This is a genomic window from Mesorhizobium sp. B2-3-15, assembly GCF_006442875.1.
Taxonomy (GTDB): domain Bacteria; phylum Pseudomonadota; class Alphaproteobacteria; order Rhizobiales; family Rhizobiaceae; genus Mesorhizobium; species Mesorhizobium australicum.
Genome location: NZ_VFVO01000003.1, coordinates 223861 through 339203, shown reverse-complemented (window position 1 = coordinate 339203; position 115343 = coordinate 223861). Strand labels below are relative to the sequence as shown.

Genomic DNA, 115343 nt, shown 5'->3' with positions numbered 1-115343 from the left:
GGGTCGCGGAAATTTCGGACATGCCGATCCCTTCGCATTGTAATGCGAAAGGCACGGCTAATTCCCGAACCCGGCTCGCATTCCCGCCCTGATCCATACTGCAGTGCAATATAAGTTTGTGCAAGTGCGAGATTGTCGCTGATGCGTCTCCCCCCGCAGCATGGGCCGGAATTGCTTCAAGCAAGAGTGGAGACGCGGCGGCCGGGAACTGGGCAACGACAGTCGCCGGGAGTGAAAAACGGGGCCGTGACAGCCCGTTCCCTTGGCCTAATCGATCTTGCGTCAGGCGCTGGCTGCCGCCACAGCGCGCTTGGCCATGACCGTGATCAGATTGGCACGGTAGTCTGATGAAGCGTGAATGTCGCTCATCAGGTTCTTCGCCGGCACTTTCACACCATTGAGCGAAGCGGCATCGAAGCTCTTGGCAAGTGCTGCCTCGATCTCCTTCGAGCGGAAGACGCCGTCGTCGCCGGCGCCGGTGACGGCAACACTGACGCCGTCCTTGCCCTTGGCCACGAACACGCCGACGATCGCGTAGCGCGAGGCCGGATTGCGGAATTTTTCGTACGCAGCCTTCGCCGGTGCCGTAAAGGAGACCGCCGTGACGATCTCGCCGTCCTTCAAGGAGGTTTCGAACAGCCCCTTGAAGAACTTGTCGGCTGACATCTCGCGCTTGTTGGTGATGATGGTGGCGCCGAGCGCCAGAAGTGCGGCCGGATAGTCCGCCGCCGGATCGTTATTGGCGATCGAACCGCCGATCGTGCCCTTGTGGCGTACCGCCGGATCGCCGATCAGCGACGCCAGATGGGCAAGTGCCGGGCAGGCCTTGCGCAGCTTCTCGTCATTGGCAACGTCGAAATGCGTGGTGGCAGCGCCGATCGTGACCGTCTTGCCCGACACCTTGACCCCCTGCAGTTCCTTGATGCGGGACAGGTCGACCAGATCGGACGGCGCCGCCAGCCGCGTCTTCATGGCGGGGATCAAGGTCATGCCGCCAGAAAGCAGCTTGGCGTCGCCGCTCTTCACGAGCTTGGCGGCTTCAGTGACCGAGGCGGCACGGTGATAGTTGACTGCGTACATGGGATCCTCCCCCTAAGTGGTTAGTCAGCAGTGAGTAGTCAGTAGGGAGCAGGGAATGGCCGCTGCCGGAGGTGGCACGCTGCCCTATTCGCTATTCACTACTTCCTTAGTCACTCATTTCGCGGCGCGGATCGCGGCCCACACGGTGGACGGTGTGGCCGGCATGGCGATATCGACGATGCCTATGGCGTCGGTGATGGCATTGATCACTGCTGGCGGCGAGCCGATGGCACCGGCCTCGCCGCAGCCCTTGATCCCGAGCGGGTTGCTCGGACATGGCGTGTTCGACGTCGAAACCTTGAACGACGGCAGGTCGCCGGCACGTGGCATGGTGTAGTCCATGTAGCTTGCCGTCAGCAGTTGCCCGCTGGCGTCGTAGTGAGCGCCTTCCAGCAGCGCCTGGCCGATGCCCTGGGCGATGCCGCCATGCACCTGGCCTTCGACGATCATCGGATTGATGATGTTGCCGAAATCGTCCGCAGCCACGAACTGGACGATCTCGGTCGTTCCGGTTTCCGGATCGATCTCGACCTCGCAGATATAGCAGCCGGCCGGGAAGGTGAAGTTCGCGGGATCGTAGAACGCCGTTTCCTTCAGGCCTGGCTCCATGCCGGCCGGCAAATTGTGCGCGGTATAGGCGGCCAAAGCCACCTGGAACCACGGCAGGCTCTTGTCGGTGCCGGCGACCTTGACCTCGCCGTTCTCGATGACGATGTCGCGCTCGTCGGCTTCGAGCAGGTGGGCGGCGATCTTCTTGGCCTTGGCCTCGACCTTGTCGAGCGCCTTGGCAATCGCCGACATGCCGACCGCGCCCGAGCGCGAGCCGTAGGTGCCCATGCCCATCTGCACCTTGTCGGTGTCACCGTGGACGATCGACACCGAATCGATTGGCACCCCGAAACGCTGGTTGACCAGTTGCGCGAAGGTCGTCTCGTGCCCCTGCCCATGGCTGTGCGAGCCGGTCAGCACCTCGATGGTGCCGACGGCGTTGACCCTCACCTCAGCCGATTCCCACAGGCCGACGCCGGCGCCGAGCGAGCCGACAGCCGCCGACGGCGCGATGCCGCAGGCCTCGATGTAGCAGCTCATGCCGATGCCGCGCAGCTTGCCATTCCTGACCGAATCCGCCTTGCGCCTGGCAAAGCCGGTATAGTCGGCGGTCTTCATCGCCGCATCAAGCGAAGCGCCATAGTCCCCGGCGTCATAGTTCATGATCACCGGTGTCTGGTGCGGAAACGTGGTGATGAAATTCTTGCGCCTAAGGTCTGCCGGCGAGACGCCGAGCTCGCGTGCCGCCGCTTCCATGGTGCGTTCCAGAAGATAGGTGGCTTCCGGCCGCCCTGCCCCGCGATAGGCATCGACGGGTGCCGTGTTAGTATAGACAGTGCGCACATTGGCGTGGATGGCCGGGATGTCATATTGGCCCGACAGCAGCGTTGCATAGAGATAGGTTGGCACGCAGGACGAGAACAGCGACATATAGGCGCCGAGATTGGCGATCGTATCGACCTTGAAGCCGGTAATCCTGTTGTTCTTGTCGAATGCCATTTCCACCGTCGAGACGTGGTCGCGGCCATGCGCGTCGGTGAGGAAGCTCTCGGTGCGATCGGCGACCCATTTCACCGGCACGCCGGTCTTCTTGGAGGCCCACAGGCAGACGATCTCTTCCGGGTAGATATAGATCTTGGAACCAAAGCCGCCGCCGACATCCGGCGCGATCACGCGCAGCTTGTTTTCGGGCGCGACATTGTAGAAGGCGCTCATCACCAGCCGCGCGACATGCGGGTTTTGCGATGTCGTCCAGCAGGTATAATGATCCTCGGCCTTGTCGTAATGGCCAAGTGCGGCGCGCGGCTCCATGGCGTTCGGCACCAGCCGGTTGTTGACGATCTTCATGCGCGTAACATGCGCAGCCGCCTTGATGGCGGCGTCCGTGGCTTTGGCATCGCCGATCTCCCAGTCGAAGATCAGGTTGTTCTCGGCTTCGGCATGGACCTGCGGGGCGCCCTTTTCGAGTGCCTTTGTCGCATCGACGACCGCCTTCAATTCCTTGTAGGTGATCTCGACCGCCTCGGCCGCATCGCGTGCCTGGCCCTTGGTTTCCGCCACCACCACCACGACCGCATCGCCGACATAACGGACCTTGTCGACTGCCAGCGGCGACCATGCGCCCATCTTCATGGGCGTGCCGTCCTTGGAATGGATCATCCAGCCGCAGATGAGGTTTCCGATGCCGTCGGCCTTGAGTTCCTTGCCGGTCAAGACGCCGATGACGCCCGGCATGCCTTGAGCCGCTTTCACGTCGATCTTCTTGATCTGCGCATGGGCGTGCGGGCTGCGCACGAAGGCCGCATGCTTCATGCCGGGCACCACCATGTCGTCGACATAGCGGCCGGCGCCGGTGATGAACCTTTTGTCTTCCTTGCGCGCGACCCGAGCGCCGACACCTTCGATACCCATGCAGAGATTCCTCCCGAAAAGTGAATAGGAAGTGTGAATAGGAAGTAGTAGTGAGGACAGCCGCCGGTTCAGACCGATTACTGACTATCGACTACTCCACTCCTCTTTCCCTCATGCCGCTTGCTTCGCCTTGCCCTTGGCCCCCTTCGACATCGTCGTCGATGCGGCGAGGATGGCTTTCACGATGTTGTGGTAACCTGTGCAGCGGCAGATATTGCCTTCGAGTTCTGCCCGCACCGTGGCCTCGTCGAGGCCTTCGGGGTGGCGGTTGATCATGTCGGTCGCGGCCATGATCATGCCCGGCGTGCAAAAGCCGCATTGCAGACCATGATGTTCCTTGAAGGCTGCCTGGACGGGATGCAAGTCGGCGCCACTGGCCAGGCCTTCGATCGTAATCACGCTCGACCCCGAGGCCTGGACCGCGAGCATGGTGCAGGACTTCACCGCCTTGCCATCGACATGCACGACGCAGGCGCCGCATTGCGAGGTGTCGCAACCGACATGAGTGCCGGTCAGGCCGAGGTTCTCCCGCAGGAAATGGACGAGCAGCGTTCGATCCTCGACGGCACCGCCGACCCGCTTCCCGTTCACCATCAACGAAACGTCCGACATAGCCCCTCCCTGGGTGTCAACCTTGGTCATCACGCTGCCGACGCGCCGCTGGCACTTCGGCCACGTGCTAGTCGTACACCGCACAACGCACAAAAAACAGCACGACGGAAAAGGCGGATCATTGTACTTTCGGTCATGGCCAGGGCACCAAAGTGCATTCCTCCGGCCCCATTGCCAAAACGCCTTCTGGCGGCAACAATGCCCTCGTCGCCCGCGCGCCAGGAGCACTTGAAAAGCCGCGCACAAGAAGGCGTCGGAGGAAATGCGGGAGGACCGCCGCTGACAAGTTCACGGACGCGCTACGCATGCGGCTTGTCGGCGCTGACCACGGACCAGCCCGACCCGGATGTCTTCGCACGAGCGGTAGCCGCCGAGGCCGCCGCCATCAATGCCGGCTTTGCCCTCGTGTTCTTTTCCCAGAGCCTGATCGAGGCCGGCGCCCTGTCACGGGCACTCTCGGCCCACGCGCCGTGTCTCCACCATGCTGGCTGTTCCACCGCCGGCGAGATCACGCCGCAGGGGCTCGAGGAAGGCCATATGCTGGCGATGCTGCTGCCCTCGGCGTCCTTCACGGCGGTCAGCACGATGATCGACAATCTGTCGACATCGGGCATGGACAGGATCACCGAAGAGGTCGAGGCCCTGCGGCGCACGCTGCGCGCCCGGCTCGGCGGCGAGCAGACCAGCAACACCTTCGCGCTCTGCTTCATCGACGGGCTGTCCTATGCCGAGGAAGCGGTGAGTTCGGCCATCCACTGGGGTCTCGACGACATACCGCTCCTCGGCGGCTCGGCTGGCGACGATTTGAAATTCGAGACGACGCGTCTGATCTCGAACGGCAGGGTCACCTCCGACAGCGCCATCATCGTGCTGGTCGCCACGGAAATTCCGTTCCACGTCTTCAAGACCGACAATTTCGTTCCCACCGACGAAAAGCTGGTGGTGACCGCGTCCGATCCGGATCACCGCGTCGTGCGGGAATTCAACGCCACCAATGCGGCGGAGGAATATGCCGCTTCGGTCGGGATCCTCCCACAGACCTTGACACCGTTGAGCTTCGCCTCGCATCCAGTGGTGGTGAAGGTGGGCGGAGAATATTACTGCCGCTCGATCCAGAAGATGCACGCGGATGGCTCGCTGTCGTTCTTCTGCGCCATCGACGACGGTGTCGTGCTGTCGATCGCCCAGCCCAAGGACATGGTGGACGCGACACGAGCGGCATTGCGCGAGGTCGAGGAAAGGCTGGGCGGCATCGATATGATCCTTGGCTTCGACTGCGTGCTGCGCCGGCTGGATGCGCGCAACCGCCAGGTCTTTCGTGACATTTCGGAACTCTACCGGGTCAACAATGTCATCGGCTTCGGCACCTATGGCGAACAATACCGGTCGATGCACCTCAACCAGACTTTCACCGGCATCGCTTTCGGCGACCGCCAGGCGGCTGAATAGGGCGGCGCAACAGCATGCCGCTCAGGAACATAAACGATCTCGACAGGCTGAAGAAGATCAACGCCGCCCTGGTCAGCCGCGTCGAGCGCTCGATGGACCAGCAAGGCAATGCCTTTTCGCTGTTCCAGACGGCGATCTCGTTGGAAAGCCGGGTGCGTACGCGCACCGAGGAACTGCATTCGACGTTGCGGCGGCTGGAGCAGTCGAACATCGATCTCAGCGCCGCCAAGGAAAACGCCGAACAGGCGAACCTGTCCAAGACACGGTTTCTGGCCGCGGCCAGCCACGACGTGCTGCAGCCGCTGAACGCCGCCCATCTCTCCGTCTCAGCCCTTGCCGAGGTGCAGACCAGCGAAGAGGGAAAGAAGCTCGTGCGGCAGGTCGAGCGCTCGCTGGAAACGATGGAAGACCTGCTGCGCACCTTGCTCGACATCTCCAAGCTCGACGCCGGCGTGGTTCAGCCCGACATTGGCGACGTCAGCCTGGAGGCGCTGTTCTCGTCGCTGCGCTCGGATTTCCAGCCTGTGGCGGAATTGAAGGCGCTGTCGCTGAAATTCCGGCCGGTCAATGCCGTGGTCCGCTCGGACAGGACGCTGCTGCGACGCATCCTGCAGAACATCCTTTCCAACGCGCTGGGCTATACGCGCTCGGGCGGCGTCCTTGTCGGCACACGCCATCGCGGCGACACCATCCGCATCGATGTCGCCGACACGGGCTGCGGCATCCCCGAGGATCAGCGCGAAGCGGTGTTCGAGGAGTTCCATCGCGGCACCTTGCCGGCTACCGCCGAACTCGACGGCGGCGGTCTTGGGCTGGGGCTCGCCATCGTGCGCCGCATGGCCGGCGCGCTCGGCCATCCCGTCACGTTTTCATCCAGGGTCGGCCGCGGTACCATCTTCCACATCGATGTCCCCGTCGGCCTCGGCGCGCCGGCCGACGCCATCGCCAGCGCCGCCAGCATGGAGCGGCCGCGCGGCTACGGCCTGTTCGGCACCAAGGTGCTGCTGGTCGAAAACGACGCCGAAGTGCTGGAAGCCATGACCTTCCTGCTCGAACGCTGGCAGTGCCTGGTACGCGCGGCGACCTCCACCGCCGATGCGCTGGACATGCTTGGCGACACCGACTGGCTGCCCGACATCGTCATTGCCGACCAGCATCTCGACGGCGGCGATCTCGGCACCACCACCATATCGGAGGTCCGCGACTATCTCGGCCGCGCCGTGCCGGCGCTGATTGTCACCGCCGACAGCTCCGAAGCCGTGGCCAAGGCAGCACGGGCCGGCGGCATCGAACTGATGCGCAAGCCGGTGAAGCCGGCGCAACTGCGCGCCCTGCTGGCGCATCTGCTGGCATAGCGGGAGGGTTGGCTCAAAACCCTACCTGATCCCGGAACAGCTCGGCGCTGTCCAGCTTCGACACCTCGATCACCGCTTGCGTCCGGCTATACACATTGAGCTTGCGCAGGATCTCCGACACATGCGCCTTCACCGTGGTCTCGCCGACCTGCAGCTCGTAGGCGATCTGCTTGTTGAGCAGGCCCTGGCGCAGCATCTGCAGCACGCGCAATTGCTGCGGCGTCAGCTTGGAAAGCCGCTGCACCATATCGGCGCGATCGGTGCTGTCCGCGCCCGCCGGCAGGCCCTCATAGGTTTCAGGCACATAGATCGCGCCGTCCATCACCGAGCGAATGGCGGCGGCGAGATCGCTCTTGCGCGCCGATTTCGGAATGAAGCCGGCAGCGCCGTAGGACAAGGCCTCGGAAATGATGCGAGGCTCCTCATAACCCGACACGATCACCACTGGCAGGCGCGGATAGCGGGTCCTGAGCTGCAACAACCCCTCGAAGCCGTGCACGTCGGGCATGCTGAGGTCCAGAAGCGCAAGGTCGAAAGGCTTTGCGTCGGCCAGCAAGTCCAGCGCCTCGGCGATCGAGCGCGCTTCGACTGTGTCGACCTCGGGATAAGCCATTTGAACGGCGCTGTGCAGCGCCTCGCGAAACAGCGGATGATCGTCGATGATAAGGAACCGGACGCGATCGGTAGGGGCTGTCATAGGGCTCGTTCCGGTTTACCGGGCACACCATAGTCTCCTGACCATGGCCGGATTATTGGCAAATAGTCTATCGCCGTCGAACAGGTTTCATCGCTGCAAAAAAATGATCGGAAGCCTGAATTCCTTATACAGCCTAGGCGAAGCCCATGCTTTATCAAAAGCGACGCCTTGCCCGCCCCTGGAAATCGGCCGAATGTGCCGCCGACTCCCCGCCAAACGCAGAGACCGCCATGACCGCCTTTGTCCTTCCCGCCCCGCCAACGCCTTCCGTCGCCATTGCGGGTTCCGGCGAACGCTTTGCCGTGCGGCGCATTTTCTGCGTCGGCCGCAACTATGCGGCACATGCGCGCGAGTTCGGCAATGACGATCGCGATCCGCCCTTCTTCTTCACCAAGCCGGCCGACGCGGTGGTCGATTCCGGCACTGATATCCCCTACCCGCCCCTGACGGAAAACCTCCACTTCGAGATCGAACTGGTGGTGGCGATCGGCACCTCAGGCTTTCGCATTTCCCGCGACAAAGCGCTGGACCATGTCTGGGGCTATGGCGTCGGCATCGATCTCACCCGCCGCGATCTCCAGGATGCCGCCAAGAAGGCGGCGCGGCCCTGGGACTGGTCGAAGGCCTTCGACCGTTCCGCGCCCTGCGGCCCGTTGGTTGCCGCACGGAAATCCGGGCACCCGGCCAAGGGACGCATCTGGCTCGCCGTCGACGGCGCGGTGAAACAGGATGCCGACCTCGCCGAACTGATCTGGCCGGTATCGGACATCGTCTCGATCTGCAGCGAAGGCGTGGAATTGCAGGCTGGCGACCTGATCTTCACCGGCACGCCCGCCGGTGTCGGCGCGATCAAGCCGGGTGAAACGATATCAGGCGGTGTCGACGGCATCGGCACGATCGAACTGACCATCGGCCAGCGGAAGTGACGCATGAGCGACATTGTCCTGCACAACTACTTCCGCTCCTCCACCTCGCACCGGGTGCGGATTGCCCTGGAGATGAAAGGGGTGGGCTATGACTACATCCCGCATCACCTGCGCCATGGCGAGCATCTGGAGGCGGCCTATCTCGCGGTCAATCCGCAGGGGCTGGTGCCGGCACTGATCTGGAGCGACGGCATGCTCCTGACGCAATCGCTGGCGATCATCGAGTTTCTCGACGAGACCATACCTGAACCCCCGCTATTGCCGAAGGATCCGCCGAGCCGGGCACGAGTGAGAATGCTGGCGCAGATGATCGCCTGCGACATCCACCCGGTGAACAATCTGCGCGTGCTGACTTCGCTGCGCACCCTGTTCGGCGCCGGCGACCAGGATGTCGCCAACTGGTTCCGGCATTGGGTCAATGAAGGATTTGGACCGCTCGAAAAATTGCTCACCGCGTCGCCCGAAACCGGCACATTCTGCCATGGCGAGGCGGCGGGGCTGGCCGACATCTGCCTTGCCGCGCAAGTCACCAGCAACGCCCGCTTCGGCGTCGACATGACGCCCTATCCGACAATCGCGCGCATCAACGCCGCCTGCGTGGCGCTACCCGCTTTCCAGAAAGCCGCGCCACAGAACCAGATCGACGCCGAGTAAGGGCTCACCGGCCAACGCGCAGCGTCAGCGCCCAGAACAATAGCGCCGTCAAGCCGATGCCGGCGCCGAGCAACGAAACACCGCTCCAGCCGGCCGCGGCATAGGCCATGGTCGAGGCGATCGAGCCGAGCGCACTGCCGACCGAGTAGAAGATCATGTAGCCGCCGACCAGCCGGCTGCGCGCATCCGGCCGACGGGAGAAAATCAGGCTCTGATTGATGACGTGGACGGCCTGGATTGCCAGATCCAGCATGACGATGCCGGCGACAAGCAACCAAAGCAACCATAGTGACATGCCCATGAAGGCGATAGGCAGCCAGGCCGCCGCCATCATAAGCAGGCTGAGGCCAGTGACCAGTTGACCATGCCCGCGATCCACCAGACCACCGGTCCATCGCGCCCCCAGCGCGCCGGCGACACCGGCAAGGCCGAACAGCCCGATCGCGGTGTGCGGCAGTGAAAATGGCGGCGCGCTGAGCGGCAGCACCAGCGGTGCCCACAGCACGTTGAAGCTGGCGAAGATCAGCAAGGCGAGCACCGCGCGCACGCGCAGCAGCGGTTCCCGCACGAACAGCAGCACCATCGAGCCCAACAGCCTGATGTAGGACGTGCGCGGCCGCTCTGCCTCATGGCGCGGCAGGATGGTGTGGAGAACAACCGCCATGACAAGTGTAAGGCCGGCCGAGACAAGATAGACCCAGCGCCAGCCGGCGAGATCGGCGACGACGCCGGCGACGAAGCGGGCAAGCAGGATGCCTGTTATGACGCCGCTGGTGACGGTGCCGACCGCCCGCCCCCGTTGCGACGGCGCGGCGAGGTCGGCCGCGTAGGCAACCAGTACCTGCACCATCACGGCAAGCAGCCCGACCGCCGCGAGGCTCGCCAGCAGCATCGCCGCGTTCGGTGCAAGTCCAACGGCTATCAGCGCCACGGCCGAAAGGATCGCCTGGCCGGCAATCAGCTTGCGGCGATCGAACAGGTCGCCCAGCGGCACGATGAAGAACAGGCCAAGCGCATAGCCGACCTGCGTGACCGTCACCACGATGCCGATCGAGGCCGGCGCAATGGCAAAATCATGCGCCATGGCGTCGAGCAGCGGATGGGCGAAATAGACATTGGCGACGCTCAGGCCACAGGCGATGGCGAAGACCAGCGCGGTCATTGCGGACAATCCCGGTGTGACTTGCCTCGGCTCTTCGGGCTGCGCCGCCTTCGCTGCCGCGCCGTTCACCACCTGTATATTCATGAGGCTCTCCAGAAAAGGTTTCAATTTGAAACCACTTGTGGGATAAACAAAACAGTTTTATCTTGCAACCAAAATGAACAATCTGGACCAACGAAAGCCATGGTGAAACGAACGAGCCACCAGAGTGCGGATTGCCTGATCGCGCGACCGCTGGATGCGATCGGCGACTGGTGGTCGCTGCTCATCGTGCGCGACGCGTTCGACGGGTTGCGACGCTTCGGCGAGTTCCAAAAGAGCCTGGGCGTTGCCAAGAACATCCTGTCGGCGCGGCTCCGAAATCTGGTTACGCACGGCATCCTCGAAACCGTCCCGGCCCCCGACGGCAGCGCGCATCATGAATATGTGCTGACGCAAAAAGGACGCGGCCTGTTCTACGTGCTGATCGCATTGCGGCAATGGGGCGAGACCTATTTCTCCGGTCCGGGCGAGCCCTACACCTTCATGGTCGACACGGAGAGTGGCCGGCCGATAAGGCGTCTTGAAGTGCACGCAGAAGACGGCCGCCTGCTTGCCCCCGGTGACACCCGGCTTGCCGATTTCCGCAACCAGGAAAACAGCTGACCGCAGGGTCCGCGGACTGGCCAGCCTGGCGGAGTCGATTTCCGCTTGACCGAACAGGGAATCGGCTATCGTTTCCACAGTGAGTGTCGTCTCAAGGGTGGAATGAACGATGAAAGCCGTCGTCTTCGAGAAATTCGGCGAAGCGCCGACGATCCAGACCGTGCCAGACCCCAAGCCGGCGGCCGATGGCGTCGTCATCAAGGTCGAGGCGACCGGGCTTTGCCGCAGCGACTGGCACGGCTGGATGGGCCATGACGCCGATATCCGCCTGCCGCATGTGCCGGGCCACGAACTGGCCGGCGTCGTGGTTGCCGCCGGCAAGCACGTCACCCGCTGGAAGGCGGGCGAACGCGTCACCGTGCCGTTTGCCGTCGGCTGCGGCCACTGCTTCGAATGCACATCAGGCAATCACCAGGTCTGCGAACACCAGTCCCAGCCTGGCTTCAACGCCTGGGGCTCATTCGCCGAATATGTCGCTATCGAACACGCCGATACCAATCTCGTGCGCCTGCCCGACGAAATGGAATTCGCCACCGCCGCCAGCCTCGGCTGCCGTTTCGTCACATCGTTCCGCGCCATTGTCGATCAGGGCCGGGTAAAGCCCGGCGAATGGGTGGCGGTGCATGGCTGCGGCGGCGTCGGCCTGTCGGCAATCATGATCGCCAGTTCGATGGGCGCCAACGTCATCGCCATCGACCTCACCGAGGAAAAGCTGGACTTCGCCAAACAGATCGGCGCCGTGGCGACCATCAACGCTTCGACGACGCCGAATGTCGTCAAGGCCGTCAAGCAGATCACCAATGGTGGCGCTCACATGTCGATGGACGCGCTCGGCCATCCGACGACGTCCTTCAACTCGATCGCCAATCTGCGCCGGCGCGGCCGTCACGTGCAGGTCGGCTTGATGCTGGGCGAACACGCCCGCCCGCAGGTGCCGATGGACAAGGTGATCGCCTTCGAACTCGAAATCCTCGGCAGTCACGGCATGCAGGCCTATCGCTACCCCGCGATGATGGAGATGATCCGCCACGGCAAGCTCAAACCCGAACTGCTGGTCGGCAAGAAGATCAGCCTCGACGAAGCGCCAGCGGCCTTGATGGCGATGGGCGGATTCGAGGGTATCGGCATTGGGGTGGTGACGAAGTTCTCGTGAGGGTCGGCATCGCTATGCAGCCGCACGACGCGGCAAATCCTGCTTGGCAAACTTCTTCGCGCCGAAAACGCAAAGCACCACGCCGAGCGTAACGACGATCATCATCGGGCTGACCTGTTCATGCAGCAGCGTCGCCGCCAGTGCGAGCCCGAAGAACGGTTGCAGAAGCTGCAACTGCCCCACCGCCGCAATGCCGCCTTGCGCCAGGCCGCGATACCAGAACACGAAGCCGATCAGCATGCTGAACAGCGAGACATAGCCAAGACCAATCCAGGCATTGGAGCCGACGCTGGCGAAGGATGGCGGCAGGGTCGCAAAGGTCAGCACCAGCATGACCGGCAGGGACAGCACCAGCGCCCAGCAGATCACTTGCCAGCCCCCGAGCTTGCGCGACAGCGCGGCACCCTCGGCATAGCCAAGGCCGCAGGCGACGATGGCCGCAAGCATCAGCCCATCGCCAACCGGCGAAGCCGTCACGCCTTGCGCAAGCGCGAAGCCCGCCACCAGCGCACTGCCCAGGCATGAGAACAGCCAGAAGGCCGGCCGGGGCCGTTCACCGCCGCGCAGCACGCCGAAGATCGCGGTCGCCAGCGGCAGCAGGCCGACGAAGATGATGGAGTGGGCCGAGGTGACATGCTTCAGCGCCAATGCCGTCAGCAAGGGAAAGCCGACGACCACGCCAAGCGCAACGATGACGAGCGACAGCAAGTCATGACGCTCGGGGCGCTTCTCGCGGAACACAAGCAGCAGCGCGAGACCGAGCAGGCCGGCAATGACCGCGCGGGCCGACGTCAGGAATATCGGGTCGAGATCCATCACCGCCACGCGCGTCGCCGGCAACGAACCGCTGAAAATCAGCACGCCGATAAATCCGCTCACCCAGCCGCTCGCCGTCTTGTCCATCGCAGGCTCCGTTTGTTTCGCCCCTCTATGGGGCCCGCGGCTATGGCGCCACCAGAGACAATGCAGTACAATTCGATAAAACTGTCATGGTTTTCTGGAAGGTACAGATGGACGAAGCAGTCAGGCTCGACAGCGCCGGAACTCTCGTCGAAGGAGTCATGGCCGCCATCCGGCAGCGGATTGCCGCGCGCAGCCTGACGCCTGGAGCAAGGCTGCCCTCGATCCGCGCTTTCGCCAAATCCATGCAGGTGTCGAAATCCACCGTGGTCGAGGCCTACGAACGGCTTGCCGCCGAAGGCGCGATCCGTTCGCGGCCCGGTTCCGGTTTCTATGCCGCCGGGTCGCTGGCACCGCTGTCGCTCGCCGAGATCGGTCCCCGGCTCGACCGTGCCGTCGATCCGCTCTGGGTCTCGCGCCAGTCCCTGGAGGCTGGCGACGAGGTCCTGAAACCCGGCTGCGGCTGGTTGCCGGCTTCATGGATGCCACAGGCCGGGCTGCGCCGGGCATTGCGCACTGTCGCGCGTGCCGACGATGTCGCGCTCGCAGATTACGGCACGCCGCTCGGGCTGCCGCCGCTGCGGCAATTGCTGGCGCGGCGCATGGCCGGGCACGGCATCGAAGCCTCCCCCGACCAGATCATGCTGACGGAATCGGGCACCCAGGCCATCGACCTCTTGTGCCGGTTCCTGATCGAGCCCGGCGACACCGTGCTGGTCGACGATCCCTGCTACTTCAACTTCCATGCTCTGCTGCGCGCCCACCGCGCCAAGGTCGTCAGCGTGCCCTACACGCCGTCGGGGCCGGACATCGAGCTGTTCGCCCAGGCGCTGGCCGAACACCGGCCGCGCCTCTACATCACCAACTCGGCCATCCACAACCCGACCGGCGCGATCCTGTCTCCGGTGACGGCCCATCGTTTGCTCAAACTGGCCGACCAGTCGGATCTGACCATCGTCGAGGATGATATCTTCGCCGATTTCGAGCACATTCCCGCCCCAAGGCTAGCGGCGTTCGACGGCCTTAGTCGCGTCGTCCAGATCGGCAGTTTCTCCAAGACGCTGTCGGCGTCGGTCCGCTGCGGTTTCATCGCCGCGCCCCGTGACTGGATCGAGGGCCTGACCGACCTCAAGATCGCCACGACGTTCGGCGGCGGACGGCTGGCGGCCGAACTTGTGCTGACGCTGCTGAAGGACGGCAGCTACCGAAAGCACATGGATTTGCTGCGCGCCCGCCTTTCGCGGGCCATGGGCGAGACCAGCGCCCGGCTGAAGGCGATCGGCATCACGCCCTGGATCGAGCAGCCGGCTGGGCTGTTCCTGTGGTGCACCCTGCCGGAAGGCGTGGACGCGGCCGAAATCGCCCGCAGTGCGCTCGCCGACAACATCGTGCTGGCGCCCGGCAATGCGTTCAGCCTGTCGCAGTCCGCCAGCCGCTTCCTGCGCTTCAACGTCGCCCAGTGCGCGGACGAGCGGATTTTCAAGGCGCTCGAAACGGCGATGACTCGCTGATATGGGAACCACCAAGTCAGCAGACAAATAAGCCGCGACAACACCTCGTTGTCGCGGCCTTCTGCCCCATCAAATCAGACCATCCATGAAACGGCAGAACGCCGCCAAATCTCACCATTTGCGCGGATGCTCAATCATGCCTTTTCCGAAATGCCATACACAGATCTGGGCCTATTCCTTGCCGCACAAGAACAGCTGAAGGAATTGACGCAAGGAGCCTAGCGGGCGCCGTTCAGGCCCCTGCCCGTTTGCGGCGCTCGTAGAGCATGACGAGTGTTTCAGCCATCAGCGCCGGCTTTTCCTCGCCTTCGATCTCGACCGTGTTGGCTGCCTTCATCAGATACTGGCCCGGGCCTTTGTCTTCCATGGAAAGCAGCTTCGTGCGCAAGCGAATGCGTGCGCCGACCTTGACCGGCGCCAGGAAACGCACCTTGTCGAAACCATAGTTGAAGGCGGCCTGCGTATTCTCGGGCACGATCCCCATTTCGAGGGCCAGCGCGCCGATGATCGACAGTGTCAGATAGCCATGCGCGATCGTGGTGCGGAACGGGCTTTGCCGCCGCGCCCGTTCAGGATCGACGTGGATCCATTGATGGTCGCCCGTGCATTCGGCGAACTGGTTGATACGGTTCTGGTCGACCGTGGTCCATTCCGAGACGCCGAGCTCCTGTCCGGACATCGTTCTCAGCTGCTCGTAGGTTGGCGGCGTTTTAGGCCGTACTTCCGTCATGCCTGCTTTCCCGATCGCTTCCAAAGCTTCCGGACCACGAACCGGCGGCCTCTGTCAATTCGTCCCTCGCAAATCCGTTCCGGCGGATTCGCGCTCACTCGTGCCATGTCTTGCCATGCGATGGCAGGCGAATTGGGACTTTTCCGACCTTTCAGACTGCCGGGAGCTTATGGCGTGGCGCTAATGCAACTGTGCGAAGGGTTACGGTATCGGGAACGGGGTGTGCCCGGCCGAGAGCGGAACGACAGCCCATGAGAACCTACTTCTGCCCGTAACCGGCGCGGACCTCCTCCATCGCCTCCTTGATGCGTGCGCGCAGGATGTCGATCGATTCGGTGCCTGATTTCCTGGCTAGCTCAGCCACTTCACCGGCGTTCTTGAGCGCCGCCTCAAAGGATTTTCTAGCAAACTCGGTCTGCTTGGCCATCAACTCCTGCGGATTGCCCGGTGCGCGGTAGCTCTGCGCCATGTCGGCGATCTCGCGCAGCGTGTCCTGCAGCATTTCGCGTTGCCTAGACAACAGCGAGGACGTCCCAGCCGCCCCGGCACGCGCGGATCTCTCCAAAGCTTCGAGATTCTTGCGGTGATGCGCAAGAATCGCTTCGACATCCACATTCGGCACCTTCAGGTCACGGCCGAACCTGCCGAACATCTCCATGAAGGAATCGGATTCCGATTGTCTGGCCATGATTGTCATCTCCCCTTTGCCGCGATCGCGGACGCCCTCATCGAGGAGAATAGCACTCGAACGCCTCGTGTCCATTTCGAACACGGGCCTAGGCGATCGCTAGGGATCAATTGACCGGGAGCAGCAGCTCGATCGTGTAAAGCACGATGCCCGCCAGCCCACCGATGATCATGCCGTTGAAGCGGATATATTGCAGGTCCCTGCCAATGTTCATCTCGATCAGGCGTGTCAGTTGGGCAAGGTCCCAGCGCTTGACCTGGTCGGCGATGAATTTCGACACACCGCTCTTCTGGCTCTCGACAAAAGAAGCGAGCGCCACCACGAATCCTTGGTTCATGTCGGCCCGGATCTGCGCGTCTCCGGCAAGATGGCGGCCGACTTCGACGAACATGTTGGCCAGATGCTCCCTGATCAACGAATTCGGCGCCTTGGCGTCCTGCTCGATGAACAGGCTGAGGCTCTCCCACATGTCGCCGGCTAGCGCCCTGATTTCGGGTCTGGCGAGGAAGTCGCGCTTCATTTTCTCCGCTCGCCTGGCATATTGCTTGGACGTGCGCAGCCGCTCGACGAAACTTTGCGCGAAGCGGTCGAATTCGGCGCGCATCGGGTGATCTGGATCGGCACGCACCTCGTCCAGCAAGGAGCCAGCCGAAGCGACGATCTTCTTCAGGAGATAGGCGTCGGCCCGGAACAGGTTGAATAGCGACGGGAGTTCCTCGCGGATCTTGTCGCGCATCGTCGCCAGCGCCTGTTCGTCGTTGAGGAACCGGCCGATGACCTTGATGAACTCGTCGAACAGCTTCTGGTGGCGGCGGTCGTCGGTGAGCGCGGACAGAAGTTCGGCCGCAAGTGGCGCCAGCGGCACCTTTTCGATCTGTTCGAGCATGCGGCTGGTGACGAAGCCGCGCAGACCGGATTGTTCGACGGCGGCAAGCGTCTGCGGCACCAGCCGCACGACGAAGCGCGACAGGCCGGCGGCGCGTTCGGCATCGGCCAGCCAGTCGGCCACGAGCGCCGAAAAATCGACCTCGGCGAGTTTTTCACGCACCGGTTCCGGCGCCAGGAAATTGGCCTCGATGAAACGGCCGAGATTGTCGGCGATACGGTCCTGGTTTTCCGGGATGATGGCGGTGTGCGGGATGGGCAACCCGAGCGGCCGTTTGAACAGCGCCACCACCGCGTACCAGTCGGCAAGGCCGCCGATCGTTGCCGCCTCGGCGAAGGCGGCGACGAAGCCGAGCCATGGATAGCTGCTCTGGAAGGACTTGGCCAAGGCAAAGACCACCACGCAGAGTGCCAATGCCGCCGTGGCGACGAACTTTGTCCGCCGCAACGCGGAAAGCTTGGCGCCCGCGTCGGCATCGAACCGCACTGGCGCCAGGGATTGGTCCGATTGAGCCATGCCGCTCCTCGTCTATTAGGCCTATCTAGTGCCGCGGCCGCCGGAATGCCCGTGGCAGCCGGTTTGTCTGTCCCGGCTTTTGCCCGGCGGCGCACATAAAGTTGACGAGTTTATTCATCTATGATGCCCGGCTAGTCTGGAATTATTCCAAGGTATAGGCCATATTCCGCCGAGACCAGTGCAGCGATCCGGATTCCGGACGAGGCCGCGCCAGCAAAGTTTAGAATCTGGCGTGGTTGCATCATATCAGCGCCGAGTGAGGACGAGATGCGGCTTACGCGCCAAACCAACTATGCCATGCGCATTCTGATGTATTGCGCCGCCAACAATGACCGGTTGAGCCGCATCCCGGAGATCGCGGCCGCCTATTCGGTGTCGGAACTGTTCCTGTTCAAAATCCTGCAGCCTCTGGTCGAGAATGGCATGGTCGAGACTGTGCGCGGCCGGAACGGAGGGGTACGGCTCGGCCGTGCCGCCGAATCGATAAGCCTGTTCGACGTCGTGCGCGTGACCGAGGAAAGTTTTGCCATGGCGGAGTGCTTCGAGAACGATGCCGCCGAATGCCCGCTGGTCGACAGCTGCGCGCTGAACTCCGCATTGCGCGAAGCGCTCAACGCCTTCTTCGCCGTGCTTGCCCGCTACACGATCGCCGACCTCGTGGCGGCAAGGCCAAATGTACGCGCCCTGCTCGGCATCGACATGCTGATGGAGCGCCGCGCCCCAGCGGCCTGATCCCTGCCGCATCGTGCAGTGTCGGCTGAATATCAGCTGACCGACGATTGCGGGAGCACGAACGGCATGTTGCCGGCCGGCAGCACGCCGACCTTGAGCCGGCAATCGAACACCTTCTCGATCAGGTCGTCACTCAGCACGTCGCGGGGCAAGCCGCTGGCGGCCAGCCGGCCGCGATGCATCACGAAGATGCGGTCAGCGTACATGGCCGTCAGATTGAGGTCGTGCAGGATCGCTACCACGCCCCCGCCCCTTCTGGCGAAGTCGCGGGCGATGTTCATGATGATCAGCTGGTGCTTGATGTCGAGGCTGGACACCGGCTCGTCAAGGAACAGATAGCGCGGCTTGCCGTCGAGCACCGGCGCCCAGACCTGGCACAGCACGCGCGCAAGCTGGACACGCTGCTGCTCGCCACCGGAAAGCTCCTGATAGAAGCGGCCGGCAAAGCCGTCGAGATCGACCCGCGCCAGCGCCCGTTCCGGCAGGCGTCCGTCCTCGCCCGGCAGCGCGCCAGAACGGCCACCGACCAGGCCAAGCCTGACGACCTCCCGCACAGTGAAAGGAAACGACAGTGTCGTCGCCTGCGGCAACACAGCCCGCTGGACGGCGACCTCCACCGGCTTCATCGCTGCGAGGTCGCGGCCGTTGAGGACGACACTCCCGGTATAGCCGAGGTCCCCCGACAATGCCCTCAGGAAGGTCGTCTTGCCCGAACCATTGGGGCCGACGATTGCCGCCACCTCGCCCGGCCGCGCATCGAAATCGACACCGGCAACAATTCTCTTGCCGGCGATATCGACCGAAACATTCCTCGCCTCGATCATTCCAGCCCTCACAAATCGATCACGCCGCGCCTGCGCAGCAATATCCACAGGAAGAACGGCGCGCCTGATATCGCGGTGACGATGCCGATCGGCAGCTCGGCCGGCGCCACGATGGTGCGGGCGACCGCATCGGCAAGCAGCAACGAGGAGGCGCCGAGCAGCCCCGAGGCCGGCAGCAGGTAACGATTGTCGGGTCCGATCAGCAGTCGCAGCAGATGCGGCACGACGATGCCGACGAAGCCGATGCCGCCGCTGACGGCGACGGAGGCGCCGACCGCCGCCGAAACGCCGATGATGGCAGTGTATTTCAGCCGCTGCACCGGAATGCCGAGATGGCCGGCGGTCGCTTCGCCCAGCGCCAGCGCGTTAAGGCCGCGGGCCAGGAACGGCATCGCCGCCAGTGCCAGGACGATTATGGGTCCTACGGAAGCTATCTTGGCCCATGTCGCACCGCCGAGCGATCCCAGTGACCAGAAGGTCAGGTCGCGCAGCTGGCGATCGTCGGCCATGAATATGAGGATTCCGGTCAGCGCCATGGCAAGTGCCGCCAGGGCTATGCCCGCGAGCAGCATGGTGGCGACCGAGGTTTGTCCACGTCGCGTGGCGACGTGATAGAGCGCCAATGTGGTGACGAGACCGCCGACGAACGCCGCAAGCGGCAGCGCCAGCGTTCCGAGCAAGGCGGTCACCGGCGCCAGCACGGTCCCGCCAAGAACGATGATGACCACCGCGCCAAGGCTGGATCCTGCGGAAACGCCGATCAGACCGGGTTCGGCGAGCGGATTGCGGAACAGTCCTTGCATGACGGCGCCACAAACCGCGAGCGCCGCACCCACCAACATGCCGAGGATGACGCGTGGCATGCGGATGTCATGGACGATCAAGCTGTCGCGGGCGTTGAGCGCCGCATCGCCGGGGACGGAGCCAAAGAGCCAATCCCTGAAGACGGTCACGGCGGATGCATCCGATGCGCCGGATGTGAGCGAAAGCAAGATGGCGATCGCCAAGCCCAGGCACAGCAGAAGGATGACGGCACGGGCGCGGCCGGAACGATCCCCTTCGGATGCCCTAATCGGCTTCGCCGGACCTGCGATCGACTGGTCGGCCATGATGCTCAGTCCGTGACCTGTGCGCCATAAAGCGAAACGGCGAGATCATGGATCGCGTCGGCCGTGCGCGGCCCGAAGCCGAGTAGATAGGCGCCATCGATGCGGATCAGCTTGCGCGCCGTTCCGGCCGGCGTTGAGGCGATGGATGGATTGCCGAACACTTCGTCGTCCGAGACCGGCGGCCCGGCATTGCTCATCATCAGGATCACGTCCGGCCTTGCGGTGATGATCGCTTCGTCCGACATTTGCTTGTAGCCGGAAAAGCCTTCCACCGCATTGACCCCGCCCGCCAGCTTGACCATGCCGTCGGCCGCGGTTTCGCTGCCGGCCGCCAGGATCTTGCCACCCTGCGTCGAGAGAATGAACAGCACGCGCCTGCGCTCCTTGATCGTGGCTGTCCGCTTTTCGGCGGCTGTGAGTTTCGCATCGAGTGCCCTGGCCAGCACCTCTGCCTTGGCCTCGACCCCGATCGCCTTGCCGACAATGCGGACCTTCTGGAGGATGCCTTCGCGGTTGTACTGCTCGGGCACTTCGATGAACGGAATGCTCGTCTTCTTCAGCACGTCGACGGCTTCCCTGGGACCGCTGCCGTGCAATGCCAGTATGCCCGTCGGATTGACCGACAAGACGCCTTCCGGCGACAGCTGGCGCATGTAACCGACATCAGGCAGGCCGAGCGCGGCCTTTGGATAGAGGCTGGTGGAATCGCGCGCCACCAAATGTCTCTCCTCGCCAAGCGCATAGACGATCTCGGTGATGGAGCCGCCAATAGCGGCGATCTTCGAAGGATCGGCGAACACCGAAACGCCTTCGGTGGCGCCGACTGGTTGCAGCGCGGCGACAGCCATGGAAAGGCCGATTGCATAACCGACCCTCGATCCGCGCAGGGCGGACGGTCTCGAAACAAAACGCATCACACTTTCCTCAGGCTGCCGTCGGGTTCGGGATGCGCGGCAGGTGCTCGGCCAGAAAACGCCAGTCGTCGCGCTCGCCTTCGCCTTCATGGCGCTTGCCGAAGAACTGGATGATCATGTCGCCATTGGCGGCATAGACCTCGAGCGATGTGACATGGCCGTCCTTGGTCGGCTTGCGCACCGCCCAGACTTCATGGATGTGGTCGGTGCGCAGATGCAGGTGGAAGGTCTCGTCGAGCACGTTGATCCACGGCCCCATGGGCTTGATCGATTTGATCGGCCCGGAGTGGATCTGGATGCAGCCGCGGTTGCCCACGAAGCACATGATCGGCATCTCGCTTTCGGCGGCGTGATGGAACATGGCGCGCACCGCGTCATTGTCGAGCAGCCAGGCGTAGTCCTGGCCAACCATGCGCACCGCCTGGCGGCGGCTGAGCTTCAGCGTCTTCAGCATGCCGAAGAACTGGTGCACGTCCGTCAGCCGGCTCCAGCGGTCACGCAGGTCGTCCAGGCTCGCCGTCGATGCCCCGGCCTCGCTTTCCTCATCGAGAACCGTCCCTGAAATGTCGATCGTCGGCTCCTGGTTCGGCGATTCCAGCGAGGCGACCAGTTTCTGGTAGGCATGGAGGCTGGAGGCCGGGCGCAGATGCACCTTGTGCACCGCGTCGCCGGCCGCATCGAAGAACTGCAGGCTGCGGCGGATGTCGTCGCCGTCGCGCTTCTCCACGGCAAAGCCATGCGCCCAGATTTTCGGAAAAATGCGCAGGTCGATGTTCTCGCCGAGCACCATGGCATTGTGATTGCCGGTGACGACCTTGTCATAGACGCCGATCTTCTCGTGCACGGCGCTTTCGTTGCGGGTCAGCGCCATCACCTCGCCAACGGCCTCGAGACCGGTCAGAAGGTCGTTGACGCGCGGTTCGACGCGGACGACGCCGTCGCCGCAATGGGCGGCCACCAGCTCGGCCTCCGAAATGCCGAGCTGGGCGGCCAGGTCACGCTCGCGCGCTTTCGGATTCTCGGTCCGGGCCCGCCGGATTTCATGCGGAGCGGGTTTTACGCGCTGGTCCATGTCTTTACCTCTGATGCCTTGCCTTACTTGTTGAGAATGAGCTTGCCCTGGCGGGTGATCTTCAGCCGGTAGAGCGCGCCATGATGCTCGATGCCGATTTCGTGCTCGCCCTGGAACAGCGTGTTGCTGGACAGCGTCCGCACCGCCAGCGAGACCCGATCGAAACGGGTGGAGGTATCGTCGGAACGGCGGACGCGATAGCGAAACTCGTTGGGATTGTGCGTGTTCATCTGGGTCGATCCCTTTCCTGTGCCGGGCATCTGGCTAGGCGTTGCGAATTGCCGATTCATTTCTTGACTTGAATAATCATGTTTACTAGTCAGTGCAATACCGGACTAAATGAGTCAACATTTAAGATGCCGGATACGATCAAAATGCCAGCAAGCCCCGGGCCAGCCAGCATGGAACCTGGGATTTGGAGTTGGGGCATGGGGTTGATAAGTTGGGAACGGCGCGGCCGGTCGGCGGCGAACGGTGCGGCGGCTTTGCTCGCAAGCGTGGCGGCGATCGCTCTATCCGCGCCATCGGCGCACGCGCAACCTGCGACGCAGGCGGCGAGCGAGCAGACGGATCAATCGAAGAAGACTGACCAGCAAAAGGCAGCCCCCGCGGGCGCTACGTTGCTCGACAGGATCCTGGTGCTCAGCCGCACCGGCGAAACGGCGATACAGTCGCTGGCCTCGGCCAGCCATGTCGACCAGGAACAGCTCGATCGCCGCATGGCGACAACGCCGAACGAGATGCTTTTCGGTGTGCCTGGCGTCGCTGCGCAGGCCGACGCCAGGCGCGTCAGCACCAGCATCAACATCCGCGGCCTGCAGGATTTCGGCCGCGTCGCGGTGATCGTCGATGGCGCGCGCCAGAATTTCCAGCGTTCCGACCACGGCACCCAGTCGACCTTCTATATCGATCCCGAGCTCGTCAAATCCGTCGACGTGATCCGTGGTCCTGTCGCCAACACCTATGGCTCGGGCGCCATTGGCGGCGTCGTCTTCTTCGACACCAAGGATGCGGTCGATTTCCTCAAGCCCGACGAGACGTGGGCCGGTTCCGTCACCGGACGCTACGAGAGCAACGGCAAGGGCTGGACCACGAGCGCCACCGGTGCCTATCGCATCAATGAGAACTGGGACGTGTTGGGCAACATCGTTTACCGCGACTACGACAACTACAAGGACGGCGACGGTGACACCGTCAACGGCACCGGCTTCGACGTGCTGAGCGGCCTGCTCAAGACGACGATCCGGCCAACCGAGAACAGTGAGCTCAAGCTCGGCTGGGTCGGTTCGAGCGACGGCTGGGACGAGACCAGCGGCGGCGTGCCGGTCAACGATGTCGACCTGAAGTCGAACACCTTCACGGCCCGCTACAACATCACGGACGAAGACAAGAGCTGGCTCGATCTCCACATCAACACGTCCTACAACAAGACAAATCTCGACCTGACCAGTCTCGCGCCGCAGAACCGCTTCGATCCGGTGACCGGTCTTCCCGTGGTGCTGCCGGCAGGATCACTGTCGACATTCGATGTCGGCACGACCGGCATCGATATCTGGAACACGTCACGGTTCGAAACGAACGGCATCGCGCATGAACTGACCTATGGCGGCGATTGGGTCGGCGACAACGTCAAGACGGGTGGCGCGGCCGGGGGCGACAGTTTCTACACGCCGTCGGGCAAGCGCAACGTGTCCGGCGCCTACGTCCAGGACAAGCTCACCTGGGACTGGCTCGAAGTCGTCGCTGGCCTGCGCTACGACAGCTACAGCCTGAAGGATGACATGCATGATATTTCCGGCGACAGGCTATCCCCGCGCGTCACCGTCGGTGTCTCGCCGTTCGAGAGTGCCGGGCTTGCCGGCCTGCAATTCTACGGCACTTATGCGGAAGGCTACCGCTCGCCCTCGATCACGGAAACGCTGATCAGCGGCAATCATCCCGCCGGCGTCAGCTTCCCGTTCCTGCCCAATCCAAATCTGCGGCCTGAAACCGGCAAGACGACCGAGTTCGGCGTCAACTACAAGCAGAACGACATCTTCGAGCCGGGCGACGCCTTGCGCCTGAAAGCAGCCTATTTCAACAACGATGTCGACGACTATATCGACGGCGTAACGCTGTCGCCGTTCGCTCCAGGCAGTGGCTGCCCCTTTGGCCCCGGAATCCCGATCTGCTTCCAGTATCAAAATTTCGCCAAGGCCAAGATCAACGGCTTCGAGCTGGAGGGCGTCTATGACGCGGCATGGGGCTATGCCGGCCTCTCGGCCTCGATCACGGATGGCCACACCATTTCCTACAAGGGTGTGGAAGCCGACCTCGCCACTATCCCCTCCTCTCAGGTCACCGCTCAGCTTGGCCTGCGTTTCCTCGAGGACAAGCTGACCGTCGGCGGTGAGGTGCAGTATAACGGCAAGCCGAAGGGCAATGCCGTCGCGACGGACTACACACTGGTCAATGCTTTCGCCAGCTATCAGGCGACCGACAATCTGAAAGTCGATTTCCGCGCCGACAATCTGTTCGACGTCAAATACGCCAATCCGCTGAACGGCAGCACCACGGTTGCGGTCTACGAACCCGGTATCACGCTGAAGCTAGCGGCAACCATGCGCTTTGGAGGCTGACCATGACGCCCTTGACGGCATCCCTTCGTTTGCTGACCTCGACGCTGGCGATGTCGCTGACGACAATTCCGGCGTGGGCTGAGCAGTCCGCGCCGGTCCTGACCCTCGAACTCAATGCCGCGCAGCCTTCCGGCAAGGGCTGCCGGCTGACCTTCCTGGTCAGCAACAATCTCGGCGCCGACCTGACCAAGGCGGCGTTCGAGATCGCTCTGTTCAACAAGGCCGGCATCGTCGACCGGCTGACCGTGCTCGACTTCAAGGACCTGCCGCACGGCAAGACCAAGGTGACACGCTTTGACCTGGCCGGCACCGACTGCACCAAGGTCAGCCGCGTGCTGGTCAACAGCGGAACGGATTGCGCTGGCACGGGCGTCGAACCAACTGCCTGCATGCGCAAGCTGAAGACGGACACCAGGACCGGCATCGCTTTCGGCGTCTGAAGTGGGACCGCATAAGAAAAGACCGTGGCAGGGCCGCTGGCCGGCTTCGATTGCTTACCGGTTGAGGCAGCCGATCTTGATTTGACAAGTCTGCGCGTATCGCTGCAATTTCGCGCCCGCGACATGCAGGAAATCAATCCACTCCCCGACGCTGGCAGCGAGTTGGCAATAGCGCCGGCAGAGCGACTTGCCCAGGCACGACCGCAAGCCAGCAACGGCAAGTGGCAGGCTGCGATCGCCATCTCCTGCCTGCTCCATGCCGGCGTGGCGGCGGCTTTTCTGATCTCGTCCGCCGGCAAGTTCGATTCCAGGGAGGCAGAGCAGTCGGAAGGCGGCGATCACAAAGGTGACAAGGTCGCCGGCAGTGCATTGGACAAGGACCCGGCGGCAATGAATGTCACGCTGGTGCCGCCCCCGCCGACGGCCAAGCCTCATCCGGCAAAGGCGGCCAGACCGGCGCCGACCGCACCTTCACAGCCCGCGCAGGAACCGGTGACACACGCTCCCGAGCCTGCCCGTGACGCCGCGAAGCAGGCTTCGGAGCCCTCGGCGGAACCGGTCAAACAGCCCGTGGCCACGCCGGACATACTGGTGGCGGCAACCCCGCGCCCGGATGACCAGAGCGTGGCTGCCAGGACAGAAACGCCGGCACAGCCGAACGCCCAGGCCGGAACCACCGAAATTCCTGTCACCGTTCCGGACCAACCGCCGATCCCCGTTGCAAGGCCAACTCCGGCGGCTGCCCCTGCCACTGCTGGAGCAGCGACTGAACGGAGCGGCACGGCCGATGGCCAGGACCGGCTGGCGGAAGCGGCCAGCAAGGGCAAAAGGCAAAAAGACCAAGGCAGCGCCGCGGAAGACAGCTACCGCGGCAACGTCTTTCGAAAACTCGGCAGCGTCAATCGTACTCTCCCGCCTTCGCTGCAACTGGCCGCGCGTAACAATGCGGTTGTGGCATTCGCCATAGGCAGGAAGGGCGACATAGACCAGTTGCGCATTCTGGAAAGCTCAGGATCGCCGACTTTCGACGAGGCCGCGCTTGGCATCGTGCGCAAGGCCGCTCCCTTCCCTCCAATTCCGTCACAGGCATCGAACCCGAGCTTGGAGTTCGAGGTCGGCATCGGCCCGTTTTGACTAGGCCCGGGACAAACTTGCGGCGCAACCATCAACATCCGCGTGAAAGGGACCCCATGTACATCGCCATGAACCGCTTCAAGGTCCAGACCGGCTCGGAGGGCAACTTCGAAGCCATGTGGAAGAACCGCGACTCCAGCCTGGCCGAGATGAAGGGTTTTCGCGAATTTCACCTGCTGCGCGGCCCGGTCAACGAGACCGAGGGCTACACGCTGTTCGCGTCGCACACGGCGTGGGCAAGTCACGATGATTTCGTCGCCTGGACCAAGTCGGAGAACTTCCGCGCCGCCCACCGGAATGTCGGCACGACGAAAGTCCACTATCTCGGCCACCCGCAATTCGAGGGCTTTTCCGTCGTCGAGGGCGCGTAGATGCCGACCTATGCGGCGGCCAAGAGGCTGGCATTGCCACCCGCGGCGGTCGTGTCGACGCAGACCGCCCGCTCATGCGCATAAGCCGCCGGATAAAGCACCTCGCTGACCAGCGGGACGATCGGCCCGCTGCGCTCGGCGATGACCTTGCGCACGATGCGCGCCGCCTCGGGCGTGCCTGAAAAAGCAACCACATCGACCCGCAGCGAGCGCGCCTCGACAGGATCGGGGCGGCCGTCGATGGCCGCCAGCGGCAGGCCTTTGCCGGTCAATGCCGAGAGCGCCGCCGGTGCGCCCGGTGCAACAGCCAGCACCGCATTGCCGGCGGCGAGCGCCTGGATGGTCTGCGCCAGCAGCGTGTCGCCGTCCGGCCCCAAGCACAGCACCCGGCCGCGCGGCGACAGCGATAGCGTGTTGGCCTCGCCGGTCGGCCCGGGCAGATCGACCTGGCCGAAATCAATGCTGGCGGCGGCTCCGATCGCGGCCGCGCCCTTGCCGCGAAGATGCTTCCTGAGGATGGCGACCCGGTCCGGCCGCGTCGACCAGCCGCCGAGAGCGGGATCGGGCAGATTGTCGGCCAGTTCGGTCGCCGTCACCTTATGGCCTTCGCCGACTTCCGTGCCCGCTTCAGGCCCTTTGCGGAAACGCCTGAGATAGTGCGGCCCGCCGGCCTTTGGCCCGGTGCCGGACAGGCCCTCGCCGCCAAATGGCTGCGAACCGACGACAGCGCCGATCTGGTTGCGGTTGACATAGATGTTGCCGGCATGGATGCCGTCGACGAAATGCTGCACCCGGCCCTCGATACGGGTGTGCAGGCCGAAGGTCAGGCCGTAGCCCTTGCGGTTGATGGCGGCGATGACGCTGTCGATCTGGTCGGCGTCGAAGGTCGCGACGTGCAGCACCGGACCGAACACTTCGCGCTCCATCTCCTCGATGCCCTTGACCCGGAAGACATGCGGCGCGACGAAGCGGCCATCCTTGGGCGCCTCAAGTTTAGCGATCAGCCGGCCCTGCAGGCCCATCGTCGTGCAATAATCGCGGATCGAACTTTGCGCGTCATCGTCGATCACCGGACCGACATCGGTCGAAATCCGCCAGGGATCCCCGACGTTGAGCGCCTCCATGGCGCCTTTCAGCATCTCCAGCATCTTCTTCTCGACGTCTTTCTGGACATAGAGCACGCGCAACGCCGAGCAGCGCTGGCCGGCACTCTGGAAGGCCGACGCGAGGATGTCACGCACCGCCTGCTCGGGAAGTGCCGTGGAATCGACGATCATGGCATTGAGGCCGCCGGTCTCGGCGATCAGCATGGCGTCCGGCGCCGCGGTCTCGGCCAATTGCTTTTCGATCAGCTTGGCGACCTCGGTCGAGCCGGTGAAGCAGACGCCGGCAATACGCGGGTCCGCTGTCAGCGGACCACCGACCGACGGGCCGTCCCCGGGCAGGAGTTGGATGACGTCTTCCGGCACGCCGGCCTCGCGCAGCATCTCGACGGCGCGGAAGGCGATCAGCGGGGTCTGCTCGGCTGGCTTGGCGATCACTGAATTGCCAGTGACAAGTGCTGCCGCGATCTGGCCGGTGAAGATGGCGAGCGGGAAATTCCACGGCGAGATGCAGGCGATGGCGCCGCGCGCTTGCGTGCCCGTTTCGGCGTTCGCCGCCTCGGTGGCGTAATAGCGCAGGAAGTCGACCGCCTCGCGCACTTCGGCGACGCCGTCGGCCAGCGATTTGCCGGCCTCGCGCGTGGCGAGCGCGAAGAACTCGACGGCATTGGCCTCGTAAAGATCGGCGGCACGGTTGAGGATAGCGGCACGCTCGGCGACCGGGCGTTTTGCCCACGCCGGCTGCGCCTCGACAGCGATGCGCACGGCGGTTGCGACCTGCTTGGCGGCGGCCTCGTGAACCGTGCCGACCACCTCGGAAGGCTTTGCCGGATTGAGGATCGGGCGCTGCTTGCCGTAGCCGGCGGCGCGCGTGATCGGCTTGGCGTGCCAGCGATCGGGACCCGCAAATGCCGCTCTGGCCTGCTCGATCGCCGCCAGCGTCACCGTGTCGGTGATGTCGAATCCCTTCGAGTTGCGGCGCCCGATCCCAAAGATCTGGGAAGGCCGGGCAATCGCCGGATTGGCGGCGGGACCCTGGCTTTCAACCGTTTCCAGCGGATCGCGTGCGATATCCTCCGGCTCGACCTCCTCGTCGGTCAATTGGTGCACGAAGGAGGAGTTGGCGCCGTTTTCCAGGAGCCGGCGGACCAGATAGGCCAGCAGGTCCGAATGCGCGCCGACCGGCGCATAGATACGGCAACGCGTGCCTTCGGCCTTGCGCACCGTTTCGTGCAAAGCCTCGCCCATGCCATGCAGGCGCTGGAATTCGAAGGTGTCGCGACTGTCAGCCATCGACAGGATGGCGGCGACGGTGTGCGCGTTATGGGTGGCGAACTGCGGATAGATGCGGTCGGTCATGCCAAGCAGCTTTTTCGCGCAAGCCATGTAGGAGACGTCGGTGTTGGCCTTGCGCGTGAACACGGGATAACCGGCAAGCCCGAGTGTCTGCGCCCGCTTGATCTCCGTGTCCCAATAGGCACCCTTGACCAGCCGGACCATGATGTTGCGATTATGCTTGTTGGCCAGGGCATAGAGCCAATCGATGGTGAAAGCCGCGCGCGGACCATAGGCCTGCACGACGACGCCAAAGCCGTTCCAGCCGGCGAGTTCCGGCTCGGCCAGCACCCGCTCGATCACGTCGAGCGACAGGTCGAGACGATCCGCCTCCTCGGCGTCGATGTTGAGCCCCATCCGCGAATGCCGTGCGGCCAGGGCCAGCGACAACAGCCGCTCGGCCATCACAGGCAGCATCTCTTCCTTTTGCGCTTCTTCGTAGCGTGGATGCAGTGCCGAAAGCTTGACGGAGATGCCATGGTTCTGGCGGATATCTGGCCCGTTCGAGCCAGCATCGAGCGAGGAAATGGCGTCGGCATAGGCCTTGTGATAGCGCAGCGCGTCCGCCTCGGTGCGGGCCGCCTCGCCCAGCATGTCGAAGGAGTAGAGGTAACCCTTCTGCGTCATTGGCCGGCCGCGCTTGACGGCTTCCGCGATCGTGCGGCCAAGCACGAACTGCTCGCCCATCTCGCGCATGGCGGCGGCCACTGCCTTGCGGATGACCGGTTCGCCCAGCCGGCGCACCATCGAACGCAGCGTGCCTTCGATACCGCCCTCACCTTCATCGAGCACGCGGCCGGTTAGCATCAGCGCCCAGGTCGAGGCGTTGACGAAGATCGAACTCGAACCGCCCGAATGCGCCGACCAGTCGTGCGGCGCGATCTTATCGGCGATGAGATCGTCCATCGTCTCTGTGTCGGGTACGCGCAGCAGCGCCTCGGCCAGGCACATCAGCGCCACGCCTTCCTTGGTGGAGAGGCCGTAGGCCGAGAGGAAGACTTCCATCAGCCGGGGATCGGACGAACCGCGCACCGCCCGCACCAGGTCGGCCGCACGCGCCGAGATCGCCTTACGGTCTCCGGCCGAAAGCCCGGCCGCCTCGGCTAATCGCTTAACCGCTGCGTCTTCGTCGGGCAAATAATTAGCGCGGATCTGCTGGCGGATGGCGTCGAGCGGCATGGCGGTCCTATGAGCAAGCACAAGGGAACGGGCCGGCGGTCACCGGACCGAATGGCGCAAGCTAGCACAAGTGCCAGATTTCAGGCGGTCTGAAAAAATCGACAGGGCAGCTCAATTGATCTATCATGTTTCCGAAAAATTGCTCATTCGGGCTGCAGTTTCGATGACAGAAGATCAATTGGACCGCATCGACAGGAACATCCTGTCGGCACTGGCCGGCAATGGCCGGCTTTCCATGTCGGAACTGGCGGTCAAGGTCGGCCTGTCGAAGACACCGGTGCAGGCGCGGGTGAAGCGGCTGGAGAAGGACGGCTATATCAGGGGATACCAGGCGATCATCGACCGCGAACGCATGGGCGAAGGCCATGTCGCCTTCGTGCAGGTGAAATTATCGGACACCCGATCCGCCGCGCTCGATGCCTTCAACCGCTCCGTACAAGCCGTGCCGGAAATCGAGCAGTGCCACATGATGGCGTCGAGCTTCGACTATCTCCTTAAGGTCCGCACGAAGGACATCGCCGCCTATCGCCGCGTGCTCGGTGAGCGCATCTCCGCCCTGCCCCACGTCGCCCAGACCTCGACCTTCGTGGCGATGGAGACGGTCAAGGACAGGTAACCTATTCCGATAGTGTCTTCAGGAACGCCACCAGTGCGGCGCGCTCGCGGTCCGAGAGCTCCAGCGGGTGAATTTCAGAACTGCCCTCGACGCTTGGCGCAGCCTTGGCATAGTGAGCGACGACCTCGTCGAGCGATGAAAACTGCCCGGCGTGCATGTAAGGCGGCCGCGTCGCCGCACCGCGCAGCGACGGCGTCTTGTAGGCGCGCACAAGTTCCGGCGCATCCTTGACCATGAAGCGCAGCTCGCCGCAGGCACTGGCCTCGCCATCGCGATAGGCTCCGAAGCAGTTGAACGGGTCGGCCTCGACCTGGGCCACCGCATCGACGCGCCCACGATCCGCCGGCAGGCCGGCAGCAGGCGGTACACCCGTGTTGTGAAAACCGTTGTCGCTGAAGCGCGGGCCGTTGTGGCAGCTCACGCAATTGGCCTTGCCGACGAACAGTTTCAACCCAAGGATTTCCTCCGTGGAAAAGACGGCATCGCCTTTCGGCTCGGCGCCTGTCGCAAGGTCCAGCGCAAAGCGGTCGAAGCGTGTCGGTGCCGGCTCGATCGAGCGTTCGAAAGCGGCGATCGCCTTGCCGATATTGGCATAGACGCCGTTGATTGCGTCGCGCTGCGCATCGCTCATCGCGTTCCAGGCGGTTTTTTCGGCATCGCTTCCAAGCGGGCTGGCATTTGGCGGAATGCTGGACAAATCAGGCAATGGCCCGAAGATGCGCTCATAGCGTTCGCCGAAACGCGCCTTCATGTAATGCGCGTAGGCAGCACGGTTTCCCGCCTGTTCCAACGGGTTTTCGAGCGGTGTCAGCGCCTGCGCCCACAGGCTGTCGCGCCGTCCATCCCAGAAGAACCAGGGGTCGCGCGCCACGCCGGCCAGCGGCATGGTGCGCCGGTTGGTGTGGCCGACTCCGACCGCCTGCGGCAGGTCGTCCTGGAACTGCCGGTCGATCTTGTGGCAGGTCGAGCAGGACACCGTACCGTCGCGGCTCATCCCGACGTCGAAGAACAGCGTCGAGCCGAGCGCCGCCGCGGCCGGCTCATCGGCGAAGCGGTTGGTGGTATCAGGCTTCAGCGCCGGCAGCGTATTCAGCGCGAGCGATGCAATCGTCTTCTTCTCGGCATCGGAAAAATCCGGCTTGCCGCAACCGGCAAGGATGGCTGCCACCGTCAGTGCCAAAAAGCAGAAAAAGCGCCTCATCGACCGCTCACAGCACCACGTTGAACAGCACAGTGTCGGAGCCCGCGCCGGACGATATGGCGAAACGCAGTTGCCACCAGCCGCTCATGGTGAATTTCACCCCTTCGATGCGGTAGCGTCCCTCGCCTAGATAGTCGGTCGCCTGCGGGCTGGTCGGCAGACCGTGATTGTGTTGCGGCATGCCACCGGAGATGGCAATCGCGGCTCGCTCCACCGAGGCCCCCGTCTTTGTCTTCAGCGTCAGAAGCCAGGATTCCAGTTCGCCCTGCCGCACGACGCCCCGTTCCGGCACGAAACTCGCTACGTACAACCCGTTGTCGGTTTTTTTCGTCCGCGAGACATCCGGGCCGGCGGGCTGTGCCGAATGCGGCGCGGTCAGATAAACGGCCGCGAGAACGCCGACCAGCAAAGCAGCCAGACCAAGACCTGCCAGGAGATAACGCCATAACGATGCCAAACCGGTTCCTCTTTCGCAGATAACGTCCTGCCGGGTGGATCGCATCCCGCCAGCCTGTGGGAAAACGCTGTGGCGGAAAAAAGCCTGCTTGCCAAGCATGGCGCTGCGTTCGGCAAAAAGCTACAGCACCGAAAGCACTGGAGGATTGCAGATGGTGGGAAACGGCGTCGCCTCGATCGGCGAATGCATGCTGGAACTGTCGGGCCAGACCGGGCCGAACTGGCGCATGGGCTTTGCCGGCGACACGTTCAACACGCTGTGGGCGCTGCATGCCCTAAGCGCTGACCGGCCGGCAACCTATGTCTCGGCCTTCGGCGACGACCCTTTCTCGCAGGGCCAGATCGACTTCTTAGCCGAAAACGGCATCGGCATCGGCTCCAGTCCGGTCATACCGGGCGCGCGCCCCGGCCTCTATGCCATCACGCTGACCGGCGCCGAGCGCTCCTTCACCTACTGGCGCGGCGACGCCGCCGCCAGGCAGCTCGCCTCGGACCCGGCGGCACTGGCGAAAAACCTGGAAAATCAGGCGCTTGTGTACTTCTCCGGAATCACTTTGGCAATTCTCGATGAGGCCGCGCGCCAGACGCTGCTGGCCGCAGTGGCAAAGGCGCGCGCGGCGGGCTCGCTGATTGCCTTCGATCCCAACTATCGGCCGCGGCTCTGGCGTAACCGCGAGGACGCGCAAGCAGCGATTGCCCGGGCGCTTGCGGTTACCGACATCGCGCTGCCGACGTTCCCGGACGAGCAGATGCTGTTCGGCGATGACACACCGCAGGCGACCGCCGAGCGCCTCGGGCAATTGGTCAAGGAGGTCGTGGTCAAGAACGGCGAGGCACCGGCGTTGATTGGCAAGGGTGGAGCGCTGCGGGAGGTCGCCGCAATCCACGTGCCTGCGCCCGTGGACACGACCGGTGCCGGCGATTCCTTCAACGGCGGCTATCTCGCCGCACGGCTTGGCGGGATTGCCCCGGCGGACGCTGTCCAGCGTGCGCACCGCGTCGCCGCCGCCGTCGTGCAGGTCCGCGGCGCATTGGCGCCGCTCGAGACGCTACGGGCGGCGTTCGGCCAGTCCTGAAAAAGTCAGCCCTGCCGGAACCGATATTCCGTCACGTGGTGGTAGATCGCGCCAGGCCATAGCGTCGCCTGCGGGAAATACGGCCGGTTCGGCGCGTCGGGCCATATCTGCGGCTCCAGACAGAAGCCGCTGAAGGCCTTGTAACCCCGCCCTTCCAGGCCGGTGCGTGGCGTCACATATTGCCCGGTATAAAGCTGGACGCCGGGCTCGGTGGTCCAGACTTCCATCTCGATGCCGGAACTCGCCCCTTGCACCCAAGCTGCCTGCTTGAGCGGACCGCGCGCCGCGGCCAGGCAGAAATTCTGGTCGTAGGGTAACTGTTCGCCCTCGGTCTCCATGCGCAGCGGCCGCGCCTGGCGAAAATCGAAGGGCGTGCCGTCGACCGGCTTGACCACGCCGGTCGGGATCATGTCGCCGTCGACAGGCAGATAGGCGCCGGCGTTCAGCATCATCCTATGGTCGAGAATGTCGCCGGCACCGCCATCGTCGAGGTTAAAATAGGAATGCTGGGTGAGATTGCACGGCGTCGGCTCCTCGCAGGTCGCCGTCAGTTCGACGCTGAGCGTGCCGGGAATTTTCAGCCGGTAGGTGCAGGTAACGTCGAGCGCTCCGGGAAAGCCCATCGCGCCATCGGGATCATGCAGCGTCAGCGTGACGAAGTCCCTGCCGTGCAGCGAAACCGTCCATGGCCGGTGGGAATAGCCTTGCGAGCCGCCATGCAGCGTATGCTTGTCCAGGAAATTGCGCTCGGTCTGATAGCGGTTGCCGCCAATTGTGAAACGAGCGTCGCCGATGCGGTTGGCGTAGCGCCCAACAACCGCCCCGAAGAAGCCAGTATCGGTCTCATACGCTTCCAGAGTGCTGTAGCCGAGAACCAGCGGCGCGTCATGCCCGGCCAGGCGCAGGTCCTGGACGATAGCGCCGAGCCCGATGATGTTGGCGGTGAGGCCGCCGCCCCTGATCGTGAAGCGGCGGACCGGTTCGCCTGCCTGCGTCGTGCCGAAAACCTCGCCGTCCTTCATCATCATGCCCGCAAACGTCAGTGGATCCAAAGGACTTCGGCTGGTTCTTCAGCCTCGAGGCAGGTTTACGAACCTGCCTCGAGGACTAGCCTATCAGAGGCCGAGGCCGCCGATGCACACATATTTGGTATCGAGGTAATCCTCGATGCCCTGATGTCCGCCTTCCTTGCCAAGTCCGGATTCCTTGACGCCGCCGAACGGTGCTTCAGGTGTGGTGATCAGCCCTTCATTGACCCCAACCATGCCGTATTTCAGGCCTTCCATGACCCGGAAGGCGCGGCCGAGATCGCCGGTGTAGAAGTAGCAGGCAAGGCCGAACTCCGTGTCGTTGGCGAGCGCCACGGCCTCTTCCTCGGTCTCGAACTTGAACACGGGTGCGACCGGCCCAAAAATCTCTTCCTTCATGAAGCGCATTTTCGGCGTCGCGTTGGCGATGACCGTCGGCTGGAAGAACGAACCGCCGAGCGCGTGGCGCTTGCCCCCGGCGACGACCTTGCCGCCCTTGGCCGTGGCGTCGGCGATCAGCTCCTCGACCTTCTCGACCGCCTTCTCGTCGATTAGCGGCCCCTGCTGGACGCCCTCTTCCAGGCCGGAACCAACCTTCAGCCCGTTGCTGGCCGCGGCGAGTTTCTCGACGAACTTGTCATAGACGCCAGCCTGGACCAGGAAGCGGTTGGTGCAGACGCAGGTCTGGCCGGAATTGCGATATTTGGCGGTGATCGCGCCGGCCACCGCACGCTCGATATCGGCGTCGTCGAAAACGATGAACGGCGCGTTGCCGCCGAGTTCCATCGATACCTTCTTGACGGTCACCGACGATTTCTGGATCAGGATCTTGCCGACTTCGGTCGAGCCGGTGAAGGTGATCTTCTTGACCAGCGGATTGGCGCAAATCTCGTCGCCGATCTCGCCGGCGGCGCCGGTCAGGATGTTGACGACGCCCTTGGGAAAGCCGACTTCCTCGGCAAGCGCCCCCCAGGCAAGGCCGGAATACGGCGTCTGCGAGGCCGGCTTGACGACAGCGGTGCAGCCCGCGGCAAGTGCGGGACCGAGCTTGCGGGCCAGCATCGAGGAGGGGAAATTCCACGGCGTGATGGCGGCGATGACACCGACTGGTTCTTTCGTCACCAGGATGCGGCGGTCCGCCCATGGCGAGGGCACGACATCGCCATAAGTGCGGCGGCCTTCTTCGGCGAACCACAGGATGTAGGCGGCAGCCGAACCGATCTCGCCCTTGGATTCGAACAGCGACTTGCCCTGCTCGATGGTGAGCAGTTCGGCCAGCACGTCCTGATTGTCCATCATCGCGTCATGAAGCTTGCGCAGCAGCTTCGAGCGCTCGAGCGCGGTCGTCTTGCGCCAGGTTTTGAAAGCCTCATCGGCGGCCTCGATGGCGCGGCGAGTTTCTGCCTTGCCCGACTTCGGTACGGTGCCGATCTTGAGGCCTGTAGCCGGATTGTTCACGTCGACCGTCTGGCCGCTGTCGGCCTGCACCCATTCGCCGTTGATGAGATTGGCCTGCCGCATGAAATGGCTGGTTTTCTGAAGCATGGTCTAGCCTCCGTTCGGCGCTCACGGGCCGCTATCTGGATGTCTTCGGTAAAGCGCAGGCAGGGCCGCGCGCTGGAGCCATTGCTCTTAACCTAGGGAAAGCCCCGCAAGCAATCGCAAGATGGCATATAGGGGTTGGACCAGCACAAGACGAGAGCGCGTTGGCGTACGGCGTCGCCAACCTTACCCGAAAACATGCAGGACAACCGTCAGCCAGAAAGCGGTGGTGATCGCCGCGCAGGCCGTGGCGATGGTCATCTGGTTCGATGCCAGCGCCTGGCCGGTGTTGAACTGCACCGCGATGAGATAGGAATTGATGCCGGAGGGCAGCGCCGCCACCACGACCGCCACCTTGGCGGTCAGGGGCGGCAGGCCGAGCAGCCAGACGAAGGCAAGAACCAGTGCCGGCATCAGGAACAGTTTGAGCGCCGAAAGCGCCAGCGCCGGCCGCACATTGCCCGATATTCCGAAGCGGCGCAGGCTGAGCCCCATGGCAAACAGCGCCACCGGCCCGGCGGTGTTTGCCATGGCCTCGACCAGCCGCATCACAAGAGCCGGCAACGGCACGCCGCCGAGCCGCCATGCGAGACCCAGCAGAATGCCGATGATCAAAGGGTTGATGAACAGCCGCTTGAGGAAACTGTGCAGGACCCGCAGCGGATGCACATGCTCGCCACTGCCGCGGCCGAACACTTCGAACAGCACGATAGAGGCCATCATCATGATCGGCAGGTGCACGCAAACCAGCAGCGACAGCACTTCGAAGCCGCTCGGGCCGAATATGCCGAGGATGAAGGGGGCGCCGAGCAGCACGATGTTGGAGAAGGCCGACGAGACGCCTCCGACAACGCCGGCGCGGGCATCCCGCCCGAATATCCGCGTGATGACGAGATGGCCGGCGGCCCAGGTGATCGCCGCCGCCGTGAAATAAGCACCCCACAGCGGCCAGGGCGCCACGCCATGGAAATCCGCCGTCACCATGGTCTGGAAGAGAAGCAGCGGCATGGCCACGCTGACGGCAAAGTCGGATATCCCCTCGCCGCTCGCCGGTCTCAAATAGCCCGTCAGCCCGGCGAGATAGCCGAGCGCGACAAGACTGAAGACGAACAGGACTGTTTCGGTAAGCGGAGACATTTTTCAGGGATAGGCGAGCCACGGTCGCTGCGCAATCGCACCCGATCATGCTGCTCGATGCCTGCCGCACCAATCCGTTTCCTGCCGATGCCATGGTGCGGCGCGCGCCAAACCGCCTCGGCCGAGCCGATCGGAGCTGGCGGGCTGGAACCGGTGCGCGGCGCCAAGACCCTCGGCAACGCGCAAAGGCCGATGCGAGCCTCGGCATTGTGATCGGCTTCGCCGCGGAACCGACCGTTCGGCGATGTATGGCGCCGCTGGTGAAAACAGCCCTACGCGGCGGCTCTGCCGCATCATCTCGCGGCGATGAAAGGTACCGAGTTCCGCTCGGGATCGATCTGGTGAAGCAGCAGCTCGCCAAAAGTGAGGCGTGAGACGCGGCTGACGCCCGGCTTGTCTTTGTGCCTGCTTTCCAATCCTTATATGCGAATGGTTGGAGCCCGACACGGGAGCATGGAAGGGTGGCGATGATCCGGTTAGCCTTGGCGTTGTTCCTGCTTGTCGTCCCCGCCGCCGCGCACGCGACGGACGCCGGCTGGGCGCTGCTGCGCGATGGCGGCCATGTCGTGCTGCTGCGCCACGCCATGGTCACCGGCACCACCGACCCGGCCAATTTCGACATCGGCAATTGCGCCACCCAGGTCAATCTGTCGGCGCGCGGCAAGCAGCAGGCAAGCAAGATCGGCGCCCTGTTTGCCGCCCGCGCGGCTCCCATCGAGCGCATTTTGTCCAGCCGCTATTGCCGCTGCCTCGACACCGCGCGCACCGCCTTCGAAGCCGAGCCGGAGCTGTTCGCACCGCTCGATCTCCTGAAGGGTGACGATGCGCAGAAAGCAGCGCAGATCGCCGCCATCATGAAGGAAATCCGCGCCTATTCCGGCTCCGACAATCTGGTCCTGGTCACCCATCTCGAAAACATCGTGGCGCTGACCGGCGTGTCGCCGCGCGAAGGCGAAGCAGTGGTGGTCGAGCCGCAAGGCGACGGCTTGCGCGTACTCGGCCGCGTCACCTTCTGAGAACCACTGCTCCCGAACGCGGGCGCGGCAATGAGTGTTGCCGAAATGCCACCGCCGAAAGAAGCCGCGAATTCGACACGACAATGTCGCTTGCGACAACCCGTCGCAGGGGCTATAGGCGCGCTCCCGGTCACGAAAACCGAAGCGAGCACACCGGTTGGAGCTTTCGTCTCCGCCCGTGCAGACGGCTTTGCCGCCCTGTATACGGCGCCGCTTTGGGGATTGGGATCGCGGATGTAGCTCAATTGGGAGAGCGCCGGACGTAATCCGGAGGTTGTGGGTTCGAGTCCCGTCGTCTGCACCACGGATAGCTCAGTTGGTAGAGCATCAGACTCATAATCTGATTGTCGAAGGTTCGATTCCTTCTCCATTGGCTCGATAAGCCAGCACCCTGCCAGGTGTTATCTGAAAAACGGTCCGGGGACTGGAATGCTGAAGACGTGACGGACGGCCGAAAGCCTTCGGGCCAGGACGTATCGAAAGGTCCGATGCCATCGGCTCGCGGCCAGGCTCGCGGTGATGGTCAAGGCGCAGTGTCGCCGGCAAGGGAGGCTCGCCTCCGGCGCCCGCTTCGCTGCCCCGCGATCCGCTCCCGCAGGCCCGCCGCGCATCGATGCCACCAGTCCCCGGATCATTCGCGTCTGGAATTGGAAGTGAAACGAGAAACGAAGGGAAGATCGACGCATGACGTGACGCCTCGCATGGGGCCATGCCCGACAGGAGTAAGACAATGACTATTCTCGATACAGTTCTTGGGCGCGAGCGTGTCCTCGTTAAGGAAAACGAACGTGCCCTCACTCTCTACAAGGGAGAGATCAAGGCTGTCCTGCTGCCGGGTGAGCACTGGCTCGCCAACCGGAACCAGAGCCTTGAGGTGTCCCGGCACGATCTGAAGAGCCCGGAATTCGTTTCGGCGTACGAGAAGGCGTTGTTCGACAAGCTCCCGGACGTGGCCGCGCGCCATTTCACCGTCGTGCGCACCGGGCGCACGGAAGTTGCCGTCATCGAGCGTGACGGCAACCTGCATTCCGTGCAGGCCCCCGACCGTAAGCTGGTACTGTGGACCGATGCCGGACCGTGGAAGGTGACGGTGATCGACACCTCGGCCGATCTTGCCATCGATCCGGCTGTCATGCGCCGGCTCGGCCAGGCTCGGAAGGCGGAATTGATGTCCGTTCACCCGGTTGTCGACGGCCAGGCCGGGCTGCTGTTCATCGACGGTGTCCTTGTGCGGACGCTTGCCGCTGGCGTGCACGGCTTCTGGAACGTCGGACGGATGGTGCAGATCAAGGTCGTCGACCTCAAGCGCCAGTCGCTCGATGTCGCCGGGCAGGAAGTGCTGACCAGGGATCGCGTCACGATCCGCGTCAATATCGCGGCCGAATACCGGGTCATCGATCCGGTCAAGGCGGTGAGCGCGGTGAAGGACTTCTCCGAGGCCCTCTACCGCGCCCTGCAGTACGCGTTCCGCAAGACGCTGGGCGCGCTCACGCTCGACCAGATCCTCGAAAAGAAGGTGACGGTCGACGAGGAAGCGGCGGCCAAGGTCCGTGCCGACATGGCCGAGATCGGGGTCGAGGTCAGCGATATCGCGCTCAAGGATGTCATCCTGCCGGGTGAGATGCGCGAGATCCTCAACCAGGTGGTTTCGGCCGAAAAGCAGGCCGAGGCCAACGTCATCCGCCGCCGCGAGGAGACGAACGCCACGCGTTCCCTGCTCAACACGGCCAAGGTGATGGCGGAGAACCCGGTGATGCTGCGGCTGAAGGAGCTCGAGGCTCTGGAAACCATCGCCGGCAAGGTCGAGCGGCTGACCGTCCACAACGGAACGGTCGGGCTGCTGAACGACCTTGTCAAGCTCCGCGACAGCTGAGCTTACGTAGCGTCAACGGAAGGGCCGCCGGGTCGACCGGCGGCCCTTCTTGCGTTTCCTGGGCATCCTACCCATCTGCGCCCGGCTTAACAGGCCTTTTCCTGCCGGGAAAAACCGATTAGACAGCGCCCAAACGAATGCGGACAGATTCCGCCCGCAAAGAAGGAAAAGCCCCTTGTCTACAACGTTCGACAAAGTCGCCAAGATCATTGCCGACACCAGCGAGATCGATATCGACACCATCACGCCCGAGAGCCACACCATTGACGATCTCGGCATCGACAGCCTCGACTTCCTGGACATCGTGTTCGCCATCGACAAGGAATTCGGCATCAAGGTGCCGCTGGAAAAGTGGACCCAGGAAGTCAATGACGGCAAGGCTTCGACCGACGATTACTTCGTCATGAAGAACCTGTGCGCCAAGATCGACGCGCTGGTTGCCGCCAAGACCGCCTGAGGTCATCAGGGCGCGTGACTTGACGCGCTCCGTCACCTGACCCACAAAGCCGCTCATGAGCAGCCCCCACGACGTCGTCATCACAGGTATCGGCCTTGTTTCCTCGCTGGGGGAAGGTCCTGACGCCCATTGGCAAAAGCTGGCGCAACCGGGCCGGGAGCCGGTGCTCGAGGCCGGGCGCTTCGCGCCCTACACGGTTCATCCACTGCCCGAGATCGACTGGAACCTGCAGATCGCCAAGCGCGGCGATCAGCGGCAGATGGAGACATGGCAGAGGCTCGGCACCTATGCGGCGGGCCTCGCGCTCGACGACGCCGGCATCAAGGGCAATGACGAACTCTGCACCACCATGGACATGGTTGTGGCGGCCGGCGGCGGCGAGCGCGACGAAGCGGTCGACGCCGACATTCTAGCCGCTTCGGAAAACCGCAACGACCGCGACGTGCTGCTCAACGAGAAGCTGACCACCGAATTGCGACCGACGCTTTTCCTGGCGCAGCTTTCCAATCTGCTCGCCGGCAACATCTCCATCGTCCACAAGGTGACCGGCTCGTCCAGGACCTTCATGGGCGAGGAAGGCGCTGGCGTCGCCGCCGTCGAGACGGCAGCCGCGCGCATTCGCTCCGGCCAGTCGACGCACATCCTGGTCGGCGGCGCCTTCCAGACGGAACATTCCGACATGCTGCTCGGCTACGAGCTGGCCGGTTACCTGCATCGCAGCCCGTGGAAGCCCGTCTGGCAAAGGCAGGGCGCCGAGGGCGGCGGCGTGGTCTCAGGTTCCGGCGGTGCCTTCCTGGTGCTTGAGCAGCGCGAACACGCGGCAAGCCGCGGACGCAAGATCTACGCTGAACTCGGCCCCGTCGTCTCCGGCCGCGCCAGGCGCGCGCGCGGAGAACTCGACGCCGAGATCGCTCTCCTGCTCAAACAGGCGCTGCCGCTGAACGGCAAGCTGCTCGCCATGTCGGGAGCATCGGGCGCGCATGCGGCAACATCAGCCGAAAAGGCGGCGCTCGACGCCAATCCGGCGATATCGGCGCGCGGTTTTGCAACGTTGACCGGGCACATGAAGGAAGCGCAGTTTCCCTTCGCCGTGGCGCTGGCGGCACTGGCGGTCGACCGCAAGGCCGCCTACCCTGTCTTTGACGCCACTGCCGAAAAGCCATTCGAAGGCATTCCCGCGAGCGTCCTTGCAACGGCGATCGGCTATCACCAATTCGAGGGCGTGGCGCTGGTCAACGCCGCTTGAGGCGGCGTTTGGCGAACGCACTGCAGAGATAAGAGGGCTCCCGATGGCCAATTTCAGAGATCACATGGGCAGGCCCGTCGTTGCCGTCACCGGTATCGGTGTGGTGACCTCGCTCGGCGTCGGCAAATCAGACAATTGGGCCGCGCTGACCTCGGGCAAGTCGGGCATCCACCCGATCACCCGCTTTCCGGTCGATCACCTCAACACACGGATCTCCGGCATGGTCGATTTTCTGCCGTCGAGCTCCAAGGGAGCAAGCCTCCTCACCTATGAACTGGCGGAAACCGCGGCGCAGGAGGCTGTTGGCGAAGCCGGCCTGAATTCCGGCGATTTCGGCGGCCCTCTCTTCCTCGCCTCGCCGCCGGTCGAACTCGACTGGCACGACCGCTTTTCGCTCTACAATTCCGACAAGCAGGATTCCGGCGCCGAAAGGCTGCTGCGCGTGGCGCGCGGCCTGAAGGAACTCGATCTCTTCGAAACCACCCAGTTCGGCTCAATCGCCGACCGGCTCGCCGACCGGTTCGGCACGCGTGGCCTGCCGATCACGCTCTCGACGGCTTGCGCCTCGGGCGCCACCGCCATCCAGCTCGGCGTCGAGGCGATCCGCCGTGGCGAATGCGACCGGGCGCTGTCGATCGGCGCCGACGGCTCGGCGACCGCCGAGGCGCTGATCCGCTTCTCGCTGCTGTCGGCTCTCTCCACCCACAACGACAATCCGGAAAAGGCTTCCAAGCCGTTTTCCAAGGACCGTGACGGCTTCGTGTTGGCCGAGGGATCCGGCGCTCTGGTGCTGGAATCGCTGGAGGCGGCGCTTGCCCGTGGGGCCGCCGTTCTCGGCATCCTCAGCGGCTGTGGCGAAAAGGCCGACGATTTCCATCGCACGCGCTCCAAGCCGGATGGATCGCCGGCGATTGCCGCTGTCCGGGCCGCACTTGCGGATGCGGGTCTCGGCGAAGACGAGATCGACTATGTCAACGCACACGGCACCTCGACGCCGGAAAACGACAAGATGGAGCACCTGTCGCTGTCGACGGTGTTTGGCGAGCGCATCGGCTCTATGCCGATCTCGTCCAACAAGTCGATGATCGGCCACACGCTGTCGGCGGCGGGCGCGGTCGAAGCGGCGTTTTCCCTGATGACCATGCGCGAAGGCGTCATTCCGCCGACCATCAACTACGACAATCCCGATCCGGCGATCGTGCTCGATGTCGTGCCGAACAAGAAGCGCGATGCGCAGGTTCGCTCCGTTCTGTCGAACTCCTTCGGCTTTGGCGGCCAGAACACTTGCCTTGTCATGGCGCGGGAACCGGTCTAAGCGAGCCCTTTCCGCTTAACAGAACCGACAGGCTCCATGCGCGCACTGCAACTTATCGAGGACCGCCGCCTTGAAACGGTGGACCTGCCACCCCCGCCGCCTCCCGCGCTTGGCGAAGTGACGCTGCGCATCAAGGCGGTGGCGCTGAACCACATCGACGTCTGGGGCTGGCGCGGCATGGCCTTCGCCAAGCGCAAGCTGCCGCTGGTCGTCGGCGCCGAGGCCTCCGGCGAGGTAGAGGCGGTCGGTCCCGGCGTTTCCAGCCTGCTGCCCGGACAATTGGTATCGATCTACGGCGCGCGCACCTGCGGCCTCTGTCGTGCCTGCCGCGAAGGCCGCGACAATCTGTGCGAGCATGTTTCGGGCGTTCACGGCTTCCATCTCGACGGTTTCGCGCAGGAGAAGATCAACCTGCCGGCGCGCCTGCTGGTCCCCGCCCCGCCCGGTGTGACCGATATCGGGGCCGCCGTGGCGCCCGTTACCTTCGGCACCGTCGAGCACATGCTGTTCGACAATGCCAAGCTGCAGCCCGGTGAGACGATCCTCGTCCATGCCGGCGGATCCGGCATCGGCTCGGCGGCCATCCAGCTGGCCAAGCGGATGGGCTGCACGATCATCACCACGGTCGGCTCGAACGACAAGATCGACAAGGCCAAGGCGCTCGGCGCCGACCATGTCATCAACTACCGCGACGATCGTTTCGAGGGCGTCGTCCGCAAGCTGACGAAGAAGAAAGGCGTCGACGTGGTGTTCGAGCATGTCGGCACCGACACCTTTGCCGGTTCGATGCTGTGCCTGAAGCGCGGCGGTCGCCTTGTGACCTGCGGTTCGACCTCCGGCGTGTCGACTCAGATCAACCTGATGCAGCTCTTCCAGCAGCAGTTGAAACTGCTCGGATCCTTCGGTTGCCGGATGGAGAACATGGCCAACGCCATGCAGAAGATGGCCGCTGGACAGGTCGCTCCGGTGATCGACACCGAGGTCGGCTTCGACGATATCGATGCCGCGCTGAAGCGCATGGAAGGCCGCGACGTTTTCGGCAAGATCATCCTGCGCGTCGCCTAGAGTCGGATGATTTCAGGTCGAATCGACCTGAAATCTGAATCCGCCTCTAAATCAAGGAATAGAGCATGATGTCATCCGAAAACCGCTTCACACTTTTCGGCATCATGCTCTAGAGCCTCGATTTCCGTGCTCAAGAAGCTTCGCCGCGATCTGAAATTCCGCTATGGCAGACAATTGCGCCAGGTGAATTACTGGTTTGTTGCGCGTCTCGCGATGGTCATCATGTCGCTGCTGCGCCTGCTGCCGGTCGACAGCGCGCTGAATTTTGCCGACCGCACCGCACGACTCATCGGTCCAAGGGTCGGGCGCCACCAGGTCGCCCTCGACAATCTGCGCAAGGCCTATCCGGAAAAGAGCGAGGACGAAATCCGGGCCATCGCCTCCGACATGTGGGGCAACATGGCCCGCCTTGCCGCCGAATACATCTTCCTCGATGCCCTGTTCGACTATGACCCAGCGGCCGGAAAGCCCGGCCGTATCGAGGTCAAGGGAACAGAGCATTTCGTGGAGATCGCGGCCGAGAAGCAGCCGCACATCGTCTTCACCGGCCATCTCGGCAATTTCGAGCTGCTGCCGGTGGCGGCCGCGACCTTCGGCATGAACATCACGGCGCTGTTTCGGCCGCCCAACAACCCCTACCTCGCCGACTACATCCTTTCGACAAGGCGATCGACCATGGGAGGCTTGCTGCCTTCGATGGCCGGTGCCTCGTTCGCGCTGGCGGGGGTGTTGGAGAATGGCGGCAATATCGGCGTCCTCGTCGACCAGAAATTCTCCAACGGCCTGGACACGACCTTCTTCGGCCGTCCGTGCCAGAGCAACCGCGTGCTCGGCACCCTTGCCCGCCACTATGACTGCGACGTCTATCCGGCGCGTTGTATCAGGTTACCGGGCAACCGCTTCCGGCTCGAGATCGAGGACAAGTTGGTGCTGCCGCGCACCGCCGACGGCAGCGTCGATGTCCACGCCACCACCCAGATGCTGAACGACGTCGTCGAACGCTGGGTCCGAGAGAATCCAGGCCAATGGATGTGGTTCCACAAAAGGTGGGAGATCAGCAAGTGGCGGCGGAAAAACCGCACCAAGCCGGCTCCCGTCTCAAACACATGAGCAAGCCGCTGGCGGGAACGTGAGTTCCTCCGCCGGCAAACAAAGCCTGTATCAACAAATCGCCAATTGCCTAATTGGTAACGACAATGCGCGTATTGCCGAAGCCCACTTCGCGGACCATCGAATAGAAGGCCGCGGCGTTGGCCGTATGCAGCCTTACGCAGCCATGCGAAGCCGGACGGCCGAGCTGCCTGACGGCGCCCGTTCCATGGATGGCATAGCCGCCACGGAAGAACACCGAGTACGGCATCGGCGACATGTCGTATTTGCGCGAATACCACATCCGCGCCGTGCGCTGCGGCCGGTAGGTGCCGCGCGGCGTGAAATAGCCCGGACGGGCGGTCGAGACGGCCCACCGATAGACAGAATCGCCATAACGAACCGTCATCGTCTGCGACGACACGTCGATGTTCGCCACCAATGTGGCCGCCTGACTTGCCGCCGATGCGCCAAACAGCGCAACGGCCAATACTGCTGCCTTGAGAAATGACATTTTCATGCGATCAAACCCCTTTGATTGCCCTTGCCTGCTCGCCATCACGTTGTTTTTCACCTTTTTAATGGCGGTGAACAGATAACACACAGTCTTTGACCAATTCGCCAATCCAAAGCAGTGAATTTGAACGATTTCCCGCGATAGTTGCCACAACGACACGTTGCACGGGTTTGATCACGGGCTTGCAAAACCACTGGGATCGCTGCTCAACTCGCGGCATGAACGGGCGACTCCTCAAGGCAATCGACATCAGGCGCGACGAGTTGGTGGCGCTGACCGCCGACCTGATCCGCTTTCCGACCATAAATCCACCCGGCGAAGCCTACGGGCCATGCGCCGACTATATCGGTGCGCGGCTAAGGAAGAGCGGCTTCGAGACCGAGTTCATCCGCGCCGACGGCACGCCCGGCGACACCGATCGCTATCCGCGCATCAATGTCGTTGCGCGGTTTGATGGACGGTCACCTGGTGCCTGCGTCCATTTCAATTCGCATATCGACGTTGTCGAAGCCGGGGACGGCTGGACCGTCGATCCGTTCGCCGGCATCGTCAGGGATGGCAAGGTCTATGGACGCGGCGCCTGCGACATGAAGGGCGGCCTCGCCGCCTCCATCATCGCTGTCGAAGCCTTTTTGGAAGTCTTCCCGGACTTTCCGGGCGCCATCGAGATCTCGGGAACGGTCGATGAGGAATCCGGCGGTTTCGGCGGCGTCGCCCACCTGGCCGGCCTCGGCTATTTCTCGAAACCCAGGGTCGATCACGTCATCATTCCCGAGCCTCTCAACAAGGACCGCATCTGCCTCGGCCATCGCGGCGTCTGGTGGGCGGAGATCGAGACCAAGGGTGAGATCGCGCACGGCTCGATGCCGTTTCTCGGCGACAATGCGGTGCGCCATATGGGCGCGGTGCTGCAGGCATTCGAGAACGAACTGTTCCCGGCACTCGACCGCAAGATCACGCGCATGTCGGTGGTGCCGGAAGGCGCCAGGCGCTCGACCATGAACATCAATTCCGTTCATGGCGGCCAGACCGAGGATTTCCGCCCCGGCCTGCCCTCGCCCAACGTGCCCGATTCCTGCCGTCTGACCATCGACCGCCGCTTCCTTCTCGAGGAGGATCTGGGCACGGTCAAAGCCGAAGTGACCGGCATTCTCGACCGGCTGAAGCGCGAGCGCAAAAAATTCGACTACGAGATCCGCGATCTGATGGAAGTACTGCCGCTGATGACCGAGCGCGACGCGCCGGTCGTCAAGGCGGTGGCGCAAGGCATTCATGCGATCTTCGACCGCGAGCCCGACTACGTCATTTCGCCCGGCACCTACGACCAGAAGCATCGCCCGCATCGGACATATCCACGACTGCATCGCCTATGGCCCGGGCATTCTCGACCTCGCTCATCGGCCGGACGAGTGGGTCGGCATATCGGACATGGTGGAATCGGCCAAGGTGATGGCGATCGGGCTCAACGTGCTGCTGCGCGGCACGGCCACGGGATAACCCTGCGTCGCGATAAGCTTCGGCCCGCCGAGGGGCCGGCACGGCAAAAACATTCCCGGCCATCCCGCCTGGCAGCACGAAACGCAATTTACTCCCACGCGAAATCACGCTTCTATCGCCCGGCTTGAGCACGTGTCCTGAACGCATGGGGAGTTGCACGATGAGATTGTGGAAAACCATTCTGGCCGCCGCGGTTCTCGCATTGGCCGCTGGAACCTCCGCGTTTGCGGCCCGAACCGACCTGGTCATCGGCATTCCGCTCGAACCACCGCATCTCGACCCAACCGCTGGTGCCGCTGCGGCGATCAAGGAAGTGCTCTACGCCAATGTCTTCGAGGGCCTGACCCGGATCGGACCGAATGGCGAGGTGCTGCCTGATCTGGCGGAAAGCTGGACCATTTCCGATGACGGCAAGGTCTACACCTTCAAGCTGCACACCGGCGTCAAATTCCACGACGGCGCCGATTTCAGCGCCGATGACGTGAAATTCTCGCTCGACCGTGCCCGCGCCGACAATTCGGTCAACGCGCAGAGGGGCCTGTTCGCGGCCATCGACAAGGTCGATGTCATCGATCCGGCGACGGTGAAAGTCACGCTGAAAAACCCGCAAGGATCCTTCCTTAACAACATGGGCTGGGGCGACGCGGTGATGGTGTCGCCGAAATCCGCCGACACCAACAAGGAAAACCCGGTTGGCACCGGCCCGTTCAAGTTCCAGAACTGGGCCAAGGGATCATCGATCACGCTGGTCAAATCTGGCCATTACTGGGGCGCTCCGGTGTTCCTCGACAAGGTCGAGTTCCGCATCGTGCCCGATGCCGCGGCCTATGTGCCGGCCCTTTTGTCCGGCGACATCCAGGCCTTCCCCTTCTTCGATCCCGACAGCCTCGCACAGGTCAAGGACGATCCGCGTTTCAAGGTGGTGATCGGTTCGACCGAAGGCGAGACCATCCTCTCGATCAACAACAAGAAGCCACCTTTCGACAAGCTGCAGGTCAGGCAGGCGATCTCCTACGCGCTCGACCGCAAGGCGATCATCGACGGCGCCTCAGCCGGCCTTGGCCTGCCGATCGGCTCGCATATGTCGCCGGCGAACAAGGACTATGTCGACCTCACCGGCCTCTATCCACACAATGTCGACAAGGCCAAGGAACTGCTGAAGGAGGCCGGGCTGGAGAACGGCTTCAAGGCAACGCTGAAACTGCCGCCGCCCAGCTATGCACGGCTCGGTGGCGAGATCATCGCCTCGCAACTTCGCGATGTCGGCATCAACCTGGAGATCATCCCGGTCGAATGGGCGCAGTGGCTGGACCAGGTGTTCACCAAGAAGGATTACGACCTGACCATCGTCTCCCACACCGAGCCCAACGACATCGATATCTATGCGCGCAAGGACTATTACTTCAACTACGACAATCCGACCTTCGACAAGGTGATCGCCGACCTCAACCTCACCTCCGACGAGGCCAAGCGCAAGGAACTGCTTGGCGAGGCGCAGAAGATCCTGGCCGACGACGCCGTGGTCGGCTTCCTCTACGAATTGCCCAAGGTCGGTGTCTGGGACGCCAAGCTGCAAGGCCTGTGGGAAAATGCGCCGATCCAGGCCAATGACCTGACCAAGGTGAAGTGGAGCGAGTGAGGTTCGTGGTGCGCGCGCCACTCCCTCGCCTTCCATGAGCGCCTACCTCCTCAAGCGCCTCGCCGTCGCTTTAGCCACGCTGGTGCTTGCCTCGATGGTGGTGTTCGCCGTGCTGGAGATCCTCCCCGGCGATCCGGCGCGGCTGATGCTGGGCATGAACGCCAGTGCCGACCAAGTGGAACTCTTGCGCAACCAGATGGGCCTCAACGCGCCGATCGTACTGCGCTATCTGCACTGGGCCGGCGGCTTGCTCACCCTCGATTTCGGCCGCTCCTATACCTACTCGGTCCCGGTCATCGATCTCGTGCGTGAACGGCTGGCCGTCTCGCTGCCGCTGGCGCTGATCGCGCTCGCGCTCTCCACCTTGATCGCCATTCCGGTCGGCCTGTTTTCGGCCAGCCGGCGCGGACGGGCCGGCGATACGATTTCAATGGGCGTCGCGCAGCTTGGCGTTGCCGTGCCCAATTTCTGGTTCGCGCTGATGCTGATCTATGTCTTCGCCGTCTGGCTGCGTCTGGTCCCGGCCGGTGGTTTTCCTGGTTGGGGCGCCGGCGCCTGGCCGGCACTGAAATCGCTGCTGTTGCCGGCGGTGGCGCTTGCCTTGCCGCAAGCGGCGATCCTGGCGCGCGTCACCCGCTCGGCGCTGATCGAGGTGCTCAACGAGGATTACATCCGCACCGCCCGCGCCAAGGGCCTGCCCTATCGAGCCGTGCTGTGGCGGCACGCGCTACGCAACGCCATGATCCCGGTGCTGACCATCCTTGGCCTGCAGTTCGCCTTCCTGCTCGCCGGCACCATCATCATCGAAAATGTCTTCTATTTGCCCGGACTCGGCCGGCTGGTGTTCCAGGCGATCACCCAGCGCGACCTGATCGTCGTCGAGAGCGTCGTCATGCTGCTGGTCGCCGCTGTCATTGCCGTCAACCTCGTCGTCGACCTTTCCTATGCGGTGGTCGATCCCCGCCTGAGGACCCGGCAATGACGCTGCGCATCGACATCCCCGACGAGACGTTCCGCGGCATCCTGGCCAAGGCGTTTGGGAACACCGCTTTCGTTACCGGTTTCGTCATCACCGTGCTGATCCTGGCGATGGCTGTCGTCTCCTATGTCTGGACACCCTTCGATGTGACGAGGCTCGTCATAGCGGACAAGACGCAAGGTCCCTCGCTGGCGCACTGGTTCGGCACCGACCATTTCGGCCGCGATATCCTGTCGATGATCATGGTTGGCGCCCGCAACTCGATCGCCGTGGCGCTGGTCGCCGTCGGGATCGGCATGGGTGTCGGCGTGCCGCTTGGCGCCTTCGCCGCCGCGCGCGGCGGCCTCGCCGACGAGGCGCTGATGCGCATCAACGACCTCGTCTTCGCGTTCCCCGCGCTGCTGTCGGCCATCATGATAACAGCCATCTTCGGGCCGGGCGCCGTCAACGCGATCATAGCCATCGGTATCTTCAACATTCCGGTGTTCGCCCGCGTCGCCCGCGCCGGCGCGCTGGCCGTCTGGCCGCGCGAATTCATCCTCGCCGCGCGCGCCGCCGGCAAGAGCAGCACGCAGATATCGATCGAACACGTGCTGCCCAACATCGCCACGCTGCTCCTCGTGCAGGGCACAATCCAGTTCGCGCTGGGCATCCTGGCCGAAGCTGGGCTTTCCTATCTCGGCCTCGGCGCTCAGCCCCCAATGCCGAGTTGGGGCCGCATGCTGTTCGACGCCCAGACGCGCATGGTGGTGGCGCCGTGGATGGCGATCTTCCCCGGCATGGCGATCGTCGTCACCGTGCTCGGCCTGAATCTTCTGGGCGACGGCATCGCCGACATTCTCGACCCGAAGTCGCGGCGGCAGCGATGAGCCTGCTCGAAGTCGATAATCTGTCGCTGGTCATCGGCGACACACAGATCCTGAAAGATATGGAGCTCTCCGTCGCGCCCGGCGAAGTGATGGGGCTGGTCGGCGAATCCGGCTCCGGCAAATCGATGATCGCGCTGACGGTGATGCGGCTCCTGCCCCATGCCGCACGCGCCACCGGGCGCATCACATTCGACGGCATCGATATTCTCGGCGCGACCGAGGACCAGATGTGTGCCTTGCGCGGCGACGACATCGGCATGGTTTTCCAGGAGCCGATGACGGCGCTCAATCCGCTCAAGACGATCGGCGAACAAGTCGCCGAAGGCATACGCTGGCACACCAGGGCAAGCCGTGCCGACGCCGAGGAGCGGGCGCGAAAAATGCTCGACCGCGTCGGCCTGCCCGAAGCGAAATTCCCGCTGTCGCGCTATCCGCACGAATTGTCGGGCGGCCAGCGCCAGCGCGTCGTCATCGCCATCGCCTGCGCGCTGAAGCCGAAGCTGCTGATCGCCGACGAGCCGACGACGGCGCTCGACGTGGTGCTGCAGGCACAGATCCTCGACCTCCTGCGCGATCTCGTGGCGGAGAACCGCATGGGCCTGCTGCTGATATCGCATGATCTCGCTGTCGTGACGGAGATGGCCGACCGCATCACCATCCTGCGCCATGGCGAGGTGATGGACGCCGGCGACACGGCGCGTACGCTCTCGGAACAGTTCCATCCCTATACGCGCCAGCTGGCGCAGGCCTCGATGCATGTTCCGGCGCGCGCCAAGCCTCATCGTGTCGGGATGGACCAACCCTTGCTGCAGGTTGAGGGCGTCAGCCGCGACTACCCCGGCCGCCGCATCTCACTGTTCAGGCGCGCGCCCGACATACGTGCGGTCGACGATGTCTCCCTGTCGATGGCGCCGGGCCAGTCGGTGGCGCTGGTCGGCCGCTCCGGCTGCGGCAAGTCGACCCTTGCCCGCATGATCCTGGCGTTGGACCGGCCGAGTTCGGGCGTGATCCGCTTTCGCGGCGAACCCATCACCGGCAGGAGCGAGGCCGAGCTGAAGCCGGCCAGGCGCGATATGCAGGTTGTCTTCCAGGACCCCTACGGCTCCTTCGATCCGCGCCAGAAGGTCGAAAAACTGGTCGCCGAACCCCTGCATGTCCTGGAGAAAAAACCGACGCGCGCCGAGCGCCGCGAGATGGTGGCGCATGCGCTGCACGAGGTCGGCCTCGACCAACGCGACATGCACAAATATCCGCACGAATTTTCCGGCGGCCAGCGCCAACGCCTGTCGATCGCCCGCGCCATCATCACGCGCCCCAAGCTTGTCGTCGCCGACGAGCCGGTCTCGGCACTCGATGTCTCGATCCGTGCACAGATCCTGGACCTCTTCGCCGGACTCAACCAGAAACTCGGCATCGCCTATCTCTTCATCACCCATGACCTGGCCGTCGCCCGCGCCATCACGGATGAGGTGCTTGTCATGCATGACGGCAAGATCGTCGAGCGCGGCAGGACGAGCGAACTGCTCGATCAGCCACAATCAGAGGCGGCCAAGGCGCTTGTCGCTGCGGCGCCGGATCTGCGCCGGGCGATCGCGAAACGGATGCAGGAACAAGGGTGAGTTGCCGATCCGCCCGCTACTCTTCCGGCTTCACCACATCGACCGGGCTGATGTCGAGCAAATCGAGCGTGCGGCGCAACAGGCGCACCTCGGTCTCGGCCAGTTGCGAATCCGCCTTGGCGATTTCCGCCATGTGCTGCGCCAATTGCTTGCGCCGCCCGACGTCGAGGTCGCGAAACAGCGCGATCGCCTGCGAGCCGTTGGTCTCGTAGCCGAATTCGTTGAGATATTCGATGACCGCGTCGATGCTGGTTTCCGGAATGCCGAAAGCATCCTTGCAGATGCGCCGGAAGGCGATCATCTCGCTCTCGCTCACCGTGCCATCGGCCAGGATCATCCGGAACAGCATCAGCAGTTCCGCCGACAGGACGGGATCGTCCGCGACCTTTCGTACGCCCGGGTCGCCGTCGAAGATCGAGCGTATCTGGTCCAGCAATGCGAATGCCATGAACGGCCCCTTTCCGATTCCTCGTCAACAGAATTAGCGCGGAATCGGCCTTGCGCAAACGGGGTGGCCGTGGTCGAACGCGCGCTGCAGCCGACGGACATCTCGACATATCAGATGATCGACCTCACCGCCCAGACCATCGCCATGCTCGCTTTCGCCGCCTTTGCCGCGGGCTTTGTCGATTCGATTGCCGGCGGCGGCGGGCTGATCACCATTCCGGCGCTGCTGCTCGCCGGTTTTTCGCCGGTCGAGGCGCTTGGAACCAACAAGCTGCAAGGCATGTTCGGCTCCGGGTCGGCGACGATCCACTACGCCTCGAAAGGCCATGTCGACCTGCGCCGGCAGTTGCCATCGGCGCTGCTTGCCCTCGCCGGCGGCGCCATCGGCGCACTGCTGGCCACGGTCGTGCCCGGCGACCTTCTACGCGCCGCCCTGCCGCTGGTGCTGATTGCCATTGCGCTCTACTTCGCGCTCAAGCCCAATATGAACGATGTCGACCGGGCCGAGCGCCTGTCGCCCTTCCTGTTCGGCGTGACCGTGGTGCCGGCCATCGGCTTCTATGATGGCGTATTCGGGCCGGGCGCCGGTTCCTTCTACATGCTGGCCTTCGTGACGCTCGCCGGCTACGGCGTGCTCAAGGCAACGGCGCACACCAAACTGCTCAATTTCGCCTCCAACATCGGCGGCTTCATCATCTTTGCCGCTGTCGGCGTCATCTCGTGGAAGATTGGCCTGATGATGGGCGTCGCCCAGTTCATCGGCGCCCGCGTCGGCGCGAGCTTGGCCATGCGCATCGGCGCCAAGCTGATCAAGCCGCTGCTGGTCATCGTCTGCGTGGCTCTGGCGGTGAAGCTGCTGGCCGATCCGGCCAACCCGTTGCGTGTCATGATTGGTCTGTGATCACGCGCCTGTTACAATGCTGATGTTCGAATCATGTTGGAGGAGCCAGACATGAATCTCAGCGCGCCTACCCAGATTGTTTTCATCATCTCCGTTGTCATCGCCATCATCGGCATTCTTGCCGCGCTTGGCGTCCTTGCGTTCATTCCGATCGCATCGGTGTGGATTGTGCTTATCGCCTATATCGTGCTCGCCGCCGGCTGCCTGATGCGCGGCGCCTGACAAGTTTCCCTCGACAAGCGGGGACCGAGAGCGCCCGGCCAAGCCGGGCGTTTTTGATTCTAATGCGGGCTCTGCTAGATTCGCTTGGCGGAAGGATGGGCAATGCCAATCGAGATGTCTGGTCGTTCGGCACGTACTGGCCGAAGGCCAGCGAGAAGGCCTGACCTTCAACGCGCCAACGAAAAAATCGCGTCGCAGTCGAGATGGGTCTCCAGCTCGGCCGCGACTTCGTCCAGCGCCCGCTCGACTTCGGCACGATAGTCGAGGCCACCGCCCTTGATGCCTAGGCTTTCGAGGAATTTCCCGCGAAAGCCGTCGGCGCCGAACAGGCCATGCATGTAAGTGCCGATCACCTTGCCGTCTGCCGAGATCGCGCCATCCTCGGCGCCATTGATGATCGCCGACGGCCGCCTGGTGTCGGGGCCCGTGGTGCGGCCGAGATGGATTTCGTAGCCTTCGAGCGGCAGGTCGAATTGGATCGAGCGCGCGCTGACATTGCGCACCGTCTTTTCGGGCTCCATCACCGTCTCGACATCGAGCAGGCCGAGCCCCTCGGCTTCCATGACGGAGCCTTCGATGCCGTCGGGATCGCGTACCATGCGGCCGAGCATCTGGAACCCGCCGCAGATGCCGACGACATGGCCGCCGCGCTTGCGGTGCGCCGCAAGATCCCGATCCCAACCATTCTCGCGAAACTTCAGGAGATCGCCGATCGTCGACTTGGAGCCGGGAATGACCACCAGCCCGGCATCGGGCGGCAGCTTCTTTCCCGGCGGCACGAACACCACTTCGACCTGCGGTTCGGCCTTGAGCGGGTCGAGATCGTCGAAATTCGCAATGCGGCCAAGCATCGGCACCGCCACTTTGAGCGCGCGCGCCTCGCCGGATGCCAGCCGCTCCAGCACCACGGAATCTTCCGAGGGTAGCCGTGCCGCAGCCTTCAGCCACGGCACGACGCCGAAACAGCGCCAGTCGGTGAACTTCTCGATCGCCTTGATGCCGTCATCGAACAGCGAGACATCGCCCCGGAACTTGTTGATGAGATAGCCGACGATCATGCGCCGGTCTTCTTCCGGCAGGATCAGATGCGTGCCCGCGACCGAGGCGATGACGCCACCGCGATCGATGTCGCCGACCAGCACCACCGGCACATCGGCGCGCGTGGCAAAGCCCATATTGGCGATATCGCGGCTGCGGAGGTTGATTTCGGCCGGCGAGCCGGCGCCCTCCACGATGACGAGGTCGGCGCCCTCGCCGACCTTGCCCCAGGACTCCAGCACTGCATCCATCAGCCGGCCCTTCAGCGCCTGGTAGTCGCGCGCCCGCGCCTCGCCGAACACCTTGCCCTGGACGATGACCTGCGCGCCGACATCGGTCTGCGGCTTGAGCAGCACCGGGTTCATATGCACCGATGGCGGCACGCCGCAGGCGATCGCCTGCAGCCATTGCGCGCGGCCGATCTCGCCGCCACCGTGGTTGTTGTCGCCGGGGATATCGGCGACGGCGGCGTTGTTCGACATGTTCTGCGGCTTGAATGGCCGCACCTTCAGGCCACGCTTTTTCGCGGCGCGGCAAAGGCCTGCGACCAGCACCGTCTTGCCGACATCCGACCCTGTGCCTTGCAGCATGATTGCCCTGGCCATCAGCCTCTGACCTGCGTCGCGGTGCCGGTGATCGTGGATTTTTGCGCCAACGGCCCGCCGCGCCAGATATAGAGCGCCAGCAGCGGCTCCTTGCCCGTTCGCATGGCATGGTTGACGTTGGAGGCATGGTGGACGACCTCGCCGGCCTCCCGCCTGCGAAAACCGCTTTCGCCCATGCGCCATTCCGTACCGCCGGTCAGCGGAATATAGATTTCCTCGGCGACGTGATGATGGTCGGGGTAGACGATCCCGGGTCCAAGAATCAGCAGCCCGGCGGCAGCCTCTTCGTTGACGAAGTGCCCACGCGTGCCGAAGATTTCCAGCCAGCCGTAATTGTCGATGAAGGCCCTGCCGAAATCAGCCTCGGTGTAGGTCTGTCCCCAATGCAGTTCGTTGCGCTGCTCGGCCAGCAATCGCACCAGCGGCCTCGCATCCGGCGGTGCCAGTCCGGCCCCGCGATCAAGATGGCGCAGGCAGCCAAGCGCATGCGGCTCCAACTTTCGGGCCGGCATGTCCCAACCTGTGCGTGCCACGGCGTCGCGCACCAGAGCGTCATGGACGGAAGCGAGATAGGCGTGGAACTTTTCCAGCAGCTCATCGAATTTTGTCGTCACATCTTGCTCCGGGCATGCATTGGTGCACAGCCGCTCCGCGATAGGTCGGGTTGCGCGGCGGCATCATTGGTCTAGATTGATGCGCGCGCAAAGCCAAAAACGACAGGCCAGCGGGCTAGCTGGCCAGCCTACAGGGAGCACGCCATGGACGCCGCGGTCGATGCGAGCACCAGCCAGTTCGAACTCAATGAGGAACAGCGTGCCATCCAGGAGATGGCGCGGGCCTTCGCCGCCGATCGCGTGGCGCCCAATGCGCTCGACTGGGACCGCAGGCGACATTTCCCCGCCGATGTGATTCGCGAGACGGGGCCGCTCGGCCTCGGCGGCATCTATGTCAGGGACGATGTCGGCGGTTCCGCGCTCGGCCGGCTCGACGCCGTGCTGATCTTCGAGGCGCTGTCGCACGCCGACCCGGCCTTTTCCTCCTTCATCTCGATCCACAACATGGTGGCCTCGATGATCGACCGGTTCGGCAATGATGAGCAGCGCCAGCGCTTCCTGCCGAAGCTCACCTCCATGGAATGGCTGGCGAGCTATTGCCTGACCGAGCCTGGCTCGGGTTCGGATGCGGCGGCGCTGAAGACGCGCGCGGCGAAAAGCGGCGGCGATTACATCCTCAACGGCTCCAAGCAGTTCATCTCCGGCGCCGGCGACAGCGATGTCTATGCCGTCATGGTGCGCACCGGCGCCGACGGCCCGAAAGGCATCTCCACCATCGTCGTGCCCAAGGATGCGCCCGGCCTCTCCTTCGGCGCCAATGAGCACAAGATGGGCTGGCACATGCAATCGACCCGCCAGGTCATCTTCGAGGATTGCAAGGTGCCGGCGGAGAACCTCTTGTCGGGCGAAGGCGCCGGCTTCGGCATCGCCATGGCCGGGCTCGACGGCGGCCGGCTGAACATCGCCGCCTGTTCGCTGGGCGGCGCCCAGTCGGCGCTCGACAAGGCGCTGTCCTATACCGCCGAGCGCAAGGCATTCGGCTCGAAGATCAACCAGTTCCAGGCGCTGCAGTTCAGGCTGGCCGACATGGAGACAGAGTTGCAGGCGGCGCGCATCTTCCTCTATGCGGCGGCCTCCAAACTCGACCGCAAGGCGTCGGACGCCGGCAAATGGTCGGCAATGGCCAAGCGCTTCGTCACCGACACCGGCTTCAACGTCGCCAACGACGCGCTGCAACTGCTCGGCGGCTACGGCTACCTGCATGATTACGGCATCGAGAAGCTGGTGCGCGATCTCAGGGTGCACCAGATCCTCGAAGGCACCAATGAAATCATGCGCGTCATCATCGCGCGCGCCCTGATCGGCCGCTGACGCCAGCAAACTCCGGGAGAGAGACTATGACGACGATCGCCTTCATCGGCCTCGGCAATATGGGCAATCCGATGGCCGCAAACCTGGTCAAGGCTGGGCATGCCGTGCACGGTTTCGACCTGATCCCGGAAAACCTCGCGGTCGCGCGCGAACATGGCGTCGTCGTTATGGCCAATGCGCTCGCGGCGGTGAAGGATGCCGACGTGGTCATCACCATGCTGCCGGCCGGCAAGCACGTGCTGTCGGTCTATGGGGACATTGCTCCCAAGGCCAGGAACGGCGCGCTGTTCATCGATTCCTCGACGATCGACGTCGAATCGGCGCGCAAGGCGCATACGATTGCAGCAAAGCACGGCCTGCTGTCCATCGACGCGCCGGTTTCGGGCGGCACCGGTGGTGCCACGGCCGGTACATTGACCTTCATGGCTGGGGGAGCCGACGATGCTTTCTCGGCCGCCGAGCCGATCCTGAAGCCGATGGCCGGCCGCATCGTCCATTGCGGCGGTGACGGCGCCGGACAGGCGGCGAAGATCTGCAACAACATGATCCTCGGCATTTCGATGATCGGCGTCGCCGAGGCGTTCGTGCTGGCGGAAAAACTCGGCCTGTCGCATCAGGCGCTGTTCGACGTCGCCTCGACCTCGTCGGGCCAGTGCTGGTCGCTGACCACCTATTGCCCCGTGCCTGGCCCGGTTCCCACTTCGCCCGCCAACAGGGATTACAAGCCCGGATTTGCGGCGGCTCTTATGCTGAAAGACCTGAAATTGTCGCAGGAAGCAGCGCTTGGCGCGGGCGCGGTGACACCGCTTGGCGCAGAAGCGGCGCAGCTCTATGCCCTTTTCAACGCCCAGGGCCATGGCGGCGCCGATTTCTCCGGCATAATAAATTTTCTGCGCGGCAACTCGGCGTAAGCAGCGGATTTGGTTTAGTTTTTTTCGGGTTCTTCGGACCAAGGGCCGCAAATTTAGATTTGCTTAAGCTCTCGATAACTCCGCGGTAACGATGTCCCTATAAAACAGATTGCGAGGCGGACATATCGCATCCGCCCGGCGCTCCGGATCAGGTCTCGCGTACCGGAGCCCGTAAGTTTCGCAAGTGTCTTGGTAGCGAAACGCCATGCGTATCTGGCAAAGCCGCGTTCCCGATGGGGCGCGGTTTTTGCATTTCCGGCCCCTTTATTACCGACGATCCGTCTATATTCCGATCGCCGCACCCGGGATCGGCACATGGTCTTCATTGGTCAGCACGATCGGTGCATCGACGCCGTCGACGCGGACCACGAGCAGGCGCGTACTCCATGTGCCGGCATTGCGAACCAGATGGGAATATACGGTGCCCTTGCCCTTGGCGCCGTGGACGGGAATGCTGAACTGGGCGTCGCCCGCGCCATTCGCATTGACGTTGAGATGACCGCCGACCCAGAAATTGTCGGCCAAATCGTCGCCGATGGCGGCCTTGACCCGAACATCGGTGCGGACGGCGTCCATGGTCATGCGGTACGCGTCGCTGCCTTTGAGCACGAAAGGGATGCTGCCGACCATCGTCGCACAACCGCCGATACTGACCACCCATACGGCAAGGCCGGCAATCGCCCAATTGCGCTGCGTCTTGCGGAACTGCTCGGCGTCGCGCCAAGCCCGGTTTTGCCAAGCCCAGCGGCTGCCGCGCGCGCCGAGCACGAAGATCATGATGAGGTTGACGACGGGGATCAGCGCCAGCAGTGCGATGAAGGTGCTGTTGCCGATGCCCCAAATCCAGTTGAGGAAGAAGGCGCCCCAGTTCCAGCGATCGAGTTCGGCTGGAATTTCAGCCGGTTGGTTGAGCGGTTGTCCGGCCATGTTGTTCCCCATCGGCGTGTATGCCGATTGGTTCTAGCGCAAGACTTCGACGATGCGCAAAAAAGTTCCGGGGCTTCCGCCTCAACCCTTTGTGGAAAGGCGGCGAAAATTTGCCCTCACCGCGCGGCCGGCCGGCTTCAGCGCTGCGCTGATCGACCGTTCGGCCGCGACGCCGTTGAACAGCGACGGCGTTCGACCCGAGAGAACCTCCGGCCAGAAACGTGACGCCGATTGCAGGAAAGACATTTGCGCCGCAAGCGCGCCCTCGGCCATGGCGACGGTCTTCTCGCTGACAGCCATTGCCGTCTCCGCGCTCCAGGGCTCGCCGCTTCGCGCCTCCATGGCCATCAGCGGCAGCCGCATCATCACCACCAGCGGCGCCAGCATCAGGTCCGCGCCAAGGCTGGCCGCCTCTTGCACGCGTCGGCTTTTGCCGGTCTTTCTCATGTGGGCAATCCCCTGTCGCGGCCGGATCGGCCGCCCCTTACATTACGCGCCGAAGGCGAAATTCGTTCCCGCTCATAGCGCATATTTCCGGGATTGGGCGTTTCTTCGCAAAAACGCCCAATCGAGGTTTGCTCCTATCGCTTGCGCAGGTCCGCCTGTGCCAGGTCGAGCGCCTTGCCGATGCGCTCGCAAGCCATGTCGATCGTATCGCGGGTCCAGATCAGCGGCGGCGACAGGATCATCGTGTCGCCGGTGGCGCGCAGCATCATGCCGTTGGCGATCGCGTGGTCGCGCACCGTCACCGCGGCACTCCCCGACGGCAGGAAGCGCTCCTTCGTCGCCTTGTCCTTGACGATCTCGATCGCGCCCATCAGGCCGATCGAGCGCACCTCGCCGACCAGATCATGCCCGGCAATACGCTCCTGCAACGCGCTAGCGAAATAAGGTCCGGTGTCGTTCCTGACACGGTCGACCAGCCCTTCCCTCTCGATGATCTCCAGGTTCTTCAAGGCCACGGCGCAAGCCACCGGGTGCCCCGAATAGGTGTAGCCATGGTTGAACTCGCCGCCCTTCTCGACCAGCGTCGAGGCAATGCGGTCGCCAACCAGCAGCGCCGAAAGAGGCTGATAGCCCGAGGTCAGCGCCTTGGCCGTGGTGATGGTGTCCGCCTCGATGCCGAAGGTCTGCGCCGCGAACCACTCACCTGTGCGGCCATAGCCGGTAATGACCTCGTCCAGCATCAAAAGCACATCGTATTTGCGGCAGATGCGCTGCACTTCGGGCCAGTAGCTCGTCGGCGGTATCTTGACGCCGCCAGCGCCCATCACCGGCTCGCCGATGAAGGCCGCGACCTTGTCGACGCCGGCCTCGAGGATGGCGTCCTCGACGGACTTTGCCGCGCGCAGGCCGAAATCGTGGTCGCTTTCGCCCGGCAGAGCCAGCTCGTAGGCATAGGGCATCATCACATGGACGATGTTGGGCACCGCACCGTTGAGCTGCTTGTGCATGGCATCCATGCCACCGAGCGAAGTGCCGGCAATGGTCGAGCCGTGATAGGCCATCTTGCGCGAGATGACGCGGTTCTTCTCCGGCTTGCCCTCAAGCACCCAGTAATGGCGCACCAGGCGCAAGGCGGTGTCGTTGGCCTCCGAACCGGACGAGCCGTAAAACACCTGGTTCACGTTGCGTGGTGCGATCTCGGCCAGCTTCTTCGACAACAGCACCGGCGTCGGCGTGGAGCATTTGAAGAAGGAATTGTAGTAAGGCAGTTCCTTCATCTGTGCATAGGCGGCCTCGGCCAGCTCGTCGCGGCCGTAGCCGATATTGACGCACCACAGGCCGGCCATGCCGTCCAGCAGTTCCGTCCCTTCGGAATCGTAGATGAACGGGCCATTGGCGCGGGTGATGACGCGGGCGCCTGCCTCACGCAGCTCCTTATGATCGGTGAAGGGATGCAGGTGATGCGCGGCGTCGATCTGCTGAAGCTGCTTCAGCGAATAATTCTGATAGGTCATTGATCTGGTCTTTCCTCTGAAATCATTCCGGCGGTGCCGGGGCGAATTCGTCAGAGGACGGCAGGCGGCGAATAGCCGATGCGGGCGCACAGCCGCAAAAGCTCGGCGCGCAGCGTGCGTGACGACGGTGTCACCGCGACCCGGAATGCGCGAGCTGATAGTCTAGCGAGAGCCATGAAGGTACCTTAGAGCAAAGGGCGGTCGAGGTGAACCACCCTTTGCTCAGGGGTGCCATGGAATGAGGTCAGGCTTTTCCGCCCAGTGCCCGCTGCAGGAAGACATACTTCATCGCCGTCTGCGCCGCCTGCGGCCGGCGGTCGCCGCGCCCGCCATGTCCGCCCTCGGTCTCCTCGAAGAACAGCGTCCTGCCGTGTCCTGCCTCCTGCAGGCGGGCCGCCATCTTGCGCGCATGGCCGGGATGGACCCGGTCGTCGGCGGTCGAGGTCGTCAAGAGCACCGGCGGATAGGCGGCATCAGCCTTGACATGTTGATAGGGCGAATAGGCGGAAAGCCACTTGGCGTCTTCCGGCTTTGACGGGTCGCCATATTCGGCCATCCACGAAGCGCCCGGCGGCAATTCGGTGTAGCGCAGCATGTCGAGCAGCGGCACCTCGATGATGACGGCGCCGAAAAGCTCGGGATGCTGCGTCAGGGAAGCGCCGGTCAGCAGGCCGCCATTGGAGCCTCCCTGGATGCCGAGCGATTGAGCCGTGGCAATACCGCGCCTGACGACATCTTCGGCCACCGCCGAAAAGTCGTCGAAGCCGTTCTGGCGCTTGCCTTTCAGCGCCGCCTGGTGCCAGGCCGGTCCGAACTCGCCGCCGCCGCGAATGCAGGCCTGCACATAGGCATTGCCTTTCTCCAGCCACAGCTTGCCGCGCACGCCGGCATAGCCGGGCAACAGCGGCACTTCGAAACCGCCATAGCCGTAGAGTAGCGTCGGTACCGGACCATTCTGGTCGCGCCGCCTGACGACGAAATAAGGAATCATCGTGCCGTCCTTCGAGCGCGCCTCGAACTGCTCCGAGATCAGCGGCGAGGCATCGAAGCGGGCCGGCTGCGATTTCACGGTCGCGAGCGTCTCGCCATTGTCATCGGACCAGATGATCGAGCTTGGCGTCAGGAAATCGGTGAAGGAAAAGGAGACGGTGGAGCCGAAATGCTCGGCATGGCTGATCCCGACAGTGCCGTTTTCAGGCAGCATGACGGGTTTCAGCGACCAGGCGCCGCGCTCGCGCTCGCAGACGAGAATCTTGCCGCGCACATTGTCCATCAAGCTGATGAACAGGCGGTCCTGCGTTCTGGCGAGCCCGGCAATGGAAACCCGATGCACCGGCGCCAACAAGGTTTCGATGGCGCCAAAATCGCCGGTTTCGATCCAATGCGCGAAGTCGAAGGAGTAAAGCCCGTCCGGCTGGCATGCGGTGCCATCCGGCGCCATCCATGGCGTGCGCACCCCGAACACCAGTTGATCCCTAAAGAGCGAGGTGTCGGTGACGTCGTCGGGCAGCGGGATGCGACGGTTCTCGCCCGAAGGCAGCCTCAGGAAACTGTGCGATGCGAAGAAGTTGAGTGTCCGCGCCAGAAACAGGTGACGCTTCTCGCCGTCGAACTCGACACCGGCGCCTACGGCAAGATCCTCGATCTCTCCCTCGAAGATCGGAGTCGCCTCTTCCAGCCTGGTGCCGCGCTTCCAGAGCTTGACCACGCGCGGATATCCGGATTCTGTCTTGTCGGCCTCTTCGAAAGCGGCCGAGACGATGACCGTATCCTCGTCCAGCCAGCCGAAGCCCGATTTCGACGCCGGCGCCTGAAAACCGCCTTCCACGAAGGACTTGGCCGCGATATCGAACTCGCGCATCGCGCTGGCGTCACCGCCATCGGGCGACATCGATACCAGGCAGCGGTTGAAATCGGGGTAGAGCCTGACCGCGCCGCCGAACACCCATTTTATCCCCTCCTTCCCAGCCAGCTGGTCGAAGTCGATGATCGTCTCCCAGTCGGGCTTGTCGGTCTTGTAGGAAGCGACCGTCGTGCGGCGCCACAGGCCGAGCGCATTGGTCTTGTCCTGCCAGAAATTGTAGACATGACCGGCGATTGCCGCGCCGACCGCGATATTGTCCTCGGCCGTCATCAGGTCGAGCGCCGTCTGGAACGACGCCTGATAGGATGGATCGCCCTGCAATTCCGCCACCGTGACCTCGTTCTGGCGATGCACCCAGTCGAGCGATTCCTTGCTTGTCCTGTCCTCCAGCCAGAGGAACGGATCGCCGGTCTTCTGAAAGGGCTGGGCTCTGGTCGTCGAAGCGGTCATGCAGGTCTCCGGGATTTTGGACGGCTTCGCCTACATTGCGTTGGCGGCGCTGACATTCAAGGTGCGATACGGTCTTTTGCGGCCCTCGCGGCGTTGCTTCACCGCACCCGCCGACGGATAATCGTCGCCAACGCAAGCATGGCGCAGATCGCACCAAGCGTGGCCGGTAGACCGCTCGCATCGGTCACATCCATTATGCCGCCCGCTAGCGGCGGAACGACAATGCCGCCGACACCCCACATCAGGGAGAATGCCGCATTGCCGGCAACCAGCGCCGAACCGGTGAAGCGCTCGCCAAGTTCGATGATGGACATCGTGTAGATGCCGTAGGACACAGCTCCCCAGACGAAGACGCAAGGCCAGATCAGCGGCGTGTCGATCAGCATCGGCAAAAGCACACAGCCAAACAGCGTCAGCAGGACGCAGATGAAGCGCACGAGACGGGCCGTCAGCCGCTCGGCCAGCAGGCCAAGCGGAACCTGCATGGCGATGTTGCCGGCGATCATGACCGATAGCAGCGCCGACATGCGAGCTTCCGCGATGCCATGATGGGTGCCGTAGACCGGCAGCAGCGCCAGCACCGCCTGCTCGAAGCCCGCGGCTACGACCACCGCCGACAGGAGCAGCCATGCGAGCGGCATGAAGCCCATCACCGAAACCTGATGCCCGGCCTCGTCTACTCTGGGCAGCCGTGGCAGAACCGACGCCAGGCAGATGCCGCAGAGCACGAAGGCGCCAATGCCAACAAGGAACGGCGGCCAGCCTTCTGTGCCAACGGCGAGCAGACAAAGCGGTCCGGTCGCGAAGCCGGCGGAAATGATCGTCGAATAGAGGCCCATGATGCGGCCGCGCCGGGCCGGCGGCGCCAGCGCGATTACCCAGATTTCGCTGAGCACATAGAGCGGGTTGGTCACGGCGCCGATCAGCAAGCGCAGCGGAAACCAGAGATAGACGTTCTGCGTCCAGCCGATCAGCGCCAGCACGACAGCCGAAAGCGCCGCGCAAGTCAGAGCCGTGCGCCCTGCTCCGAACCGCCTCGCCAGCGCTGGAATAATTGGCGACGAGACGATGAACCCGATCGGCGTCATCGCCGCCGACAGGCCGATCATCGCGGGCGAGACACCCTGGCGCTGCAGGATGAAGCTCAGCAGCGGATAGGACAGGCCCTGCGCGATGGCGAAAACGGACACGGTCGCGATCACACCGGTGATCGCTGCCCATTGCATCGTCTCGTCGCTTCTCGTATCCACCAGATCCATGATCCATAACGCTGTCGCGGTTGCAGACTTAGCGGTTCGGCCCGGCGGCGGTAAGCCCCGCGGCCCGGACGGATGCCCGGCTCCAGCCAGACCCTGTCAGGAGCCTCCGCGGTTGGCCGATCTGTAGAGCGCGAACGCGACCAGCAAAGCGTCGAGGCCAATGATCACGGTTGGCAAACCCACCGGCCCGATCGCCTGCATCAGCAGGCCCGCGCCCGGCGGACCAACGATACCGCCGACACCCCATAGCAAGGCGAACGCCGCATTGCCGGTGACCAGCAGCGAACCTCTGAAGCGGCTGCCGAGTTCGACCAGCGCCATCGTATAGACACCGTAGCCCACCGCGCCCATCACCAGAAGCACGCCCCAGATCATGGGTGTGGTGATCAGCAGCGGGAGCAGAACAGCGCAAACGGTCGTCGCCACCGCGCAGGCCAGGATCATCGGCCGGCCACCGAAGCGTTCGGCGAGCAGGCCGAGCGGGATCTGCAGAAGGATGTTGCCCAGCGACAGCGACATCACCAGCGCGGCGAGCACCGCCTCGGGCAAGCCATAGCCGGCCCCAAACACGGGAACCAGGGCATAGGTGCTTTGCTGGACGGCGGCCGAGACCAGCACCGCCAGCAGCAGCGCCGGCGCCAACCGGGCAAAACCGACAAAGCTGCCGGCAGGCTGGCCGTCATCCTCGAAACCGGCGAGCTTCGAGGAGGCAAGGCGCAAAATGACGGCACAGAGCAGGAAACCGACGATGCCGACGCTGAAGGGAGCCCAGCCCTCGATACCGACCAGAGTGAGCGTAAAGGGGCCGGCGGCATAGCCGGCGCCCATCAGTGTGTTGAACACGCCCATCACTCGCCCGCGCCGAGACGGCGGCGCCAGCGAGAGAGCCCAGACTTCGCCCAGCACATAGAGCGGGTTAATGACGATGCCGATCGTGAAGCGGATGACGTACCAGGCCACCCAGTTCTGGAGGTAACCGATGCCCAGGAAGCACAGCGCCCCGATCAGCGAGCAGCCAACCGCCAGATTTCGCGCGCCGACCAGCCGCACGGCAGCCGGCACGAAAGAGGCAGACAGAATCAGGCCAACCGGCATCATCGCCGCCGACAAGCCGATCAGGGCGGGCGACAGGCCTTGCTTCTGCATCAGGAGCGTGAACAGCGGCGAGCTCAACCCTTGCGCCGCTCCGAACATGGCTAATGCGGCGGTGACGCCCGCGAGCGCCGCCCATTGCGTTCCCGCTTCGCCTTCGCTCGAGCCGGTCGCGACCATACCGTCATCCATGTCAGTGCTGCCATCGGCCAGCAAGCACGACTAGCTACTGCTTCGACCAGAGGAAAGGAAGAGCCGGACCGGAGATCCACTTGCACCAAGAAAATCGACCGACCGGCCGACGCCAATCGGCCCCGAATGAACTTGGATGCAGAACGCGACGGCTACGGGAAGTAGCGCGCGATTGCGCCTTTCTTGCCGTCCGCATAGGGCTTCAGCCACTTGTCGTCGATGGCAATCCCGTCAGCATCGGAAGGGCCCTTGCCGATCGTCCTGCGCCAGGCCCGGAACTTATAGTGGTCGAAGACGTCGAGCATGTGCACGGCATAGGCCGCGGCAAAGGTCTTGTCGCCTTCCACGATGACCAGATTCTCGTCGTTTTCGTAGGACGCCTTGTAACCGAGGTTATGGCTGCCGGTAATGACGGTGGCGTTGTCCTCCATCGGATCGATGATAACAATCTTGTCGTGCACGATCGCGTGGCCGACGGTGAGCACTTCGGCCTGGAAATCCGTCGCGATGGTGGCCCCGGTCAGGTTCGCCGCCCGTACAATGGAGACATTCGGGGCTTCCCAGACCTTCTCCGGATAAACAAAGGGCGACTTGCCGTCCTTGTTCGACTTGTGGGTGACCGGATCCTTGGTGGGAGCGACATAGTTGGGCATGGCCGTTTCGTCGCTGATCGCGCCCTGCACGATGAGGTTCGGATCGGCTTTCGCCGCCGCAACCGCCTGGTCCACGATCGAATTTTCGCCGAGCAGCGAAGGGTTGAACACCAGGAACAGCACGGCCCGCTTCGCCGCTTTGATGCGGGCAAAGACGTCCTGGAGGTCGACCGGACGCACCGAAATGTCCTTCTTGTTGCGGTTCGGGTCGTTGGGCGAAAACCACACCGTCATGCCGTCCAACACCGCCGAGGCGCCGTTGAGCGGGTTTGGCATGTGGTTCTCCTTGCGGAACGGCACGCCCTGCGTCTGCGCGACGTGGCCGGCAGTACTTTCCGAAGCCGGTGGCGGAAACACATCGGCTTTCATGCGTTCCCAATAGCCGTCGAACACCTCCGCCATCGCCGGATCGTCGCGGACAAAAGCGTTGTTGGACTGGCCGCATATGCCGGTCGACGTCCAGTTGGTACTGCCGGTCATAACCGCTTGCGGATTGCCCTGGGTGTCGCGGTAGACGGCGAACTTGTTGTGGCCAATATGGTTGTTGTTGAACAGGCGGTCCGTCACCACGACGCCGGCATCGTGCAAACGTTTCCTGTAGGGTGCGTTGCCGGCATCCCAGGCCTTGGTCTGGTCATCCCTGCCCGAATTGGAGAGGATGACTTCGACTACATCCCTGGCCGCGATGATGGCGTCGCACAATTCGTCGTCGCCGAGCTCATAGAGCGCAAGCCTGACCGTACCGCCTTCGGCCTTGGCCCGTTTCAACAGGCTGGTCAGCACGTCAGGCACGTCGCCATGCAGATAGGCGCGGATCTTGCTGGTCGGGTCTTGCAGCACCGCCCTGATCTTGTCGCGCTGGCCGACCTTGATGCCGGCTTCCGCCAGCGCATGCGACATCCATTGCGTCGAAAGCACGCCGTTGGTGAAGGCAACGCGTGCCTTGCCGAACATTTGGCCCAGGAAGATTGGCGGACTGACCGCGCCCTGCCCGAGATAGCCAAGGGGCCGCGCCGGTCCGGTATAGGCGGGTTTGCCGTCGACGACCTGATCGGGGCGCACCGGCACGGGATCGAGACCCGGCTTCATGTCGCCAACGGGACGCACGCGGTAGGCGATCATCTCGCCGTCCGGCCTGACGTCTATGCTGTCGCGGCGGCGCCTGACGGTCAGATCGCGCCAGAATGTCTTCTGCACCGGCCAGACACCGGTATCCTGCGGAATCCATCGGGGATTGCGCTGACCCTTGAAGGGCACCCAGGACGCAAGGCAACGCTCCTCGTCTGTAGCGGGATAGAGGCGCACGATCTCGAAACCGAGGCAGCCTGGGATCATCCCGTCAAGGTCCCAGGAAAGGAACGCGACTTCGTTGTTTGTCGCGGCACGCACTTTGACGACGTCAGGCATGGCGTCCCTCCAAAAGCAGTTCAACGCGCAAGTATGTCAGAAGTAAAAGACGGTACTGTAACGCCTCTTTAAATCTGCACCATCCGACAGCCTCACGCAGACCCTGCCGGCGCGCCGGTGTGGCCAGGGCGGAGTCGCGGCCACCTGGCTGCCGTCCCGGCATGTCGCTTCCCTCGCTCTAGTGGTCGCCGCCTCCGCAATGGCCGGAGGGGCGCCGGTCCATTATGCCGCCCGTTATCGCATCCTACGAGGACCATCATGACCGCCGTCCTACAACCCTCAGAACCGGCATTGGCGCCCGACCGTGCCCGCCGCGGCGGTCGCGCCGGCAAGCGCGCCGGTGGCTCGGCCGCGTTCGAGCAGCCGGCTTTCCGCCAACTGAAAAATCCGCTGACGCCGACCAAGCTGGTGTCCGAGGACGAGCTGGAATCGATCCACCTCGCCTCCTTGCGGGTGTTGCGCGAGATTGGCGTAGACGTCCTGCACGACGAAGCCCGCAGCATCATGAAGGCTCATGGCGCCGACGTACGCGAGGGCTCGGAGCGCGTGCGCTTCGACAGCGACATGATCCTGGAGCTGGTGTCGAACTGCCCGTCCGAATTCACCATCCATGCCCGCAACCCCGAGCACAATGTGCGCTTTGGCGGTGACAATCTGATCATCTCGATGATGGCCTCGGCGCCCAATTGCTCCGACATCGATCGTGGCCGCCGGCCCGGCAACCAGCAGGATTATCGCAATTTCCTGCGGCTGGCGCAGATGCACAACATCCTGAATTGCACGGGCGGCTATCCGGTCGAGCCGACTGACATCCACCCGTCGGTGCGCCATCTCGAATGCATCCGCGACCTCGCCACGCTGACCGACAAGGTGTTCCACATCTATTCGCTCGGCAAGGAGCGCAATGTCGACGGCATCGAGATCACCCGCATCGCGCGCGGCATCAGCCATGAGCAATTGCTCGCGGAACCGTCCGTCTTCACCATCATCAACACCAATTCGCCGCTCAAGCTCGACGTGCCGATGATGGAAGGCATCATCCAGATGTCGAGCAAGGGCCAGGTCGTCATCGTCACGCCCTTCACCCTCTCGGGCGCCATGGCGCCCGTCACCATCGCCGGCGCGCTGGTGCAGCAGAATGCCGAGGCGCTGTCCGGCATTGCCTTCGCCCAGATGGTCAGGAAGGGCGCGCCGGTCGGCTATGGCGGCTTCACCTCTAACGTCGACATGAAGTCCGGTTCGCCGGCCTTCGGCACGCCCGAATACATGAAGGCACAGCTCGTCGGGGGCCAGCTGGCCCGCCGCTACAACATCCCCTACCGCACCTCCAACACCTGCGCCGCCAACACCGTCGATGCGCAGGCAGCCTATGAAAGCGTGTTCTCGCTGTGGGGCGCCGTCCAGGGCGGCGGCAACCTGATGATGCATGCGGCCGGCTGGCTGGAAGGCGGCCTGCGCTGCTCCTACGAAAAGACCATTCTGGATATCGACCTGTTGCAGATGGTGGCCGAATTCCTGACCCCGCTTGACCTTTCCGATGAAGCGCTCGGCTTCGATGCCATCCAGTCGGTCGGCCCCGGCGGCCACTTCTTCGGCACCCAGCACACGCAGGACCGCTACAAGACCGCGTTTTATTCGCCCATCCTTTCGGACTGGCGCAATTTCGAGACCTGGGCGGAAGCCGGCTCGCCAACGGCAATGGAAAAGGCCAACAAGGTGTGGAAGGAGCGGCTGGCGTCCTATGACGAACCTTACATGGATCCCGCCATCCGTGAGGAGCTCAACGCCTTTGTTGCGAAGCGCACAGCCGAAGGCGGCGCGCCGACCGATTTTTGAGCGGCAGTGTTCGTTTTGATGAGCCGATCATTCGTATGGATTCGATGAATAGTCGACCCCCACTCCGTCGAGCTTCGCTCGACACCTCTCCCCCGATCGACGGGGGAGAGGAAAAGCGCGAGCCTAGCCCAGTTGGCTCCCTTCCTCTCCCTCCGGAGGGGGGAGAGGTGGCGCTGCGAAGCAGCGACGGAGTGGGGGAAGGCGCTCCTCAAACGCGCAGTCGCCGAAAAACAGGCACAACCCAAAGAGCCAGAAAACTCAGGCAAGGCGACAATCAAGCGGAAGCACTGCTTTGGCTCGAACTAAAAGCCCGCAAGCTTGGCGGCTACAAGTTCACGCGACAGTTCTCTATCGAACCCTACTACGCTGACTTCGCCTGCCGCGAAAAATGGCTTGTTGTCGAAGTCGACGGACACCAGCATGCGGACAGTCCCTATGACCGCCGCCGCGACGACTTCATGCGCGCTCAGGGCTATTCGATCCTGCGCCTTTGGAGCCATGACGTCGTGAAACATCGCACTTCCGTCTGTGAAACCATCCTTGCCGCGCTTGACGGCAAGCTGATCGAAAACATCGCTGTATCCGACCTCCGCTTTGTCTTCGTGTCCCATTCCTCCGATTCAATCTCTTCAAAAACGGAACTATCCTCATGAAATCCCATGCAAAAGCGGTTGTCATTGGCGGCGGTGTCGTCGGCTGCTCGGTGCTCTACCACCTGGCCAAGGCCGGCTGGACCGACATCATGCTGATCGAGCGCTCGGAGCTCACCTCCGGCTCGTCCTGGCATGCGGCCGGCGGCTTCCATACGCTGAACGGCGATCCGAACGTCGCCAAGCTGCAGGCCTATACGGTCCAGCTTTATAAGGAGATCGAGGAGATTTCGGGCCAGTCCTGCTCGCTGCACCTGACCGGCGGCGTGATGTTGGCCGATACGCCCGAGCGCATGGACTTCCTGCGCCTTGCCCACGCCAAGGGCCGCTATCTCGGCATGGACACCGAACTGATCACGCCGTCCGAGGCCAAGGCGATGTTCCCGCTGATGGACGAGACCAATTTCGTCGGCGCCATGTGGGATCCGGTCGAAGGCCATCTCGACCCCTCCGGCACCACCATTGCCTATTCCAAGGCGGCCAAAAAACTCGGCGCCGAAATCGTGCTGCGCAACCGCGTCGTCGACCTGACACAGCAGCCGGACGGCACCTGGAACGTCGTCACCGAACAAGGCACGGTTCACGCCGAACATGTCGTCAACTGCGGCGGCCTGTGGGCGCGCGAGATCGGCCGCATGGTCGGCGTCGAGCTGCCGGTGCTGGCCATGGAGCACATGTATCTCCTGACCGAGCCGATGCCGGAGGTCGAGGAGTTCAACAAGTCGACCGGCCGCGAAATGATCGGTGTGCTCGACTTCAAGGGCGAGATCTACACCCGCCAGGAGCGCAACGGCATCCTGCTCGGCACCTATGAAAAGGCCTGCAAGCCGTGGTCGCCGGTCAACACGCCGTGGGACTTCGGCCATGAACTGCTGCCGCCCGATCTCGACCGCATCGCGCCGTCGCTGGAAATCGGCTTCAAGCATTTCCCCGGCATCGAAAAGGCCGGCATCAAGCAGATCATCAACGGCCCCTTCACCTTCGCGCTCGACGGCAATCCGCTGGTCGGCCCGGTGCAGGGCCTGACCAATTTCTGGTGCGCCTGCGCCGTCATGGCCGGCTTCAGCCAGGGCGGCGGCGTCGGCCTGGCGTTGTCCAACTGGATGGTGCATGGCGATCCGGGCTTCGACGTCTGGGGCATGGATGTCGCCCGCTTCGGCGAATGGGCTGGGCTGCGCTACACCAACGCCAAGGTGCGCGAAAACTATTCGCGCCGCTTCTCGATCCGCTTCCCCAACGAGGAACTGCCGGCTGCCCGCCCGGCGCAGACGACGCCGCTCTACGACACCATGCTCGCCAACAATGCCGTGATGGGCGACTCCTGGGGTCTCGAAACCCCGCTCTGGTTCGCGCCGAAGGGCAGCGAGCCGAAAGACGTCGTCTCCTTCCACCGCTCCAACGACTTTGAACCGATCGGCGAGGAAGTGCGCGCCACGCGCGAGCGCGTCGGCGTCACCGAGATCGCCAACTTCGCCAAATACGAAGTGTCGGGGCCGGGCGCGGAAGAGTTCCTCAACCGGCTGATGACCAACCGCATGCCGAAGACCGGCCGCATCGTGCTGACACCGATGATCAACGAGTTCGGCAAGCTGATCGGCGATTTTACCATCGCCAAGGCCGGTGAAGACCGCTTCATGATCTGGGGCTCGTCGGCAGCGCAGAAATACCACATGCGCTGGTTCGAAAAGCACCTGCCCAAGGATGGTTCGGTGCGCATCCACCGTTTCGACCAGACACTGGTCGGCCTGTCGATCGCCGGCCCGAAATCGCGCGACCTCCTGCAGAAGCTGGTCGATGTCGACATCTCGACCAAGGCGTTCCGCTTCATGGATTTCCGCGAAATGGCGGTCGGCGGCGCGCCCTGCCTGGTCAACCGCATTACCTATACCGGTGACCTCGGCTACGAGATCTGGATGGCGCCAGCCTATGAGCGCCTTGTCTACAAGGCGATCAAGGACGCTGGCGAGGAATTCGGGATCGTCGATTTCGGCATGCGCGCCTTGCTGTCGATGCGCCTGGAAAAGAATTTCCCGACCTGGTTCCGCGAGTTGCGGCCGATCTACGGGCCGTTCGAAGGCTCCATGGACCGCTTCATCAAGCTCGAGAAGAACGACTTCATCGGCCGTGAAGCCGCCGCCAAGGAACAGGCGCAAGGGCCGAAACTGCGCCGCGTCTCCTTCATCGTCGATGCCGCCGATGCCGACGTGATGGGGGACGAGCCGATCTGGGCCAAGGTCGGCAAGGATTACGGCACGGTTGAAAAGCCGCATGGCTACGGCGCGCCGCGCTTCGACACGTCGGGCAAGGAAATACGTGGCTCGAAGGCCGCCGAAGGCGCGTCGGCCGTGCGCGGCATCGTCGACGGCGACTGGCGCGTGGTCGGCTGGGTGACATCGGGCGGCTATGCGCACTACGTGCAAAAGTCGATGGCGCAAGGCTATGTGCCGGCCGCCCTTGCCGAGGATGAAAGCGCGGGGCTGTTCGAGATCGAGATTCTTGGGTCTCGGCGTCCGGCCCGCATCAATGTCGAGGCACCCTTCGACCCAAGCGGCGAGAAGATGCGGACCTGAGGACGGGATGGACAGCGGGGCGCCAAAGGGAAGCTTCGGCCGACACCGCAAGATCATGCCGTTTGTATCAGGCTCGATCGAGGCGCTGCGCGACGCCTCCCGCGAGAAGGCGGCTTCGCTCAACCAGCATGTGCTGGGCTATGGCGCGCAAGCCGAAGCGGAATGGGCGGCGGCGGGTGTTAGCGCGCCCGACCTGCCGACAATGCGAAAATACCGGCTCGAGCGCATCCGCGCCGAGCTGAAGCGCCGCGGCTACGCCGGCGCCTTGCTCTATGATCCCGTCAACATCCGCTATGCGACCGACTCGACCAACATGCAGCTCTGGGTCGCGCACAATCCGACGCGGCATTGCTTCGTCGCCACCGAGGGTCCGGTGGTGCTGTTCGACTACTTTTCCTGCGAGCACCTGTCCGATCATTCCGGCATCGTCGACGAAGTTCGGCCGGCCGTGTCGTGGATGTATCTTTATGGCGGCGAGCTGACCGAGCAGAAAGTCCGCCGTTGGGCCGCCGGTATCGCCGATTTGATCAGGGAGCATGGCGGCGGCAACAACCGCATCGCGGTCGATCACATCAACCCGGAAGGCGTTGAAGAACTCCACCGCCTCGGCATTTCCATCGGCAATGGCGAGGCGGTGATGGAAAACGCGCGGCTGATCAAGTCGCCGGATGAAATCCTTGCCATGCGCCGCGCCATCATCGCTTGCGAGGCGGCGATGGGCGAGATGGAACAGGCGCTCAAGCCTGGTATCTCCGAAAACGAATTGTGGGCGCAACTCCATCGCGGCAACATCGCGCGCGGCGGCGAATGGATCGAGACGCGGCTGCTGACGTCGGGGCCGCGCACCAATCCGTGGTTCCAGGAATGCTCGTCGCGGATCATAGAGGCCGGCGATCTCGTCGCCTTCGATACCGATTTGATCGGCCCCTACGGCTTTTGCGCCGATCTCTCGCGCACCTGGCTCTGTGGCGATACAAAGCCGACCAACGAACAGCGCGACCTGTTCCGCATCGCCGCCGACCAGATCGAGTACAACACCGCTTTGATGCAGCCCGGCGTCTCGTTTCGCGAACTGGTCGAACGCTCGGCTGTACCGCCTGGAGACTGCTTCCCAACCCGCTACGGCGTGCTCTACCACGGCGTCGGACTGGCCGACGAATATCCGACCTTGCCGCATGCCAGCGACTGGACATCCGATACACCCGACGGCGTGCTGGAACCGGGCATGGTGCTGTGTGTGGAGAGCTATATCGGCCGGCTTGGCGGTCGCGAGGGTGTCAAGATCGAGGAACAGATCCTGATCACCGACACCGGCAACGAAAAGCTTTCAACCTACCCGTTGGATTCGAGGCTGCTCGGCTAATCCGGCAAGCGCTTCGCGCATCGCGCGCACGGTCTTTTCCGGCGTTGTCCTGGCGGTGATGAACGGCAAGCCTCTGCGTCGCGCCGTCCAGCCGACGATCACGACCTTGCGCGCCGCCGGCTCGAAACGCCGTGCCAGCGCCCAGCTTTCGCAATCGATCGCGGCAACATCCGCTTTGCCTTCCGCGACCGCCACGATCGAGTCGCGATGGCCGCCGCTTTCGCTGCGCGATGAAAATATGTCCAGGTTTTCGCCGGCCGCTTTCAGGTCGCGCGTCAGCGCGATGATGCCCGACATGGAATCGAGGCTGTTGAAGGTGAAGCGCCTGCCCCGGATGAGATCGAGCGGCAGCAAGGCCTTGCCATCGGTGGGCGACCGAACCTCCGGCCCCTCGCCCGACCGCATCACCAGCGCGCTCGAATAAAGTTCGCCCTGCCCGCCTTCATAGGCGTCATAGCTTGGCTGACCGACCACCTGCACATGCCGGGACAGACCGAGTTCCATCGGCCCCCAGCAGGTCTGCGCGAACAGCAGCGCCGGATGCATCCAGAGCTTGTGGAAATCGAGTTCGTCCGGCGGCAGCGTCGCCGGATCGGGCGCGACGAGTTTACCTTCGCCGTCCCGAATGCCGCCCGGCACTGGCGGCAGGTCGCCATTGCGGCGCACGATGGATTGCGGCGCATCGATACCCCTTCGCCGGAATGAATCGCGCAACGACGCCCATTGCGCGTCGACCTCGTCGCGCGCCTCCGGCCAGTCATACATCGGCAACGCCGCAATCAATTCGCTCATGCCGATATCAAACCACCATGCCGGGACAAAGGATCGCAAAAACGCGGCGCCCAATCAGAATTGGCCGACACGTTATCCACTCTACACGCGGATACTATTCCTTGGGCGGTTCGGCGGGAACCGGCGCGCTGCCAAGCCCACTGATGCTGCGCGCCCTGACGCGCGGCTTGAACGCCCTGCCCGGCTCGGGCGCGCGCCGCAGAACCGGATGCACGATCGGCTCCTTGGCCTTGAAGGCATAGGATCTGAGCAGCGCGAAATAGTTCGGATAGGCATAGCCATTGTTCATCCGCAGCCATTCCTCACGCCGGTCACGAAACAGCTTCGGCAGCCGGTACCAGGCGATGGTCGGGCTCTTGTGATGGACGAAGTGCAGATTGTTGTTGAGGAACAGGAACGACAGCGGTGAGCGCTCGACAATCACCGTGCGGCCTTCCGGATGCTCCGACCACTGGTGCTCGGCATAGGTGCGGATCGAGATCAGCGACTGGCCGAGCCAGACCGGCACCAGCACATAGAGCCAAACCGGCATGCCGAAGCCGAACTGCACGACCGGCAGCACCACGGCAAGGCCTATCGCATGCAGCAGCCAGGCCTTGCGGATCGCCTTGTCTCCGGCAATCACGTGCTTGGCGTCATCGATGAAGAAGCCGATGCAGGACAGCCATGGCCCCAGGACGAGGCGACCGGCCATGGTGTTGTTGACCTTCAGCACGAATTTCATCAGCGGCGGCATTTCTTCGTGCATCCAGAGCGCCTGGTAATAGCTCTCGGGATCGTCGAGCGGATCGGTCAGCCGCTCGTCCGCGTGGTGGCGCAGGTGAATGGTCTTGAAACGGCGGAACGGCCAGGCAAGGCCGATCGGCAGGAAGACGAAAGCTTCATTGACGAGGCCGTTGCGGGTCGGGTGACCATGCAGCACCTCGTGCATGATAGAAGATTGCAATGCCAGCGTGACGGCCATGACGATCAGTGCAGCTATGGGATATGACGGCCAGAGGAAGAAGCCGGCGGCCAACCATGTGCCGTAGCAAAAGAAAGCGAGAACCACGGTCGGCCATTCGATGGCCGGTCTGCTGCTTCGACGGATGCTCTTGCCAGTCATGCTATCGACCACTGTCCCTCAGTCGCCGGAACCCCACTGGTTCCTGACAGCATTGTGTCAGGAGATATGATTCCACTCAACGCGACAAAGTGCACAAAATGTTGCGTCTGCGCATTCTTGGCTGCATATGTTATACATTGTAAACAGTCTTAGGGATTCGTTTACGCCTGAAGCGCTTCTTCGGCCGCTTCGGCGAAAAATTTTCCTCCCGATCCAAGGAGTGAGATGATGGACAAGCGCGACCTGTCGGCAATCTTCCGGGAGCGTCTGAAGCTCCTCCTGACACGCTCCGACCTCAACCAATCGGCTTTCGCGTCAGCAGTCGGCATCGACAGGTCGGCGCTGTCGCAACTGATGTCGGGTGCCTCGACCCGCCTGCCGCGCGCCGAAACCTTGCTCAACATCGCCGCCGAATTCAAAGTGTCGCTAGACTGGCTGCTTGGTCTTAGCCAGGACGAGGGCGTGACCGGCGAAATCCGCGAGAGCCTGGAGATCGAGGAAGCGCCCGACGGTTTCGACCGCACGCTGCTCGCCAAATGGTTCGCGGAAGCGGCGGGCACCAAGATCCGCTATGTGCCGGCCGGCATTCCCGATCTCCTGCGCACCCACGCGCTCGTCGACTACGAAGCCAACATCACCAACAGGAGCCGACTGGCGCAGGCCAGCGAAACGCAATACCGCATCGAGTACAACCGGCGGCCGGAAACCGACATGGAAGTCTGCATGCCGCGCCACACGCTGGAGATCTTCGCCCGCGGCCTCGGTGTGTGGGACCGTTTCCCGGCGGCCGACCGCCAGCAGCAGCTTGCCCATATGGCGACGCTGCTCGACGACCTCTATCCGACCTTCCGCCTGTTCCTCTATGACGGCCGCATGCGTTATTCGATCCCGCTGACCATTTTCGGCCCCTATCGCGCGGCGATCTATGTCGGCGACATGTATGTGGTGCTGAACGCCACCCAGCCGGTCCAGGCCCTGACCCAACATTTCGACAATCTGATCCGTGCCGCCGACATCAATCCGCACGAAGCGGCCGCCTTCGCGCGCAACCTAGCCGGCATGTCGTTCGCATCAGGCTCTGCCTGAGCGCTCAGCACCGCATTTTCATTGACTAGACATAAAGACTTCTTTATATCCTTATTCGAATTTCAAGACATGTTCGAATTCCAGGACACGAAAGCCAATCCGATGACGACGAGCAATCCGATCGATGCGCTGCTGGCTGAAAAGGGTGTGCTGCTGGCCGATGGCGCCACGGGCACCAATTTGTTCGCCATGGGTCTGGAGGCCGGCGAGGCGCCGGAATTGCTGAACGAAACCGCGCCCGACACCATCACCAGCCTGCACCAGAATTTCGTCGACGCCGGCGCCGACATCATCCTGACCAACTCGTTCGGCGGCACCCGCCACCGGCTGAAACTGCACCATGCGCAGGACCGCGTGCATGCGCTGAACAAGCGCGCGGCCGAGATCGCCCGCGCTGTCGCCGACAAGGCCGGCCGCAAGGTGATCGTCGCCGGCTCGGTCGGTCCGACAGGGGAACTGCTGGTACCGCTTGGTGCCATGACCTATGACGAAGCGGTCGACGCCTTTGCCGAGCAGATCGAAGGTCTCAAGGAAGGTGGCGCCGAAGTCGCCTGGATCGAGACGATGTCGGCGCCCGACGAGATCCGCGCGGCGGCCGAGGCCGCCATCCGCGTCGGCCTGCCCTACACCTATACCGGCTCGTTCGACACCGCCGGCCGCACCATGATGGGCCTGCTGCCGAAAGACATCCACGGCGTCGCCGACGGCCTGTCGCAAGCGCCGCTCGGGGTTGGCGCCAATTGCGGCGTCGGCGCTTCCGACATCCTGGCCTCGCTGCTCGACATGACCGAGGCCAAGCCGGAGGCGACTGTCATCGTCAAGGGCAATTGCGGCATTCCCGAATTCCGTGGCACCGAGATCCACTATTCCGGTACGCCGGAACTGATGGCCGATTATGTCCGGCTCGCCGTGGATGGCGGAGCCAAGATCATCGGTGGCTGCTGCGGCACCTCGTTCCAGCATCTGGCCGCGATGCGCAAGGCGCTCGACGCCCACACCAGGGCAGATCGCCCGACCGTCGAAAAAATCGTCGAGCGCATTGGCCCGATGCGCAACAAGGTGGCGACGGCAAACACCGCCGAGACCAGCGAAGCCCGCCGCGAGCGGCGGCGCAGCCGCGCCTGAGGCGATTTCTTTGCGGTTATTCGCTGTTGTCGGCGTAGCTTGACTGCGCCGACTTGAAATCGACCACGTTGTCGCCGCGCATTGTTGCCAGCGCACCGGATGCGCTCGGATCGGAAATCTGCTCCAGCATGGCGCGGAAGCGGTCATTGGTCAGCGCCGACATGGCGGTGTGGCGCGCCTGCGCGACATCGTCGCTTATGCGTCTGGATTCGGCTGACGGGGCTGATAAACTCGCCGAAGCGTCACGTGCCGGCGGAGTCGGGTTGGCGATGGTTGTGATTTTCAATTCCGGCTCCCTCAAGCCTTAGACATGACCGGTGTAGCGAGAGGAAATTGCGATCCGGTACCGGAAATGCCGAGCAATTTAACGATCCCGTGCGGGTCCCTCCAATCTTGCGGCAGTATCGTCGTCGACCAGCTAGATCAAAGGCGGAAAAAGTTTACGCAGGAACCCGTTGAACCAGGCGGCCTGCGCTGCATCATGCAGGCTCATAAGACGATCCTGTTCTTCACGCGTCTGCGCGCCCGGCTTGTCATAGTTCGCGGTCGGGCGGTCCTGTACACGTCGAAAACCTGTACGCGTGACTTCCGCGTGGAACTGCAATCCGTAGATCTTATCACCGATGCGAAAAGCCTGGTTGGGAAACGAGGCGCTCGAAGCAAGGTGCTGGGCGCCTTCAGGCAAATCAAAGCCGTGCCAGTGTGATTGCGTGACATGGATCGGCTCGGACAGAAAATCCTCCGCTCCCGCTGTCGGGTAGAGTGGATAGCAGCCAAATTCATGCACGCCGCTCACCGGCGGACCGACATGAGCACCGCGATGCCAGGCGATCTGCTGCGCGCCTTGGCAGATGCCGAGCAAGGGGATATCGGAACTCATGCAGAAGTCGATAAATCGGTACTCGTTCACCAAGAATGGATGCAGTGACGTGTCGTAGACATTGTACATTCCGCCGTAGACCACGCCGCCCGCGACATCCTCATCCGCCTCCAGCGCCTCTCCGGCATAGGCTCGACGCAAGACGGGCTGGTAGCCGCTTTGCTGGAGGTAGGCGAACACACGGTCGTCGGCAGGTTCGTCGCCGTGCCGCACCAGGATAATACGTCTCTTCATTGCTCTCTGCCTTCCTCCCGCCAGAATGGGTGGTGGACGACCATGGCGCAACGAAAAAAAGGCCGGCAAGGGCAAAGATCCCTCGCCGGCCTGCCTCACCGCCCGTGGGCCGGTTATCAGAACGATCCCATCATCTGAAAGAAACCGGCCGTCATCGCCACTACCGGTTGCCGCCCAGCGCCGAGGCAAGGCGCACAAGCGAAAGGAACTCGGACCTGTACCCAAACGGGTCGGCTCCTCGGGCGGCAGTGGCAATCTCCATGATCTTGTCGTAGCCGAACTTCGCGGTCGCATCCTCGTCGCGCAGCTTCTGGCCGAAGGCCGCGACGGCTACGGAGAAACGCTGGTCGGTACTGGCCTGATCGAAGGACGCGACCTCGTTGGCCGAGGTCACCGGCGTGGTGATCAGCTTTGAGACGTCCTCGTTGGGCAGCTTGTAGCGGATCTTGACGAAGGCATATTCGTCCGCATTGACGACACCGCCATTGTTGACTGTCGCCTGGCCGTAGCGCAGCGGATCGATCTGCTCGCCGCCACCGCCTTTGGGCGTGATCTCGTAGATCGCGGTGACCGAATGGCCCGAGCCGATATCGCCGGCATCGACGCGGTCATTGTTGAAATCCTCGCGGTTGAGCGCCCGGGTCTCGTAGCCGATCAGCCGGTATTCCGACACCTTGTCCGGGTTGAACTCGACCTGGATCTTGACGTCCTTGGCGATGGTGAACAGCGTCGAGGAGGCATCTTCGACCAGCACCTTCTCGGCCTCGGCCAGCGTGTCGATATAGGCGGCGGTGCCGTTGCCGTTCTGGGCAATGGTCTGCATCATTTCATCGTTCAGATTGCCGCGGCCGAAGCCGAACACCGACAGAAACACGCCGGTCTTGCGTTCGCTCTCGATCAGCCGCTTCAGGTCATCATCATCGGTCTGGCCGACATTGAAGTCGCCGTCAGTGGCAAGCATCACTCGGTTGACGCCATCCTTGATGAAGGACTGCTGGGCAAGCTTGTAGGCTTCCTTGATGCCGGCCTCGCCTGCCGTCGAGCCACCGGGCTGCAGATTGTCGATGGCATTGAGGATCTTGTCCTTCTCGGCAACCTTTGTCGGCATCAGCACGGTGCCGGCATCGCCCGCATAGGTGACGATCGAGATGGTGTCGTCGGCCTTCAGCTTGCTGACCAGCAGCCGGAACGCCGACTTGAGCAGCGGCAGCTTGTCCGGTTCGTCCATCGAGCCCGACACGTCGATCAGGAAGACCAGATTGGCCTTCGGCTGCTCGGTCGGCTTGATGTCGAAACCCTTGATGGCGACGTGCATCAGCTTGGTGTGCGCGTTCCACGGCGTCGGCATGACGCTGACGGTCGAGTTGAACGGCGTTGAGGCCGATTCCGGCCCCTTCCAGTCATAAGGGAAGTAATTGATCATCTCCTCGACGCGGACCGCGTCGGCTTGCGGCAGGTAGCCCTGCTTCAGCGAGCCGCGCACGAAGGAATAGGACGCGGTGTCGACATCGATCGAGAAGGTCGAGACCGGGTCTTGCAGTGCCGCATGCACGGGATTGGTCTTGAAATCCTGGACGCGATCGCGGTTTTCCTCCTGCGGCGCGATCTGGTCGGCCGGGATGGCCGCCGGCTGCTGCGGGGCCATAAGCTTGGGCTCGGCAGCCTGGACGCGACTGGCCCGCGCGGCATTAGGCGCGTTTGGCATGAGGCCGGCACTCTCCCGTGAAACCTCACCACTGGGTGCGGGGGCCGGCCTGGAGGTTGGCAAAGTCCCATACTCCACCTCCTTGCCGCTGTAGGTCTTTAGGTCAAACCTCGACGATACAGTCGGGCTCACCGGCGCGCCCGGTTGTGCTGCGCCACCGGCGGCATCCGATTCGGAGTTCGGCGGTGCGGCCGGCGCAAGTGCATCGCTGGCGTCGCGGCTTTCCACATCCGCAGCGGCCTTCTTGTCCTTGGCCGGCGCGGTGGTCACGGTCGGTTCGTTGACAGCCTGATCTCCCGGTGCCTGCTTTGCCAATGGCTTCTGCATCGCCGGCTTGTCGGCCAGCGTCTCGGTGATCTTCTCGTCGCCGCCGAACGGCGACGGCTGTTCCCTCAGCAAATGGAAGGTGGCGTATCCAGCGATCGGCAGGGCGACGAGCCCGGCAAGGGCCGGCGTGGCAATGAGTTTCTTTTGCATGATCTCGCTCCAGAGCTTTTGTGCTCGCTCCGTGAGACGAAGGCCGCCAACCGATCCTTGGGTGACGGCGGAAATATTTTCCTGATCATAGGCGCGCAGGGCAGCTTCGAAGGCGCGTGCCTTCGCGCTCTCGCCCGGCGCCGGTACCGCTGCATTGCGCAGCTTTCTGAGTTCGTTGTCGTCGACCATGGTCACACTTCCCCGGCTGAACGCATCAACGTCTTCAGCCGTTTCTTCGCTTCATGGATGTGCCAGGAAACCGTCGTCTCCGAGATCGCCATCGCCTCGGCGGCGGCCGCGTGGCTCAAGCCTTCGCCATGGACAAGCATCACGGCATCGCGCTGCTTGTCCGGCAATTGCCGCACCGCCGCCCACAACGCCTCGGTCGGGTCTTCACCCTCGGCCGGGCCTTCGCCCGAAATCAGCGCATGGACGCCATAGGCCTCGGTCTTGACCGTCTCGCGCTGGGTCTTGCGCATCGTGTCGCGCGCGGCGTTCATCGTCATGGTGTAGAGCCATGTCGTGAACGCGCCGCCGCCGCGATAATCGCGGATCGCCTTGCCCAGCCTGACACAGACTTCCTGGGCGATGTCTTCGGCATCCGCCTTCCTGCCGCACCAGCGATAGGCGGCGCGATAGACGAAGTCGTAGTGACGCTCCAGCAATTTGCCAAAGGCCCCCCTGTCTCCGCCCTTCGCCCGCCCGATCAGTTCGGCGTCGGAGGCTTCGCTCTCATCCAGCATCATCGCCATCATTTGCCTGTTGGACGAAGGCTAATGGCTAATCCTTGGGGTGATGGAAAGATTTTTTCTCGAATTTGGACGTTTGCGTCCAGGGCGTGCCGGGTGAGGTCAGGCCGGCCTCACCTGAACGTCAACACGCCTGGCCCGCAGCCCAGCCTGACGACCACGCCCATTGGAAATTATAGCCGCCGAGCCAGCCGGTGACGTCGACGACCTCGCCGATGAAGAACAGGCCCGGCATCAGCTTCGCCTGCATGGTCTTCTGGTCGAGGCCGTTGGTGTCTACCCCGCCGAGCGTCACTTCGGCCGTCCGGTAGCCCTCCGAACCGGCTGGCTTGATGCGCCAGTCGTTGACCGCGGCCTCGACGGCTTTGATCTGGGCCTCGGAAAGATCGGCGAGGTTGCCGTCCAGCCCGGTTCGCTCGGCTATCGCTTGTGCCAGCCGTTTCGGCAAATGATTTGCCAGCACGGTCTGCACCCCTTGCCGGCCATTGCCACGCCTGGCGGCGCGGACGAGCTCAGCCACATCCGTGCCCGGCAGCATGGCGATGCGGATCTCATCGCCCTCGCGCCAATAGGAGGAGATCTGCAGGATGGACGGCCCGCTGACGCCGCGATGCGTGAACAGCATCGCCTCGGAAAACCGCGTCTTGCCGCAGGCAATCTCGGCGTCGACCGCGTTTCCGGCCAGGGGCGAAAGCCGCTCAAGCGTTTTTGCGTCGAAGGTCAGCGGCACCAGGGCAGGCCGTGTTTCGACGACGGCAAGGCCAAACCGTTCGGCAAGCTCGTAGCCGAAGCCCGTCGCGCCCATCTTGGGGATCGACTTGCCGCCACAGGCCACGACAAGGGACTGGCATGAAACCGAGCCGGTGGAGAGGGCGAGTTCAAACCCTTCCTCGGTTCTGCCGATAGCCTCGACGCGGGTCGACAATACCAGCTCGGCGCCCCTGCCCCGCATTTCCGAGACCAGCATGTCGATGATCTGGCGCGCGGAGCCGTCGCAAAACAGCTGCCCCAATGTCTTCTCGTGGTAGGCAATGCCGTGGCGTTCGACCAGCGCAATGAAGTCGCGCTGTGTATAGCGGCTGAGCGCCGAGATGCAGAAATGCGGATTCCTCGATATGAAATTCTTCGGGCTCGCATGGATGTTGGTGAAATTGCACCGGCCGCCGCCGGAGATGCGGATCTTTTCGCCAGGCGCCGCCGCATGATCGAGGATCAGCACCGAACGGCCGCGCTTGGCGGCTTCCACGGCGCACATCATTCCGGCGGCGCCGGCGCCGATGATCACGACATCATAGGATTGCATCAGGTTGATCGTCCCCGCGCGGCTCCCGCTCATTCAACGAGACGCCCTGATACCGCGAACGGATCGGGCAGCCAACAGGCGGGAATAGCCGCGCGAGACTCAGATCAGTGTCTCGGCAAACAGCGCCGTTAGCCGTTTCCAGTGACGCTCGGCTCCAGCTTCGTTGTAGACACTGTGGTCGGGCACGCACCAGCCATGCGCCATGCCGACATAATTCTCCAGCAGATGGTCGACTCCCGCCGTCCTCAGCGCCTCGGCCAGCTTGGTCGACTGCTCCGGGGGAAAACTCCGGTCGACGCCCGCCATGCCGACATAGACGCGCGCCTTGACGGAAACCGCCTTGCGGTGCGGGCTGTCGGCGGCGTCGCTGGCAAGGTTGCCGCCATGAAAACTGGCCGCGGCCTTGATCCTGTCGGGGTAGGTCGCGGCCGCGTTGAGCGCCCGCGCCCCGCCCATGCAATAGCCGACCGTGCCGATCGGTCCCGTGACGCCTTCGCCGGCGAGCGCGTCGACAAAGGCGGCGCTGTCGCTGATGGTCATTTCCTGCGTCGTGCCGGTGACCAGCGCCATCAGCGGCGCCTTGGTCTTTTCTTCGACAAAAGCGGTCTTGGCGTCGAACGGCCCGTAAGGAGCATTGCGATAGAAGAGATCGGGCACCAGCACCGCATAGCCCTCGCCCGCCAGCCGTTCCGCCATCTGGTCAAGCGCCGGGCGCGGACCGAAGGCGTCCTGGTAGAGAATGACGCCAGCCTTGGCTGAAGAAGCCTTGGCCGAGCGGAACAGGCCTGCCTTCGCCACACCGTCACGGGTCTTGATGTGAAGGTCCTGCTTCATCATTGCGTGCTCCGTTTGCCAGATGCGCGATACATATCCGCGCAAGCCGCCACGGCAAGGCGCTCCCTGAGCCCGGCGGTCAACATTTCGTGCGGGATCGCGTGATGCGCTAAGGACCAGCGAACGCAGCCATGTGGAAGGCCTGGACCTCCGGCGGATAGCGATACTGCGCGCCATAGGGGCAGGCATTGCGGTCAAGACAACCACCGGCCCGGCACGGCTCGCCATTCGCCCCCCGCACATGCGAGAGGCAGGCCTGGTAGGCGAAACCATCCGTCGAATAAGCGGCGACCGGACAGGATTTCAGACAAGGTTTGTCGACGCAGGTGTCGCAAAGATGGATCGTCTCCCGAAATTCCGGAAGCGTTATCTCGTCCTCGAACAGCAGCGCGCCGCGATAAGCATGCCAAAGCCCGTATTGCGGATGCATGAGGATGCCGAGCGGCGACGGCCTCAGCCCTTCCGCCCGAACAGCCCATTGCTGGAACGGCAGGTAAGGTTTGTCCGACGGCGAAACGACGCGGGCACCAAACTCTTGCGCCACCTCGCCGATGACCTCCCGCGACCAGGTGTCGAGCGGATCGGCGATCGCCTGTGGCTGCTGGTCCCGCCAGCGCAGGAAATGCGGCCAAGGCGCGGCGCCCGCCTGCCCTACCAGCAGGACAGACTTTGCCGGCGCGCCCGAGGCGCCATCAGGAGCACCCTCGTCATCGGGAAAAAGAAGACCTCCACGCAGGATGAGGCCGTTGGCGCCAAGCGCGGCCGTGATCTCCTCGATCATGCCGCGCACGCAATCATCCCTTCTTGTCCGGATCGGAGAAGGCGCTCCGCCAGACTTCCTTGTGGATGATGTTGGCGACTTTAGCCCCGCCTGACTCGGGCTCCTTTCAGGTGAAGGCGTCGGGCATCGACCCCTTCTTCTTGGCGATGAAATCCTTCAGGGCTTCATCGATGCCTTCATCAAGGTGCGGCGCTTCGTAAGCCTCCAGCCAGCGCCGCGCCAGATCGTTGGCGCGCTGCGGTGCGGTCTTCTGGCCCTCGGCCAGCCACTGCTCGTAGGAGTTGTTGTCGGCGATCGATGAGCGGTAGAAGGCGGTCTGGAAATTGGCCTGGGTGTGGTCGCAGCCGAGATAGTGGCTGCCCGGGCCGACCTGGCGGATGGCGTCCATCGCCTGGCCGTTCTCCGACAGGTCGACGCCCTCGGAGAATTTCTGGGTCATGCCGAGTTGGTCGATATCCATCATGAATTTTTCGTAGCAGGAGGCCAGCCCGCCTTCGAGCCAGCCTGCCGAATGCAGGACGAAATTGGTGCCGGCGAGAATGGTCGAGTTCAGCGTGTTGGCGCTCTCGTAAGCTGCCTGTGCGTCCGGAACTTTCGAAGCACAGAGCGAGCCCCCGGTACGGAACGGCAAGCCAAGCCGGCGGGCCAGTTGTGCCGCGCCATAGGAGACCAGCGACGGCTCCGGCGTGCCGAAGGTCGGCGCGCCCGACTGCATCGAGATCGACGAGGCGAAGGTGCCGAACAGCACCGGCGCGCCCGCGCGGATCAGCTGCGTGAACGAGGCGCCGGCCAGCACTTCGGCCAGGACCTGCGTTAGCGTGCCGGCGACCGTCACCGGGCTCATCGCGCCGGCCAGGATGAACGGCGTGACGATGCAGGCCTGGTTATGACGCGAATAGACCTTCAGGGCGCCAAGCATGGTCTCGTCGAACACCATCGGCGAGTTGGCGTTGATCAGGCTGGTCAGCACCGTGTTGTTCTCGACGAAGTCGTCGCCGAACACCAGCTTGGCCATCGCCACCGTGTCCTCGGCGCGCTCCGGCGCGGTCACCGAACCCATGAACGGCTTGTCGGAGTATTTGATGTGCGCGTAGACCATGTCGAGATGACGCTTGTTGACCGGCACGTCGACCGGCTCGCACACCGTGCCGCCCGAATGGTGGATCGACGGCGCCATATAGGCGAGCTTCACGAAATTCTGGAAATCCTCGATCGTCGCGTAGCGCCTGACGCCGTCGAGATCGCGCACGAAGGGCGGACCATAGACCGGCGCGAACACCGTCGCATTGCCGCCGATCTGCACCGAGCGTTCTGAATTGCGGGCATGCTGGGTGTAGATGGGCGGCGCGGTCTTCAAGAGCGAACGGCAGAGCCCCTTGGGAAAATGCACGCGCTCGCCCTTGACGTCGGCGCCGGCCTCTTTCCAGAGCTGCAGTGCTTCGGCGTCATCGCGAAAAATGATGCCGATCTCTTCCAGCACCGTGTCGGTGTTCTTCTCGATCAGCGCCAGGCCTTCCTCGTTCAGCACCTCGTAGACGTTGATCTTGCGCTTGATATAGGTGAGCTGGGTGCCGGGGCCGCCGCCTGAGCGCGCCGCACGCCTGGCCGCCGCTCCGCCACTGGCGCCGCGCCCACGCCGCGCGTTTGACGCTTCCTGGTCGACTGCCGCGTGTTCACTCATGATCGCTCTTCCCTGAATATGGCCCGCCTGACTATGGCTGGTCCGTAACCGTTGCGGCCGCATGACGCGGCTTTGCCCGGATCGTAGCCATGCACCCTATTCGAAACGGCCCGTCCGCGCCAACGCCTGTCGCAAAATCGACAAGAAAACCGATAGATTTTCCAGTCGCTTTCCTTTTGCGGGAAGTCGCAAATCAGCTATGGATACCCGCCCGTTGCGGGTTAGGTATGAACACCATTATTTTGTGCCTTGCGACACAGTCGCGATGCCGTGAGGAGCTGGATAAAAATGTCCGACGACGAGATCATCCTTTCCGAGCTTTCCGACGACGAGCTGGTGCAGCAGATGCACGACGATCTCTATGACGGGCTGAAGGAAGAGATCGAGGAAGGCACCAACATCCTCCTTGAGCGCGGCTGGGCGCCCTACAAGGTGCTTACCGAGGCGCTGGTCGAAGGCATGCGTATCGTCGGCGAGGATTTTCGCGACGGCATCCTGTTCGTGCCGGAAGTGCTTTTGTCCGCCAACGCCATGAAGGCCGGCATGTTCATCCTGCGTCCGCTGCTCGCCGCCACCGGCGCGCCGAAACAGGGCAAGATGGTGATCGGCACCGTCAAGGGCGACATCCACGACATCGGCAAGAACCTCGTCGGCATGATGATGGAGGGTGCTGGCTTCGACGTCATCGATCTCGGCATCAACAACGCGGTCGAGAAGTATCTCGACGCGATCGAAAAGCACCAGCCCGACATCATCGGCATGTCGGCACTGCTCACCACCACCATGCCCTACATGAAGGTCGTCATCGACACGATGAAGGAAAAGGGCATTCGCGACGACTATGTCGTGCTGGTCGGCGGCGCGCCGCTCAACGAGGAATTCGGCAAGGCCGTCGGCGCCGACGCTTATTGCCGCGACGCGGCGGTAGCGGTCGAGACCGCCAAGGATTTCATGAAGCGCAAGCACAACGTGCGTGCTTCGGCCTGATCCAAGGCATCAGGGCGACGAAAAAAAAGCCGCGCCTTGCAGCGCGGCTTTTTTGTCCCCAGATGAGGGACGACCGCCGATCAATTGGCGACGGTGTCCTTGACCGCCCTCGCCGTCGATTTGACATCCTTGCCGACACCCCGAACGGTGTTGGCGCAGGCCGTAAGTGCAAGAGCGCAGGCAAGGATAGCCATCGGCGCTATGCGTAGCAGTTTCATGGACGGTGTCTCCCTCGACAGATAAATTAGCCCCACAGCGAAAAGCCGGCTCGACTTGGTCAAGACGAAAAAAACAAAACCGAATCAGACAGACAGGCTGCTCGTCATCGCCTGCGGGATGATTGCGCGCGAGGTGTTGGCCGTCAAGGAACAGCTCGGGCTGGATCACCTCGAATTGACGTGTTTGCCGGCGGAGTTTCATTTCCATCCCGACCGCATCGCGCCGGCCATGGAAAAGGCGATCGAGAAGGCCAGGGCGGAAGGCTATGAACATATCTTCGTCGGCTATGCCGATTGCGGCACTGGCGGCCTGCTTGACCGCGTGTTGGAGAAGCATGGCGTCGAACGCATGGCCGGCCCGCATTGCTTCGCGTTCTATCAAGGCATGGACGCCTATGGGAAGGTCGCCGACGACGACATGATGTCCTTCTACATGACGGACTTCCTGTGCCGCCAGTTCGATGCCTTCTTCATGAAGCCGCTCGGGCTGGATAAGCACCCGGAGCTGATCAAGGACTATTTCGGCAATTACGAGAAGCTGATCTATCTGGCGCAGACCGATGATCCGGAGCTCGACAAGGTCGCGGAAAAGGCCGCCGCCCTGCTCGGCCTCGCCTATGAGCGCCGCTCCACCGGTTTTGGCGACCTGACGCCAGGCCTGGCGCGGGCGGCCGCGAACGCCTGACGGCTTCAGGCCGGGTCTTCGGCTGCCAGCGCCGCCAGCACGTCGGCAAAGCTCGTCCTGCAGGCAAAACCCAGCCTGTCCCTCGCCCGCGACGCGTCATAGATCCGGTCGATCGAGGAAAACATCGTCCAGCCCTTCCTCGCGTAGAGAGCGGGAAATTCAGGAAAATACCGCGCCACCACGGACGGCGCGTCCCTGATCAACGCCTCGCAATCTTCGGGTTGGAACGGCGTCGGCGCACAGATGATGAAGGTGTCGAAGCCGAGCTCCGGTGCCTTCTCCAAGGCGGCGACATGCGCCTGCGCCGCGTCCTCTACCATCAGCCGCCGAAACAGCAGTTCGTTCGCCTTGGTGTTGGCGTCCGACTGCTCGATGGCATGCGCCATGTCGTCGGCCTCGGGGAAGAAACGTGCCGTGCGCAGCACCACCACCGGCAGGCCGTGCTGGAGGTGGTAGAGACGGCAGAGATGCTCGGCGGATAGCTTGGTGACGCCATAGATGTTGCGCGGCTCGGGCGACATCGCTTCCGTCAGCCACGCCGCCTTGCGCGCACCGCCCTTGAAGCCGTCGCGTATCGCCTGCGAGATCATCAGCGAGGTCGTTGACGTGAAGACGAAGCGTTGCACATTGGCCGCCACCGCCGCGTCGAGCAGGTTTAGCGTGCCTTGCACGTTGGCCGCGATGAAATCGCTGTTGGCGTGGCTGTCTATGTTGGGCTTGTGCAGCGCGCCGCTGTGAATAATGGCCTCTATCCGGTTTTCTCCGACGGCACGCATGACGAGGTCACGGTCGGCAATCGAACCGACGATCCGCGTTTCGGCCGATGGAACGGGATCGAGGCCGGTCACGTCATGTCCAAGCTCACGCAGGAGTGGCGCCAGCGCGCTGCCCAGCCAACCCGACGATCCCGTAAGCAAGATTCGCATGCGTCACACCATGAGTTTTGACCGAGACGCTGTTAAGCACGGATGACAGGCGCCAGCGACCCGGTAAGTTATGCGCCAGGCGGCGGCAGCGCCGTTCCAGACAAAACAGGGAATTCTTTGATGATCCTTCGCTCATTGATCGCCGCCCTTGGTCTCCTCTGCTGTACTTTGCCCGCCCTTGCCGACGGACAAGTGCAAAAACTGATCACGCCTGCCGATAAGGCGCGGCTCGACAAATATGGCGACACCCGCAAGGCGGCGCTCGCCGAAGCAAAGGCGGCCAACCCCGCCGAGCTCAAGCAGCTCGACACGCTGTTGGCCAAGCCGCTGGTCGCCTTCTCCGACAAGGATCTCACCGGCAACTGGCGGTGCCGCAAGATCAAGGTCGGCGGACTGAGCCCGCTCGTTGTCTATGGCTGGTTCAAATGCAGGGTCACCGATGATGGCTCCGGCTGGCGGCTGGAAAAGATCAGCGGTTCTCAGCGCACCCAGGGCCGCTTCTTCGACGACGGCGACAAGCGCTCGATCTATCTTGGCTCCGGCTCCGTCAACGACGATCGGGCAAAGCCCTATGGCAGCGGCCCGCAAACCGACCAGGTCGGTTACGCCTTCCGAAACAGCGCCAAGGAATGGCGCATCGAGTTCCCCGCGCCCTATTATGAATCGAAGCTCGACATCATGGAGTTCAAGCGCTGACCGGGTCTTCATGCGCTGACCGGGGTCTTCATGGGTTGGTAAGGCTTCCGGCATACCAAGGATTAACCCGCCCGCCCTAAGGTCCGGCCACATCGGCCGGTCCCTGGAGCACGGAAAGATCAATGGCAGCGTCGCAACCAAATCCGCGACCTATTGTGGTCGTCACCGGTGGCGGCGCGCACGTCTGGGCCCTGATCAACGACCTCGCCGACCGCGTCGGCCCTGTCAGCGTCGTCCTCGAAATCCCTGAATCTAAAAAGCAATTGCTGCGCGGCCGCGCCCGACGCCAGGGCTGGATCTCTGCCATCGGCCAGCTCGGCACTATGGTGCTGAGCAGGCTCGGCAAACGGCTTAATGTCAAACACGCCGCCCGGTTGATTGCCGAGGAGAAGCTTGAAACGGAACCGCGGCAAGGCCAGGTCATCATCCATGTGGCATCCGCCAACGGGCCGGAATGTCTGCAGGCAATCGAGACGATCAAGCCCGGCGTCGTGCTGCTGAACGGCTGCCGGCTGATTTCCAGGGAGATGCTGGCCAAAATGCCGTGTCCGGTGCTCAACTATCATGCCGGCATCACCCCGAAATATCGCGGCATGAATGGCGGCTATTGGGCATTGACGTCAGGCGATCCGCAGAATTTCGGCACCACCGTCCATCTGGTCGATGCGGGCGTCGACACTGGTGGCGTGCTGAAGCAGGTGCGCGGCGAGCCGAAACAAGGTGACACCATCTCAAGCTATGCGCTGCGCCAGGCGGCGTTTTCCCGCGACATCTGCGTCGAGGCGGTCAGCGACGCGCTGGCCGGAAAACTCGCAACGTTCGATCCAGGGCTGCCGTCGAAGCTGTGGTACCACCCGACGATCTGGTTCTACGTCTGGACAGGGCTGAGAACCGGCATTTGGTAACGCATCCAGTGTCCGGAACAGCGCAAATTCCGTCGCCATTACCGCTGCAGTGACCCCGTCGCGGCATGGGTCGCAAACGAATAAACGCACCTTTCATTTTACGACATCCAAATGCGTCGCTTTTGAATGCGCGCGCGTCGTCCCATAACAAGCGGGCCCACTGCGCTTGCGGCAATGCTCGGGGATCGAGGAGCGAGAATTCATGGCCGATCTTATCGTCGTCTACTGGCGCGACATTCCTGCCCAGGTCATCGTCAAGAAGGGTCGGCAGAACGCCAAGCGCGAACTGCCGTTGCGCTTCACCGAGGCGATCGACATGTGCGCCATGCGCACCGGCGCCGGCGGCACGGACGACTATCTGGCCGAATGGCGCAAGGCTGATCCAGTTCCGGTCGGTGACGATCTCGAAGCCGAGGTCGAAAAGGCCTTCAACGAGATCGACGCGAAATATGACCGCGAGCGGCTGGTCGCTCTGGTCAAGGCCGGCGGCAAAGAAAATGTCTGAAACCACTCCCGTCAGCAAGGAAGGCGTGGCCATTACGCAGGCCACTCAGGTCAAGAAGGCGGCGCCGAAGTCCGACTACAAGCCGGCCGATGTCTCGCCGCAGCGGCGCGTACAGCGCTCCTTCGCGATACGGCTGTGGTCGATCAGGCATTCGCGCTTGCTCGAATGGTTTTACGCCCGCTTCGCCGACACCTTCTTGCTGCTGCACCCGTTGTGGAAGGGTATCGGCTATGGCCGCGTCGAGGCTCCAATCAAGTTCGTCGAAAAGCGCGTAAAAGGCTTCATGTTCGACTGCCGCATGTGCGGTCAGTGCATCCTGTCCTCGACCGGCATGTCTTGCCCGATGAACTGCCCCAAGCAGTTGCGCAACGGCCCTTGCGGCGGCGTGCGCGCCAACGGCAATTGCGAGGTCGAACCCGATATGCCCTGCGTCTGGGTCAAGGCCTGGGAAGGTTCGCAGAACATGGTCAACTCCGACAGGATCCTCACCGTGCAGAAGCCGGTCGACCAGTCGTTGCGCGAAACCTCTGCCTGGCTGCGGGTGACCGCGCAGGCTGCGGCAGCCCGTGAAGCCGCCGCTGCCGCGAAGACCGGAGCCTCCGCGTGACCGGCCGCCAGCTCGACGAAAATCCGGCCGGCATCCATTTGCCGCTCGATCCCCTGCCCGGCCACACCTCGCGCGGCCGGCTGGAGCGCGTGCTCAGGCGCGGCGAGTTTGCGGTGACGACCGAACTGAACCCGCCCGACAGCGCCGATCCGGAGGATGTCTACAACCGTGCGAAGATCTTCGACGGCTGGGTCGACGCCATCAACGCCGTCGATGCGTCCGGCGCCAATTGCCATATGTCGTCGGTCGGCATCTGTGCACTTCTGACCCGCATGGGCTACGCCCCGATCATGCAGATCGCCTGCCGCGACAAGAACCGCATCGCCATCCAGGGCGACGTGCTGGGCGGCGCCGCGATGGGCGTCGCCAACATGCTGTGCCTGACCGGCGACGGCGTGCAGGCCGGCGACCAGCCGGGCGCCAAGCCGGTGTTCGACCTCGATTCCATGTCGCTGTTGGAGACCTGCCGCATCATGCGAGACAACGGCAAGTTTCTGTCCGGCCGCAAGCTGACGACGCCGCCGCAGCTGTTCCTGGGCGCTGCCGTCAATCCGTTCGCGCCGCCTTTCGACTTTCGCCCGATCCATCTCGGCAAGAAGATCGCCGCCGGCGCGCAGTTCGTGCAGACGCAGTATTGCTTCGACGTGCCGATGTTCAAGACCTTCATGCAGAAGGCACGTGATCTCGGCCACACCGAGAAAGTGTTCATCCTGTGTGGCGTCGGCCCTCTCGCTTCCGCCAAGACGGCAAAATGGATCCGCTCCAACGTGCCGGGCATCCATATCCCTGACGCTATCATCAAGCGGCTGGAAGGCGCCCAGGACCAGAAGAAGGAAGGCAAGCAGCTCTGCACCGACATCATCAACGAGGTGAAGGAAATTCCCGGTGTCTCCGGCATCCATGTGATGGCCTATCGCCAGGAGGAATATGTCGCCGAGATCGTCGATGAATCGGGCGTGCTGAAGGGCCGCCAGCCGTGGAAGCGCGAGATCCGCCGCGACGACCAGATGGTCGCCGACCGGCTGGACCGCATCCTGCACGACGACATTACCGAAACCCAGGTGGACATGGTGAAGACCGCGCATTGACTTGCGCGGAGAGCGACCATTCGCTTGATCGACAAGAGATAACGATATAAAGAACTCTTTATATCACGACGGAGAGATTTCATGACCCGGACCATCGTCGCCTCGGCGACACGAGAAATCATCATCGGCTTCGACCAGCCTTTCTGCGTGATTGGCGAACGCATCAACCCGACCGGCCGCAAGAAGCTCGCCGCCGAGATGGTGGTTGGCAATTTCGAGACCGTCATCAAGGACGCGCTGGAGCAGGCCGCCTGCGGCGCCACCATGCTCGACGTCAATGCCGGCGTCACCTCGGTCAACCCGAACGAAACCGAACCTGGCCTTCTGGTGCAGACGCTGGAGATCGTCCAGGGCCTGGTCGATCTGCCGCTGTCGATCGACAGTTCCGTCACCGCCGCGATCGAAGCCGCGCTGAAAGTCGCCAAGGGCCGCCCGTTGGTCAATTCCGTCACCGGCGAGGAGGAAAAGCTCGAGGCCATCCTGCCGCTGATCAAGAAATACAATGTGCCGGTCGTCGCCATCTCCAACGACGAGACCGGCATTTCGATGGATCCGGACGTGCGCTTTGCCGTCGCCAAGAAGATCGTGCAGCGCTGCGCCGATTTCGGCATCCCGGCGCATGACGTCGTAGTCGATCCGCTGGTGATGCCGATCGGCGCGCTGGGCGATTCCGGCCGCCAGGTGTTCGCCCTGCTGCGTCGGCTCCGCGAAGAGCTCAAGGTCAACACCACCTGCGGCCTCTCCAACATCTCCTTCGGCCTGCCGCACCGCCACGGCATCAACGCCGCCTTCATCCCGATGGTGATCGGCGCCGGCATGACCTCGGCGATCATGAACCCGGTGCGCCCGCAGGAAATGGAAGCGGTGCGCGGCGCCAACGTGCTGAACGGCACCGACGAGAACTGCACCAAATGGATCAAGACCTACAAGGATTACAAGCCGGCCGAAGGCGGCCAGGCGGTGGCGGCGCCGACAGCGGTCAATGCGCCGGGCGAAGGCGGCGGCAATGGCGGCCGCCGACGCGGTGGCCGTGAAGCCCGCATGGGCCGGGGATAAGCGCGCAATCGTGAACTCGCCTGCAAACATAACCGATCCGCTCGTGCTGTTCATGCCGTCAGGCAAGCGCGGGCGGTTCCCTGTCGGAACGCCCGTGCTCGATGCCGCGCGCCAGCTCGGCGTCTATGTCGAGAGCGTGTGCGGCGGACGCGCCACTTGCGGACGCTGCCAGATCGAGGTGCAGGAAGGCAATTTCGCCAAGCACAAGATCACCTCCTCAAACGACCACATATCGCCCAAAGGCCCTAAGGAAGAGCGCTATGAACGTGTGCGCGGCCTGCCTGAACGGCGCCGCCTCTCCTGCTCCGCCCAGATTCTCGGCGATCTCGTCATCGACGTGCCGCAGGACACGGTCATCAACGCCCAGACCATCCGCAAGGATGCCGACACCAGGGTCATCGCCCGCGATTCCGCGATCCGCATGTGCTACGTCGAGATCGAAGAACCAGACATGCACAAGCCGCTTGGCGATCTCGACCGCCTGAAGATCGCCCTGATGAAGGACTGGAACCTCAAAAGCCTGGACTTCGATTTTTATCTACTGCCGCAGGTGCAAGGTATTTTGCGCAAGGGCAACTGGACGGCGACCGCCGCCATCTACAAGGATACGGACACCGAGACAGCGCGCGTCATCGCGCTGTGGCCGGGCCTCAAGAACGAGGCCTATGGCCTGGCTTGCGACATCGGCTCGACCACCATCGCCATGCATCTGGTGTCGCTGCTGTCGGGCCGCGTCGCCGCCTCGTCCGGAACGTCGAACCCGCAGATCCGCTTCGGCGAGGATCTGATGAGCCGCGTCTCCTATGTGATGATGAACCCGGATGGCCGCGAAGGCATGACGGTTGCTGTCCGCGAGGCAATCTCCGGCCTCGTCGACAAGGTTTGCGCGGAAGGCAATGTCCAGCGCAACGACATCCTGGATTCCGTCTTCGTCGGCAATCCGATCATGCATCACCTGTTCCTCGGCATCGATCCGACCGAACTCGGCGGCGCGCCCTTCGCGCTTGCCGTCTCGGGCGCCGTTCGCATCAAGGCCTCCGACATCGGGCTGAAGCTCAACCAGGGCGCACGGCTCTACATGTTGCCTTGCATCGCCGGCCATGTCGGCGCCGACGCGGCCGCGGTGACGCTCTCGGAAGGGCCGCATCGCCAGGACGAGATGATGCTGATCGTGGACGTCGGCACCAATGCCGAGATCGTACTCGGAAACCGTACACGGGTCGTTGCTGCCTCCTCGCCGACCGGTCCGGCCTTCGAAGGCGCCGAAATCTCCGGTGGCCAGCGGGCCGCGCCCGGCGCCATCGAGCGCGTGCGCATCGATCCAGACACGCTGGAGCCGAAATACCGCGTCATCGGCTCGGAACTGTGGTCCGACGAGCCCGGCTTCCTCGACAGCGTGCAGGCGACCGGCGTCACCGGCATCTGCGGCTCCGGCATCATCGAGATCGTCGCCGAAATGTATCTCGCCGGCATCATCTCCGAGGATGGCGTCGTCGACGGATCGCTTGCCGCGCGCTCGCCGCGTGTCGTCGCCAACGGCCGCACCTTCTCCTACGTGCTGAAGGAAGGCGAACCCAAGATCACCATCACCCAGACAGACGTGCGTGCCATTCAGTTGGCCAAGGCGGCGCTCTATGCCGGCACCAAGCTGTTGATGGAAAAACAGAACACCGAGCATGTCGACCGCATCCACTTCGCCGGTGCCTTCGGCTCCTTCATCGATCCAAAATACGCCATGGTGCTAGGTCTCATCCCCGATTGCGACCTCGACAAGGTTTCGGCCGTGGGCAACGCCGCCGGCGCGGGTGCTCGCATGGCGCTGCTCAATCGCGGCTATCGCCGCGAGATCGAGGAGACGGTGAGCCAGATCGAAAAGATCGAGACGGCGCTCGAGCCGAAATTCCAGGAGCACTTCGTCTACGCCATGGCGCTGCCCAACAAGGTCGACCCGTTCCCGAAACTGGCGGCGGCGGTGAAGCTGCCACCGCGCAAGACGGTGAGCGAGGATGGCATCGCCGGAGATGCAGCTCCGCGCCGGCGCTCCCGCGAAGGCCATGCTGCCCGGCGCAGCCGCGAATAGACGCGCCGGCCACTCCCTCGATTTATTTGTATGCAAATGTTTCCGGATCGTCCGATCCGGAAACCGAAACGCTGTTTTCGCGAAATCCAGCAGATACATGCACAGCGCATTTACCCGCACATCGAACGGCGGCTGAGGACAGTCCTTGGCCATCGCCGTTCTTCAGGGGAGATGACAATGACGATGTTCGAAAATTTCGGCCGCTTGGGTGTGGCCATCAGGCAAGCCCACGCCAGGAACAAATCGATCCGCGCGCTGAACAGCTTGCCGGCGCATGTCCAGAAGGACATCGGCTGGCCGGCATCGCCGCCGAACGATCCGCAGGCCACACTCGCCTCGCTGCTGCTAGGCTCTACGCGGTGACGACGTTCGCCGACAAATACAAATTGCTCGGCGTCCACCGGGGATCCCACACATCCCCGATGGCCACCAGCAACCGATTGCGCACGGCACTTTTGCCGCGGCGCCGACGACGCGCGGATCACACCAGCGTGTGGGCACGCCGTAAATCTTGACATTCTCGGCCAAGGCACGATCTTCGTTACAAGGGGGAGTTCTCTTAGTCGGCTGCAGCCGAAGTTCGTGTATTCGCATGCCAAGTTTGAAAAGCCACGTTGTGTCCTTCGTGCTCAGGCACAGCCGCAAGCAAGCCTTTTCCAGCCCGGAAAACCTGCAGCGCTGGATCGCCGCCGCGCGCAAGACAGAGGATCACCATCCGCCGGCCGCGCTGCATCAGCGTTTCGAAATCCAGACGCGCAGCGTGGACGGTTTTCCGGTCTACGAAATCGCCCCTAAGGCCGGAGAGCACAAGCGGATACTCTACCTGCATGGCGGCGCTTATGTCTTTGAGATCACGCCCTATCACTGGTATCTGATCGCCGACATGGCCGACCGGCTGGGCTACGGCATCACCGTGCCGATCTACCCTATCGCCCCGGAACACGATTTCCACGCCATGTTCGGCATGGTCGGCGCTGTCTACCGCCAGATGCTCGATGAGACAGAGGCGGAAGATATCGTCTTCATGGGCGATTCCGCCGGCGGCAACATGGCCGTGGTGCTGACCATGATGGCGGCGGACGAGGGTTTGCCGGTGCCGTCGCGCCATGTGCTGATTTCACCCGGCCTCGACGTCTCGCTCGCGAACCCCGAAGTGTTTGAGGCGGAGCGGAATGATCCATGGTTGGGCATCGCCGGCGGGCGTGAGGCAATCCGGCTCTATAGTGCCGGATTGGATCCGACAGACTGGCGTATCAGCCCGGTCTATGGCGATCTGTCGGTATTGCCGAAGACACTGCTCCTGACGGGCTCCCGCGATCTTCTCACGCCCGACAATCTCATCTTTGCACAAAAAGCCAGCGCCGCCGGTGTCGAGGTGGAGCTGATCTACGAGGAAGGCATGTTCCACGTCTGGCCGCTGATTGACATGCCGGAAGCGCGGCGCGCGCGTCAGCACATCGTCGCGTTTCTCACGGACGACGCCTACACTCGGGCTGAAAGGGAAACGGTCAAGTCGTCGACCAAAGCTTCATCCCAGCACACCAACCATTTCGGCCAGACGATCAATCGGCTCGGCGAACGTGACGAGATCGCCGAGCACTGAAACTCGGCCCCACGACATCGATCAGAACTTGCCGGTTTCCCTGAACACTTCGAAGGTCGCGCGGATGTGGTCGGCGACGGCCTTGACCGGCGCGCTGGCGTCCGGCGCCACCACCATGGCAAGATTGTAAGTGCCGATATCGGGCATTCCGTCCTTAGGGCAGAGTTCGACCATGTCGTTGCCCAGGAACGATCTCGGCAGCGGCGCGACCGCGAGGTCGGCCATGATCGCGGCGCGCTGGCCTGCGGTATGGGCACTCATATAAGCGACGCGATAGTTGCGGCCCTCGCGGCCCAATGCCTCGAGCGCGCCGGCCCGCCAGGCACAGCCCTCTTCCCAAAGCGAAACCGGCAGCGGTTCGCGCAGATGCGCGCAGCCGCCCTTGGCGCCGGCCCACACGATCGGCTCGGTCAACAGCACCTCGGCGCCGAGCGCGCTGGTCTTGTACGAATTGGTCAACAGCGTGATGTCGAGCGCCCGGTCATCCATGCGCCGGCGCAGATTGCTGCTCTGGTCGATGGTGACGTCGACGGCGATCGAGGGATGCGACTGCGCGAAACGCTTCAACACATGCGGCAGCACGCGCTCGCCATAGTCGTCAGGTGAGCCGAGCCGCACCACCCCGACAATATCGGGGATGATGAACTTCGACACCACCTCGCGGTTGATCGACAAAAGCCGCCGGGCATAGCCGAGCAGCATTTCGCCGTCCGTGGTCAGCGTCACCGAACGCGCGTCGCGCGCGAACACCGAGCGGCCGAGAATATCCTCCAGCTTCTTGATCTGCATGGAGACGGCCGACGGCGTCCGGAACACCGCATTGGCCGCGGTGGTGAAGCTGCCGGTCTCGGCAATCGCCACGAAGGTGCGCAAAACGTCGAGGTCGAGCAGCGGCAGCGGGTGATTGAGTGGGGCGTTCATGACGATCGACCTTCAATTTTTCTGATACAAAACATCATTCCATTTCGTTTGATTGAACATCAGACCGGGAGCATAGTCAACTCCATCGAAGCAGCATGCTGCCAAAAGCGGCCACGAAACGACCACGGCGCAGACCTGCATCGACGTGAAATGAAGCTGAAACAGACCTGACGTAACGCATTGCCGGCGCTTGCCGTGCCGTAGCAAAGGAGATCGAAATGTCTATCCTATCGTCCCTCGGCCGCATCGCGACCGAATTCAACGCGGCCCGCACCCGCTACCAGACCGAACGCGCCATCCGTTCACTGCCGATCGAGCTGCAGAAGGATATCGGCTGGCCGGAAGCTTCCGACGCCAAGACCGGCATTCGCAGCGGCGTCGGATCCTGGGCTGGAGCAAAGTAAATCGTGTGTACCCCGTGCTGAAGGCCTGCCGCGCAGCCCGCCCGGCAGGCCTTCTCTATTTTATTTGTATTCAAACGAATTCATGAGCCATGCCGCCGCTGCATGGCGCATATGAGCAAGCCGCATAGCAGCTCGATTTTTTGATTAACTCTTTGTAAATATTCATAAATCCTAGGCATATTGCTCGTAGCTTGCCAAAATATGTCGCATCCGGTGTCGCTTTTCATATCAAGCGCTTCGCTTTTGCGATTTAGTTCCTGCTCACACAAGCCTATATCACCGTCAGCAAACGAGCTGCCCCACTCCATCAAGCGAAGGCGACCCGTTTAGAGCGACGTGCGTCCTATTGGACGCACAAAGTACGCTCTAACACTTTGAGTCTGCGCATCGTGCTTTCCGAAAATCAATTCGATTTTTCGGGCCAATGCGCGAGCAACCGATTGGAGATGATCATGAAGCTTTTTGCCCGCCTCTTCGCCCGCCGCGAAATGAACCTGACCACCGCTCTCGAGCGTCAGCGTCTTGCCAACACCATGCCCGGCCAGACCGGCGCCATGGCCGCGGCACGTCTCGGCTTCGTCGCCTGAACGAGCGCGGTTCCAGGAAAACCGTATTTTCCCGGCCGGAACTGCGTAGAAATCGAAAATACAAGACACCTCCAGAGCCGCGCCCCTGCCGCGGCTTCAGGGTTGACTGCCGCCGCCTCGGTCCGCCGAGGCGGCGTTGTTGCGCTTCCATCGCCTTTCACAACCTGACGGTGGCCTGGTTCGAGCAGCACCGCGCGGCGATTGCCCATTTGCGACCCATGTCGCAAATTTAATCTTCCCAAAGCCGTCTAGACGATTGACAGGAATGGTTTTTCCTGATGACGCTATGCTATTCGCGACATCCTGTTCGCGTCATGGCCAGATGAGGTTCCCCGTGAACGCCGTCAAGCATCCGATCAAGCGATCGTTTGTGTTCTTCCTTATCCCCGATTTCACCATGATCGCTTTTGCGACAGCGCTCGACCCGCTGCGCTCGGCCAATCGGATGCTCGGCTACGAGGCCTATCGCTGGCGCCTCGCCAGCATCGACGGCAAGCCGGTGCGCGCCTCGAACGGCGTCGAGTGTGCGGTCAACACCTCGCTGGAGGAGGAACGCAAGAAGATGGCGGGGCCGGATCGCCCGAATATGGCCATCGTCTGCAGCGGCACCAATGTCGAGCGCTATCAGAACAAGTCCGCATTTGCCTGGCTGCGCGAGGAATACAATCGCGGCGTCGCCGTCGGCGGCCTGTGCACCGGTGCACATATCCTCGCCGCCGCCGGGCTCCTGTCCAACAAGCGCTGTGCCATCCATTGGGAAAACCTGCCCGGTTTTTCCGAAGCGTTCCCGAAGGCCAATGTCTTTGCCGACCTGTTCGAGATCGACCAGAACATCTACACCTGCGCCGGCGGCACCGCCGCGCTTGACATGATGCTGAAGCTGATCGGCGACGATTTCGACGAGAACCTCGTCAACCGCGTGTGCGAGCAGGTGCTGACCGATCGTGTGCGCAGTCCGACCGACCGCCAGCGCCTGCCGCTGCGCGCCCGCCTCGGCGTGCAGAACTCGAAAGTACTGACCATCATCGAGCTGATGGAGGCCAATCTGTCCGAGCCGCTGTCGCTGATCGAGATCGCCGACCATGTCGACCTGTCGCGCCGCCAGATCGAGCGCCTGTTCCGCACCGAGATGGGACGGTCGCCTGCCCGTTACTACCTCGAAATCCGCCTCGACCGCGCCCGGCATCTCTTGATCCAATCGTCGCTGCCGGTGGTCGAGGTGGCGGTCGCCTGCGGCTTCGTCTCGGCCTCGCATTTCTCGAAATGTTACCGCGAGCTCTACGCCCGCTCGCCGCAGCAGGAACGCGTCGACCGCAAGCAATTGCTGGCAGCCTGATCCCGATCAGGTCTCGGCCGACCGCACTTGCACCGTCCGCATCGCCTCGACGCGGATGTCCTCGGTCAGCCGCGCCTTCAACGCCGAGAATTCGGGACTAGTCTTCAGCGTGTAGTGCCTGGGATGCGGCAGGTCGATGGCGACATCCGACTTGATGCGGCCGGGCCGCGCCGTCATCACGATCACGCGCGAGGCCATGAAGATCGCCTCCTCAATGTCGTGGGTGACGAACAGCACCGTTTTCTTGCGCCGTTCCCATATGCCGAGCAGCAATTCCTGCATCAGCCCCCGTGTCTGGTTGTCCAGCGCCCCGAACGGCTCGTCCAGCAACAGGATTTCGGGATCGTTGGCTAGCGCCCGGGCAATCGCCGTGCGCTGCTGCATGCCCCCTGAAAGCTGTTTCGGCCAATGGTTCTCGAACCCCTTCAGCCCGACGAGATCGACATAGGAAGCGACAATGTCGTCCCGCTCCTTTTCGGCCATCCCCCGTTCGCGCAGGCCGAAGCCGATGTTTTCGGCGACCGTCAGCCATGGAAACAGCGTGTAGGACTGGAAGACCATGCCGCGGTCCGGCCCGGGCCGCGTCACCGTCTTGCCGTCCAGCAGAACTCGGCCTTCGCTTGGCGCCTCCAAGCCGGCGACGATCCTCAACAGTGTCGACTTTCCGCAACCTGACGGTCCCAAAACGGTGATGAAGTCGTTGGCCGCCACCGCCAGGTCGATTGGCATCAGCGCCTTGACGGGTTCTCCACCCCGCACGCCGGCAAAGGTTCGCGAGACACCCTCGATAAGAAGCTTGCTCACGCCAGGCTCCATGGAAAGAGCCAGCGGTTGAACGCCTTGAACGCAAAATCGGACAACAGCCCGATCAGGCCGATGACGATGATGCCGAAGATGATCTGCCCAGTCGCCAGCCGCGACTGGCTGTTGATGATCATGTAACCGATGCCCGACGATGAGCCGATCAATTCGGCCACGATGACATAGGTCCATGCCCAGCCGAGCACCAGCCGTAGCGTCACGGCGATCTCGGGCGCATTGGCCGGCATGATGACCCGCCTGACGATGCCATTGTTGGTCGAGCCCAGCGTATAAGCGGCCTCGACCAGATCGCGCCGCGTGGCCCCAACCTTGACGGCAATGATCAGGATGATCTGGAACACCGAGCCGACGAAGATGACGAGCAGTTTTTCCAGCTCGCCAATGCCGGCCCAAAGGATGAGCAGCGGAATGAAGGCCGACGCCGGCAGGTAGCGGGCGAAGGAGACGAAGGGCTCCAGAAACGCTTCCACCGGCTTCCAGGCGCCCATAGCGATGCCGAGCGGCACGGCGACGACCGAGGCCAGTACAAAGCCGCCGAAGACCCGCCAGATGGTGATCAGTATGTCGAGCCAGAAACGATCCTCGACCAGCAGCCGCCAGCCATCCCGCAGCATCGACAGCGGATCGGCGAGGAAGATGCGGTTGACGTGGCCGCCAAGCGTGATCCAAGCCCAGAAGGCCACGAACAGCACGAAGAAGGAGATACCGAGCACTGTTCGCAGGCTCGGAGAGACAGGATGCAAGGGGCGCATCTTCGTCCTTTGTCAGCGGCAAGGCGGCGGCGCTCTGCGCCACCGCACGGTGCCCAAGGGTTGAACCGTCAATTCGCCACGGCGCTGGTGTCGGCCAGAGTGGCGACGTCGGGTGCCTCCTTGATCAGCCCCATCTGCAGCAGCAGATCGCCGGCGGTCTTGGAAAAGTCCTGAAATTCCTTGGTGAAGAACTGCTTGTTCTCGGCCTTGTCGGCCCATTTCAGGTACTTTGCCGAATCCTCGAATTCCTTGGCCGACTGTTTCACGTCGGCGCCCATGATCTCGTAGGATTTCTGCGGCTCCTTCTTGATCATGTCGAGGGCGTCGAAATAGCTGTCGGCAAGCGCCTTGGCGGCGTCGGGATTGGCCTTGAGGAATTCGGGCGTGCAGCCGACCGTGTCGAGGACCATCGGATAGTCGAGCGTGGTCGCCAGGATATGCCCCTGGTCGGCCTTGTCGCGCACGGCCGAGATGAAGGGCTCGTAGGTGACGGCCGCATCGTTCTGGCCGGCGAGGAAGGCTTGCGCCGCCGCGTCGGGTTCGAGATTGACGACCGTGACATCCTTGGTCGACATGCCGTTCTTGTTCAGCACCCAGGCCAGCAGGAAGTAGGGCGACGTTCCAGGCGCCGAGGAAGCGACGGTCTTGCCCTTGAGATCGGCGACCGTCTTGATGTCGTTGCGCACCACGATGCCGTCGGCGCCATAGGATTTGTCGAGCTGGAAAATCTGCTTGGTGGTCACCCCGCTGGCGTTCCAGACCAGCCAGGTCTCGACCGTGGTGGCGGCGCATTGCAGGTCGCCGCTGGCGATGGCGAGCGGACGGCTGGCCTGCGGCACCTTCTTCAAGGTCACGTCGAGCCCATGCTTCTCGAACAGCCCTGCCTGCTTGGCGAGTGTCAGCGGCGCGAATCCGGTCCATCCGCTGATGCCGATGGTGAGCGATGTGGCGGCCATTGCCGGCGCGGACAAGCCTGCGGCAAGTGTCAATGTCGCGGCAAGGACGATTATTCTGTTCATATCGGTTCCCCTTTTGTTTTTCTGCGGGAAATTGTTCACAGAGGCCGATGGGCTTGTCAATCAACAGGACCGTGTTTGCGCGCAAAGCAGCCGGCAATCCGGTTTTGGAATTGCGCTATCTGGCGTCGGGCATCCAGTTGCGGTTGCGCCACATTTTCTCGCCGACCTGGCAGTCGGCGATGGGCTTGTCCTGCGCCAGCACCACTGGCGGATGATCCGCCTCCTCCGCCGCCCATTGCCGTGACGCCGGGCCGGCAAGCTCCAGCACCAGCTTGCGGCGGATGGCTTCGGGAAATTGCGTCCAGTCGTTGACCGGGATCATGAAGGCGCCGGGACCGCCGATGACGCAGTCGCTGTAGTAGCGATCGAGATCGTTGACGTCATAGACGCCGGAAAAGCCGCCTCGGGTCATCAGCGGCAGGCCGTTGATGACTATGCCTTGCCTGACCACCCCGTCGCGGGCGAGATTGACCGGCGCGCCCTGGTTGTTTGGCCCGTCGCCCGAAATGTCGATGACGCGCTTGGTTCCCTGGTAGCCGCTTTCGGCGAAAAGGTCGCTGCCGAACTCCAGCGCGCCGGAGATCGAGGTGCGCCGCGCGCTGTTGGGCGGCTGAGCCGACAATTGCGCCACCACCCGCTCCGCATCGGCCCGGGTCGCGATCGCTGTCCACGGCACGATGACGCGTTGCCAGTTGGTGCCGGCCCATTCGACATAGGTGACGGCGATCTTGCCATAGGCGCCATCGGTAATCGCCTGCAGCACATTGTCGTGCGTCAGCGCCGCCGCGTAGCCATGACGCTGGATCTCGAGCTCGTCGGCCGACATCGACAGCGACACGTCCACCGCCAGCACCAGTTCGACATCGACCGGCTCGTCTGCGCGAGACATTGTCGTCGGCCAGAGCGTCAGCGCCAGCGCGACGACGCTCGAAAGCAGATGTCTTGCAGTGCCAAAACCAGACATGCCGCGAGGGTAAGCCAGAATCGACAGCTGAAAAAGAGAAAAGCCCGACCTGGGCCGGGCTCATCCGAACACGCGCGAAATTCTTGGCGAAGGCTCAGCTCCGCGGCTTGAGATTCTCCGGGTCGTAAAGCGGCTTGTAGCCGACACTGGCGACCTCGACCGGATAGGTCTCGCCAAAATACTCCACGTCGAGCTTGCGGCCTTCCTGGGCATAGGCCCAGGGCAGATAGGCGAGCGCGATGTTCTTGCCGATGGTCGGACCATAGGCCACCGAGGTGGTGAACGACCGGCGGCCGAGTTCGTCGACCAGCGTCTCGCCGGTTGCCGGGTCCATGACCGGCATGGTGCCGACCGGATAGCGGGCGACACCTCTGGAATCCTTGTTCTCGGTCATCACCAGCGTGCATAGCATCGCCGGCTGGTGCGCGCGCTCACGATACTCCAAGTGCTTGGCCTTGCCGCAGAAATCGTTCTCCTTGACCTTCGGGCGGGCGAGATCGGCTTCCAGCAGATTATACTCGGTCAAGAGGTCGGCGTTCTGCAGCCGCAGGCTCTTCTCCATGCGGCGCGTATTGGCGTAGGTCTCGACGCCGAATGGCATGACACCGGTCGAGCGCAGCGCGTCCCAGACGGCGAGACCATCCTCGTAGCGCATATGCAGTTCCCAGCCCTGCTCGCCGACATAGGAAATACGGAACGCCGTAACGTCCTTGCCGCCGATCCGGACCGGCTTGATCGCCGCGAACGGAAAATTCTCCGGCGAAAGCCCATCCGGGTTCTCGACCACCTTTTGCAACGTCGTGCGGGCATTCGGCCCCCAGATGCCGATGGTGACGTACTTCTCGGTCACGTCGGTGATGGTGACGTCGAACCCTTTGTCCTGGGCCGTGCGGCGCATGTACTGGTAGTCGCGCGGCCCGGCGTCGGCGCCGTCGATCAGCCGACAGCGGTCGGCCATGCGGATCACCGTGAAGTCGGCGCGCACCATGCCTTGCTCATCGAGGAAGTGGGTGTAGATGCCCTTGCCGATGTTGTTGTCACCGCCGATCTTGGCCGCGCACAGCCATTCCAGCAGCGCGACATGGTCGGGTCCTTCGATGTCATACATCGAGAAATGCGAGAGGTTGACGATACCGCAATCCTCGCTCATCGCCAGATGCTCGGCGTTGGAGACGCGCCAGAAATGGCGGTTGTCCCATTCGTTCTCGCGCACCGGCACGCGGTTTCCATACTTCTCAAGCAGATGCTCGTTGGCGGCATAGCCGTGCGCACGCTCCCAGCCGCCCAGCTCCATGAAATAACCGCCGAGTTCCTTTTCACGCTCCCAGAACGGCGAGCGCCTGATGTTGCGGGCCTTGGAGAAGGGTTCGCGCGGATGCACCGCCGGGTTGTAGACCTTCATCGCCGTCTCGGTGCAGCGATCCCAGATGAATTGTTCCTTGGTCTGGTGCGGATAGAAGCGCGCATAGTCGATGGCGTGGTGGTCGATCGCGGTGCGGCCATCCGTCATCCAGTCGGCGATCAGCTTGCCCATGCCAGGGCCGTCCTTGACCCAGATGGCGACGGCGTACCACAGGCCCCTCACCTTCTGGCTCTCGCCCATGGACGGGCCGCCATCGGCCGTCACCTGCAGCAGGCCGTTGAAGGAATGGCTTTCGTTATAGCCGAGTTCGCCCAGGATCGGCGTCAGTTCCATGGCGCGTTCGAGCGGCGCCAGGATCTGCTCCATGTCGAGATCGCGCTGCGACGGCGACAGTCGTGCCTGGTCCTTCTCCAGCAGGTCGCGCGGATGGCAGAGGCGCGGATTGGTCTCTTCGTAGTAACCCCATTCGATCTGGCCGCCCTCGGCGGTCTTGGGGTCGCCGGTGTCGCGCATATAGGCCGAGTTGCCCTGATCGCGCAGCAGAGGCCAACCGATCTCCTTGCCGGTGCCGGCGAACTCGGTATAGGGGCCGAAGAAGGTCAGCGGATGGTCGATCGGCATGACCGGCAGGTCCTCGCCGACCATCTCGGCGATCAGCCGGCCCCAGATGCCGGCGCAGACGATGACATAGTCGGCCTCGATCGTGCCGCGGTCGGTCACCACGGCACTGATGCGGCCGTCCTTGACCACGAGCGACTTCGCCGGCGTGTTGGCGAAGGATTTGAGCTTGCCGGACGCTTCCGCCTGGTCGACCAGCTTGCCGGCAACGGTCTGCGAGCGCGGAATAACGAGGCCGGCATCCGGATCCCACAGGCCGCCCTGCACCAGATCCTGTTCGATCAACGGGAATTTTTTCTTGATCTCGACGGGGTCGATCAGGCGAGCGCGTGTGCCGAACGCCTTGGCCGAGGCGATCTTTCGCTTGATCTCATCCATGCGGCCGTCGTCGCCGACACGGGCGACCTCGAGGCCGCCGACGCGCGCGTAGTGACCCATCTTCTCGTAGAAATCGATGGAATAGAGCGTCGTCCAGCACGACAGGAAATCGTGGCTGGTGGTGTAGCAAAAGTCGGAAGCGTGCGCGGTCGAGCCGATATCGGTCGGGATGCCTGATTTGTCGATGCCGACAATGTCGTTCCAGCCGCGCTCGATCAGATGATGGGCGATCGATGCGCCGACAATGCCGCCGAGGCCAATGATGACGACCTTCGCCTTTTTTGGAAACTCTGCCATTGCCCGCGACTCCAGAATGCTGTTGCGGGCGGCGTCGGCGCCCGTCTGATCGGCGCACAATATGCAGGCGACGGGGACGGCGCTACCGCCTGTTTGCGACACGCCTCGGATGCCGCGCGACCCCTCCCCAAATCAGGAAAAACATCTACCCGTCAGGCGAAAGCCCAGACGTCCTCGGCCTGGAAGCCGACCTGATAGCCCGCCGTCTTCAGCTTGACCACGACCTGTCCGATCTCCGGCGCGGGCAGCGCACCAACCTCGACCTTGATCATGCCGGGACGATAGCGCTTGAGGTCGAGCTGCTCGAACACGATCCAGTCGGCGCCTTCGCAATCGACGAGGAAGGCGTCGATATGGGTGATGCCGTTGCGGTCGAGCAATGTCTGCAAGGTCTCCGACGGCACCTCGATGTCTTTCAGATGCGGCGCGAACTTGTTGAAATTGGCGTCGGCCTCGCCCCAGGCATTCTTGCCCGACATCAGGTTGGTGTCGGTCACCGACGAGCAGCCGATGAACTCGATCGGCAGCGTGCCGGCTTCGAGTGCGGCAGCGTCAAAGGTGTGGACGGTGATCGTGCCTTTTGTTCTCGTCACCGCGACGGGTTCGATGACGAAGCGGTCCGTGTCAGGGTAATTGGCGCGCAGCCGTTTCTGGTTGTACGGGATCGGCTCGACCAGCATGGCGCGGGCCTTTGGAATGCGGTGCAGCCAAGGCGTCACGTCATCGAACAGCGCGCCATCGCAGGCGCCGACATTGACCATCTGGAATGCCCGGCCGCTATCACTGAAGCGTGCCTTCAGCGCGGCGTTGGCGAGGAACTTGGTGCCGCGCAGCGACGGCCCGCGATCGAGCAGGCCGGCGGGAAGGCCGAGCGACAGGGCAATGCGCGCCAGGTTGGAAACTGAATTCATGATTTGTCTCCTGGTATGACGTGCAAGGCGGCGCGGTGCTGGCCGGCGGTGACCGCCGCCCACAACGCCATGAAGGGCGGTGCCAGCAGCAGGAATGGCGGGATCAGATGCGGGAAATAAATGCGCGTGTCGTGGATCGGGAAGACGCTGAATTTGGCCAGCGCACCGAGCACCAGCGCAGCAAACAGAATGCCCGCGCGGCGGCCGAGCTTGAAGCCGGCGCGGTCGGCCGCAAACCACCCGGCCAGCGCCAGAACCGAGACCCCGACCCAGCTGTTCAGGTTGATGGCGCGCAGCAGCGAGGCGGCAAACGCCCGGAGATAGGCGATGACGGAAAAAGCCGGCTCGAACCCGTCCATATTGTAGTGCTGCCCGATGCTGGAAAACCACAGATGCGGCCACCACCCGGGATGATGGGCCCAGTGCGAAATGGCGAAATACGCGGCGAGCGAAGCAGCAAAACCGACCAGCACGCCCCAGGCCTTCTGCCGGAACAGGACCAGCAGCACAGCGAAAACGGCAAGGAAAACTATGTTGTCCGGCCGCACCATGAAGGCGAGGAAGAGCAGGATCGCCGTCGCCACCTCGCGACCTCGGACATAAGCGAAGAGACCGCCTAGCAGCAGCGCCGAGGTAAGCAGGTCCGGTGTCAAAGCGCGCGCGGCGTCGCCGAAATCGGCCATGATCAGCACCGCGCCGACCACCGGTGCCAACGCCAGTGCCTTTTCCGCGCGCAGCCAGAGCAGCGTGATCGCGCCGAACAGCAGGACCGAAAACACCTGCACCAGCCGCATCGCTTCGACTGGCGACATGACGGAACTCAGCGTCGACAGGATTTCGGCATAGAGGAACTTGATCCGGTACATGCCGAGCAACGAATGGAAATCGGCGGCGTTCTGCGCCATGTGGCTGCGGAAGCCGCCGCCATCGTCGGTCAGCGCCTTGTAGTCGGCCGCCGAGACACTCGATTTGACGGTGCTGTAGGCATAGTCATGCAGTGCCTGCGCATCGGGGTAGGTGCTCTCCTCCGACATGGCGAGATAGGGCAGCATGTCCCAGTTGGCGTCGGGCATCACCCAGGCCGTGAACGCCGTCAAAAGCATATAGAGGGCGAAGGCAGCCGCACCGATCGGAGCCGCCAGCCACGCGTAGGTCCCCTCGCCCCACGCCAGACCGGCCTCGGCGAGCCGGTCGAGTGGACTTTGCGGAGCGGGCGACTTGGTCAGCATGTCTTCTCGGCGAACGTTCGTTTCAACGGACTTGGCTTTTGACGAAATCCTTCACGATCGCCACGATGCCACGCGACAAGAGACTGTCGAAGGCATCGACGAAGCGGTCGACATGCTCGCGCTGGCAGATCAGCGGCGGCTCGAGCCGGATGACGTTGCGGTTGTATTCGGTGAAGGCGACGAGCACGTCGTAGTCGCGCAGCAGCAGCGCGCCGACGAAACCGGACAGCGAACCCTTCAGCTTGTCGTCGAGCACGCTGACGATAGGGCGCAGCACCATCGGCAAGGTCTGCGAGAAGTCGTGAAACTCCAGCCCGACCATAAAACCCTTGCCGCGCACGTCCTTGATGATCTTCGGGTATTTTTCCCTGAGTGCCTGCAGCCGCTGCAGCAGGTACTCGCCGGTGACGGCGGCGTTGTCGATCAGCCCCTCGTCGTAAAGCACGTTAATGCCCTCGATCGCCGTGGCACACGCCTCGCCCATGCCGCCGAAAGTGGCCATTGCATGGATCATCGCCGTCTTCGGCGTGCCGTAGGCCTTCATGTAGATTTCGCGGCGCGCAATCATCGCGCCGACAGCGGCCTTGCCGGCACCCAGCGATTTGGCCAGTGCCGTCACATCGGGCACGACGCCATGATGCTCGAAGGCATAGAAGCGCCCCGAGCGGCCATAGCCGCACTGCACCTCGTCGGCGACCCAAAGCACACCATACTGGTCGCACAGCGCCCGCAGCTTCTGCCAGTATTCAGTCGGCGCCTGGATGATGCCACCGCCGCCCTGGATGGTTTCCAGCACGATGACGCCGATCTCCGGATCGGAGCGGAACAGGCGCTCGACGGCCTCGATATCGGCAAAGGGAATGCGGACGGTATTGTCGGCCATCCTGAAATCGGCGCGGTAGAGCTGGCCGTCGGTGATGCCCAGCACACCCTTGGTCTTGCCGTGGAATGAATTCTCGGCATAGACGATTTTCGACCGCTTCGGGCCGGCGGCACGCTCGGCAAGCTTCACCGCCGCTTCCATCGCTTCCGAGCCCGACGAGCCCAAAAACACCATGTCGAGATCGCCAGGCGAACATTTGGCGATGTTGTGCGCCAACGCGGCGGCATATTGCGACATGAAGGCGATGGCGATTTCCTGCCGCTTTTCCTCCTGGAATTTCTTGCGCACTTCCAGAATGCGCGGATGATTGTGGCCAAAGGCCAGCGACCCGAAGCCGCCGAAGAAATCGAGGATCTTGCGGCCGTTCTGGTCGATGTAGAACATGCCCTCTGCACGTTCGATCTTGATCTTGTGGAAGCCGAGCAGCTTCATGAAATGCAGCTGGCCGGGGTTGAGATGCGCCTTGAACAGGTCGGTCATCCCCGCGACATCCATCGCCTTGGCCTGCTCGACGCTGATCAGGTCGGGCTTGGCGGTGGTGGCGGGCGACAGTGTCGGCGCGCTGACCAGGGTGCGCGTATTCGTCTGTTCCGGCTTGGCCATGACGGTCATTTCAATCTCCTGTTCGCGCCCGCGGCTGGCGTCGAGCGCAATAAACTGTTCGGCGCGCCCTATTCGGCGGGGACATGTTTGGTGGCGACGGCGGGCCCGGCCTTCTTGGCGCGGTATTCGCTGTAGGCGGCGATCAGCATGTCCTCGTCGCGGTATTGCGGCACCCAGCCGAGCTGCCGCTCGGCCTTGGACACGTCGAGCACACAGTCCTCGTCGGCGATCAGATATTGCTCCGGATCCATGATCGGCATGTTGAAGAGGTCGAGCAGGTCGAGCGTGCGCTTGACCGCCCAGCCCGGGGTAGGCAGCAGGATCGACTTCGAGCCGGCATGCCGGATCAGGTCGCCAAGCAATTTCTTCACCGGCGGCGGATTGAGCGACCCGAGATTATAGGCCTCGTTGGGCACACCGGCCTTCCACGCCGCGCGCGCCGCCTCGGCGCAGTCGAACACCGAGATGAACTGATAAGGGTTGCGGCCCGAACCGATCATCGGCACGGGAAAGTTCCAGTCGATCAGCTTGAACAGCTTTTCGAGGATGCCGAGCCGGCCGGGGCCGATGATCAGGCGCGGGCGAAACAGCGAGATCGACATGCCGCGCTTACGCCATTCGCCGGCCAGTTCCTCGGTCTTCTGCTTCGACCAGCCATATTCGCCGAGCGGCGCGACCGGGTGCTCCTCGGTCATCGGCTGGGTGACGGTGTGACCATAGATCATGTCGGTCGTATAGTGGACGAGCCTGTGGGCACCAGCCTTGTCCATGGCCTCCAGGATGTGCTCGGTGCCGTGGAAATTGACCGGAAAGAAGAAGTCGTGCCGCTTCGCCCGCACCTGGATCGGCGACAGCATCTTGGCCGACAAATTGTAGACCATGTCGTCGGCCTTCAGCCCGACCGCGGCAACCGAGCCTTGGTCGGTGACGTCGCACTTGATGAAGCGGACAGTGCGGTAATGCGCAAGGTCGCTCCTGACGATGTCGGCGACGACAACCTCTTCACCGTCGGCCACAAGCTTCGGCGCCAGGTGACGGCCAACAAAGCCGTCACCCCCGAAAATCACATGTCTCATCGAACGATCTCGTTTGCTTGTATCTTGTCGGGCGTGATGGAAGCGCTCTGGTCTTCATGCCCTCGCCCACTTTGCGCGATCAGCACCGTGCCGACGCAGATGCAGGCAATGCCGGCGATGCGCCAGCCATTCAGGTCTTCTCGGAAGACGAAATAGGCAAAGATCGCGACCGCGACGTAAGCCAGGCTCAGAAACGGATAGGCGAAGGAAAGCTCGACCTTGGAAAGCACGTAGAGGTGCGAGGCCATCGAAATGACGAAGGTGCACAGGCCAAGGAAGACCCAGGGGCTGAAGACGATCTGCAACAGCTTGATCAGCGGATTGGTGCCCTCGAATGAAATCGGTCCGAGCGACATCATGCCTTGCTTCAGCATTAGCTGCGCAGCAGCATTTGTCATGACCGTAAACAAAATGAAGACGATATATTTCATGTAGCCCGCCACCCTGTGATATCAGCTAATACAAATCTGAAAAGATTTCGTGAACCCACAAGACATTTCTGAGTAAATCTGGATGTTAAACATTCGTAAACCACGATTCATTCTAAGTTTACCTATTCGGCTGCCTCTGCATCGCGCCGCGGCAGGTCGACAATCCCGGCCGTGCGCGCCCAGAAGTCGGACATGAAGGCGGGATCGCGCAGCGCCTCCAGCCTCGGCCACTCCGGAAACGAAGCGACGAAGGTTGCAGCACTCATGCGCGCATCCTTGTAAGGATTGACCGCCCCCCCGGCCGCGATCGTCATGCGGTCGAGTTCGCCCAGCAGGGCAAGCGTCGCCGCTCCCCTGTTGGGGAAGTCCAGCGTCAGCGTGTAACCCGTACGAGGGAACGACAGCAGCGCCGGCGAGCGGACCCCACCGAAGCGCTTCAAGACGGTGAGGAACGACCCCTGCCCTGCCTGCCTGGCCGCCGTGAGCAGTGCCGGCACGATTGTGCGCGCGGCCTCTTCCGGGACCACGCTCTGATGCTGGAACAGCCCCTTCGGTCCATAGAGCCTGTTCCAGTCGCGCACACCGTCGAGCGGGAAGAAGAAGCCCTGGTATTCGACCTGGCGCGGCGCCTTGGCCTGCCCCTTTTTCCACCTGTAGGCGGCGTTGAAAGCGGTCAGGAACGGCCGGCTGAGCACGTTGAAAGGCGGCTGGAGCGGAACGGAGAATTTCGCGCTCGCAGGCGCGGCCGCGTGCGAACCGTGCTCGGCGTGGTTGCCGGTAAACAGCAGCCCCCGTCCGCTGTTGCGGCCACCGGCGAGCTGGTCGATCCAGGCGACGGCGTATTCATTGGCCTGGTCCGCCGCTTCGGCAAGGTCGAAATATTCGCGGAGGTCGCGAAACCGCGTCGTCTCTTCCACGATATCGAGCGACGGAATCCGCATCAGCCGGATCGAAGCCGACAGGATCAGGCCGGTGAGCCCCATGCCACCGATGGTCGCCCGAAACAGGCGCGGATTGTCGGTCGCAGAGCAGCGATAGCTGTGTCCATCCGACCGAAGCAGCGTGAAACTTTCCACATGGCAACCGAACGTACCGCGCCGGTGATGGTTCTTGCCATGGACATCGTTGGCAATGGCGCCGCCGAGCGTGACGAATTGTGTGCCGGGCACCACCGCCGGGAAGAAGCCATGAGGCGCGGCATGTGCAATGACATCCGCGAGCAGCACCCCGGCATCCGCTTCGAGCAGACCGCTCTCGGCGTTGAAGCCGCGAATGCGGTTCAGGGGCCGCATGTCGATGACGGTGCCGAGCTGGTTCTGGCAGGAATCGCCATAGGATCGGCCGTTGCCATAGGCAAGCAGCGACGCTTGCCAGGCCTGGCCGCCCTTCAGCAGCGCAATGGCGTCATCGGCGTGCATCGCCCTTGCCGCTGGCGGCGTGGCAAGGCCAAAGCTCTGGAAGCGTTCCGCCATGCCTACCAGCCCCCGATGACCAGCAGCACCGCGCCGATCGCCACCACGATCTGGCTGCGCCAGTCGCGAATGATGAAGACGACCGGGTCATCGTGCATTTCGTCGCGGCGCGCCAGGATCCAGACACGCATGGTGAGATAAAGCACGATCGGCGCCAGCGGCCAGATCAGCCAGGGATGCGGATAGAGTTCGCGCACCGCGACGCTGTCCATGTAGAGCGCCAGCACCAGCGCCGAGGAGAACGCCGAAGCCATGCCGGCCTGGGCGACAATCTCCTGGTCTTCGGTGCGATAGCCGCGGCCGGCAATGCGTTCGCCGGGCGGAATGGCTGTGGTGCGCAATTCGACAAAGCGCTTCACCAGTGCCAGCGACAGGAAGAAGAAGATCGAGAAGGCGAGCAGCCA

At 63.2% G+C, this 115343-nt stretch carries 107 protein-coding genes, 2 tRNA genes and 1 pseudogene (2 of these 110 only partly in view); 53 read left to right on the top strand and 57 right to left on the bottom strand.

The features are described from left to right. From FJ954_RS08800 to FJ954_RS08785, 4 genes are all read right to left on the bottom strand, one after another. Positions 1-22 carry the 5' portion of an acyltransferase gene (locus FJ954_RS08800; RefSeq protein ID WP_140661101.1) on the bottom strand. It extends 1001 nt beyond the left edge of the window, so only the first 22 of its 1023 coding nucleotides appear in the window; its start codon is at positions 20-22; its stop codon lies off the left edge, out of view. Positions 23-282: 260 nt separating this feature from the next. Continuing rightward, the gene (locus FJ954_RS08795) at positions 283-1080 is read right to left on the bottom strand and encodes a xanthine dehydrogenase family protein subunit M (protein ID WP_140661100.1); all 798 of its coding nucleotides are present in this window, start codon (positions 1078-1080) and stop codon (positions 283-285) included. 114 nt (positions 1081-1194) lie between these two features. After that, on the bottom strand, positions 1195-3540 hold the full coding sequence (locus FJ954_RS08790) for a xanthine dehydrogenase family protein molybdopterin-binding subunit (protein WP_140661099.1): 2346 nt from the start codon (positions 3538-3540) through the stop codon (positions 1195-1197). A gap of 111 nt (positions 3541-3651) precedes the next feature. Next, complete coding sequence (locus tag FJ954_RS08785; protein ID WP_140661098.1) at positions 3652-4152, bottom strand: (2Fe-2S)-binding protein; 501 nt, start codon at positions 4150-4152, stop codon at positions 3652-3654. 312 nt (positions 4153-4464) lie between these two features. Between FJ954_RS08785 and FJ954_RS08780 the strand changes: the two genes are divergently transcribed. After that, complete coding sequence (locus FJ954_RS08780) at positions 4465-5601, top strand: FIST signal transduction protein (protein WP_140616037.1); 1137 nt, start codon at positions 4465-4467, stop codon at positions 5599-5601. 14 nt (positions 5602-5615) lie between these two features. Further along, complete coding sequence (locus tag FJ954_RS08775; protein WP_015317500.1) at positions 5616-6956, top strand: hybrid sensor histidine kinase/response regulator; 1341 nt, start codon at positions 5616-5618, stop codon at positions 6954-6956. A 13-nt stretch (positions 6957-6969) separates the two neighbouring features. On the opposite strand, the gene FJ954_RS08770 is transcribed toward FJ954_RS08775, so the two are convergent. Beyond that, positions 6970-7653: a response regulator transcription factor gene (locus FJ954_RS08770; protein WP_140661097.1), complete on the bottom strand. Its 684-nt coding sequence runs from the start codon at positions 7651-7653 to the stop codon at positions 6970-6972. A gap of 230 nt (positions 7654-7883) precedes the next feature. On the opposite strand from FJ954_RS08770, the gene FJ954_RS08765 reads away from it, so the two are divergent. Continuing rightward, positions 7884-8579, top strand: a complete 696-nt coding sequence (locus tag FJ954_RS08765) for a fumarylacetoacetate hydrolase family protein (protein WP_140661096.1) — start codon at positions 7884-7886, stop codon at positions 8577-8579. Between the two features lie 3 nt (positions 8580-8582). Beyond that, the gene (gene maiA, locus FJ954_RS08760; protein WP_140661095.1) at positions 8583-9233 is read left to right on the top strand and encodes a maleylacetoacetate isomerase; all 651 of its coding nucleotides are present in this window, start codon (positions 8583-8585) and stop codon (positions 9231-9233) included. Positions 9234-9237: 4 nt separating this feature from the next. Here the strand turns inward: maiA and FJ954_RS08755 are convergent, their stop codons facing one another. Beyond that, a complete protein-coding gene (locus FJ954_RS08755) occupies positions 9238-10479 on the bottom strand; it encodes an MFS transporter (RefSeq protein ID WP_140661094.1) in 1242 nt (413 codons plus the stop codon). 99 nt (positions 10480-10578) lie between these two features. On the opposite strand from FJ954_RS08755, the gene FJ954_RS08750 reads away from it, so the two are divergent. Both FJ954_RS08750 and FJ954_RS08745 read left to right on the top strand, forming a co-directional pair. Next, positions 10579-11040, top strand: a complete 462-nt coding sequence (locus FJ954_RS08750) for a helix-turn-helix domain-containing protein (protein WP_015317495.1) — start codon at positions 10579-10581, stop codon at positions 11038-11040. A gap of 109 nt (positions 11041-11149) precedes the next feature. Further along, positions 11150-12193, top strand: coding sequence for a zinc-dependent alcohol dehydrogenase family protein (locus FJ954_RS08745; RefSeq protein ID WP_140661093.1), 1044 nt, complete (start codon positions 11150-11152; stop codon positions 12191-12193). A 12-nt stretch (positions 12194-12205) separates the two neighbouring features. Here the strand turns inward: FJ954_RS08745 and FJ954_RS08740 are convergent, their stop codons facing one another. Continuing rightward, positions 12206-13096, bottom strand: coding sequence for a DMT family transporter (locus tag FJ954_RS08740; protein WP_140661092.1), 891 nt, complete (start codon positions 13094-13096; stop codon positions 12206-12208). A 107-nt stretch (positions 13097-13203) separates the two neighbouring features. Between FJ954_RS08740 and FJ954_RS08735 the strand changes: the two genes are divergently transcribed. Further along, a complete protein-coding gene (locus tag FJ954_RS08735; RefSeq protein ID WP_140661091.1) occupies positions 13204-14604 on the top strand; it encodes a PLP-dependent aminotransferase family protein in 1401 nt (466 codons plus the stop codon). 232 nt (positions 14605-14836) lie between these two features. On the opposite strand, the gene FJ954_RS08730 is transcribed toward FJ954_RS08735, so the two are convergent. The 3 genes from FJ954_RS08730 to FJ954_RS08720 form a co-directional block, all read right to left on the bottom strand. Next, on the bottom strand, positions 14837-15334 hold the full coding sequence (locus FJ954_RS08730) for a MaoC family dehydratase (protein WP_015317491.1): 498 nt from the start codon (positions 15332-15334) through the stop codon (positions 14837-14839). Positions 15335-15593: 259 nt separating this feature from the next. Next, positions 15594-16022, bottom strand: coding sequence for a phasin family protein (locus FJ954_RS08725; RefSeq protein ID WP_140661090.1), 429 nt, complete (start codon positions 16020-16022; stop codon positions 15594-15596). 106 nt (positions 16023-16128) lie between these two features. Then, positions 16129-17424, bottom strand: a complete 1296-nt coding sequence (locus tag FJ954_RS08720; protein ID WP_140661089.1) for a DUF445 domain-containing protein — start codon at positions 17422-17424, stop codon at positions 16129-16131. Between the two features lie 267 nt (positions 17425-17691). Here FJ954_RS08720 and rirA point away from each other — a divergent pair, with 267 nt between their 5' ends. Next, entirely contained in the window at positions 17692-18156 is a 465-nt protein-coding gene (gene rirA / locus FJ954_RS08715) for an iron-responsive transcriptional regulator RirA (RefSeq protein ID WP_015317488.1), read from the top strand. A gap of 32 nt (positions 18157-18188) precedes the next feature. On the opposite strand, the gene FJ954_RS08710 is transcribed toward rirA, so the two are convergent. Genes FJ954_RS08710 through hemP form a run of 5 tightly spaced genes read right to left on the bottom strand, consistent with a single transcriptional unit; the run spans position 18189 to position 22305 of the window. Beyond that, entirely contained in the window at positions 18189-18980 is a 792-nt protein-coding gene (locus FJ954_RS08710; protein WP_140661088.1) for a heme ABC transporter ATP-binding protein, read from the bottom strand. An 8-nt stretch (positions 18981-18988) separates the two neighbouring features. Further along, positions 18989-20089, bottom strand: coding sequence for an iron ABC transporter permease (locus FJ954_RS08705; protein ID WP_140661087.1), 1101 nt, complete (start codon positions 20087-20089; stop codon positions 18989-18991). Positions 20090-20094: 5 nt separating this feature from the next. Continuing rightward, positions 20095-21003, bottom strand: a complete 909-nt coding sequence (locus FJ954_RS08700; protein WP_140661086.1) for a hemin ABC transporter substrate-binding protein — start codon at positions 21001-21003, stop codon at positions 20095-20097. A 10-nt stretch (positions 21004-21013) separates the two neighbouring features. Continuing rightward, on the bottom strand, positions 21014-22075 hold the full coding sequence (locus FJ954_RS08695; protein WP_140661085.1) for a hemin-degrading factor: 1062 nt from the start codon (positions 22073-22075) through the stop codon (positions 21014-21016). A gap of 23 nt (positions 22076-22098) precedes the next feature. Further along, entirely contained in the window at positions 22099-22305 is a 207-nt protein-coding gene (hemP, locus tag FJ954_RS08690) for a hemin uptake protein HemP (protein ID WP_015317483.1), read from the bottom strand. Positions 22306-22503: 198 nt separating this feature from the next. Here hemP and FJ954_RS08685 point away from each other — a divergent pair, with 198 nt between their 5' ends. The 4 genes from FJ954_RS08685 (at position 22504) to FJ954_RS08670 (ending at position 26638) form a co-directional block, all read left to right on the top strand. Further along, entirely contained in the window at positions 22504-24693 is a 2190-nt protein-coding gene (locus FJ954_RS08685; protein ID WP_140661084.1) for a TonB-dependent hemoglobin/transferrin/lactoferrin family receptor, read from the top strand. A 2-nt stretch (positions 24694-24695) separates the two neighbouring features. Beyond that, the gene (locus tag FJ954_RS08680; protein ID WP_015317481.1) at positions 24696-25133 is read left to right on the top strand and encodes a hypothetical protein; all 438 of its coding nucleotides are present in this window, start codon (positions 24696-24698) and stop codon (positions 25131-25133) included. A gap of 81 nt (positions 25134-25214) precedes the next feature. Then, positions 25215-26267, top strand: a complete 1053-nt coding sequence (locus FJ954_RS08675; protein WP_318012989.1) for a TonB family protein — start codon at positions 25215-25217, stop codon at positions 26265-26267. 56 nt (positions 26268-26323) lie between these two features. Continuing rightward, a complete protein-coding gene (locus FJ954_RS08670; protein ID WP_015317479.1) occupies positions 26324-26638 on the top strand; it encodes an antibiotic biosynthesis monooxygenase in 315 nt (104 codons plus the stop codon). 8 nt (positions 26639-26646) lie between these two features. Here the strand turns inward: FJ954_RS08670 and putA are convergent, their stop codons facing one another. Then, positions 26647-30255, bottom strand: a complete 3609-nt coding sequence (putA, locus tag FJ954_RS08665; RefSeq protein WP_140661083.1) for a bifunctional proline dehydrogenase/L-glutamate gamma-semialdehyde dehydrogenase PutA — start codon at positions 30253-30255, stop codon at positions 26647-26649. Between the two features lie 163 nt (positions 30256-30418). Between putA and FJ954_RS08660 the strand changes: the two genes are divergently transcribed. Beyond that, a complete protein-coding gene (locus FJ954_RS08660; protein WP_015317477.1) occupies positions 30419-30871 on the top strand; it encodes an Lrp/AsnC ligand binding domain-containing protein in 453 nt (150 codons plus the stop codon). 1 nt (position 30872) lies between these two features. Here FJ954_RS08660 and FJ954_RS08655 read toward each other — a convergent pair whose 3' ends face one another. Together FJ954_RS08655 and FJ954_RS08650 are read right to left on the bottom strand one after the other, a co-directional pair. Further along, positions 30873-32072, bottom strand: coding sequence for a cytochrome c peroxidase (locus FJ954_RS08655; protein ID WP_140661082.1), 1200 nt, complete (start codon positions 32070-32072; stop codon positions 30873-30875). Positions 32073-32079: 7 nt separating this feature from the next. Then, positions 32080-32529 carry a FixH family protein gene (locus FJ954_RS08650; protein WP_041163818.1) on the bottom strand — a complete coding sequence of 150 codons (450 nt, stop codon included), beginning with the start codon at positions 32527-32529 and terminating at the stop codon, positions 32080-32082. A 151-nt stretch (positions 32530-32680) separates the two neighbouring features. Between FJ954_RS08650 and FJ954_RS08645 the strand changes: the two genes are divergently transcribed. After that, positions 32681-33604: a sugar kinase gene (locus FJ954_RS08645; RefSeq protein ID WP_140661081.1), complete on the top strand. Its 924-nt coding sequence runs from the start codon at positions 32681-32683 to the stop codon at positions 33602-33604. Positions 33605-33609: 5 nt separating this feature from the next. Here FJ954_RS08645 and FJ954_RS08640 read toward each other — a convergent pair whose 3' ends face one another. The 3 genes from FJ954_RS08640 to FJ954_RS08630 form a co-directional block, all read right to left on the bottom strand. Next, entirely contained in the window at positions 33610-34632 is a 1023-nt protein-coding gene (locus FJ954_RS08640; protein ID WP_140661080.1) for an aldose epimerase family protein, read from the bottom strand. Between the two features lie 87 nt (positions 34633-34719). After that, positions 34720-36177, bottom strand: coding sequence for an NAD-dependent succinate-semialdehyde dehydrogenase (locus FJ954_RS08635; protein ID WP_140661079.1), 1458 nt, complete (start codon positions 36175-36177; stop codon positions 34720-34722). Between the two features lie 183 nt (positions 36178-36360). Next, complete coding sequence (locus FJ954_RS08630; protein ID WP_140661078.1) at positions 36361-37311, bottom strand: AEC family transporter; 951 nt, start codon at positions 37309-37311, stop codon at positions 36361-36363. A gap of 47 nt (positions 37312-37358) precedes the next feature. Here FJ954_RS08630 and FJ954_RS08625 point away from each other — a divergent pair, with 47 nt between their 5' ends. The 10 genes from FJ954_RS08625 to FJ954_RS08580 all read left to right on the top strand — a co-directional run bounded on the left by FJ954_RS08625 (position 37359) and on the right by FJ954_RS08580 (position 45393). Further along, entirely contained in the window at positions 37359-37685 is a 327-nt protein-coding gene (locus tag FJ954_RS08625; RefSeq protein WP_246681032.1) for a hypothetical protein, read from the top strand. Positions 37686-37778: 93 nt separating this feature from the next. After that, complete coding sequence (locus FJ954_RS08620) at positions 37779-38327, top strand: histidine phosphatase family protein (protein WP_015317470.1); 549 nt, start codon at positions 37779-37781, stop codon at positions 38325-38327. Positions 38328-38557: 230 nt separating this feature from the next. Next, positions 38558-38631, top strand: a tRNA-Tyr gene (locus tag FJ954_RS08615). A gap of 1 nt (position 38632) precedes the next feature. Continuing rightward, a tRNA-Met gene (locus FJ954_RS08610) sits at positions 38633-38697 on the top strand. 360 nt (positions 38698-39057) lie between these two features. Continuing rightward, positions 39058-40200: a slipin family protein gene (locus FJ954_RS08605; protein WP_181171095.1), complete on the top strand. Its 1143-nt coding sequence runs from the start codon at positions 39058-39060 to the stop codon at positions 40198-40200. 175 nt (positions 40201-40375) lie between these two features. Continuing rightward, on the top strand, positions 40376-40657 hold the full coding sequence (locus FJ954_RS08600) for an acyl carrier protein (protein ID WP_010909964.1): 282 nt from the start codon (positions 40376-40378) through the stop codon (positions 40655-40657). 55 nt (positions 40658-40712) lie between these two features. Beyond that, positions 40713-41903 carry a beta-ketoacyl-ACP synthase gene (locus tag FJ954_RS08595; RefSeq protein WP_140661077.1) on the top strand — a complete coding sequence of 397 codons (1191 nt, stop codon included), beginning with the start codon at positions 40713-40715 and terminating at the stop codon, positions 41901-41903. Positions 41904-41946: 43 nt separating this feature from the next. Next, positions 41947-43218 (top strand): beta-ketoacyl-ACP synthase, encoded by a 1272-nt coding sequence (locus FJ954_RS08590; protein WP_140661076.1) that lies wholly within the window; start codon positions 41947-41949, stop codon positions 43216-43218. A gap of 36 nt (positions 43219-43254) precedes the next feature. Then, a complete protein-coding gene (locus tag FJ954_RS08585; RefSeq protein ID WP_140661075.1) occupies positions 43255-44283 on the top strand; it encodes a zinc-binding dehydrogenase in 1029 nt (342 codons plus the stop codon). Between the two features lie 126 nt (positions 44284-44409). Further along, a complete protein-coding gene (locus tag FJ954_RS08580; RefSeq protein ID WP_181177778.1) occupies positions 44410-45393 on the top strand; it encodes a lipid A biosynthesis lauroyl acyltransferase in 984 nt (327 codons plus the stop codon). Positions 45394-45463: 70 nt separating this feature from the next. On the opposite strand, the gene FJ954_RS08575 is transcribed toward FJ954_RS08580, so the two are convergent. Next, entirely contained in the window at positions 45464-45892 is a 429-nt protein-coding gene (locus FJ954_RS08575) for a L,D-transpeptidase (protein WP_140661073.1), read from the bottom strand. A 215-nt stretch (positions 45893-46107) separates the two neighbouring features. Between FJ954_RS08575 and FJ954_RS08570 the strand changes: the two are divergent. The 5 genes and pseudogenes from FJ954_RS08570 (at position 46108) to FJ954_RS08550 (ending at position 52492) form a co-directional block, all read left to right on the top strand. Beyond that, positions 46108-47386 (top strand): annotated as a pseudogene (locus tag FJ954_RS08570) (acetylornithine deacetylase/succinyl-diaminopimelate desuccinylase family protein). 160 nt (positions 47387-47546) lie between these two features. Beyond that, positions 47547-49025: an ABC transporter substrate-binding protein gene (locus FJ954_RS08565; protein ID WP_140661072.1), complete on the top strand. Its 1479-nt coding sequence runs from the start codon at positions 47547-47549 to the stop codon at positions 49023-49025. 34 nt (positions 49026-49059) lie between these two features. After that, complete coding sequence (locus FJ954_RS08560) at positions 49060-50007, top strand: ABC transporter permease (protein WP_140615980.1); 948 nt, start codon at positions 49060-49062, stop codon at positions 50005-50007. Then, positions 50004-50873 carry an ABC transporter permease gene (locus tag FJ954_RS08555; RefSeq protein WP_140615978.1) on the top strand — a complete coding sequence of 290 codons (870 nt, stop codon included), beginning with the start codon at positions 50004-50006 and terminating at the stop codon, positions 50871-50873. Before FJ954_RS08560 ends, FJ954_RS08555 begins: the two co-directional genes overlap by 4 nt. Continuing rightward, positions 50870-52492 carry a dipeptide ABC transporter ATP-binding protein gene (locus tag FJ954_RS08550; RefSeq protein WP_140661071.1) on the top strand — a complete coding sequence of 541 codons (1623 nt, stop codon included), beginning with the start codon at positions 50870-50872 and terminating at the stop codon, positions 52490-52492. The genes FJ954_RS08555 and FJ954_RS08550 overlap by 4 nt, the downstream gene beginning before the upstream one ends. Before the next feature lie 16 nt (positions 52493-52508). On the opposite strand, the gene FJ954_RS08545 is transcribed toward FJ954_RS08550, so the two are convergent. Continuing rightward, positions 52509-52940 (bottom strand): TerB family tellurite resistance protein, encoded by a 432-nt coding sequence (locus FJ954_RS08545; RefSeq protein WP_015317458.1) that lies wholly within the window; start codon positions 52938-52940, stop codon positions 52509-52511. A gap of 114 nt (positions 52941-53054) precedes the next feature. Here FJ954_RS08545 and FJ954_RS08540 point away from each other — a divergent pair, with 114 nt between their 5' ends. Beyond that, a complete protein-coding gene (locus FJ954_RS08540; protein ID WP_140661196.1) occupies positions 53055-53840 on the top strand; it encodes a TSUP family transporter in 786 nt (261 codons plus the stop codon). Between the two features lie 51 nt (positions 53841-53891). Then, positions 53892-54062 (top strand): hypothetical protein, encoded by a 171-nt coding sequence (locus FJ954_RS08535; RefSeq protein ID WP_023769888.1) that lies wholly within the window; start codon positions 53892-53894, stop codon positions 54060-54062. A gap of 167 nt (positions 54063-54229) precedes the next feature. Here FJ954_RS08535 and FJ954_RS08530 read toward each other — a convergent pair whose 3' ends face one another. Continuing rightward, positions 54230-55705, bottom strand: coding sequence for a cobyric acid synthase (locus FJ954_RS08530; RefSeq protein WP_140661070.1), 1476 nt, complete (start codon positions 55703-55705; stop codon positions 54230-54232). Beyond that, on the bottom strand, positions 55705-56319 hold the full coding sequence (locus FJ954_RS08525; protein ID WP_140661069.1) for a dimethylsulfonioproprionate lyase family protein: 615 nt from the start codon (positions 56317-56319) through the stop codon (positions 55705-55707). The genes FJ954_RS08530 and FJ954_RS08525 overlap by 1 nt, the downstream gene beginning before the upstream one ends. A gap of 144 nt (positions 56320-56463) precedes the next feature. On the opposite strand from FJ954_RS08525, the gene FJ954_RS08520 reads away from it, so the two are divergent. Next, entirely contained in the window at positions 56464-57630 is a 1167-nt protein-coding gene (locus tag FJ954_RS08520) for an isobutyryl-CoA dehydrogenase (RefSeq protein WP_140661068.1), read from the top strand. Positions 57631-57656: 26 nt separating this feature from the next. Further along, positions 57657-58541 carry a 3-hydroxyisobutyrate dehydrogenase gene (gene mmsB, locus FJ954_RS08515; RefSeq protein ID WP_140661067.1) on the top strand — a complete coding sequence of 295 codons (885 nt, stop codon included), beginning with the start codon at positions 57657-57659 and terminating at the stop codon, positions 58539-58541. A gap of 282 nt (positions 58542-58823) precedes the next feature. Here the strand turns inward: mmsB and FJ954_RS08510 are convergent, their stop codons facing one another. The 7 genes from FJ954_RS08510 to FJ954_RS08475 all read right to left on the bottom strand — a co-directional run bounded on the left by FJ954_RS08510 (position 58824) and on the right by FJ954_RS08475 (position 68346). Then, the gene (locus tag FJ954_RS08510) at positions 58824-59468 is read right to left on the bottom strand and encodes a cytochrome c oxidase assembly factor Coa1 family protein (RefSeq protein ID WP_015317451.1); all 645 of its coding nucleotides are present in this window, start codon (positions 59466-59468) and stop codon (positions 58824-58826) included. Between the two features lie 81 nt (positions 59469-59549). After that, positions 59550-59915, bottom strand: a complete 366-nt coding sequence (locus FJ954_RS08505) for a hypothetical protein (protein WP_015317450.1) — start codon at positions 59913-59915, stop codon at positions 59550-59552. Between the two features lie 134 nt (positions 59916-60049). Further along, positions 60050-61429 (bottom strand): aspartate aminotransferase family protein, encoded by a 1380-nt coding sequence (locus FJ954_RS08500; RefSeq protein ID WP_140661066.1) that lies wholly within the window; start codon positions 61427-61429, stop codon positions 60050-60052. 244 nt (positions 61430-61673) lie between these two features. Continuing rightward, positions 61674-63743 (bottom strand): prolyl oligopeptidase family protein, encoded by a 2070-nt coding sequence (locus FJ954_RS08490; protein ID WP_140661065.1) that lies wholly within the window; start codon positions 63741-63743, stop codon positions 61674-61676. Positions 63744-63841: 98 nt separating this feature from the next. Then, positions 63842-65002, bottom strand: coding sequence for an MFS transporter (locus FJ954_RS08485; RefSeq protein ID WP_140661064.1), 1161 nt, complete (start codon positions 65000-65002; stop codon positions 63842-63844). Between the two features lie 96 nt (positions 65003-65098). Next, the gene (locus FJ954_RS08480) at positions 65099-66274 is read right to left on the bottom strand and encodes an MFS transporter (protein WP_140661195.1); all 1176 of its coding nucleotides are present in this window, start codon (positions 66272-66274) and stop codon (positions 65099-65101) included. Between the two features lie 164 nt (positions 66275-66438). Next, the gene (locus FJ954_RS08475; protein ID WP_140661063.1) at positions 66439-68346 is read right to left on the bottom strand and encodes a phospholipase D-like domain-containing protein; all 1908 of its coding nucleotides are present in this window, start codon (positions 68344-68346) and stop codon (positions 66439-66441) included. Between the two features lie 258 nt (positions 68347-68604). On the opposite strand from FJ954_RS08475, the gene FJ954_RS08470 reads away from it, so the two are divergent. From FJ954_RS08470 to FJ954_RS08455, 4 genes are all read left to right on the top strand, one after another. Next, positions 68605-70182, top strand: coding sequence for a trimethylamine methyltransferase family protein (locus FJ954_RS08470; protein WP_140661062.1), 1578 nt, complete (start codon positions 68605-68607; stop codon positions 70180-70182). Positions 70183-70349: 167 nt separating this feature from the next. Beyond that, positions 70350-70835 (top strand): DUF559 domain-containing protein, encoded by a 486-nt coding sequence (locus tag FJ954_RS08465; RefSeq protein ID WP_015317443.1) that lies wholly within the window; start codon positions 70350-70352, stop codon positions 70833-70835. Next, on the top strand, positions 70832-73402 hold the full coding sequence (locus FJ954_RS08460; protein WP_140661061.1) for an FAD-dependent oxidoreductase: 2571 nt from the start codon (positions 70832-70834) through the stop codon (positions 73400-73402). The genes FJ954_RS08465 and FJ954_RS08460 overlap by 4 nt, the downstream gene beginning before the upstream one ends. Before the next feature lie 7 nt (positions 73403-73409). Next, positions 73410-74765 carry a Xaa-Pro peptidase family protein gene (locus tag FJ954_RS08455; protein ID WP_015317441.1) on the top strand — a complete coding sequence of 452 codons (1356 nt, stop codon included), beginning with the start codon at positions 73410-73412 and terminating at the stop codon, positions 74763-74765. Here FJ954_RS08455 and FJ954_RS08450 read toward each other — a convergent pair. Continuing rightward, positions 74730-75557 carry a PhnD/SsuA/transferrin family substrate-binding protein gene (locus tag FJ954_RS08450; RefSeq protein ID WP_140661060.1) on the bottom strand — a complete coding sequence of 276 codons (828 nt, stop codon included), beginning with the start codon at positions 75555-75557 and terminating at the stop codon, positions 74730-74732. The two genes, FJ954_RS08455 and FJ954_RS08450, sit on opposite strands and share 36 nt — an antisense overlap. Before the next feature lie 94 nt (positions 75558-75651). Continuing rightward, complete coding sequence (locus FJ954_RS08445) at positions 75652-76662, bottom strand: fatty acid desaturase (RefSeq protein WP_181177777.1); 1011 nt, start codon at positions 76660-76662, stop codon at positions 75652-75654. Between the two features lie 228 nt (positions 76663-76890). On the opposite strand from FJ954_RS08445, the gene FJ954_RS08440 reads away from it, so the two are divergent. Both FJ954_RS08440 and bmt read left to right on the top strand, forming a co-directional pair. Then, positions 76891-77748 (top strand): helix-turn-helix transcriptional regulator, encoded by an 858-nt coding sequence (locus FJ954_RS08440; protein ID WP_140661059.1) that lies wholly within the window; start codon positions 76891-76893, stop codon positions 77746-77748. A 102-nt stretch (positions 77749-77850) separates the two neighbouring features. Beyond that, positions 77851-78873 carry a betaine--homocysteine S-methyltransferase gene (gene bmt / locus FJ954_RS08435; protein ID WP_015317437.1) on the top strand — a complete coding sequence of 341 codons (1023 nt, stop codon included), beginning with the start codon at positions 77851-77853 and terminating at the stop codon, positions 78871-78873. Between the two features lie 16 nt (positions 78874-78889). Here bmt and FJ954_RS31500 read toward each other — a convergent pair whose 3' ends face one another. The 8 genes from FJ954_RS31500 to FJ954_RS08395 all read right to left on the bottom strand — a co-directional run bounded on the left by FJ954_RS31500 (position 78890) and on the right by FJ954_RS08395 (position 87517). Then, positions 78890-79159: a hypothetical protein gene (locus FJ954_RS31500; protein ID WP_181177776.1), complete on the bottom strand. Its 270-nt coding sequence runs from the start codon at positions 79157-79159 to the stop codon at positions 78890-78892. A gap of 132 nt (positions 79160-79291) precedes the next feature. After that, positions 79292-79987, bottom strand: coding sequence for a glutamine amidotransferase (locus FJ954_RS08425; RefSeq protein ID WP_140615938.1), 696 nt, complete (start codon positions 79985-79987; stop codon positions 79292-79294). Positions 79988-80147: 160 nt separating this feature from the next. Continuing rightward, a complete protein-coding gene (locus FJ954_RS08420; protein ID WP_140661058.1) occupies positions 80148-82358 on the bottom strand; it encodes a VWA domain-containing protein in 2211 nt (736 codons plus the stop codon). 2 nt (positions 82359-82360) lie between these two features. Next, positions 82361-82921 (bottom strand): RNA polymerase sigma factor, encoded by a 561-nt coding sequence (locus FJ954_RS08415; RefSeq protein WP_140661057.1) that lies wholly within the window; start codon positions 82919-82921, stop codon positions 82361-82363. 121 nt (positions 82922-83042) lie between these two features. Next, positions 83043-84221 carry an NAD(P)/FAD-dependent oxidoreductase gene (locus tag FJ954_RS08410; protein WP_140661193.1) on the bottom strand — a complete coding sequence of 393 codons (1179 nt, stop codon included), beginning with the start codon at positions 84219-84221 and terminating at the stop codon, positions 83043-83045. 99 nt (positions 84222-84320) lie between these two features. Further along, complete coding sequence (locus tag FJ954_RS08405; protein WP_140661056.1) at positions 84321-85058, bottom strand: dienelactone hydrolase family protein; 738 nt, start codon at positions 85056-85058, stop codon at positions 84321-84323. 106 nt (positions 85059-85164) lie between these two features. Further along, positions 85165-85845 (bottom strand): 4Fe-4S dicluster domain-containing protein, encoded by a 681-nt coding sequence (locus FJ954_RS08400; protein ID WP_181177775.1) that lies wholly within the window; start codon positions 85843-85845, stop codon positions 85165-85167. A gap of 97 nt (positions 85846-85942) precedes the next feature. Then, positions 85943-87517, bottom strand: a complete 1575-nt coding sequence (locus tag FJ954_RS08395) for a trimethylamine methyltransferase family protein (protein WP_140661055.1) — start codon at positions 87515-87517, stop codon at positions 85943-85945. A 288-nt stretch (positions 87518-87805) separates the two neighbouring features. On the opposite strand from FJ954_RS08395, the gene FJ954_RS08390 reads away from it, so the two are divergent. Continuing rightward, positions 87806-88504 carry a B12-binding domain-containing protein gene (locus tag FJ954_RS08390; RefSeq protein WP_015317429.1) on the top strand — a complete coding sequence of 233 codons (699 nt, stop codon included), beginning with the start codon at positions 87806-87808 and terminating at the stop codon, positions 88502-88504. Between the two features lie 80 nt (positions 88505-88584). Here the strand turns inward: FJ954_RS08390 and FJ954_RS08385 are convergent, their stop codons facing one another. Then, complete coding sequence (locus FJ954_RS08385; protein ID WP_015317428.1) at positions 88585-88722, bottom strand: entericidin A/B family lipoprotein; 138 nt, start codon at positions 88720-88722, stop codon at positions 88585-88587. A gap of 55 nt (positions 88723-88777) precedes the next feature. On the opposite strand from FJ954_RS08385, the gene FJ954_RS08380 reads away from it, so the two are divergent. After that, on the top strand, positions 88778-89407 hold the full coding sequence (locus FJ954_RS08380; protein ID WP_140661054.1) for a DUF1638 domain-containing protein: 630 nt from the start codon (positions 88778-88780) through the stop codon (positions 89405-89407). 5 nt (positions 89408-89412) lie between these two features. Here the strand turns inward: FJ954_RS08380 and FJ954_RS08375 are convergent, their stop codons facing one another. Continuing rightward, on the bottom strand, positions 89413-90333 hold the full coding sequence (locus tag FJ954_RS08375) for an NAD(P)-dependent oxidoreductase (RefSeq protein WP_140661053.1): 921 nt from the start codon (positions 90331-90333) through the stop codon (positions 89413-89415). A 120-nt stretch (positions 90334-90453) separates the two neighbouring features. Between FJ954_RS08375 and FJ954_RS08370 the strand changes: the two genes are divergently transcribed. The 9 genes from FJ954_RS08370 (at position 90454) to FJ954_RS08330 (ending at position 98873) form a co-directional block, all read left to right on the top strand. Beyond that, on the top strand, positions 90454-91029 hold the full coding sequence (locus FJ954_RS08370) for a DUF4893 domain-containing protein (RefSeq protein WP_140661052.1): 576 nt from the start codon (positions 90454-90456) through the stop codon (positions 91027-91029). Between the two features lie 122 nt (positions 91030-91151). Next, positions 91152-91934: a formyl transferase gene (locus FJ954_RS08365; RefSeq protein WP_140661051.1), complete on the top strand. Its 783-nt coding sequence runs from the start codon at positions 91152-91154 to the stop codon at positions 91932-91934. A 202-nt stretch (positions 91935-92136) separates the two neighbouring features. Then, positions 92137-92439 (top strand): virulence factor, encoded by a 303-nt coding sequence (locus FJ954_RS08360; protein WP_015317423.1) that lies wholly within the window; start codon positions 92137-92139, stop codon positions 92437-92439. Then, on the top strand, positions 92432-93046 hold the full coding sequence (locus FJ954_RS08355; protein ID WP_015317422.1) for a methylenetetrahydrofolate reductase C-terminal domain-containing protein: 615 nt from the start codon (positions 92432-92434) through the stop codon (positions 93044-93046). The genes FJ954_RS08360 and FJ954_RS08355 overlap by 8 nt, the downstream gene beginning before the upstream one ends. After that, complete coding sequence (locus FJ954_RS08350; protein ID WP_015317421.1) at positions 93043-94134, top strand: methylenetetrahydrofolate reductase; 1092 nt, start codon at positions 93043-93045, stop codon at positions 94132-94134. Before FJ954_RS08355 ends, FJ954_RS08350 begins: the two co-directional genes overlap by 4 nt. A gap of 81 nt (positions 94135-94215) precedes the next feature. Then, a complete protein-coding gene (locus tag FJ954_RS08345) occupies positions 94216-95190 on the top strand; it encodes a methyltetrahydrofolate cobalamin methyltransferase (RefSeq protein WP_140661050.1) in 975 nt (324 codons plus the stop codon). Continuing rightward, positions 95141-97270: an ASKHA domain-containing protein gene (locus FJ954_RS08340; protein WP_140661049.1), complete on the top strand. Its 2130-nt coding sequence runs from the start codon at positions 95141-95143 to the stop codon at positions 97268-97270. The genes FJ954_RS08345 and FJ954_RS08340 overlap by 50 nt, the downstream gene beginning before the upstream one ends. 177 nt (positions 97271-97447) lie before the next feature. After that, positions 97448-97633: a hypothetical protein gene (locus FJ954_RS31915; protein WP_015317418.1), complete on the top strand. Its 186-nt coding sequence runs from the start codon at positions 97448-97450 to the stop codon at positions 97631-97633. 229 nt (positions 97634-97862) lie between these two features. Next, entirely contained in the window at positions 97863-98873 is a 1011-nt protein-coding gene (locus FJ954_RS08330; protein WP_015317417.1) for an alpha/beta hydrolase, read from the top strand. Between the two features lie 21 nt (positions 98874-98894). On the opposite strand, the gene FJ954_RS08325 is transcribed toward FJ954_RS08330, so the two are convergent. Next, complete coding sequence (locus tag FJ954_RS08325; RefSeq protein WP_015317416.1) at positions 98895-99794, bottom strand: LysR substrate-binding domain-containing protein; 900 nt, start codon at positions 99792-99794, stop codon at positions 98895-98897. Between the two features lie 218 nt (positions 99795-100012). Here FJ954_RS08325 and FJ954_RS08320 point away from each other — a divergent pair, with 218 nt between their 5' ends. From FJ954_RS08320 to FJ954_RS08305, 3 genes are all read left to right on the top strand, one after another. Beyond that, positions 100013-100198: a hypothetical protein gene (locus FJ954_RS08320; protein WP_140615918.1), complete on the top strand. Its 186-nt coding sequence runs from the start codon at positions 100013-100015 to the stop codon at positions 100196-100198. Positions 100199-100650: 452 nt separating this feature from the next. Then, positions 100651-100785, top strand: coding sequence for a hypothetical protein (locus FJ954_RS32240; protein WP_013894968.1), 135 nt, complete (start codon positions 100651-100653; stop codon positions 100783-100785). 397 nt (positions 100786-101182) lie between these two features. Beyond that, entirely contained in the window at positions 101183-102121 is a 939-nt protein-coding gene (locus FJ954_RS08305; protein WP_263485819.1) for a GlxA family transcriptional regulator, read from the top strand. 6 nt (positions 102122-102127) lie between these two features. Here the strand turns inward: FJ954_RS08305 and FJ954_RS08300 are convergent, their stop codons facing one another. The 12 genes from FJ954_RS08300 to FJ954_RS08245 all read right to left on the bottom strand — a co-directional run. Beyond that, on the bottom strand, positions 102128-102925 hold the full coding sequence (locus tag FJ954_RS08300; RefSeq protein WP_140661048.1) for an ABC transporter ATP-binding protein: 798 nt from the start codon (positions 102923-102925) through the stop codon (positions 102128-102130). Next, on the bottom strand, positions 102922-103695 hold the full coding sequence (locus FJ954_RS08295) for an ABC transporter permease (protein WP_140661047.1): 774 nt from the start codon (positions 103693-103695) through the stop codon (positions 102922-102924). The genes FJ954_RS08300 and FJ954_RS08295 overlap by 4 nt, the downstream gene beginning before the upstream one ends. 68 nt (positions 103696-103763) lie before the next feature. Beyond that, positions 103764-104714, bottom strand: coding sequence for an ABC transporter substrate-binding protein (locus FJ954_RS08290; RefSeq protein ID WP_140661046.1), 951 nt, complete (start codon positions 104712-104714; stop codon positions 103764-103766). 115 nt (positions 104715-104829) lie between these two features. Continuing rightward, positions 104830-105678, bottom strand: coding sequence for a DUF1194 domain-containing protein (locus FJ954_RS08285; protein WP_140661045.1), 849 nt, complete (start codon positions 105676-105678; stop codon positions 104830-104832). 94 nt (positions 105679-105772) lie between these two features. After that, positions 105773-108334, bottom strand: a complete 2562-nt coding sequence (locus FJ954_RS08280; RefSeq protein WP_140661044.1) for an FAD-dependent oxidoreductase — start codon at positions 108332-108334, stop codon at positions 105773-105775. A 152-nt stretch (positions 108335-108486) separates the two neighbouring features. Further along, positions 108487-109245, bottom strand: a complete 759-nt coding sequence (locus FJ954_RS08275; protein WP_140661043.1) for an FkbM family methyltransferase — start codon at positions 109243-109245, stop codon at positions 108487-108489. Continuing rightward, positions 109242-110474, bottom strand: coding sequence for a hypothetical protein (locus tag FJ954_RS08270; protein WP_140661042.1), 1233 nt, complete (start codon positions 110472-110474; stop codon positions 109242-109244). Before FJ954_RS08270 ends, FJ954_RS08275 begins: the two co-directional genes overlap by 4 nt. 22 nt (positions 110475-110496) lie before the next feature. After that, positions 110497-111969 (bottom strand): aspartate aminotransferase family protein, encoded by a 1473-nt coding sequence (locus FJ954_RS08265; RefSeq protein ID WP_140661041.1) that lies wholly within the window; start codon positions 111967-111969, stop codon positions 110497-110499. Positions 111970-112028: 59 nt separating this feature from the next. Then, complete coding sequence (locus FJ954_RS08260; protein ID WP_140661040.1) at positions 112029-113036, bottom strand: NAD(P)-dependent oxidoreductase; 1008 nt, start codon at positions 113034-113036, stop codon at positions 112029-112031. Next, positions 113033-113467 (bottom strand): EamA family transporter, encoded by a 435-nt coding sequence (locus tag FJ954_RS08255; RefSeq protein ID WP_015317404.1) that lies wholly within the window; start codon positions 113465-113467, stop codon positions 113033-113035. Before FJ954_RS08255 ends, FJ954_RS08260 begins: the two co-directional genes overlap by 4 nt. Before the next feature lie 122 nt (positions 113468-113589). After that, positions 113590-114939 (bottom strand): FAD-binding oxidoreductase, encoded by a 1350-nt coding sequence (locus FJ954_RS08250; RefSeq protein WP_140661039.1) that lies wholly within the window; start codon positions 114937-114939, stop codon positions 113590-113592. A gap of 2 nt (positions 114940-114941) precedes the next feature. Beyond that, a protein-coding gene (locus FJ954_RS08245) for a UbiA family prenyltransferase (protein ID WP_140661038.1) crosses the window boundary here: on the bottom strand, positions 114942-115343 show its 3' portion. It continues 1032 nt past the right edge of the window; only the last 402 of its 1434 coding nucleotides appear in the window; its start codon lies beyond the right edge, outside the window; its stop codon occupies positions 114942-114944.

Coding starts and splice junctions, on each gene's coding strand:
- FJ954_RS08685 (WP_140661084.1), top strand. CDS start 22,504: ATGGGGTTGATAAGTTGGGAACGGCGCGGCCGGTCGGCGGCGAACGGT.
- FJ954_RS08510 (WP_015317451.1), bottom strand. CDS start 59,468: ATGGCCGGACAACCGCTCAACCAACCGGCTGAAATTCCAGCCGAACTC.
- bmt (WP_015317437.1), top strand. CDS start 77,851: ATGACGACGAGCAATCCGATCGATGCGCTGCTGGCTGAAAAGGGTGTG.
- FJ954_RS08385 (WP_015317428.1), bottom strand. CDS start 88,722: ATGAAACTGCTACGCATAGCGCCGATGGCTATCCTTGCCTGCGCTCTT.
- FJ954_RS08730 (WP_015317491.1), bottom strand. CDS start 15,334: ATGACGGAAGTACGGCCTAAAACGCCGCCAACCTACGAGCAGCTGAGA.
- FJ954_RS08785 (WP_140661098.1), bottom strand. CDS start 4,152: ATGTCGGACGTTTCGTTGATGGTGAACGGGAAGCGGGTCGGCGGTGCC.
- FJ954_RS31915 (WP_015317418.1), top strand. CDS start 97,448: ATGACGATGTTCGAAAATTTCGGCCGCTTGGGTGTGGCCATCAGGCAA.
- FJ954_RS08445 (WP_181177777.1), bottom strand. CDS start 76,662: ATGACTGGCAAGAGCATCCGTCGAAGCAGCAGACCGGCCATCGAATGG.
- FJ954_RS08415 (WP_140661057.1), bottom strand. CDS start 82,921: ATGGCGATGATGCTGGATGAGAGCGAAGCCTCCGACGCCGAACTGATC.
- FJ954_RS08250 (WP_140661039.1), bottom strand. CDS start 114,939: ATGGCGGAACGCTTCCAGAGCTTTGGCCTTGCCACGCCGCCAGCGGCA.
- FJ954_RS08625 (WP_246681032.1), top strand. CDS start 37,359: ATGCTGCTCGATGCCTGCCGCACCAATCCGTTTCCTGCCGATGCCATG.
- FJ954_RS08490 (WP_140661065.1), bottom strand. CDS start 63,743: ATGACCGCTTCGACGACCAGAGCCCAGCCCTTTCAGAAGACCGGCGAT.
- FJ954_RS08405 (WP_140661056.1), bottom strand. CDS start 85,058: ATGATGAAGCAGGACCTTCACATCAAGACCCGTGACGGTGTGGCGAAG.
- FJ954_RS08680 (WP_015317481.1), top strand. CDS start 24,696: ATGACGCCCTTGACGGCATCCCTTCGTTTGCTGACCTCGACGCTGGCG.
- FJ954_RS08710 (WP_140661088.1), bottom strand. CDS start 18,980: ATGATCGAGGCGAGGAATGTTTCGGTCGATATCGCCGGCAAGAGAATT.
- FJ954_RS08505 (WP_015317450.1), bottom strand. CDS start 59,915: ATGAGAAAGACCGGCAAAAGCCGACGCGTGCAAGAGGCGGCCAGCCTT.
- FJ954_RS08535 (WP_023769888.1), top strand. CDS start 53,892: ATGAATCTCAGCGCGCCTACCCAGATTGTTTTCATCATCTCCGTTGTC.
- FJ954_RS08700 (WP_140661086.1), bottom strand. CDS start 21,003: ATGCGTTTTGTTTCGAGACCGTCCGCCCTGCGCGGATCGAGGGTCGGT.
- FJ954_RS08620 (WP_015317470.1), top strand. CDS start 37,779: ATGATCCGGTTAGCCTTGGCGTTGTTCCTGCTTGTCGTCCCCGCCGCC.
- FJ954_RS08745 (WP_140661093.1), top strand. CDS start 11,150: ATGAAAGCCGTCGTCTTCGAGAAATTCGGCGAAGCGCCGACGATCCAG.
- FJ954_RS08530 (WP_140661070.1), bottom strand. CDS start 55,705: ATGGCCAGGGCAATCATGCTGCAAGGCACAGGGTCGGATGTCGGCAAG.
- FJ954_RS08460 (WP_140661061.1), top strand. CDS start 70,832: ATGAAATCCCATGCAAAAGCGGTTGTCATTGGCGGCGGTGTCGTCGGC.
- maiA (WP_140661095.1), top strand. CDS start 8,583: ATGAGCGACATTGTCCTGCACAACTACTTCCGCTCCTCCACCTCGCAC.
- FJ954_RS08645 (WP_140661081.1), top strand. CDS start 32,681: ATGGTGGGAAACGGCGTCGCCTCGATCGGCGAATGCATGCTGGAACTG.
- FJ954_RS08410 (WP_140661193.1), bottom strand. CDS start 84,221: ATGCAATCCTATGATGTCGTGATCATCGGCGCCGGCGCCGCCGGAATG.
- FJ954_RS08455 (WP_015317441.1), top strand. CDS start 73,410: ATGGACAGCGGGGCGCCAAAGGGAAGCTTCGGCCGACACCGCAAGATC.
- FJ954_RS08595 (WP_140661077.1), top strand. CDS start 40,713: ATGAGCAGCCCCCACGACGTCGTCATCACAGGTATCGGCCTTGTTTCC.
- FJ954_RS08425 (WP_140615938.1), bottom strand. CDS start 79,987: ATGAAGAGACGTATTATCCTGGTGCGGCACGGCGACGAACCTGCCGAC.
- FJ954_RS08720 (WP_140661089.1), bottom strand. CDS start 17,424: ATGGCTCAATCGGACCAATCCCTGGCGCCAGTGCGGTTCGATGCCGAC.
- FJ954_RS08355 (WP_015317422.1), top strand. CDS start 92,432: ATGTCTGAAACCACTCCCGTCAGCAAGGAAGGCGTGGCCATTACGCAG.
- FJ954_RS08565 (WP_140661072.1), top strand. CDS start 47,547: ATGAGATTGTGGAAAACCATTCTGGCCGCCGCGGTTCTCGCATTGGCC.
- mmsB (WP_140661067.1), top strand. CDS start 57,657: ATGACGACGATCGCCTTCATCGGCCTCGGCAATATGGGCAATCCGATG.
- FJ954_RS08750 (WP_015317495.1), top strand. CDS start 10,579: ATGGTGAAACGAACGAGCCACCAGAGTGCGGATTGCCTGATCGCGCGA.
- FJ954_RS08695 (WP_140661085.1), bottom strand. CDS start 22,075: ATGGACCAGCGCGTAAAACCCGCTCCGCATGAAATCCGGCGGGCCCGG.
- FJ954_RS08795 (WP_140661100.1), bottom strand. CDS start 1,080: ATGTACGCAGTCAACTATCACCGTGCCGCCTCGGTCACTGAAGCCGCC.
- FJ954_RS08735 (WP_140661091.1), top strand. CDS start 13,204: ATGGACGAAGCAGTCAGGCTCGACAGCGCCGGAACTCTCGTCGAAGGA.
- FJ954_RS08765 (WP_140661096.1), top strand. CDS start 7,884: ATGACCGCCTTTGTCCTTCCCGCCCCGCCAACGCCTTCCGTCGCCATT.
- FJ954_RS08740 (WP_140661092.1), bottom strand. CDS start 13,096: ATGGACAAGACGGCGAGCGGCTGGGTGAGCGGATTTATCGGCGTGCTG.
- hemP (WP_015317483.1), bottom strand. CDS start 22,305: ATGAACACGCACAATCCCAACGAGTTTCGCTATCGCGTCCGCCGTTCC.
- FJ954_RS08320 (WP_140615918.1), top strand. CDS start 100,013: ATGTCTATCCTATCGTCCCTCGGCCGCATCGCGACCGAATTCAACGCG.
- FJ954_RS08390 (WP_015317429.1), top strand. CDS start 87,806: ATGTCCGACGACGAGATCATCCTTTCCGAGCTTTCCGACGACGAGCTG.
- FJ954_RS08590 (WP_140661076.1), top strand. CDS start 41,947: ATGGCCAATTTCAGAGATCACATGGGCAGGCCCGTCGTTGCCGTCACC.
- FJ954_RS08755 (WP_140661094.1), bottom strand. CDS start 10,479: ATGAATATACAGGTGGTGAACGGCGCGGCAGCGAAGGCGGCGCAGCCC.
- FJ954_RS08480 (WP_140661195.1), bottom strand. CDS start 66,274: ATGGTCGCGACCGGCTCGAGCGAAGGCGAAGCGGGAACGCAATGGGCG.
- FJ954_RS08500 (WP_140661066.1), bottom strand. CDS start 61,429: ATGACCTATCAGAATTATTCGCTGAAGCAGCTTCAGCAGATCGACGCC.
- FJ954_RS08655 (WP_140661082.1), bottom strand. CDS start 32,072: ATGAGGCGCTTTTTCTGCTTTTTGGCACTGACGGTGGCAGCCATCCTT.
- FJ954_RS08640 (WP_140661080.1), bottom strand. CDS start 34,632: ATGATGATGAAGGACGGCGAGGTTTTCGGCACGACGCAGGCAGGCGAA.
- FJ954_RS08790 (WP_140661099.1), bottom strand. CDS start 3,540: ATGGGTATCGAAGGTGTCGGCGCTCGGGTCGCGCGCAAGGAAGACAAA.
- FJ954_RS08260 (WP_140661040.1), bottom strand. CDS start 113,036: ATGAGACATGTGATTTTCGGGGGTGACGGCTTTGTTGGCCGTCACCTG.
- FJ954_RS08330 (WP_015317417.1), top strand. CDS start 97,863: ATGCCAAGTTTGAAAAGCCACGTTGTGTCCTTCGTGCTCAGGCACAGC.
- FJ954_RS32240 (WP_013894968.1), top strand. CDS start 100,651: ATGAAGCTTTTTGCCCGCCTCTTCGCCCGCCGCGAAATGAACCTGACC.
- FJ954_RS08265 (WP_140661041.1), bottom strand. CDS start 111,969: ATGACCGTCATGGCCAAGCCGGAACAGACGAATACGCGCACCCTGGTC.
- FJ954_RS08635 (WP_140661079.1), bottom strand. CDS start 36,177: ATGCTTCAGAAAACCAGCCATTTCATGCGGCAGGCCAATCTCATCAAC.
- FJ954_RS08375 (WP_140661053.1), bottom strand. CDS start 90,333: ATGCGAATCTTGCTTACGGGATCGTCGGGTTGGCTGGGCAGCGCGCTG.
- FJ954_RS08290 (WP_140661046.1), bottom strand. CDS start 104,714: ATGAACAGAATAATCGTCCTTGCCGCGACATTGACACTTGCCGCAGGC.
- rirA (WP_015317488.1), top strand. CDS start 17,692: ATGCGGCTTACGCGCCAAACCAACTATGCCATGCGCATTCTGATGTAT.
- FJ954_RS08605 (WP_181171095.1), top strand. CDS start 39,058: ATGACTATTCTCGATACAGTTCTTGGGCGCGAGCGTGTCCTCGTTAAG.
- putA (WP_140661083.1), bottom strand. CDS start 30,255: ATGCCGCTCGACGCCATCCGCCAGCAGATCCGCGCTAATTATTTGCCC.
- FJ954_RS08340 (WP_140661049.1), top strand. CDS start 95,141: ATGGCGGCCGCCGACGCGGTGGCCGTGAAGCCCGCATGGGCCGGGGAT.
- FJ954_RS08295 (WP_140661047.1), bottom strand. CDS start 103,695: ATGCGCCCCTTGCATCCTGTCTCTCCGAGCCTGCGAACAGTGCTCGGT.
- FJ954_RS08275 (WP_140661043.1), bottom strand. CDS start 109,245: ATGAATTCAGTTTCCAACCTGGCGCGCATTGCCCTGTCGCTCGGCCTT.
- FJ954_RS08520 (WP_140661068.1), top strand. CDS start 56,464: ATGGACGCCGCGGTCGATGCGAGCACCAGCCAGTTCGAACTCAATGAG.
- FJ954_RS08575 (WP_140661073.1), bottom strand. CDS start 45,892: ATGAAAATGTCATTTCTCAAGGCAGCAGTATTGGCCGTTGCGCTGTTT.
- FJ954_RS08395 (WP_140661055.1), bottom strand. CDS start 87,517: ATGAGTGAACACGCGGCAGTCGACCAGGAAGCGTCAAACGCGCGGCGT.
- FJ954_RS08475 (WP_140661063.1), bottom strand. CDS start 68,346: ATGCCTGACGTCGTCAAAGTGCGTGCCGCGACAAACAACGAAGTCGCG.
- FJ954_RS08725 (WP_140661090.1), bottom strand. CDS start 16,022: ATGGCCAGACAATCGGAATCCGATTCCTTCATGGAGATGTTCGGCAGG.
- FJ954_RS08770 (WP_140661097.1), bottom strand. CDS start 7,653: ATGACAGCCCCTACCGATCGCGTCCGGTTCCTTATCATCGACGATCAT.
- FJ954_RS08365 (WP_140661051.1), top strand. CDS start 91,152: ATGGCAGCGTCGCAACCAAATCCGCGACCTATTGTGGTCGTCACCGGT.
- FJ954_RS08775 (WP_015317500.1), top strand. CDS start 5,616: ATGCCGCTCAGGAACATAAACGATCTCGACAGGCTGAAGAAGATCAAC.
- FJ954_RS08555 (WP_140615978.1), top strand. CDS start 50,004: ATGACGCTGCGCATCGACATCCCCGACGAGACGTTCCGCGGCATCCTG.
- FJ954_RS08485 (WP_140661064.1), bottom strand. CDS start 65,002: ATGGATCTGGTGGATACGAGAAGCGACGAGACGATGCAATGGGCAGCG.
- FJ954_RS08305 (WP_263485819.1), top strand. CDS start 101,183: ATGATCGCTTTTGCGACAGCGCTCGACCCGCTGCGCTCGGCCAATCGG.
- FJ954_RS08420 (WP_140661058.1), bottom strand. CDS start 82,358: ATGGTCGACGACAACGAACTCAGAAAGCTGCGCAATGCAGCGGTACCG.
- FJ954_RS08280 (WP_140661044.1), bottom strand. CDS start 108,334: ATGGCAGAGTTTCCAAAAAAGGCGAAGGTCGTCATCATTGGCCTCGGC.
- FJ954_RS08545 (WP_015317458.1), bottom strand. CDS start 52,940: ATGGCATTCGCATTGCTGGACCAGATACGCTCGATCTTCGACGGCGAC.
- FJ954_RS08360 (WP_015317423.1), top strand. CDS start 92,137: ATGGCCGATCTTATCGTCGTCTACTGGCGCGACATTCCTGCCCAGGTC.
- FJ954_RS08345 (WP_140661050.1), top strand. CDS start 94,216: ATGACCCGGACCATCGTCGCCTCGGCGACACGAGAAATCATCATCGGC.
- FJ954_RS08670 (WP_015317479.1), top strand. CDS start 26,324: ATGTACATCGCCATGAACCGCTTCAAGGTCCAGACCGGCTCGGAGGGC.
- FJ954_RS08560 (WP_140615980.1), top strand. CDS start 49,060: ATGAGCGCCTACCTCCTCAAGCGCCTCGCCGTCGCTTTAGCCACGCTG.
- FJ954_RS08270 (WP_140661042.1), bottom strand. CDS start 110,474: ATGCTGACCAAGTCGCCCGCTCCGCAAAGTCCACTCGACCGGCTCGCC.
- FJ954_RS08540 (WP_140661196.1), top strand. CDS start 53,055: ATGATCGACCTCACCGCCCAGACCATCGCCATGCTCGCTTTCGCCGCC.
- FJ954_RS08585 (WP_140661075.1), top strand. CDS start 43,255: ATGCGCGCACTGCAACTTATCGAGGACCGCCGCCTTGAAACGGTGGAC.
- FJ954_RS08630 (WP_140661078.1), bottom strand. CDS start 37,311: ATGTCTCCGCTTACCGAAACAGTCCTGTTCGTCTTCAGTCTTGTCGCG.
- FJ954_RS08370 (WP_140661052.1), top strand. CDS start 90,454: ATGATCCTTCGCTCATTGATCGCCGCCCTTGGTCTCCTCTGCTGTACT.
- FJ954_RS08325 (WP_015317416.1), bottom strand. CDS start 99,794: ATGAACGCCCCACTCAATCACCCGCTGCCGCTGCTCGACCTCGACGTT.
- FJ954_RS08450 (WP_140661060.1), bottom strand. CDS start 75,557: ATGAGCGAATTGATTGCGGCGTTGCCGATGTATGACTGGCCGGAGGCG.
- FJ954_RS08550 (WP_140661071.1), top strand. CDS start 50,870: ATGAGCCTGCTCGAAGTCGATAATCTGTCGCTGGTCATCGGCGACACA.
- FJ954_RS08705 (WP_140661087.1), bottom strand. CDS start 20,089: ATGGCCGACCAGTCGATCGCAGGTCCGGCGAAGCCGATTAGGGCATCC.
- FJ954_RS08470 (WP_140661062.1), top strand. CDS start 68,605: ATGACCGCCGTCCTACAACCCTCAGAACCGGCATTGGCGCCCGACCGT.
- FJ954_RS08255 (WP_015317404.1), bottom strand. CDS start 113,467: ATGAAATATATCGTCTTCATTTTGTTTACGGTCATGACAAATGCTGCT.
- FJ954_RS08440 (WP_140661059.1), top strand. CDS start 76,891: ATGGACAAGCGCGACCTGTCGGCAATCTTCCGGGAGCGTCTGAAGCTC.
- FJ954_RS08660 (WP_015317477.1), top strand. CDS start 30,419: ATGACAGAAGATCAATTGGACCGCATCGACAGGAACATCCTGTCGGCA.
- FJ954_RS08285 (WP_140661045.1), bottom strand. CDS start 105,678: ATGTCTGGTTTTGGCACTGCAAGACATCTGCTTTCGAGCGTCGTCGCG.